Consider the following 114,851-nt stretch of genomic DNA (forward strand, 5'->3'; position numbering starts at 1 on the left):
CGCCGAACAGCTGCTCGATCACACGCAGGAGATTGAGCGCAACCAGGGGCGGGTGCGCAAGGATGAGCGCTGGGGGCCGCGTACGCTCGACCTCGATATGCTGCTGTACGGCGACAGCGTGATTGACAGCGAGCGCCTGACGGTGCCGCATTATGGCCTGAAAGAGCGCGAGTTTATGCTCTACCCGCTGGCGGAAATCGCCCCCGACCTGATTCTGCCGGACGGCGAACCGCTGGCCGCCTGCCTGCAGCGTGTGCCGATGAACGGCATGACGCTGTGGCACTCGGCCTGACGCCCATGACCACGGGCGTCGCGCCGGCTACAGCATCACCCGCACCTTAAAGCCTCCGTCTTGCCGGTTGGCAAAGCTGACCCGCAAACCATGCAGCGCCGCAATCCGCTGTACAATCGACAGCCCCAGCCCGCTGCCGGTCTGTTCCTGCCCCGGCGGACGATAGAAACGTTCCCCCAGCCGCGCCAGATGTTCATCCGTCACCCCCGGCCCGTTATCCTCCACCGTCAGTACGCGCTGTTCTAACGTCACGGTCACCGTGCCGCCGGATGGCGTATAGCGCAGCGCATTATCCACCAGGTTACGCACCAGCAGCGACAGCAGCAGCGACTGCCCCGGCCGCGGCGCCGGCGCTCCCTGCGCCTCATAACGCAGCACGATCCCCGCGCGATGAGCGTCGTGCTCCTGTTCGGCCAGCGTCGCCGTCACCAGCTGATGCCAGTCAACCCGCTCCTGTTGATGCAGATCCGGCAGCGCATCCAGCCGCGACAGCGTCAGCAGTTGGTCCACCAGCCGCGTGGCGCGATCGATGCTGATGGTCAGGTTCTCCAGCGCGTGCGCGCGCACCTCGGCGTTATCGCCGGCCAGTTGCACCACCTCGGTCTGCACCCGCAGCGCCGCCAGCGGGCTGCGCAGCTCATGCGCTGCGTCTGAGGTAAAGCGCCGCTCGCGCTGCAGCATGGCGCTGATACGGGCAAACAGCGCGTTAAGCGCGTCCACCAGCGGGCGTACTTCGCTCGGCACCCGGTGCGCCCTGAGCGGCGCGTCATCATCCGGCGCACGGCGGTGCAGCTCCTGCGCCACGCTGCGCAGCGGACGCAGCTCGCGCCCGACCACAATGGCGATCAGCAGCATCAGCAGCGGCAGCGTCGCCAGCCACGGCGTCAGTTGCCCGGTCACCAGCGCCCAGGCCATATCCTGCCGATACTCCATCTCCTGGCCGACGGCGATGCGTTGGCGGCCGTCCGGGCTGGTCAGCCAGACCAGCCGCCAGCGGTCGTCATCACCTTTCAGCCGGCCATCGACGAACCCTGCCGTCCGGCCGTCAAATTCGATGTCCTTGCCGTTCTCACCGTCGTTCAGCAGCATGCGCCCCTGACGGTCGAAAATCGCGAACGCCAGCGCATCGTCATCCTGCTGGCCGCGCTTGCCGTGGCGCACCAGCTTTTTGGTTTTCGGCAGTCTGGCGGTACGCGGGATATCGCCGAGGTTGGCCGTCGCCAGCCGTTTGGCGAACAGCATCTGCTGGGTGTCGAACACTTCATTCAGGTTATCGCGCGTGATGTTCCACGCCACCGCGCTGGCGACGCACCAGGTCAGCAGCGCCAGCAGGCTGAACAGGATAATCAGACGCAGCCGCAGGCTCAGACGTTTCACCCGGCATCCCCCAGCGTGTAGCCCACGCCGTGCACCGTGCGGATAAAGCCGTTGCCCAGCTTGCGGCGCAGGTGGTGAATATGCACCTCAACCGCGTTGCTGCTCACCTCATCGTCCCAGCTGTACAGCTTTTCCTGAATCAGCGGCCGCGCCAGCACCCGCCCCTTGTTGTGCAAGAACAGCTCCAGCACCGCCAGTTCGCGCGGCGTCAGCGTTACCACCTCGCCGTCCAGCGTGACGCTGCGCGCGGCGGTGTCGAACACCAGCCGGCCGTGCGTCAGTTGCGCACTCAGCTGGCCGTGACGCCGGCGAATCAGCGCCTGCAGGCGCGCCGCCACCTCCGCCAGCGCAAACGGCTTGCACAGGTAGTCATCGGCGCCGCTCTGCAGACCGTCCACCCGCTGCGACAGCGCATCGCGCGCGGTCAGGATCAGCACCGGCACGTCCTCGCCGGCCTGACGCCATTCGCGCAGCAGATCGAGGCCGTCGATGCCCGGCAGGCTGAGATCGAGGATCACCGCATCATAGGGCGCGCTGCCCAGCGCCTGTCTGCCGAGCTTGCCGTCGGTAAACCAGTCGAGGGTGAAACCCAGCTGGCTCAGCCCGACCTTGATGCCGTCGCCGATAATCTTGTCGTCTTCAATCAGCAGAATTCTCATGCGCGTCCTTTTGTTCGCCGCAGGCGGCCATGTTTTCAGCGCTCGCCGGGCCGTCTGGAAAGAGATATTTACTTATTACATCATAAGGTTCTTAAGAACATCTTAACCATAACTATCGTCGCTACCCACCCCCGAAGGGTTACAGTAGAATGACTGCACTTTTTTTCCGTCAGCGCCGGTGCACGCCACACGGCGCTATCAAGGAGACGTTGTGATGAAACCCACCACCGTGACCCACTTACGCCAGTGGAAACAGGAGCAGCGCAAATTTGCGACGCTGACCGCCTACGATGCCAGCTTCGCCAGACTGTTTGAAGAACAGGGTATCAAACTCATGCTGGTTGGCGACTCACTGGGCATGACGCTGCAAGGACACGACTCCACGCTGCCGGTCACCGTGGCCGACATCGCCTATCACACCCGCGCGGTACGCCGCGGCGCGCCGGCCTGCCTGCTGCTGGCCGATCTGCCGTTTATGGGATACGCCACCCCGGAACAGACCTTCGCCAACGCGGCGGAAGTGATGCGCGCCGGCGCCAATATGATCAAAATCGAAGGCGGCAGCTGGCTGTGCGATACGGTGAAGATGTTAGTGGACCGCGCCGTGCCGGTGTGCGGCCACCTGGGGCTGACCCCGCAGTCGGTCAATATCTTCGGCGGCTACAAGGTACAGGGCCGCGATGAGGCGGCAGCCAACCAGCTGATTGAAGACGCCAGGAATCTGGAGCAGGCCGGCATTCAGCTGCTGGTGCTGGAGTGCGTGCCGACCGAGCTGGCGCGTAAAATCACCGCCATGCTGTCTATTCCGGTGATCGGCATCGGCGCGGGCAACGGCACCGACGGCCAGATTCTGGTGATGCACGACGCCTTTGGCATCACCGGCGGCCATACGCCGAAATTCGCCAAAAACTTCCTCGCCCAGAGCGGCGATCTGCGCAGCGCGGTGCAGCAATATATTCAGGAAGTCGAACAGGGTATTTATCCTGCGGCCGAACACTCATTTAACTAAGCGTCAGCCCTATTGAACCGGGAGCCAACATGTTAATTATTCAAACCCTGCCGCTGCTGCGCCAGCATATTCGCCGCTATCGTCAGGAAGGAAAACGCATCGCGCTGGTGCCGACCATGGGCAATCTGCACGACGGTCATATGACGCTGATCGACGAGGCCCGCGCCCGCGGCGATATCGTGGTGGTCAGCATCTTCGTCAATCCGATGCAGTTCGACCGGCCGGAAGATCTGACCAACTACCCGCGCACCCTGCAGGAAGACTGCGAGAAACTGACCCGCAACAATGTCGATCTGGTGTTTGCGCCGGCGCCGGCGGAGGTCTATCCGCAAGGGTTGGGCGAGCAGACCTTCGTCGAAGTCCCCGGCATTTCCGCAATGCTGGAGGGCGCCAGCCGTCCCGGCCATTTCCGCGGCGTGTCGACCATCGTCAGCAAACTGTTCAACCTGGTGCAGCCGGATCTGGCCTGCTTCGGCGAGAAAGACTACCAGCAGCTGGCGCTGATTCGCAAAATGGTGGCCGATATGGGTTACGACATTGAGATCGTCGGCGTGCCGACCGTGCGCGCCAAAGACGGCCTGGCGCTCAGCTCGCGCAACGGTTATCTGACGGCGGACGAACGCAAGAAGGCGCCGCAGCTCAGCCGCATCATGCAGGCGCTGGCCGAACGGCTGAGCAACGGTGAGCGGCAGATTGATGAACTGCTGGCGCAGACCGCCGAGCAGTTGCGCAACGCCGGCTTCACCCCGGACGAGCTGTTTATCCGCGACGCCGACAGCCTGCAGCCGCTCGGCACCGACAGCCGGCGCGCGGTGGTGCTGATGGCCGCCTGGCTGGGCAAGGCCCGGCTGATTGATAATCAGCAGGTCGACCTGACCGAGTAACTATTTTTTGCACAGTCGTCACCATTTCCCCCGCTGCCAAGTAGACAAGGCCGGAGATATCGGTGACGATATTGCTGTTCGCTGTCGGAACTTAACTCACGCCTGTGAAAGGTAACGCTATGATACGTACTATGCTGCAAGGCAAACTGCACCGGGTAAAAGTCACCCAGGCAGACCTGCATTATGAAGGCTCCTGCGCCATCGACCAGGATTTTCTGGATGCCGCTGGCATTCTGGAATATGAAGCTATCGATATTTATAACGTTGATAACGGTCAGCGTTTTTCGACCTACGCCATCGCCGCCGAACGCGGCTCGCGCATTATTTCCGTCAACGGCGCGGCGGCCCGCTGCGCCTGCGTCGGCGATCTGCTGATTATCTGCTCTTACGTGCAGATGAGCGATGCCGATGCCCGCCAGCATCACCCGAAAGTCGCCTACTTTGAGGGCGATAACCAGCTGCAGCGCAAAGCAAAAGCGGTGCCGGTACAGGTTGCCTGACGGTCGGAAAACATGACGAGGGGCTGAACCGGGTTCAGCCCCTTTTTTATCGGCGTTACTGAACCACCGTGCCCGGCTTATTGGCGATGCGGTCCGCCATCGTCTGGATCGAATCGGTACGCAGAATATACAACCGCTTCAGCTTATACGGGTTGTCGCCCGGCTTTACTTTTCCCTGCACCGTCGTCACCGCCAGATGGAAGCCGGCGTCTTCTGCAGCCTGCACCGCCTTCTGGTTATAGGCGCCGAACGGATAGGACAGGTACAGCACATGCGGGTTGAACTGCGACAGCGCGCGGCGTGAGCGCTCAAAATCAAACGTAATATTGTGCAGGCTGCGGCTCAGCAGGATCGGCCGCTTATAGCCGTCGATGCGGTGCAGGAAGTGGGTATGTGACTGGATATCAAACACATCCTGCAGCTGCTTCAGCTCTGAAATGCTCATAAACTGCAGCGAGTCCGGGTTCCACTTCTGCGGATGACGCTTGATGCGTGACGAAATAATAAATGCCGTCGCGCGGAAACCGTACTGTTTCAGCACCGGATAGGCATAGCGGTATACCGATTTCAGGCCGTCATCAAAGGTCAGCACCACCGCTTTGCCCGGCAGGTTAATCCGGTTCTTCAGATAGGCTTCCAGCTGATAGAGCGAAATGGTGTCATAACCGGCCTGCTTCAGGTAGGTCATCTGATTGCTGAAGGCCACGTCCGAGGTGGTAGTGGAGGTATGCCGAAAACGCTTGTTCTCGTCATTCTTCAGCAGGTGGTGGTAGGTCAGCACCGGGATACCGTTATCGACCTCACAGTCCAGCTCGCTGACGTAACCGAGCCGGTCGCCGAGATTGATTTCATACCAGGTGTTATTCAACCGATCCTTCAGCCGGCCGATAATCGGGTAGCGCAGGTTCTCTTCCAGAATGCCGAAGATTTCGCTTTTGTTATCCGCTGCGGTGTAGACGTTGATTGCTTTATGGGTAATCAGGTTCTGATTGGTCAGCGGCTTGTTCAGCTCACCCAACGGATCCTTCACCTTTTCCGCCTGCGCCCTGTTGAGGCGCTCGACGTCATCCTTATCGATAAACCCTACGCCGTGGCCGAACTTCAGCTCATAATATTCCGCGTCCGCCGGAAAGACCTGCACCAGTTGCCCTTCCTTCACTTCGCCCACCGGAATGACCTGTTCGCCAATCAGCGAATAGATTTCGCTGTCGCGTTTTGCTTCCATATAACCGGATTTTAGCGCGTTGTCTGCCGACACCAGGCCGGCCGACGCCGCAGGCGCCAGCAGCGACGTCAACACGCCAGCCAGCGTGGCCGCTATTTTGATGTGAAACCGCATGAGAGTGTTCTGCTTAACCGTGCGTAATGACCAGAAGTCGGGGGTGCGTCAGCATAGCATGATTTACAGCGGGGAGAAAAAGGCGGGATAAGCAACATCCCCTCCCGCTGTAAACATGCGGGAGGGGAGAAAACATCAGGTGCGCAGACCTCGGCCGCGCTCAATGAGATACCAGGCCAGCAGGTAGAACACCGCGATAAACGCCAGCAGCACCGCCATGGTCAGCGTCAGCGGCACGTCGTGCACGCCGAGGAAGCCGTAGCGGAAGCCGCTGATCATATACACGATCGGGTTCAGCTTCGACACCGCCTGCCAGAACGGCGGCAGCAGCGACAGCGAGTAGAACACCCCGCCCAGATAGGTCAGCGGCGTCAGCACGAAGGTCGGAATCAGGCTGATATCGTCAAAGGTGGTGGCGAAGACCGCATTAAGCAGGCCGCCCAGCGAAAACAGGATCGCCGTCAGCAGCAGCGTGACGGCAATCACCCACCAGGCGTGGATCTGCAGCGGCACGAAGAAAAGCGAGATTGCCGTCACCAGCACGCCCACGCAAATGCCACGCGCCACGCCGCCGCCGACGTAACCGGCAATCACCACGTGGGTCGGCACCGGCGCCACCAGCAGCTCTTCGATATTGCGCTGGAATTTGGCGCTGAAGAACGATGAGGCGACGTTGGCGTACGAGTTGGTGATCACCGCCATCATAATCAGACCGGGCACGATAAACTGCATGTAGGTGAAGCCATGCATACTGCCGATTTGCGAACCGATCAGATTACCGAAGATGATAAAATACAGCGTCATGGTGATCACCGGCGGCACCAGGGTCTGCACCCAGATGCGCGCAAAACGGTGCACTTCTTTCGCCCAGATGCTCTGCAATGCCACCCAGTACAAACGTGTCATGCTTTTTCTCCATTACCATTAACCAGGGTGACAAACAGCTCTTCCAGCCGGTTGGCCTTGTTGCGCATGCTCAGCACCTGTACGCCCTGCGCGCTCAGTTGGCTGAACAGCCCGTTCAGCCCCTGTTCGCGCATTACTTCCACTTCCAGCGTCGAGGTGTCGACCAGGCGGCTGTGATAGCCGTCCAGCGCCGGCAGCGGGCTTTTCGCCGCCAGATCGAGGATAAAGGTCTCCGACTTCAGCTTCGCCAGCAGCCCTTTCATCGAGGTGTTCTCCACCAGCTCGCCGTTCTGGATAATGCCGATATTACGGCACAGCATCTCCGCCTCTTCCAGATAGTGGGTCGTCAGGATGATGGTGGTGCCCTGCGCATTGAGGTCTTTCAGGAAGCCCCACATGGAGCGGCGCAGTTCAATATCCACCCCGGCGGTCGGCTCATCGAGGATCAGCAGCTTGGGCTGATGCATCAGCGCGCGAGCGATCATCAGGCGGCGTTTCATCCCGCCGGACAGCATGCGCGCCCGCTCGTTGCGTTTTTCCCACAGATCCAGCTGCGTCAGGTATTTTTCCGCGCGCGACAGCGCATCGCGCCGCGTCACGCCGTAATAGCCCGCCTGATTGACCACAATCTGCATCACGGTTTCAAACGGGTTGAAGTTGAACTCCTGCGGCACCAGCCCCAGCTGGCGTTTGGCGTTGACGATGTCTTTGTCGGTGTCGTAACCAAACACCTGCACCTTGCCGGAGGTTTTGTTCACCAGCGAGCTGATGATGCCGATAGTAGTGGATTTCCCCGCGCCGTTCGGCCCCAGCAAGGCATAAAAATCACCGGCTTCGACGCGAAGGTCGATGCCGCGCAATGCCTTGACCCCGCCGGCGTAGGTCTTGGTCAACTGTGTTAATTCCAGTGCATAATTCATAAGCGATAAGGGTACCCTATGACCATGTCTTCGAGACTGATGTTATTGAATAATTTCTCTGATCTTACCATCAACGGCGCGCCTGCCGAGTTGAATCCGTGCGGTTAACTCCACTGTTCCGATTTCAAAACTGTGACGCTTGTCCTATATTACTCAAACGCAAAGTGTTCATTACAGGTGCATAACCTCCATGAAAGAGATCGAAAGGCTAATTGCCAACAACCAAGCGTGGTCCTCCAACATCAACCAGGAAGACCCAGAATTCTTTGAACGTCTGGCGCAGGCGCAAAAACCGCGTTTTCTGTGGATTGGCTGTTCCGACAGCCGCGTGCCTGCCGAACGTCTGACCGGAATGGAGCCGGGAGAACTGTTCGTGCACCGCAATGTGGCCAACCTGGTGATACACACCGATCTGAACTGTCTGTCTGTGGTGCAGTACGCCGTTGACGTCCTGCAGGTCGAACATATCATCATCTGCGGCCACCTGGGCTGCGGCGGCGTGCAGGCGGCGGTCGAAAACCCGGAGCTGGGGCTGATCAACAACTGGCTGCTGCATATCCGCGATCTGTGGTACAAGCATAGCCCGCAACTGGAAAAACTCGAAAAGGAAGAGTGTCTCAACGCCCTTTGCGAAATCAACGTGATCGAGCAGGTGCATAACCTGGGCCACTCCACCATCATGCAGTCCGCCTGGCAGCGCGGCCAGAAAGTGATGATTCACGGCTGGGTATATGGCATTCAGGACGGGCGTCTGCGCGATCTGGACGTTACGGCGACCAGCCGCGAAAGCCTGGAGCTGGGCTATAACAAAGGCATTTCGACGCTGTTGCAGAGTAAAGGCTTACAGCAGCCGTAAGCGAAGTCTGATAGATAGCGGTAAGCTGGCGGGGCGCGCGTTAAACCGCGCCGCCCCCAATCTTGATTATTCGTCGAGCAGCACCACTTTGCCGACATACGGCAGATGGCGGTAGCGCTGGGCATAGTCGATGCCGTAGCCGACCACAAACTCGTCCGGAATAGAGAAACCGACGTACTCTACCGGCACATCCACTTCACGACGCTCCGGTTTATCCAGCAGCGTACAGATCGCCAGTGATTTCGGGCCGCGCAGCGCCAGAATCTCGCGCACTTTGTTCAGCGTATTGCCGGAATCAATAATATCTTCCACGATCAGCACGTCTTTGCCGCGGATGTCTTCATCCAGATCTTTGAGGATTTTCACGTCGCGGGTGGTGGACATGCCGCTGCCGTAGCTGGAGGCGGTCATGAAATCAACCTCATGCGACACCTCAATGGTGCGGCACAGGTCGGCCATAAACATAAATGAGCCGCGCAGCAGCCCGACCAGCACCATATCGCTGCCGCTGTCGCGGTAATTTTCGGTGATCTGGCGGCCAAGTTCGGCGATTCGGGTCTTAACTTCCTGCTCGGAAATCATTACTTCTACAGTGTGTTTCATAGTTTTCAGGTCTATTGCCGGAAGAAAGGCGCAGATTCTAGCATAGCCTGACAGCAGAGGCGACGCGAGCGCGCCGCCCTGCTATTTTTACCGTCAGGCGACGGTAAAGCCCATCATCATGCCGGTATCTTCATGCTCCAACAGGTGGCAGTGCGCCATATAGGCGTGCTCTGCGCTGGCTTCATGGTTGAACTGCACCAGCACTTCACTGCGCGCGCCTTCCACCCGAACCGTGTCCTTCCAGCCAGCGCGATGCGCCGCCGGCGGCTTGCCGTTTTCACTCAAAATACGGAACTGGGTGCCGTGAATGTGGAAAGGATGCAGCATCATGTCGCCTTCACCGGAGATGACCCACTTCTCATACTGCCCGCGCTTGGCGGCGAACATCGGCTTGCTCATATCAAACGCCTTGCCGTTGATGGTATTACCGTGGCTGAAATCATACGGCTGCTCGCCGTGCTTCATCCCCGCCATCTTGTTGTGGTCCATCGTGCCATGATCCATACCGGCCATCTTGCCGTGATCCATCTTGCCGTGATCCATACCGGCCATCTTGTCGCCGCTCTCCGGTGCGCCGTGGCCCATGCTGCCGTGATCCATGCTCATGCCGGCCATCGCCTGATGGCCGTAGCGGTCCATCAGCGCTTTCATCCCCAGCATATCCAGCTTTGGATCCATCATCAGACGGAACTCACGCTGCTGTACGCCGGCGGCGGCAGGCAGCGCCGGCAGTTTCACCAGGCTGTCCGGCATGGATTTAATCCCCTGCGCCAGCGATGGCTGAATGTGCAGCACCGGCAGCGGCCGATCGAACGGCGCCAGCGTCATGCCCATCTGCTGTACCGGCAGCGTGACGATATCAAACGGTTTACCGTCGCTGGCGTCGACCAGCACCTCAAAGCGTTCGCCCATCAGCATCGGCAGTTCCGTCAGCTTCACCGGCTCACCGAGGAAGCCGCCGTCGCTGGCGATCACATACAGCGGGCGCCGATCGCTGGTCGCCAGCTGCAGCGAGCGCGCGTTACATCCGTTAAGAAAACGCAGGCGCAGCCAGCCGCGCGGCGCGATGTGCTGCGGATACTGCGCGCCGTTGGTAAACATGCGGTCGCCAAACCAGCCCACCGCCGCGCTCATGATATCGAGCTGATACTCAATCTGCGCATCTTTGCCCAGGCGTTTATCCTGCAAAATCACCGGGATATCGTCCTTACCCCAGGTTTTCGGCAGCGGCAGCTTGCCGCTCTCTTCATCTTCCAGCAGCACCAGCCCCCCCAGCCCCATCATCACCTGATGGCCGGTTTTGCCGTGCGTATGCGGGTGGAACCAGCAGGTGGCCGCCGGCTGGTCAATGGTGAAATGTACGGTGCGGGTAGTGCCCGGCGCGATCAGCGCCTGTGGGCCGCCGTCGACGTCGCCGGGAATTTCCAGCCCGTGCCAGTGTACGGTGCTGGCTTCCGGCAGTTGGTTGTTGATATCGACCGTCACCGGCTTGCCGCGCTGCAAACGCACCGCCGGCCCCAGCAGAGCGCCGTTGACGCCCCAGGTTTTGGTCGCCGCCTGCGGCAGCCAGTTCATCTCGCCGGTCTGCAGCGCCAGCGCCAGCTTTCCTTGCGCATCCGGCATCAGCAGCGGCGGTATCGGCAGCGCGGGCAGATCGGCCGCCCAGGCGGCCCGGCTCCAGAGCGGTAATGCGCTGGCCGCGCCCAGCGCAGCGGTAAACTTAATAAAATCACGACGTAACATAGCTGACTCCCTTTTCCAGTTACATGAAAGCATCAGGCCAGCCTAAACCCTCCCCTTGGTGGAAGGTCAAGTATCAATAATAGTTTGATTCGTCTTGTTTTGTTAAGTTACGTCAAGTTATTTGGGCGCTAGCTATCGTGCTCCAATCATCGGGCTTCAAACGTGCTCTGGTCTGCCACAATCTCACCGTTTTCTTGCAGTTTGTAGCGCCCTTCATAGGTGGTAAACACGGTGCCCAGATTACGGCTGTGGCTGACAGAGAAAACCGCATCCTTTTCAATACAGTTCTTTGGCGATGTCATATCGTCAAAACACAGTCGATCGTACTTGCCTTCTTCTTTGTAACCATCCCCAAACCTCCAGAATGTGACAAAAAAGTAGCCATCTTTTGCCGGGGCAGGAATTCCATATTGTGCTGTGAATGTTTTTTGGTTTTTGAGCCACCAATTCATTTTACCCCGATCGCTAAGCGGAAAGTTTTCAACTAAAACAGAAGCAAACTCTCCTTTTTTATGTACGGCAATAATTTTCACCGGGCGAACCAATATCCATATCAATAAACCAAGCAATATAACGATAACCAAAGCAAAAAGCTTTACCTTACATTTCACCTTCATCACCACGCCCCCCGCAACTCTATATCCGCTTCCATATTTGTCATAAACGGCTTAAACCCAAATTGGCTATAGCGCTGCAGCACAAACCAGATGCGAAAAAAACGAAACTGATTAAATTTGAGTTTCAAAATATCCTCTGCATCCAAACCGAAGTGATCTTGTACTTTGTAGTTCACTGCCGCACGATAGCCACTACTCTCTATGTGGAGTGACTTTATGGTGATATGCGTTGCCCATGTGTCATGAACGGTTATCCCCATACCGTTAAAATTATCCTGAAACCGATCGAACTTGGGCAGTCTCCCATCAAGAATAATTTCCCTTATCCTGTAAAAATTTTCATTGGGAAAATAACCGTTAACCCTATCGATATTTTCATCTAAAGCATTTTTTATTTTTAATAACGAACTATTGTCCGTCCTATCATTAATAATATGCGCCTTCAGCGCCTGGTCTAACAACGCATCCCGAAACGGCGTGCCGTTGCCGTATTGCATATGGTTGATCATCTTGCCAATCAAATGCCGATACGGGCCGTATAGCGCAAAGGTCGCTGACAGTTCCCGGAACTCATCAAACAGTATCCGGGCGCATTCCTGACGCCCTACCGGCCCACCCGCAGCCGGCGGCCTGAACATTGACGACCGGCCGCCAAAAGCGGCGAGCCGCCTCAGCGTGTACGGCTCTACCTTGGTAGAGATGTCCGTTAAACGAAACTGCGTCTTTAACTGGCCAGCCGTCAGGTCGCCGCTGCGCATATCCTCCGCTCCGTAGTCATCCATCCGTTTTTGGGTCTCGAATACCGTACAGGGGAACATTAATGCCGTCATCGTTATACACTCCTTGTGCCTACCCTCCTGTGAAACGAACAGAAATCATACGTGCAGGCCGGATAAACTGCAAAGCATCCCCCGCAGACGAAAGTAGAGTGGGAAGGGAAAAAGTGTGGTAACGTCTGCAGACAACCAACGGCCCCATTGTCACGATGAAAAAGACAACTTTATTGATACTGTTGCTGAGTACGCTGGGCTTTTCCAACGCCAGCCTGGCGCTCAATGAATCAGAGGCGGAAGACCTGGCGGATCTGACCGCGGTGTTTGTGTACCTGAAAAACAACTGTGGTTACAAAGATTTGCCTAACGAGCAGGTCAAACGCGCCATCGTCTATTTTGCCCAGCAAAACCGTTGGGATCTCAGCAACTATAATCACTTTGATATGAAAGCCCTGGGCGAGGACAGCTACCGCGATCTCAGCGGTATCGCCATCCCCACGCCGACCAAGTGCAAATCGCTGGCGCGCGACTCCCTCAGCCTGCTGGCCTACGCCAACTAAAGGCGGCCGGCTCCCCCGCCGCCGCTCGTCCCTTTTCCCGCTGATTGTGTGAAATTCCACCGTGCAACCTGTAGCAGAGTTAGCTATTATGTTGCGCCGATTTTTCATGGCTGTTATTACGGAGCATCCCGACATGGCCCAAAAAGAAATTTGGTATGAAACGCTGCACGACAGCTTTGGTCAGTACTTCGCGGTAGAGAAAGAGCTGTACCGTGAAAAAACCGAGCATCAGGATCTGGTGATCTTTGAAAACGCAGTGTTAGGACGCGTGATGGCGCTCGACGGCGTGGTGCAGACCACCGAACGAGACGAGTTCATCTACCACGAGATGATGACTCACGTACCGCTGCTGGCCCACGGCCAGGCGAAGAAAGTATTGATCATCGGCGGCGGCGACGGCGGTATGCTGCGTGAAGTCAGCCGCCACCGCGGCGTTGAGCAGATCACCATGGTGGAAATTGATGCCGGCGTGGTGGAGTTCTGCCGCCAGTACCTGCCCAACCACAACGCCGGCACCTACGACGACCCGCGTTTCAAACTGGTGATCGACGACGGCGTTAACTTCGTTAATCAGACCGATGAAAAATTCGATGTGATTATCTCCGACTGCACCGACCCGATCGGCCCCGGCGAAAGCCTGTTTACCTCGGCATTCTATGAAGGCTGCGCCCGCTGCCTGAATGAGAACGGCATTTTCGTCGCGCAGAACGGCGTCTGCTTCCTGCAGCAGGATGAGGCCGTCAACAGCCACACCCGGTTAAGCCACTATTTCCAGGACGTCAGCTTTTATCAGGCGGCAATCCCGACCTATTACGGCGGCATTATGACCTTTGCCTGGGCCAGCCAGAACCCGGCGCTGCGTCAGCTTGACCTCGCCACGCTGCAACAGCGCTTTAACCAAAGCGGTTTACACTGCCGTTATTACAACCCGGCGGTCCACAGCGGCAGCTTTGCCTTGCCGCAATACCTGCTCAATGCCCTGGCCAACGCACCGGCATAAGCGGCAAAGAGCGCATTCCACGCTAGACCCGAGAAAAACAAAGGGGGTGAACCAAATTGCAAAAGCTGAAACTGCACGGCTTCAATAACCTGACCAAAAGCCTGAGTTTTTGTATTTACGATATTTGTTACGCCAAAACCGCGGACGACCGCGATGGCTATATCGCCTACATTGACGAACAATACAACGCCAACCGCCTGACCGAGATCCTCAGCGAGACCTGCTCGATCATTGGCGCCAACATTCTGAACATCGCACGTCAGGATTACGAGCCGCAAGGCGCCAGCGTCACCATTCTGGTGAGCGAGGAACCGGTCGATCCGAGAGACGTTGATACCTCGGAGCACCCCGGCCCGCTGCCCAATACGGTGGTGGCACACCTGGACAAGAGCCATATCTGCGTACACACCTACCCGGAAAGTCATCCGGAGGGCGGTCTGTGCACCTTCCGCGCCGATATTGAAGTCTCAACCTGCGGCGTGATTTCCCCGCTGAAGGCGCTGAACTATCTGATCCACCAGCTCGAGTCGGATATCGTCACCATGGATTACCGCGTACGCGGTTTTACCCGTGACGTTAACGGCGTGAAGCACTATATCGATCATGAGATCAATTCGATCCAGAACTTTATGTCTGAGGATATGAAGGCGCTGTACCACATGATGGATGTGAACGTTTATCAGGAAAATATCTTCCATACCAAGATGCTGCTGAAAGATTTCGACCTGAAGCACTATCTGTTCAACGCCAAACCCGAGGCGCTGAGTGAGGAAGAACGACAACGGATTACCGATCTGCTGTGGAAAGAGATGCAGGAGATCTATTACGGGCGGAATATTCCTCACCTGTAAACCACACGGGGCAGCCAAGGCTGCCCCGCTGTTTTAGCGGCCAACGCTACGGATTAGTGCTGTCGGCCTGCACCGATGGCGCATTCACGTCATTAATATGCGCGCGCGTCAGGCGGTACACCACCGGGCTTAACAGCGCCAGGGCGATCAGGTTCGGGATCGCCATCATTGCATTCAGCGTATCGGCCAGCAGCCAGACAAACTCCAACGACTGGGTGGCGCCAATCGGCAGCGCGATGATCCAGGCGATGCGGAACGGTACGATCATCTTCGGCCCGAACAGATACTGAATGCACTTCTCGCCGTAAAAACTCCAGCCCAGAATGGTGGTAAAGGCAAAAATTGCCAGTGCCACCGCCACAATGTAGTTACCGCCCGGCAGAGACGACGAGAAGGCCGTCGAGGTCAGCGCCGCACCCGTCTCACCGCTGATCCATTTGCCGCTGATAATGATGGTCAGGCCGGTGATGGAGCAGACGATGATGGTGTCGATAAAGGTGCCCAGCATGGCGATCAGCCCCTGACGAATCGGGTTCTGCGTTTTTGCTGCCGCGTGGGCGATCGGCGCGCTGCCCAGACCGGCCTCGTTGGAGAACACCCCACGCGCCACGCCAAAGCGAATCGCCGCCCAGACCGCCGCGCCGGCGAAGCCGCCCTGCGCCGCCACCGGCGTAAAGGCGGAGGTAATAATCAGCGAGAAGGCCGCAGGGATCTCGCTCACGTTCAGCCCCAGCACAATGATACCGGCGGCGAAATAGCCCACCGTCATCAGCGGCACCAGTTTCCCCGCCACGTCGGCGATGCGTTTAATACCGCCGATCAGCACCGCCCCCACCAGCACCACCAGAACGCCGGCGGTCATCCCGTGGGAAATGCCGAAGTTACTGTTCAGCGCCTCGGCAATCGAATTGGCCTGCACGGTATTGCCGATGCCGAAGCCGGCGATACTGCCGAAAAAGGCAAACAGCGTCCCCAGCCACATCCATTTTTTGCCTAACCCGTGCTTGATGTAGTACATCGGCCCGCCGACATAGTGACCGCGATCGTCAACTTCACGAAAGCGCACCGCCAACACCGCCTCGGAATACTTGGTCGCCATGCCCACCAGCGCGGTGATCCACATCCAGAACAGCGCTCCGGGGCCGCCGAGCACCACCGCCGTGGCAACGCCGGCAATATTGCCGGTGCCAATGGTGGCGGACAGCGCGGTCATCAGCGCATTGAACGGTGAGATCTGCCCGTCGCCACGGTCGTGATTACGCTCGAACAACAGCTTAAATCCGGTGCCTAACCGGCGAATCGGCAAAAAAGAGAGCCTAATCTGCAGAAAAATACCAATGCCCAGAATGCCAATCAGCATCGGGACACCCCATACCACGCCATTAACGGCCGACAACCCCGCTATCACCCAATCCATCGCTTCCCCCTGCCCTTGCCTTATTTGTAACAAAATGATTTATATTTATTAACAAGATGTAACCTAAAAATGGTAGGGATACAAAACAAATCGGCATTAAACCGGGGGTAGGTCACGTTGTCCGTCGGTGACAAGCACGGGGAAAATAGAGGGGGAATAACGCCTGGCGGACGAGCGGCCCGCCATGGCTGCGGACGGCTACGCCAGATGCAACTGTGCAGGCAACGCCGTTAATTGCTGCTGTATCTCCGCCGGCAGGGCGCCGTCGGTCACAATGTCGGTCAGCTCGGCCAGCGGCGTCACGCAAAACAGCGAATAGGCGCCGTATTTGCTGCTGTCCGCCAGCAACACGCGCCGGCGCGCGTTGGCCGCCAGATCCTGCTTCAGCCCGGCCTTCTCTTCCGTCGGCGTGGTAACGCCCTTCTCCAGGCTCCAGGAGTTACAGCTGATAAAGGCAATGTCCGGATAGACGCCGCGCAGCAGCCGGCGGCCATGGTCGCCGATGCAGGACTGGCTGCTGTCATCAATGCGTCCGCCGATAATGGTGACCTCTATCTGTTTGAACTCCGACAGCAGCAGGGCAATGCGCAGATCGGCAGTGATCACCCGTAACGGCAGATGGGTCAGATTACGCGCCAGCTCCAGCATGGTGGTGCCGGCGTCCAGCACCACCGCATCGCCAGGCTTAATCAGCGCCAGCGCCTGCCGGGCAATGGCGCGCTTTTCCTGCAGATGACGCAGCTGTTTTTCATTGGTGGTGGGCTGGGCGGGAATAAAACGATTGAGCGCCACGCCGCCATGGCTGCGGTTGATAACGCCCTGTTCATCCAGTTTGATCAGGTCGCGGCGAATAGTGGCCGGCGATGCGTCGATCGCCGCAACCAGTTGTTCAACCGTGACCAGATTATGGCCCTTTAAATAGTCCAGAATCTGGTCCAGACGATGTTGTGGCTTCATAGTCCCTTGATTAGGCAAGCTGCGTGGCTAATTGTATCGAGATCGCCATGCTCTCAGACTTGGCTTTACCTGTCCAGGCAATATCAAAGGCCGTACCGTGGTCGGCGGAAGTCCGAATAAACGGCAGCCCGGCGGTAATATTCACCCCGTCATAAAAACCCAGCAGCTTCAGCGGAATATGTCCCTGATCGTGGTACATCGCCACCACCATATCGTACTGCCCTTCATAGGCCTGCAGGAAAACCGTATCCGGCGGGCAAGGCCCGTAGACATCAATGCCCCGCGCCTTCGCCGCCGCAATCGCCGGGCTGACAATCTTGATCTCTTCATCACCAAACAGGCCGTTTTCCCCGGCGTGCGGGTTAACGCCGGCGACGGCGATGCGCGGCTGGCTGAAGCCCACCCGTTTGAGGAAGGTATCCGCCATCGACACTACCGTTTCGATCCGCTCGGCGCTCAACGTATCCAGGAACGTGCGCAGGGCAATGTGGGTGGAAACGTGGATCACTTTCAGTTTATCGGTATACAACACCATGGCGTAATCACGGCTGTGGGTCAGCGTCGCCAGCAGCTCGGTATGGCCCGGATACATATGTCCCGCCAGATGCAGCGCTTCTTTGTTCAATGGCGCGGTGGCGATAGCCTGCACGTCACCCGCCATTGCCAGCTCGGTAGCGCGTTTTACACAGCGGTAGGCCAGATCCCCCGCCTGCGCCTGTACTTTGCCCGCCTCCAGCGCCGCGGGATCCGCCAGCGGCTCATCGATCACGTTGATCACCCCCGGCGCAAAACGCGCCTGGGCCACCGTTGCTATCGGCCGCAGTTCTGCCGCCGGCGTAATGCCCAGCGCCTGAATACGCTGCAGCGTCTGCAAGCAGCCCACCACCACGGCGCGGGCGCCGGACAGCTCTCCCTCGGCCAGCGCCTTGATGATAATTTCCGGCCCGATGCCCGCCGGGTCGCCCATGGTAATCGCTATGATGTTATTTGCCACTGTACATCTCCTCAATAAAATAAAGCGCATCGCGCAGCGTGGTTTCGCCGCCAAAACCGCCGGCCTTGGTGATCACCGGCAGATCGTCAATTTCACTGTTGATAAAGGCGCCGCACGGTACGCAGGGCGCCACTTCGCCGTTAATGCGGTAGCCTTCCGCCCCCAGCGCCCGGGCGACGGCAATCGCGATATCCCCGCCGGTCAGGAACAGGCCGCCGATACGCGCGTGGTTGATAATCCCGAGCGTCATCTCCCCCAGCGACTGGCTGATGCGATCGCCCAACTGCTGGCGGCTGATGCACAATTCGGCGCACAGCTGCTCGACCTGCTGACGCGCATCGTCGTCACGGCAGGTACGCAATACGCAGTGCTGACGCGCCTGCAGTATCGCCACCGCCTGCGCGACGATGTCGCTGCACACCTGCGCGCCATGTGCCGACAGCAATGCCTGCACATCGATATCGACGATGCCCAGCGACTTCTCCTGCTCGGCGAAGGCAATCTGCCGACGGGTGGCCTCACTCATCGAACCGGCCACCACCAGCACCGGCAGCCGCTGCCGATCGCTGAGATACCAGTCCGACGGCAGCGCATTCGCCAGGCCGGCGGCACCCACCAGCAGAACGGGCGTGGCAAGCCGGCCGATACTCTGCGCCAGCAGCGCCAGATCGCCATCCAGTTCGGCGTCCGCCACCACAATGCCGCCCTGCTGCGCCAGCAGCTCCAGTTGCTCATCCAACTGCGCACCGCGCACCGTCGCCAGATCCAGTTCATGGATAGCAATATCGGTTTGCAGGCCAATCAGGGTGCTAATCTGTGACGAGGCAATCGGTGTTTTCGGATCGCTGGCGAATTCGGTTTCCAGCAGCGGCACGCCGTGCACCCAGCACGCCCCATCCCGCGTAACCCGTCCGGCAGCCGGGATCGCCGCCGCGACAATCGCCAGCCGTGCGCCGCTGGCCTGCATCGCTGCGGCAATTTCTGCCCCGACGTTGCCGCGGAAGGTGGAATCAATCTTTTTGTACACCCGCGGCGGCCGTTCATCGTCGCAGTACGGACGCAGCGCATCGCTGACTTTGCGCGCCGCCTCCGCAGCCGGCAGCGCACGGCTTTCGGTATTGATCACCAGTACATCGCCGCCGCGCGGCGCCTGCTGCCGGTCATTCAACAGCACATTGGTGCGCGCGCCCTTTTTCGCCAGCTGCACGCCGGTATCATTGGCGCCGGTAAAATCATCGGCAATCACAATCATTTTCATGCCGCCTTCTCCTTCGCTGCTGCATTACGCTTCGCCACCCAGGAACTGAGAACCGGCGTCAGGATCGCCGTGGTAATCACCGAGGCGGCAATCAGCGGCGCAGCCGCCGCAGCGACCGATGCCAGCGAGGGGTCCGCCTGCGCAATCGCCAGCGGCGTCGCCACCGCATTGCCCGCGGTGCTGGAAGCCGCCGCCCCGGCGATACCGCTGCCGCCGACCAGCCGATCGGCGCGGATGTTAAAGAAACCGCCGACAAAGGTGGTCAATGCCCCCAGCAGAATGCCCGCCAGCCCGCCCTGCAGCAGCATTTCCAGATTAATGCCGGCACCGAGCGCAAAGGCGAAGAACGGGATCAGCACCGGGCCGCCTTTGGTCAGAAACTCGCGCATGTTCGGATCGAGGTTGCCCAGCAACATACCCACCAACAGCGGCACCAGCACCGCGACCAGCGCCATCAGCGGAATGTTGGCCATGCCGGCGGCGCCGAGCGCGATCATGGTGAAGAAGGGGCCGTCGTTGAGCGATAAAATGGAAATAGCGCCGACATCGCGCTCATTGCCGAACTCGCCGACCAGCGCCGCATACAAGCCGCCGTTGGAGTTGCTCATCGCCGCGATAATCGCCACGCCGGTCAGGCCGAAGACGCCGTCGGCGCCAAACAGCCGTTCCACGCCCAGCCCCAGCGCCATCGCCACCAGCAGTTTGGTCAGCGTAATGGTGCCGCCCTGCAGCAGCGCCTGCGGTGCCGCTTTAAAACTGATGCCGGCCCCCATGCACAGCAGGAAAGCGCCGATCAGCGGCGCGGCGCCGTTTTTGAATAACGCGGTGGTGAAGCCGCCAATGTCTAAAGCCTCTGGTGTAAACGTGTTCAACAGCGCGCCAAGCACCAGCGGAACAACCATCATCCCGCCGGGGATCTTCTCTATTGCCGCTTTCAGTTTCATAGCACCCTCATTTTGATTTATTTTAATCACAATGATTATATTGAATCAAATTATAAAAAAATAGAGAGCGCGATCGCAGTTATCACGACCGGGAGTGATTTTTTGATTTTATTTAATCAATAAGGTGGTAGCTAAAATAAGAATATGCGGGCGGCGGGCGCCGCCCGGTCAGCAACAGCCTGGTTCAGTAGTTCAACATAAAGTGCCGGTAGGCCTTCAACACCGCCAGGAAGTCTTCCACGCCGCAGAAGGAGAGGCTCTCTTCATCGTAATAGCTCATCCCCTCCTCCATCTCGTCGCCTTCGAACAGCAGCTGATTGGCTCTGATCATCACCTCTTCGCCGTCCATCAGCAGCGTATATTCATGCCCTTCCAGCTGCCACTGGCGTTCGCTGCCCTTCACCTGCGCTGCGCCGCTCTCAATCCGGTCCAGCAGATTCAGATCGCCTTTCAGCTCTTCATTGATCCAATGGCCGATGGCTTCATGTCCCATAGAAAATCTGACGATTACCTGACCGGTCACATCCCGCAGAAATTCGTAATCCATCGTGCGCCCTCCCCAGGCCTGTTTATGGTAAGTGTACTGCTTTGTTCAGCCCAGATTTCAGCGAGCGCTCGCAAAGTTCAGCTCTTTTTTGCGGCGGGCAATATAGCGGCTTGACGCGGCAATGGGAAGCCGCCCGCCGCGATTGTTGTTATGATGATGCGCAGACACCGCCAAGGGACGCGTCAATGATCGACAGTGAAATAACCCTGAAAAAACTGGAAATCTTTCTGGCCTTTATGGAGACGGAAAACATCGCCCGCGCCGCCGAACGGCTGGGGCTGAGCGGCGTCAGCGTCCACCGCGCGCTGCATACGCTGGAAGCCGGCATACGCTGCCCGCTGTTTATCCATCAGGGGCGTAACCTGCAGCCGCTGCCCGCCGCCCATACGCTGGCGGACTACGCCCGCGATATCGTCGGGCTGACCCATAAAGGTATTGAAGAGACGCGGCTGAAGGCCGGCTTCGGGCAGCAGCGCCTGCGGCTCGGCACGCTCTATTCGCTGACGCTGGAAACGGTGCCGCGACTGATTATGGGCCTTAAGCTGCGCCGCCCGGAGCTGGAAATCAATCTGACGATGGGTTCTAACGCCGCGCTGCTGGCGCAATTGCAGACGCAGCAACTGGACGCGATTCTGATTTCCGTCTCCGACAGCCAGATAGATCCGCAGCGCTTTGAGATCCAACCGCTGTTTAAAGACGATATTTTTCTTGCCGCCCCCGCCAGCTCCGCGCTGATCGTCGACGGCCCGGCGGATCTGCAGGATTTCCGCAGCCAGAAATTTGTCTCGCTGACCGAAGGGTTCGCCACCTACCACGGCTTTACCGAAGCTTTTCAGATCGCCGGTTTTGAGCCGGAGATCGTCACCCGGGTCAACGATATCTTCTCGATGCTCAGTCTGGTGCAGGCCGGCGTTGGCTATACCCTGCTGCCCGGCCGCATGAAAAAGGTTTACGAGCACACGGTGCGTCTGATGCCGCTGTGCGAACGCTACCAAATGCGCCAGACCATCGCGCTGGTGTTCAACCGCAATCAGCAGCAGGATCCGAACCTGCTGGCGCTGACGGCGGAGAGCCGCATGTACGCCCGTGGGGAGCGGCCCCGTTAAACCTCGCGGCGATAGCGCGCGACGATGCCGACGACCGCCGCCAGCCCCAACTGGCAGCGGGACAGCGCTTCTCCCTGCGTCATCACCTTACGCGTCAGCCCGGTGAGCACCGCCCCCGGCGGCATTTCAATCGCCAGACGTACTTCCCGTTCATACGCCGCCGTCATCGCCTCATGCCAGCGCACGGTGCGCGCCATGTTATAGGCCAGATCGTCGGCGATACGTTCAGGCTGCCACAGCACCCGCCCGCTGCTGCCGCTCAGATAGGCAATGCGCGGACGCCGCAGCGTCACCACCCGCATAGCTTCCGCCAGCCTGTCCGCCGGCTGCGCCAGCAGTGGGCAGTGGGACGGCACGCTGACCGCCAGCCGGCTGGCCTTCGCTGCACCGGCCTGTTTTGCCAGCGCCATAATTTGCTGCAGCGCGTCGTCGCTGCCGGCCACCACCATCTGATCATCGGCGTTGATATTGGCCAGATACAGCGGCGACTGCCCGCCATGCAGCTGCGCGATTAACGCCTCCACCCGGTCTTGCGACAGACCAACCAGCGCCGCCAGGCCATAGCCCTGCGGATAAGCCTGCTCCATCAGCTCGCCGCGCAGCGCCACCAGCTGCAGCGCATCCTCAAAACTCAGCGCGCCGGCCACCACCGCCGCCGGAAATGCGCCGATCGACAGGCCGCTGACGAAATCGGCCGTCACGCCGTTCTGCTCCAGTTCGCGGGCATAGGCTACGCCGGCAATCAGCAGACAGAGCTGCACCGCGCGCGTTTTTCGCAGCGCCTGAGCGCTGTCCAGCAACAGCGGATCCTCCCCCAGCACCTGGCGCGCCTGCGCCAGCAGCTCGCGGCTGACGGCGTTATCCGGCAGTTGATGCAGCATCTGCGGCGTCTGCGGCCCCTGGCCGGGAAAGGTAAACAGAATCTTCATCGTCACTCCTGCGGCGCCGACCATGGCGCATCGGTCAGATAAGGGCCGCCGTTGGTTTTTAACAGCACCCGTCCGTCGCGCAGCCACTCGTTCAGCGCAAAACCGCCGTATGGGGTTTCAACCTGCAGATCGACCCGGCACGGCAGCGTGCGCAGCCGCTGCGCCAGCGCATGTAGCGCCGCACGCCCGACGGGCTGCGGGCAGCGTACGGTAAGGTCCAGATCGCTGTCCGGATGCATCACCGGCAGGCCGGTGGCCAGCGCATAGCCGCAGCTGCCGGTCACGCCCCACGCCCAGCGCCACGGCTGCGCCGCCAGTTCGCGCAGCGCCCGCACCGGCGGCAGGGCGGCGAAAGGCGACGCCGCCGACAGCCCGGCCACCAGCGACTCCGGCGTCACCCGCCGGCGCACCGCCGCAGGGGGCAACCAGGCCGCCGCCCGCTGCGCGCGCGTTTCGCCGCGGATCCCCACCGGAACGGCGCCGTCGCGCGGCATATCGCGCCGCACCACCAGCGGCAAGTCGCGCAGCTGCTGCCGCGCCACCCATGTCGGTGAAGCGCCGGGAAATATCAGCGCCTCGACGCTTTCCGTCCATAGCAGGTCATGCGGACGTATCATGGTTTCCTCCGTTACAGACCGGCAGTCAGAGTGATAAACAGCGGCAGCGTCAGGATACACAGCACCGAGCTTATCAATAGTGTGGCTTCCGCATCCGGCGACTGGACGCCGAAGCGGTTGCCGAACACGATGCCGAAAAAGCCCGCCGACAGCGCAATCATCAGGATCGCGGTGATCGCCACGCTGCCGTGCAGCCCTAACGCCAGCACGATGCCCCAGGCGATAAACGGCTGGATCAGCAGTTTGGTGACGCTGGCCAGCAGCACCGAGGCATTGATTTGCAGGCGGCGCGCCGACAAGATCACCCCGGTCAGAAACAGCGCCGCCGCGGTGGCCGCCAGCCCGAGCGGTTTGATCGCCGCCAGCACCATCTCCGGCATCCGCACGCCGATGGCCGACAGCACCACGCCCAACAGCGGCCCCCAGACAATCGGTTTAATCACCGAGCGCCACATCAGCAGCGGCAGCATACGCAACCCCGCCTGCTGTGCACCGCCGCCGGCGCGGGCTTTTTCACGCTCCAGGATCAGCAGGCAAAACGGCGTCATCAGCACCGAGCCGCAGGCAATGGAAACCGCCACCGACAGCGAGGTGCCAGGCGACTCGCCCAACACGCTGCCGAGGATCGGCAGGCCGAGCGCCGCATAGTTGGGCAGCGCCACGGTCAGCGTCAGCACCGCCGCATCCTGCGGCGACTTGTGGAACAGCCGGGTGCTGACGGCATAAATCGCCGCGTAGGTCAGCCACATCGCCAACACCAGCACCACAATCAGCGGCGACTGCTGCACGATGCCCAACCATGGGGTTTGTACGGTGGCGCTGAACAGCGCCGCGGGCAAAGCAAAATCCATCACAAAAATATTAAGCAAAGAAACATTCTGGTTATCGACCATTTTTGTCTTGCCGGCGTAAAACCCCAGCAGCATGATGACAAAAATCGGCGCCAACGCATGAATAATGATGTATGTCATAAATCACCTGTTAAAAAGAAAAAAATTCAGTCAGTTCAGGTGCGATGTGTTTCTTATTTACTGGTGTTGTCGTGCCCGTAGCAAAGATGCAGATGAAGGTAGCGATTGGTTGTTATCAGCCGGAAAGGGTTCGCTCCCTCCCCGGCCCGGTTATGACGAACTGACGTTAACGAAAGCCTGTCTTACCATTCGGCGCGCATGCGCTCGCGCACCAGTGCGGAACTGCGGCGGTTGTCCGCCCCCAGGCGATTTTCCAGCCCGCAGCCCTGCTGCCGGCTGTCTGCGATCGCCGTGGCGAGCGTCTGGCGCACCAGCGCCAGCTCCTGCTGCGTCGCCCGCTGCGGATCGCGGATGTCCAGCAACTGGTCCAGCAGCCCCAGCGAGCGGTAGTGGCCGATGTCGTAGGCCATCGGCGGGATAGAGGCGGCCAGCTTCTCCAGCGCCTCGACCGAACGCAGCGTAATGCGCGCGGCGGATGCCTTGCCCATGGCGTGGATCATCACGCCGTCATCGTTAAAGGCGATCAGCCGGTTAGCCTGATAGCCGTGCGCCAAAAACGCCCCCGACATCGCCTTGCCGACGATCAGCCCAATCACCGGATGCCCGGCCAGCCGCGCCGCCGCGTAGGCACCCGCCGCGCCCGCCAGCGCCTGATGAATGCCGAACGCCTCTTCGCGGCGGCCGTAGGCCTGGCTCGGTACGTCGATAATCGCCACGATGGCGCGTTTCTGCGTTTGATTCTGGTCTGCCGCCACCGCTTCACTCACCACCTGCGCCAGCGTCCAGCCCTCCAGCAGTCCCACCTCGCCGCGCGCGGCGCGCGGGTAATGGTTGTCGGCGTCCGGCACCACGGCGATAAAGCGCGCCGCCTGTCCGTCGAGATCGCCGTCGGCGACCCTGACCGAGGCGCACTGTCCGCGCCGTTCCTCGCTCCCCTGCGTCAGCAGCGAAAACCAATAGTCGCCGCGGCTTCTTGTCTGCGTGCTCATGCGCGATCCTCCCGAGTGAAAAGTTGCGCCACCACGGCGGCGTCCGCCTGCTGACGGCTGTCAAACTGCGTCAGTTTCGGCAGGTAATAGTCATAGCATTCACTGCAGTGCTGCGCCGGCACGCCGCGCGCCAGGCAATCCAGCATCGCAGCGCGCACCTGATGCAGCGCGTCCTCCACCTCAACGTCGGCGAAACCGCTGCGGTAACGCACCTCGCCGCCGGTCATGCTCCAGATAAACGGCCGGTCGCGGGAGTCGTACTCGTCAATTCCCGCCTCCTGCTCAATCACCTGCGGACCGTTAAGCCCCAGCCGCGCCTCGCGGGTGACGATCAGGTAGCTGCACAGGCCGGCGGCAATCGACATGCCGCCGAAGCAGCCGACGGTACCGGCGATAATGCCCACCACCGGGGTATAGCGCCGCAGGTCGGCGATGGCGGCATGAATATCGGCGATCGCCGCCAGCCCCAGATTGGCCTCCTGCAAACGCACGCCGCCGGTTTCCAGCAGCAGCACCGCCTGCGTCGGAATGCCGTTGCGGTTATCCTCTGCCGCCAGCTCCAGCGCCGCCGCCATTTTGGCGCCGGAAACCTCGCCCATGCTGCCGCCCTGGAACGCCCCCTCAACCGCCGCCACCACCGCCGGCTGGCCGTTCAGGGTGCCTTTGGCCACCACCATGCCGTCATCCGCCTGGGTGACGATACCCTGCGGCTCCAGCCACGGTGAGGTAATACGTTCAAACGGCCCCAGCAGTTCGCGGAAGCTGCCGTCGTCGAGTAAATGCCGCGCCCGCTCACGGGCGCTGAGTTCAATAAAGCTGAGATCTTCACGCATGGCCGGCCTCCTCAAATACCTGCTCAATCCGCAGACGCGCCACCCCCGGCGTCGCGCCGAAATCGTTGATCTCCAGTTGCCCCGCCGGCAGGCTGCGCAGCGCAGCCAAACGCTCGAACAGATGCCGCCAACGCTGCTGGCTGCCGTCGACCGAGGTTTTAATCACTACCCGCAGCACATCGTCCTCTGCAGGTTCAAACAACGCCTCCATATCGCCGGAGCCAACCACGCCGGCCAACCGTTGGCCGACCACGCGCTCCACAGCCGGATAGCTCAATTCAATACGTTCCATAACGTCCTCTCGAATAGATGTTCAGCGGCCCGCCGCCCGATCGAGCAACAGCGCCGCCGCCAATAAGTCCGCCGCCCCGCCCGGCGAAGCGTTGCAGGCCAGCAGCCGCTGTTCCAGCCGCGCCAGCTGCACCCGCCCTTCCGGCCGCTGATAACCGCCGGCGCACAGTACCGCCTGCGCGCCCTGCCGCATCGCCTGCAGCGCCGGCCAGCCGCCGCGCGACAGTACGCAGGTGTCGCTCAGGCTGGTCATGATCGCCATCAGCGCGTCGAGCCGGGCCGCCTGCTCGTCGGCGCCGGCTGCGCGGCTGCGCCACAGCTGCGGCAGCGCCAGACGCATCACATGCGGAAACCCTTGCTGCGCCTCTTCCCGCGCGCCGGGCACCCGATAGCGCCGGGAAGCGCGCAGCCCGTTGCTGAACGATTTCGGGCTGGCCGGGTCTGTCAACTGCGCCAGCTGCGCCGCCCGCAGGCAGGTTTGCCGCGCGTCGGCGCGCCCCTCCCGCATCGCCAGCGCCGTCACCAGCAGCCCCAGCGCCCAGATGGCGCCGCGATGGGTGTTCACCCCGCCGGTCGCCGCCATCATCTGCCGTTCGCCCTCGCGACCAATGCGGCCAATCTCCTGACGCAGCGCGCCGTCCGCCGGGCGCTGCCAGCCGGCGATCGCCAACGCATAGAAGGTGTCATGCAGACTGAGAGCAGAGCGCTCCATCAGCGCCAGCGTCAGATCCTGATGCGCGCCGCTGCCGCGCGCGTCCACCAGCCCCGGCTTCGGGCTGAGGCGCGCCTCGTCAATCAGCGCCTGAGTGGCGGCGTCCGCCAGACGCAGCGCGACGGCATCGACCCGCGACGCACTGCTGCAGGGGGAAAGTGTCATCACCAGCTCCGGAATTTAGCCGGCGGGTTGTACAGACCACCGGACCAGTCCACCAGATCGGCCACGCTGCCCGCCGCCAGCAGCGAACGGTCGGCCTCGGTGCGGCGGATGCCCATATCTTCCGGGTACGCCACTTTGCCTTCGCGGCGCAGCTGCGCCACCCGCGCGGCGTCCACGCCCAGGCCGATATCGGTAATGCCGGCCACGGCGGCGACCATCGCGCGGCGCTCCTCCAGCGAACGGGCGCGGTACAGATAGGCGATGCCCTCTTCGGTCAGTACGTGGGTGACGTCATCGCCATAAATCATCACCGGCGCCAGCGGCATGCCGGCGTCTTTGGCGACGTCGATTGCATCGAGCTTCTCGACAAAGGTCGGCTTCGCGCCGGCCTGGAAGGTTTCCACCATCTGCACCACCAGCTTGCGGCCGCGCGCCAGCGGATCCGGCTCCTCGATCATATCCAGCCATGCGGGAGTGGCATGACGGCGGCCATGCGGATCGTGGCCCATATTCGGCGCGCCGCCGAAGCCGGAGAGGCGCCCGCGCGTTACGGTGGACGAGTGCGCCATGGCGTCAATCTGCAGCGTGGAGCCGATAAACATATCCACCGCGTACTGGCCCGCCATCTGGCAGAAGGCGCGGTTGGAACGCATCGAACCATCGCGGCCGGTGAAGAAAATATCCGGACGCGCGGCGATGTAATCCTCCATGCCCAGTTCGCCGCCAAAACAGTGCACGGTTTCCACCCAGCCGCTTTCAATCGCCGGGATCAGGGTCGGGTGCGGGTTCAGGGTCCAGTGTTTGCAGATTTTGCCTTTCAGCCCCAGCCGCTCGCCGTAGGTCGGCAGCAGCAGTTCGATGGCGGCAGTGTTGAAGCCGATACCGTGGTTAAGGGACTGCACCTGATGCTCGGCATAGATGCCTTTGATGGCCATCATGCCCATCAGTACGTGGACGGGTTTGATCAGCCGTGGATCGCGGGTAAACAGCGGTTCGATAAAGAACGGCCGATCCGCCACCACCACAAAGTCGATCCACGAACCGGGAATATCGACCCGCGGCAGATCAGTTTCGTCGTCCACCAGCTCGTTAACCTGAGCAATCACGATCCCGTCTTTAAACGCCGCGGCCTCCACCAGCGCCGGGGTATCCTCGGTGCTGGGGCCGGTATACAGATTGCCCTGTCGGTCGGCCTTGAAGCCGGCCACCAGCGCCACGTTCGGCACCAGGTCAACATACAGACGCGAATAGAGTTCGATATAGGTGTGGATGGCGCCGATTTCCAGCTGGCCATCTTCCAGCAGCTGAGAAATACGCAGGCTCTGGGTGCCGGAAAAGGCGAAGTCCAGTTTGCGGGCAATGCCTTTTTCGAAAATATCCAGATGTTCGGCACGGCCGACGCTCGGCATAATCATATGCAGATCGTGCACGGTCGACGGGTCGACCTGCGCCAGCATGCGGGAAAGGAAATCTGCCTGTTTTTGGTTGTTCCCTTCCAGCACCACGCGGTCCCCCGGCACCAGCAGCCGCTCCAGCGCCGCGGTTAAATCTGCGGTAGGGATCACCTTCCCTTGCACCTGCCCCTGTACGCTGGCCAGCCGGCGTTGTTTCTCCTGACGTCGGCTATCCCAGACGCGGGCGGGCTGTTGATAAAGCGACATAGCTAAACCTCCCCGGTTTAATTGATTTACGCTTCACGCAATAAGAATTACGAAGAGGATTAGATTAGGACGCTAACTATTCACCATCAATCAACCACCAGAGGCAATCATTAGCCCAAGGTTAATGATTTAAAATAGCTTTTAATTTTCAGTTAATTAAAAACATACAAATGCGGAAAAGGTCACAGTTCAGGCATAAAAAAGGGAGCCTGGCGGCTCCCCTGATAGCGCATTAACAGCGTGCGGTTTTTACACGGCGGTCTGGAAAATCACACCGTCGGCTTTCTCCGTATACTGCTCCAACTGGTTGAAGTTCAGATAGCGGTAAGTGTCGGCCGCGCTCTTATCCACCTGCTCCATATAGGTCTGATACTCGTCCGGCGTTGGTAAGCGCCCCAGCAGCGAAGCCACCGCCGCCAGCTCTGCCGATGCCAGATAAACATTGGCGCCGGTGCCCAGACGGTTCGGGAAGTTACGGGTTGAAGTCGACACCACCGTCGCGCCGTCAGCAACGCGCGCCTGGTTGCCCATGCACAGCGAGCAGCCAGGGATCTCGATACGCGCCCCGCTCTTGCCGAAGACGCTGTAGTAACCTTCTTCGGTCAGTTGGGCCGCATCCATCTTGGTCGGCGGCGCTACCCACAGACGGGTCGGCAGCTGGCCTTTGTGCTGATCCAGCAGCTTGCCCGCCGCACGGAAGTGGCCGATGTTGGTCATGCAGGAACCGATGAACACTTCGTCGATTTTGCTGTTGGCCACGTCGGACAGCAGACGCGCGTCGTCCGGATCGTTTGGCGCACACAGGATCGGCTGGTTGATTTCCGCCAGGTCGATCTCGATCACCGCCGCGTACTCCGCATCGGCGTCGCCTTCCAGCAGCTGCGGATCCGCCAGCCATTTTTCCATGCCCTGAATACGGCGTTCCAGCGTACGACGGTCGCCGTAACCTTCGGAGATCATCCATTTCAGCAGCACGATGTTGGAGTTCAGATACTCTTCGATCGGCGACTTATCCAGCTTGATGGTACAGCCGGCGGCGGAACGTTCGGCGGACGCATCCGCCAGTTCGAAGGCCTGTTCAACCTTCAGTTCCGGCAGGCCTTCAATTTCCAGAATGCGGCCGGAGAAGATGTTTTTCTTGCCTTTCTTCTCAACGGTCAGCAGACCCTGCTGGATCGCATAGTAAGGGATGGCGTGCACCAGGTCGCGCAGCGTGATACCCGGCTGCATTTTACCTTTGAAGCGCACCAGCACCGACTCCGGCATATCCAGCGGCATCACGCCGGTCGCGGCGGCAAACGCCACCAGACCGGAACCGGCCGGGAAGGAGATACCGATCGGGAAACGGGTGTGGGAATCGCCGCCGGTGCCGACGGTATCCGGCAGCAGCATGCGGTTCAGCCATGAGTGGATGATGCCGTCGCCCGGACGCAGCGAGACGCCGCCACGGTTCATGATAAAGTCCGGCAGCGTGTGGTGCGTGGTCACGTCAACCGGCTTCGGATAGGCGGCGGTATGACAGAAGGACTGCATCACCAGATCGGCGGAGAAGCCCAGGCAGGCCAGGTCTTTCAGCTCGTCACGGGTCATCGGGCCGGTGGTGTCCTGGGAGCCGACCGAGGTCATCTTCGGTTCGCAGTATTCGCCCGGGCGTACGCCGGCTACGCCGCAGGCGCGGCCAACCATTTTCTGCGCCAGCGAGAAGCCGCGATCGCTTGCCGCAACCGGTTTGGAGATGCGGAATACGTCGGTATTCGGCAGGCCCAGCGACTCGCGCGCCTTGGTGGTCAGGCCGCGGCCGATGATCAACGGGATACGGCCGCCGGCGCGCACTTCGTCCAGCAGCACGTCGGTTTTCAGCTCGAAGCTGGCGATCAGCTCGCCGGTTTCGTGGTTACGCACTTCGCCTTTGTACGGGAAGATGTCGATCACATCGCCCATATTCAGGTCGGAAACGTCCACTTCGATCGGCAGTGCGCCGGCATCTTCCATGGTGTTGAAGAAGATAGGCGCGATTTTACCGCCCAGCACCACGCCGCCGCCACGTTTGTTCGGCACGTGAGGGATGTCGTCGCCCATAAACCACAGCACCGAGTTGGTGGCGGATTTACGGGAAGAGCCGGTGCCGACCACGTCGCCGACGTAAGCCAGCGGGAAGCCTTTTTCGCTCAGCGCTTCAATCTGTTTGATCGGGCCGACGCTGCCCGGCTGATCCGGTACGATGCCGTCACGTTCGTTTTTCAGCATTGCCAGCGCGTGCAGCGGAATATCCGGGCGTGACCAGGCATCCGGCGCCGGAGACAGGTCATCGGTATTGGTTTCACCGGTTACCTTAAAGACGGTAACGGTGAGTTTTTCCGCCAGTTCCGGACGGGACAGGTACCATTCGGCATCGGCCCATGACTGCATGATTTGCTTGGCGTAGGCGTTGCCCGCTTTGGCCTTCTCTTCCACGTCGTAGAAGTTGTCAAACATCAGCAGGGTATGAGACAGCGCTTTGGCGGCGATAGGCGCCAGCTTGTCATCGTCCAGCGCTTCAATCAGCGGATGAATATTGTAACCGCCCTGCATGGTGCCCAGCAGTTCAACGGCTTTTTCCGGAGTAATCAGGGGGGAGGTGGCTTCGCCTTTGGCGATGGCTGCCAGGAAACCTGCTTTGACGTAGGCGGCTTCGTCGACGCCTGGTGGAACACGGTTAATCAGCAGGTCTAACAGGAATTCTTCTTCGCCTTGCGGCGGATTCTTTAATGATTCGACCAGCGCTGCCATTTGTGATGCATCTAATGGCTTAGGGACGATGCCCTCTGCAGCACGCTCGGCCACGTGCTTACGGTATTCTTCTAGCACGACTTTCTCCTCGCTCTCATTGTCATTTATTGTGCCTGGCGTCCATACCTTGCGTCGCTGAAACGGCAGCGCTGTCGGCTGCAGCCTCTGAGACTCCGGATTTGTTATCAAAGCCGGGTTTTTTAGCGCACGGCGATATTACGAGGCACTGCTGTCGATGTCCTGGACTGTAAGGTACAGTGCCCGGTTCCGCCCAGCCAGCATATCAGGATTTGAATCGGTTGTTAATTCGTTCACATAAAAGCAACATTAAATCTTTGCTGAATCGTTGAGCACAGAGTAATCGGCTGCAATGCAGGCAGGACAAGGCGGTCGGGCGCATCGTAATAGCCACACTATTACAATAACTATTGTTTGAACAGCGGAAAAAACGCCGGAGACAAAAACAAAAAAACCGCCGTTAAGGCGGTTCCTTTGTTCCGTACGGCGTTAGCAGGCACCGGACGGAATACTTACATCGTAAAGTACGATACAAGCGCCACAAAGCAGAGACATTCTGCGCAATCACGCTTAAAAAATCAACAAAAAGAATGTGGAAAACATGATTCCACGTTACTATCTCACCGGGTCTGTTCTGCCGGTTTAGCAGCCGGTCACCGGGCTTGAGGACAGTTCTGCCACAACTGCGATGCGAGCGTCACAAAGCGCTTGTTCCACCGGGATTTTCCCGGTGAAGTCGCGGTGGTCGTGGTTCCACAGGGATCGCGCAATGAAAAGGAGTTCGTTATTTATCCTGCTCATTGTACTGGGCGCGGCGTTTGGGGTTGATAAAGGCGGTTGGTCGGTCAACGGCAACAGCCTGACGCTGAACGTGATAGTCCAGAACAAGTAAGCTACTGGCCGCTCTCTGAGCGGCCTTTTAGCGGCGTCATAAAAAACGGCCCCTTCTCAGGAGCCGCTTATCAGCCGTTTAAGCCGGAAAAATTACTTTTTCTTGGCCTTCGGGTTAGGCAGGTCGGTAATGCTGCCTTCAAACATCTCAGCCGCCATACCTACCGATTCGTGCAGGGTTGGGTGAGCGTGGATGGTCAGCGCGATATCTTCCGCATCACAACCCATCTCGATAGCCAGACCGATCTCACCCAGCAGCTCGCCGCCGTTGGTGCCGACAATCGCCCCGCCGATAACACGGTGAGTCTCTTTGTCGAAGATCAGTTTGGTCATGCCGTCTGCACAGTCGGAAGCGATAGCACGGCCGGACGCCGCCCACGGGAAGGTGGCGGTTTCATAGCTGATGCCTTTCTCTTTCGCTTCTTTCTCGGTCAGACCTACCCATGCCACTTCCGGCTCGGTATACGCGATGGATGGAATCACTTTCGGATCGAAGTAGTGCTTCAGACCGGAGATAACTTCCGCCGCCACGTGGCCTTCATGCACGCCTTTGTGCGCCAGCATCGGCTGGCCGACGATATCGCCGATGGCGAAGATGTTCGGTACGTTGGTGCGCATCTGCTTGTCAACGTTGATAAAGCCGCGCTCATCAACCGCCACGCCCGCTTTGTCGGCATCCAGCAGTTTACCGTTCGGCACACGGCCGATAGCCACCAGCACCGCGTCATAACGCTGTGGTTCCGCAGGCGCTTTTTTGCCTTCCATCGTGACGTAGATACCATCTTCTTTGGCTTCTACCGCAGTCACTTTGGTTTCCAGCATCAGGTTGAACTGCTTGCTGATACGCTTGGTGAACACCTTCACCACGTCTTTATCTGCCGCCGGGATCACCTGGTCGAACATTTCCACCACGTCAATCTGAGAACCCAGCGCGTGGTAGACGGTGCCCATTTCCAGACCGATGATACCGCCGCCCATCACCAGCATACGCTCTGGGACGGTTTTCAGCTCCAGCGCATCGGTGGAATCCCACACGCGTGGGTCATCATGAGGGATAAATGGCAGTTGGATTGGACGAGAACCTGCGGCAATGATGGCGTTATCGAAGTTGATGGTGGTCGGACCGTTTTCGCCTTCAACAACCAGGGTGTTAGCGCCGGTAAATTTGCCCAGACCGTTAACCACTTTAACTTTACGGCCTTTAGCCATACCCGCCAGACCGCCGGTCAGCTGAGTGATGACTTTCTCTTTCCAGGTACGGATCTTGTTGATGTCGGTTTTCGGCTCACCGAAAACGATGCCGTGTTCAGCCAGTGCTTTGGCTTCTTCAATCACTTTGGCAACGTGCAACAGTGCTTTGGAAGGGATACATCCCACGTTCAGGCAAACCCCGCCCAGCGTGGAATAACGTTCAACCAGAACGGTTTCAAGACCTAAGTCAGCGCAACGAAAGGCAGCAGAGTAGCCTGCTGGGCCCGCCCCAAGTACCACGACCTGAGTTTTTATTTCAGTACTCATCATGACCTCTTAATTTATTGTCCGGCGGGTCAGACGTCATTTTTATACCCGTCATCTTTCACCTTGCCGCGTTGTTGGCTTCATTCGCTCACCCCAGTCACTTACTTCAGTAAGCTCCTGGAAATTCAAGAAGTTGCCGCCTAGCTGCCATGTGAAATCTATAGGGTATATTTTTAATCGAATTCATAACGCCCTTCATCCACCGGGACGCTTACACCGCGAGCAGTTTACAGAATTGTTAATAATCTGCAAAGCATGTTCGAAGTGACCCGTGTCTCAACAATCTTGTCGAATCATGCAAAAACCGACAAAACTGCTACCGAAGCGATAAGGGCGCAGCATGCTGCGCCCTTTTTTCCTTACATCACCAGACGGCGAATGTCAGACAGCATATTGTTGATGATGGTGATAAAGCGTGCGCCATCGGCACCGTCAATCACACGGTGGTCGAAGGAGAGCGACATCGGCATCATCAGACGCGGCGTGAACTCTTTACCGTTCCAGACCGGCTCCATCGCCGACTTGGAGACGCCCAGGATAGCCACTTCCGGCGCGTTGACGATCGGCGCGAAGTGGGTTGTCCCGATACCGCCCAGGCTGGAGATGGTGAAGCAACCGCCCTGCATTTCGCCGGCGGTCAGTTTACCGTCGCGCGCTTTCTTGGAGATCGCCATCAGTTCGCGGGACAGCTCAGTGATGCCTTTTTTGTTAACATCCTTGAACACCGGAACCACCAGGCCGTTCGGCGTATCGACCGCCACGCCGATGTTGATGTACTTCTTCAGCGTCAGCTTCTGGCCGTCTTCAGACAGTGAACTGTTGAAGCGAGGCATCTGCTCCAGCGCTGCGGCAACCGCTTTCATGATGAACACCACCGGGGTGAACTTCACGTCCAGCTTGCGCTTGGCGGCTTCTTCGTTCTGCTGCTTGCGGAACGCTTCCAGCTCGGTGATATCGGTTTTATCGAAGTGCGTAACGTGCGGGATCATCACCCAGTTACGGCTCAGGTTGGCGCCAGAAATCTTCTGGATGCGGCCCATTTCCACTTCTTCGATCTCGCCGAACTTGCTGAAGTCCACTTTCGGCCATGGCAGCATGCCCGGCAGACCACCGCCGGCTGCGGCAGCCGGTGCGGACTCGGCGCGTTTCACCGCGTCCTTCACGTAGGCCTGAACGTCTTCACGCAGGATACGGCCTTTACGACCTGTACCTTTAACCTTCGCCAGATTAACGCCGAATTCGCGCGCCAGACGGCGGATAACCGGCGTCGCATGCACGTAGGCATCGTTTTCGGTGAATTCGTTTTTACCTTCCGCTTTCGCGGCCGGCGCGGCGGCTTTGCTTTCCTGCTGAGCCGGAGCCGGCGCAGGTGCAGCGGCGCTGGCTGCCGGGGCGGCGGCAGGGGCTGCGCCTTCTACCTCGAACACCATAATCAGCGAGCCGGTTTTCACTTTATCGCCGGTGCTGACTTTGATCTCTTTGACGGTGCCGGCGAATGGCGCAGGCACTTCCATCGAAGCCTTGTCGCCTTCCACGGTGATCAGCGACTGTTCGGCGGCGATTTTATCGCCCACTTTCACCATCACTTCGGTCACTTCCACTTCGTCGCCGCCGATATCCGGCACGGCCACGTCTTTCGCTGCGGAAGCCGCCGGCGCAGCGGCCGCCGGTGCTGCTGCCTGAGCAGGCGCTGCGGCCGGCGCGGCGCCAGCTACTTCGAACACCATAATCAGCGAGCCGGTTTTTACTTTATCGCCGGTGTTGATTTTGATCTCTTTCACGGTGCCGGCGAACGGCGCAGGCACTTCCATGGAAGCCTTATCGCCCTCCACGGTGATCAGCGACTGTTCTTCCGTCACGGTGTCGCCCACTTTCACCATGATCTCGGTGACTTCCACTTCGTCGTCGCCGATGTCCGGAACCTGAACGTCTTTTGCCGCCGCAGCAGCAGGCGCCGCTGCCGGAGCCGCCGCTTCCTGAGCAGGCGCTGCAGCCGCTGCGCCCTCTGCTTCGAAGATCATGATCAGTTTGCCGGTTTCGGTTTTATCGCCGACCGCAACCTTGATTTCTTTCACCACGCCGGCCTGCGGCGATGGCACTTCCATCGACGCCTTGTCGCCTTCTACGGTGATCAGCGACTGCTCTGCGTCGACCTTATCGCCGACCTTCACCAGAATCTCGGTGATTTCGACTTCATCTGCACCGATGTCCGGTACTTTGATTTCAATAGACATTATTCTTTACCTCTTAGGCCAGACGCGGGTTTACTTTATCGGCATCGATATCGAATTTGGCGATCGCCTCGGCAACCACTTTCTTATCGATTTCGCCGCGTTTAGCCAGCTCGCCCAGAGCAGCAACCACCACGTAAGATGCATCCACTTCGAAGTGGTGGCGCAGGTTCTCACGGCTGTCGGAACGACCGAAGCCATCGGTGCCCAGTACGCGATAATCGCTGGCCGGGATAAAGTTGCGGATCTGCTCGGCGAACAGTTTCATGTAGTCGGTAGACGCTACCGCCGGCGCATCGCTCAGCACCTGAGCAACGTAAGGTACGCGCGGCTCTTCGGTCGGGTGCAGCATGTTCCAGCGTTCGCAGTCCTGGCCGTCGCGCGCCAGTTCGGTGAACGATGTCACGCTGAACACGTCGGAACCAACGCCGTAGTCGTTCGCCAGGATCTGTGCCGCTTCGCGCACGTGACGCAGGATCGCGCCGGAGCCCATCAGCTGTACCTTGCCTTTGCTGCCTTCCAGCGTTTCCAGCTTGTAGATACCCTTGCGGATGCCTTCCTCGGCGCCCTGCGGCATCGCCGGCATATGGTAGTTTTCGTTCAGCGTGGTCAGGTAGTAGTAAACGTTCTCCTGCGCTTCGCCGTACATACGCACCAGACCGTCATGCATGATGACCGCCACTTCATAGGCATATGCCGGATCGTAGGAAATACAGTTCGGGATGGTCAGCGACTGAATGTGGCTGTGGCCGTCTTCGTGCTGCAGACCTTCGCCGTTCAGCGTGGTACGGCCGGAGGTGCCGCCGACCAGGAAGCCGCGCGCCTGTTGGTCGCCCGCTGCCCAGCACAGATCGCCAATACGCTGGAAGCCGAACATCGAGTAGTAGATGTAGAACGGAATCATCGGCAGGTCGTTGGTGCTGTAAGAGGTCGCAGCCGCCAGCCAGGACGCGCCGGCGCCCAGTTCGTTGATCCCTTCCTGCAGAATCTGACCTTTCTCGTCTTCTTTGTAGTAAGCCACCTGCTCACGGTCCTGCGGGGTGTACTGCTGGCCGTTCGGGCTGTAGATACCGATCTGACGGAACAGACCTTCCATACCGAAGGTACGTGCTTCATCGGCGATGATCGGCACCAGACGATCTTTGATCGACTTGTTCTTCAGCATCACGTTCAGGGCGCGCACAAAGGCGATGGTGGTGGAGATCTCTTTGTTCTGCTCTTCCAGCAGCGGGCCGAAGTCTTCCAGAGAAGGCAGTTCCAGCTTCTCGCTGAAGTGAGGCTGACGGCTCGGCAGGTAGCCTTCCAGCTTCTCGCGGCGCTCGTGCAGGTATTTGTACTCTTCGGAATCTTTCTCGAAGGTGACGTACGGCAGTTTTTCGATGTCAGCATCGGCAACCGGCACGTTGAAACGATCGCGGAAGTGGTGCACCCCTTCCATGTTCATTTTCTTCACCTGGTGAGCAATGTTCTTGCCTTCCGCGGTGTCGCCCATGCCGTAACCTTTGATGGTGTGGGCCAGGATAACGGTAGGCTTGCCTTTGGTTTCCTGCGCTTTTTTCAGCGCGGCAAAGACTTTCTTCGGATCGTGACCGCCACGGTTCAGCGCCCAGATCTGCTCGTCGCTCCAGTCGGCAACCAGCGCGGCGGTTTCCGGATAACGGCCGAAGAAGTGCTCGCGCACGTAGGCGCCGTCTTTGGATTTGAAGGTCTGGTAGTCGCCGTCCAGGGTTTCGTTCATCAGCTGAACCAGTTTACCGCTGGTGTCTTTACGCAGCAGCTCGTCCCAGCGGCCGCCCCAGATCACTTTCAGCACCTGCCAGCCTGCGCCGGAGAAGATGCCGTCCAGTTCGTTGATGATTTTGCCGTTGCCGGTTACCGGGCCGTCCAGACGCTGCAGGTTGCAGTTGATGACGAACACCAGGTTGTCCAGTTTTTCACGGGTGGCGATGGTGATGGCGCCTTTGGATTCCGGCTCATCCATTTCACCGTCGCCCAGGAAGGCGTATACGGTCTGTGCGGAGGTGTCTTTCAGGCCGCGGTGTTCCAGATATTTCAGGAATTTAGCCTGGTAGATGGCGCTCAGCGGGCCAAGGCCCATAGACACGGTCGGGAACTGCCAGAATTCCGGCATCAGTTTTGGATGCGGATAAGAGGACAGGCCGTTGCCGTGAACTTCCTGACGGAAGTTGTTCATTTGCTCTTCGGTCAGGCGGCCTTCAAGGAAGGCGCGTGCGTAAACGCCCGGAGAGATGTGGCCCTGGAAGTACACCAGATCGCCGCCATCTTTCGCGTTGCGTGCGCGGAAGAAATGGTTAAAGCAGACTTCATAGAAGGTCGCGGAAGACTGGAAGGAAGCCATGTGGCCGCCCAGTTCCAGATCTTTCTTGGAAGCACGCAGAACGGTCATCACGGCGTTCCAGCGGATCGCGCTGCGGATGCGGCGTTCCAGATCCAGGTTACCCGGATATTCAGGCTCGTCTTCCACCGCGATGGTGTTGATGTAGTCGTTAGCAGCGGAACCGGCCGCTACATTAACGCCGCCTTTGCGGGCTTCACCCAATACCTGATCAATCAGAAACTGAGCTCGCTCAACACCCTCTTCACGGATGACCGATTCGATCGCCTGCAGCCAGTCGCGGGTTTCGATCGGATCCACGTCATTGTTTAAACGTTCTGACATGGTGGTATTCCTTATCTGTCTAATGGTTTATTTGGAGCCTGTCTTCCTGCGCTCTGCGGCAAAGCGCACGAAGACAGGCTCATCAGTTTAGTTGCCGCTAAAGTACTTAATTAAGCACTGCGAGCTTTATCCCTGATATTGGGCTGGTGTTACCCCAAGACGGGAACCGCTCTTACTCCTTGCGTTGCTGGAGCCGCCGTAGCGATCTCTCACGACGGGTATGCTCCCGGCTGAGATCCAGCAAGATTTCCTCAATAAACGCCAAGTGGCGGTGAGAGGCTTCGCGGGCCTTTTCCGGCTCGCGCGCCACTATCGCCTCAAAAATCCCGGCGCGGTGGCTGCTCACTTTCGCCAACATCTCACGGCGCGAGTAGAGCAATTCAAAGTTCTGTCGGACGTTCTGTTCCAGCATCGGCCCCATGCAGCGTAGCAAATGCAGCAACACAACGTTGTGCGCCGCCTCGGTAACGGCAATTTGATACTGCATGACCGCGTCGGCTTCAGCGTCCAGATCGCCGCTGTCCTGCGCCTGCTGAATCACGATATGGCAATCGCGGATGCGCGCCAGATCTTCGTCGGTGCCGCGCAGGGCCGCGTAATAGGCGGCGATGCCTTCGAGCGCATGACGGGTTTCGAGCAGATCGAACTGTGATTCAGGGTGATCGGCCAGCAGTTCAGCCAGCGGATCGCTGAAGCTTTGCCAGAGGTTGGTTTGCACAAAAGTTCCCCCGCCCTGACGGCGCAACAGCAGCCCCTTTGCTTCCAGGCGCTGGATTGCCTCTCTCAGAGAAGGGCGGGAAACGTCAAACTGTTTCGCCAGTTCGCGCTCCGGAGGCAACTTCTCTCCTGGGCGCAGCGTACCCTCGAGTATCAGGTATTCGAGCTGCTGCTCGATAACGTCTGACAGCTTGGGCTGGCGGATTTTGCTATAGGCCATGGGTGATTTCTTCTCTGCGAATAGCGCGGAGTCAATTGGTAATACCAATTTCACAAACGTGACGGTAAAGTAACAAAGTATTCACCTCCTGTCCATATGGCCGCCTGCCGAAATCCGTGCGGCCCGCACGTTTTACTACCTGAAATACGCCCCCGCCGCTGCTGGCTACTCTTAAGTGGTAATACCATTTACAAAGCTTTACCCAGACGCCGTCGCCACCTTATGTGACACAGGTCACATTCCATCATTTAGACTCGCCGTTCCCCCTCCAGAGTGAACCGTCAATGCCAGAGATTTATTGCATGTTTATGACGCTTTGGTGAATAGCTATGACCATAAAGGGTTAGTTACGGGAGGGAAACGGCAAGATGAGACATCGGTTGGAGGTAAGAACAATCTTTTTGCGAATTATGTGATTTATTGCTTATTTCATGCACGCAACAGCCGTTCTCATCACACAATCCGCATTTTGTTGCCTAAACTGCTGAAATCTTAATCACCACCAAAACAAAGGAGATGCAAACTTTTTCACATAACATTATTCTTCATGAAACGGTAGCGGCGCCGTTTAATTAATACCCACAATGCCGTAAACAAAAACATACACACATCGTAATCACACTTTTACAACGTGTGAGCATTTGCAACGACAGAGGGTAAACACTGATGGATGGTCAACAACAGGGCGACCAACTGAAACGCGGGCTGAAGAACCGCCATATTCAGCTTATCGCCTTAGGCGGCGCAATCGGCACCGGGCTATTTCTGGGCATCGCGCAAACAATAAAAATGGCCGGGCCGTCAGTTATCCTGGGCTACGCTATCGGCGGCTTTATCGCCTTTTTAATTATGCGCCAGCTGGGTGAAATGGTGGTTGAAGAGCCGGTCGCCGGCTCGTTCAGCCACTTTGCCTACAAATACTGGGGCAACTTTGCCGGCTTCGCCTCCGGCTGGAACTACTGGGTGCTGTATGTGCTGGTGGCGATGGCCGAACTGACGGCGGTCGGCATTTATGTACAGTACTGGTGGCCGGAGATCCCCACCTGGGTCTCCGCCGCGGTGTTCTTCCTGGCGATCAACGCCATCAACCTTGCCAACGTCAAGGTATATGGCGAACTGGAGTTCTGGTTCGCCATTATCAAGGTGGTGGCGATTATCGGCATGATCGTCTTTGGCGCCTACCTGCTGCTGAGCGGCATGGGCGGCCCGGAGGCCACGGTCAGCAACCTGTGGGCGCAGGGCGGCTTCTTCCCGAACGACGTCAGCGGGCTGGTGATGGCGATGGCGGTGATCATGTTCTCCTTCGGCGGCCTGGAGCTGGTCGGCATCACCGCCGCCGAGGCGGATAATCCGGCCAAAAGCATTCCCAAAGCCACCAATCAGGTGATCTACCGCATCCTGATCTTCTATATTGGCTCGCTGACGATTCTGCTCTCCCTCTACCCGTGGGGCAAAGTGGTAGAAGGCGGCAGCCCGTTCGTACTGATCTTCCACGCGCTGAACAGCAACCTGGTGGCAACTGTGCTGAATATCGTGGTGCTGACGGCGGCGCTGTCGGTGTATAACAGCTGCGTCTACTGCAACAGCCGCATGCTGTACGGCCTGGCGCAGCAGGGTAACGGACCGAAAAGCCTGCTGAAAGTGGACGGGCGCGGCGTGCCGATCGTCGCTATCGGCGTCTCGGCGCTGGCGACCGCATTCTGCGTGCTGATTAACTATCTGCTGCCGGGGCGCGCGTTTGAACTGCTGATGGCGCTGGTCGTGTCCGCGCTGGTGATCAACTGGGCGATGATCAGCCTGGCCCACCTGAAATTCCGCGCGGCAAAACGCCGTGAAGGCGTGGAGCCGAAGTTCAAGGCGTTCTGGTACCCGCTGAGCAATTACCTGTGCCTGCTGTTTATGGCCGGTATTCTGGTGATTATGTATCTGACGCCGGGCATTCGCATTTCCGTGCTGCTGATCCCGCTCTGGGTGGCGGTGCTGGCGATTGGCTACGCCATCAAGCAGCGCAGCCAGCGGGCGCTCGGCAGCGCCACGCGCTGATTTCATCTCTGCCGCAGGCCCGCCACGGCGGGCCTGTTTCATATCACGCCTTTTCCCGCCCGCTACGCCTGCTTACGCAGCGCGTCCCAGACTTTCATCACTTCGGCAATAGCTCCCTGAAAGGTCGCTACGTCAACACCATCCCGAGCTGACGTTGAGATGCCCAGCAAAAAACTGTTGAATACAGTCGCCAGCGCCCGGGCGTCGGTGCTCGCCGTCAGCTCGCCGGCGGCAATGGCACGTTCGACGCAGCGGATAAATCCGGCATACGTTCGCGCACGCGATTCCGCCAGCGGTTTGGCCACGTCGGCATGCGCGGGCGTCGGCGCACTCATGACGCCGAAAGCAACCATACACCCCTTCGGATGCCCCGGCTCACACTGCATGGTCGTCGACTGACGCAGCGCCAGTTCAACGGCCTCTCTCGGCGCCAGCGCGTCGTCCCAAAGACAATCCGTCACACGCGCATAGCTTTCCAGATAACACTGCACCGCCTCGTTGAACAGCGCCTCTTTCGACCCGAAAGCCGCATAGAAACTCGGGGCGGAAATACCACCTCCAATGCTCGCCTTTAGCTGGCTGAGCGAGGTTGATTCATAGCCCTGCTCCCAGAACAGGTGCATCGCTTGTTCGATGGCCTGCTGGCGGTCAAAGCTGCGGGGACGTCCCATTTGCGCCATCGCTGACTCCTTATCTTTTACGATATATATACTAATCGATATATAATTTATTGACAACGCAGCGACGATGATGATTACATTTATACCGATCGGTATATATATCGATATGCTTCAGACGCCGGCGGCACCAAGCGACGCCGGAACCTTCTCATCGTCGAAAGGATCTTTTGCGTGAATCACTCATCCACTCAGGCGACATCGGCCACCGCCGCCCGCCTGCCCGTCGCCGCCCTGCTGGCTTTGGCCATGACGGGATTTATCTGTATCGTGACCGAAACGCTGCCTGCAGGCCTGCTACCGCAAATCAGTCAGGGACTCGGCGTCAATCCGGCGCTGACCGGGCAAATGGTGACGGCATATGCGCTGGGCTCACTGCTGGCCGCCATCCCGCTGACGATCGCAACACGCAGTTGGCGGCGGCGTAACGTCCTGCTGCTGACTATCATCGGCTTCCTTCTCTTCAACTCAGCCACCGCGCTATCTACCCACTATGCCGTCACGCTGGTCGCCCGCTTCTTTGCCGGCGTCGCCGCAGGGCTGGCCTGGAGCCTGCTGGCCGGCTACGCCCGGCGGATGGTCGCGCCTTATCAGCAAGGACGCGCCCTGGCCATCGCCATGGTGGGAACCCCAATCGCTCTCTCTCTGGGGGTGCCTCTGGGGACCTTCATGGGATCGACAATCGGCTGGCGCAGCGCATTCTGGATCATGTCGGCCCTGACGCTGCTGCTGATCGTCTGGGTATACGCCAAAGTCCCCGATTACCCCGGCCAGTCCGCCCATCAACACATGCCGCTGCGCCGGGTCTTCACCACGCCCGGTGTACGCCCGGTATTGGCAGTGGTAATCACCTGGATGCTTGCGCACAACATTCTCTATACCTATATCGCTCCGTTTATCGCGCCGGCGGGAATGGCTGACCGAATCGATCTGGTGCTGTTCGCCTTCGGCGCAGCGGCGCTCGCCGGCATCTGGATCACCGGCCGGCTGGTGGAGCGCCACCTGCGCGCCACGGTACTGGCCAGTCTCGCCGCCTTCGCGCTCACCGCGTTCGCCTTCGGCGTCGGTGCGCAAGATCCCGCCGTGATTTATCTGGGGGTGATCGTATGGGGCATCACGTTCGGCGGTGCGGCAACCCTGTTGCAAACCGCGCTGGCCGATGCGGCGGGAGACGGCGCTGACGTGGCGCTCTCCATGAATGTGGTGGCCTGGAACTCGGCGATCGCCGGCGGCGGCGTGATCGGCGGCATGCTGCTTGATACCTGGGAGGCCAGCGTTTTCCCCTGGGCATTGCTGATCCTGCTGGCCGTTGCGTTCGCCATCGCCTGGTCGTCCCGTGAATACGCTTTCAAACCGGGACATCGTCTCGGCAGTTCCCATATCGTGAGCCACTGAATGCCCACGCCATCCTGAAAAAACACGGCTCACGCCGTGTTCTCTTCTATGGGCCACCGGCTTCTGCCGTCCCTTCTCCGGGTCAAGTTTGCTAACAAGCTCACACTTCTTCCGCCATGGCAGGTTTGTCCAGCTCTATAACCATCAGCTCCTGACCAGACAGCGTCGGACAAGACAATAATCATGATCATTGAGTCTGATCCTGTCAGCACGGAGAAAATGTCCATGAAGAGCAATGCCCTTTCGATAAAAGAAAAGATCGGTTACGGCATGGGGGACGCCGGGTGCAATATGATTGGCGGCGCCATCATGCTGTTCCTCAACTATTTTTACACCGACATCTTTGGCCTGACGCCGGCGCTGGTAGGCATTCTGCTGCTGTCGGTGCGGGTGCTGGACGCGGTCACCGATCCGATTATGGGCGCCATCGCCGACCGCACCCAAAGCCGCTGGGGGCGCTTCCGCCCCTGGCTGCTGTGGATCTCCCTGCCCTATGTGCTGTTCAGCGTGCTGATGTTCACCACCCCCGAGTGGAGCTATAACAGCAAGGTGGTCTATGCCTTCGCCACCTATTTTCTGATGTCGCTGACCTATACCGCCATCAACATTCCTTACTGCTCGCTGGGCGGCGTCATCACCGCCGACCCGCACGAGCGGGTCTCCTGCCAGTCGTACCGCTTTATCATGGTCGGCATCGCCACCCTGCTGCTGTCGCTGACGCTGCTGCCGCTGGCCGACTGGTTCGGCGGCGACAACAAGGCGCGCGGTTATCAGATGGCAATGGGCGTGCTGGCTTTGGTGGCGCTGTTTATGTTTCTGTTCTGCTTCGCGACGGTCAAAGAGCGTATCCGCCCGGCGGTGCCGACCAACGACGCGCTGAAAGCCGACCTGCGAGACGTCTGGAAAAACGATCAGTGGGTGCGCATTCTGCTGCTGACCTTCTGCAACGTCTGCCCCGGCTTTATCCGCATGGCGGCCACCATGTACTACGTCACCTATGTGATGCAACAGTCATCGTCTTTCGCCAGCCTGTTCATCGCGCTCGGCGTGGTCGGGATGATGATCGGCAGCGCGCTGGCCAAACCGCTCACCGACCGCTTTTGCAAACTTCAGGTATTCTTCTGGACTAATATCGCGCTGGCGCTGTTCTCCTGCGCCTTCTATTTCCTCAACCCGCAGCTGACCTGGACCATCGTGGTGGCCTATTTCCTGCTGAATATCCTGCACCAAATCCCGTCGCCGCTGCACTGGTCTCTGATGGCCGACGTTGATGACTACGGCGAATGGAAAACCGGCAAACGCATCACCGGCATCAGCTTTTCCGGTAATCTGTTCTTCCTGAAGGTGGGGCTGGCGGTGGCCGGCGCGATGGTCGGCTTCCTGATGTCGCTGTCCGGCTACCAGGCGGACGCCGCCAGCCAGAGCGCCGGCGCGCTTAACTGCATCGTCCTGCTGTTTACCGTCATTCCCGGTATCGGCTACCTGATCACCGCCGGCGTGGTGCGGCTGCTGAAAGTGGACCGCGACCTGATGCGGCAAATCCAAAGCGATCTGGCCAAGCGCCGCGCCAACTACCAGGAATTGGCCGACTACCGTGAGCGCCAGCTTGAAACCCGGCACAGCTAAGAGAGAAAACGATGAAAACCTATCCCAACCCGCTGATTACGCAACGCGCCGATCCCTTTATCCTGCGCCACAGCGACGGCAACTACTACTTTATCGCATCGGTGCCGGAGTACGACCGGTTGGAGCTGCGCCGCGCCACCAGCCTGACAGGTCTGGCGCAGGCCACGCCGCACGTCGTCTGGCGCAAACCGGCCAGCGGGCCGATGAGCGCCCTGATCTGGGCGCCGGAGCTGCATGTGATCGACGGCGTCTGGTATATCTACTTCGCCGCCGCCCACAGCCCGGAGATTAAGGACGGCCTGTTTCAGCACCGCATGTTCGCACTGGCTTGCAGCGACGCCGATCCGCTCACCGGCGAATGGCAGGAGAAAGGACGCATTCACAGCCATCTCGACAGCTTCTCCCTTGACGCCACCTACTTTAACCACCGCGGCAGGCATTACTATCTGTGGGCGCAAAAAGATCCGGCCATACGCGGTAACTCCAACCTGTATCTGGCGGAAATGACCAACCCGTGGACGCTGCAAGGGGAGCCGGTGATGCTCAGCAAGCCGGAACTGCCCTGGGAGACGCGGGGTTTTTGGGTGAACGAAGGGCCGGCGGTGATCCGCCACGGGCAGCGGATTTTCATCAGCTACTCCGCCAGCGCCACCGACGAGAATTACTGTCTCGGGCTGCTGTGGGCGGATATCGACGCCGACCTGACCGACCCGGCACAATGGCATAAGTCGCCGCAGCCGGTGTTTCGCACCAGTTACGACAACCGCCAGTACGGCCCCGGTCACAACAGCTTTACCCAGGATGAGGACAACAACGACGTGCTGGTGTACCACGCACGCAACTACACCGAAATTGACGGCGATCCGCTGTACGACCCTAACCGGCATACGCGCATCAAAACCCTGTCCTGGGATGAACAGGGCATGCCGCTGTTTGGCGAACCACCGGCGGATAATCAGTGATGCCGCCTTCCGCCGTTACGGCGCGGTGACTAAAATGACGCCGTGACAGGTTACAATATTCATAATGATTCCCTTCTTTTGTAGTCGGCGCCGTTTCATAAGCGGCTCCGGCTTACCCTAACGCTGTTGGCATATGCCTATAGCCAAAACAGGTGATCAATATGACGACAGGTATTGTGATTGCCGCCGCCGGACGCAGTGAACGCTTTATCCGGGCCGGCGGCAGCGGAAACAAACTGAATGCGCCCCTGGGCGAACGCACCCTGTTCGCCCAGACGCTGCAGCAGGCGCAGGCCAGCGGCCTGCCGCTGGTCGTGGTGACCCGGCCGGACAATCAGCCCGTACGCCGGCACTGCGCCGCACATCACGTCGAGACGGTATTGCTGGACAGCCGCGGGCTGGGGGAATCCATCGCCGCCGGCGTGGCGGCCCGTCCGCAGTGGGACGGCTGGCTAATCCATCTGGCGGATATGCCCTTTGTGCCTGCTGAAATATTCAGGCAAACCGCAGCGGCGCTACAAAAATATGCGATCGCCCGCCCCTGCGTTAACGGGCGCCCGGGGCATCCCGTCGGCTTTTCCGCTACGCTGCGCAACGCGCTGTGCGCCCTGCGCGGCGATGACGGTGGACGTTCCGTGCTGTTTGACCAGGAAGTGCACCTGATTTCAGTTGATAACCCGGGCATCGTACAGGATATTGATCTTCCCTCTCAGTTAGCGGACAGCGAGTAGCTCCATGCAACATCTCGATATCACCGTCGTCGGTCAGGCCATGTCCTGGCTGCAACAGCAGCCGGTCTGGCTGTGCACCGTGCTGGCCACCTACGGCTCTTCGCCGCGATCGCCCGGCGCGCTGATGGCGGCCGGCGCCGATGGCCGCTACTGCGGCTCGCTCTCCGGCGGCTGCGTGGAGGAGGATTTTCTGCAGCGCATCGCCGCCGGCGACTATCAGGCGGCCAGCCAGGTGGTGCGCTACGGCGAAGGCGGCCTGACGCCGAACGTGGCGCTGCCCTGCGGCGGCGTACTGGAGGTGCTGATTGAGTACCTGCCGGCCGGTGAACATAGCATTCACTACCTGGCGCAGATGGCTGCGGCGCTGGACGGCCATCACGCGTTGCTCAAACGCCTGACGCTGCCGCACGCCTGCACCGTGCTGGAAGAAACTCCCTTTGCCAGCGCAATGCAGGTTGAACGCCGCGGTGAGGAGATCGTCCTGCATATCGCCGCCGCGCCGCGCCTGCTGATCGCCGGCCTGTCCAGCGTGGCGCTGTACTGCGCCGACTTCGCCGCCGCGCTGGGTTTTGAAGTGTTGGTGTGTGAAAACCGTCCCGAGGCGCTGGAGAACTTCGCCGCCCAGTTAACGCCGTCGGTCACGCTGGTGCGGCAATTTCCGGCCAAATTTATTGAAGAAGGCGGCTGCCACGGCAATACCGCCGTGGTCGCACTGACCCACGACCCGCGTATGGACGATCTGACGCTGATGGAAGCTATTCATACCCCGGCGTTTTATATCGGCGCGATGGGTTCCCACCAGAACAGCGCCCGCCGTCGCCAGCGGCTGCAAAACATTGCCGAATTTAATCCGCAGCAGCTAAGCCGCATTCACGCGCCGATTGGCCTGCCGCTGGGCAGCAAAACCCCGGCGGAAATCGCTCTGGCGGTCATGGCTGATATTGTGAAACAAAAAAATATCCGTCCTTCCTCGGACTGAGCCCCTCTCTCATGGCATAATTTCTCCTGAACCGGGCGGGGAGCGCTTCCCCCTGGTTGATTTGGGAGCGCGTCTGCCCCCCCAAATTGAAAACGATTACAATAAAAGTACCGTAATATGACCGCCTATGGCTGGCTATAGTGGCTTTTATCTTTATTTACTAGGCGATTGGAATCCTCTCAAAAGCCCCCACTGATGTAAGCGATTACATTAATGTGATCCGGCGCACTTTTAACCATCATCATGATCAATAACATTATCCCCCAAAGCCACTCGGCGTTTTACATCCCCCTTTTGGAGGCGTTATGAGTACCGTAACAACCACAGGCAAAAGCCGGTCAAATGCCCAAATGACTTTCTTTGTCTGTTTCCTCGCCGCACTGGCGGGTCTGCTCTTCGGCCTGGATATCGGCGTTATCGCCGGTGCGCTGCCGTTTATTACCAATGAGTTCCAGATCACCGCGCACCAACAGGAGTGGGTGGTCAGTTCCATGATGTTCGGCGCGGCGGTCGGCGCGGTCGGCAGCGGCTGGCTCTCCTATCGGCTGGGGCGTAAATACAGCCTGATGATCGGCGCCGTGCTGTTTGTCATCGGATCGCTGTGTTCCGCCTTCGCCCCTAACGTCGAAGTGCTGGTGGTTTCCCGTGTTCTGCTGGGGCTGGCCGTCGGCATCGCCTCGTTCACCGCGCCGTTGTACCTGTCGGAAATCGCGCCGGAGCGCATCCGCGGCAGTATGATTTCCATGTACCAGCTGATGATCACCATCGGTATTCTGGCGGCCTATCTGTCGGATACTGCGTTCAGCTACAGCGGCGCCTGGCGCTGGATGCTGGGCGTCATCACCATCCCGGCGCTGCTACTGCTGATCGGCGTGTTCTTCCTGCCGCGCAGCCCGCGCTGGCTGGCGTCACGCGGCCGGCATGAAGAGGCGCGCCAAGTGCTGGACATGCTGCGCGACACCACCGAACAGGCCAAGGCGGAAATGGATGAAATCCGCGAAAGCCTGAAGATCAAACAGGGCGGCTGGTCGCTGTTTAAAGACAACAAGAATTTCCGCCGCGCGGTATATCTCGGCATTCTGCTGCAAGTTATGCAGCAGTTCACCGGCATGAACGTCATCATGTATTACGCGCCGAAAATCTTCGATCTGGCCGGCTTCGCCAGCACCGCGCAGCAAATGTGGGGCACGGTGATCGTCGGTCTGGTCAACGTGCTGGCGACCTTTATCGCCATCGGGCTGGTTGACCGCTGGGGCCGCAAGCCGACGCTGAAACTGGGCTTCCTGGTGATGGCGGTCGGTATGGGCGTACTCGGCACCATGATGAACATCGGCATCGCCAGCACCGCCGCACAGTACTTCGCCGTCCTGATGCTGCTGATGTTTATCGTCGGCTTCGCCATGAGCGCCGGCCCGCTGATTTGGGTGCTTTGCTCGGAAATTCAGCCGCTGAAAGGCCGCGATTTCGGCATCACCTGCTCCACGGCGGTGAACTGGATCGCCAATATGATTGTCGGCGCCACCTTCCTGACCATGCTGAACAGCCTGGGCAGTGCACACACCTTCTGGGTATACGCCGCACTGAACCTGCTGTTTATCGTACTGACCATCGTGCTGATTCCGGAAACCAAAAACATTTCTCTGGAACAGATCGAGCGTAATCTGATGTCCGGCAAAGCACTGCGCGATATCGGCTCACGCTAAAACAGATAAGGGCGCGACATCCGCCGCGCCCTTATGGGAAACCTTATCCGGGGATGGGCGCGCAGCCCGTCCCCGTTTTTATTTCAGCCGCGTTATTTCACGCAGCGGGTGCACTGAGAGCTCTGGATCTTCTGGAAGAAGTCATTGCCCTTGTCATCCACCAGGATAAACGCCGGGAAATCTTCCACTTCAATTTTCCAGATGGCTTCCATCCCCAGTTCCGGGTACTCCACACACTCCAGACTCTTGATGCTCTGCTGCGCCAGCACCGCCGCCGGGCCGCCGATGCTGCCAAGATAGAAGCCGCCGTGTTTGTTACAGGCGTCGGTCACCTGCTGGCTACGGTTGCCTTTCGCCAGCATAATCATGCTGCCGCCGTGGGACTGCAGCAGATCCACGTAGGAGTCCATTCGCCCGGCGGTGGTCGGCCCCAGAGAACCGGAAGCATAGCCGTCCGGCGTTTTGGCCGGGCCAGCATAGTAAATCGGGTGGTCTTTCACATACTGCGGCAGCCCTTCACCGCGCTCCAGACGCTCTTTCAGCTTGGCGTGCGCGATATCACGGCCGACGATGATGGTGCCGCTCAGCGACAGGCGCGTGGACACCGGATATTGCGACAGCTGCTTGAGGATCTCGGCCATCGGACGATTCAGATCCACCTTCACCGCTTCCCCTTCGCCCGCCTGACGCAGTTCCTGTGGAATATAGCGGCCCGGATTATGCTCCAGTTTCTCCAGCCAGATGCCGTCGCGATTGATTTTCGCCTTGATATTGCGGTCTGCGGAGCAGGATACGCCCATGCCGACCGGGCACGACGCACCGTGACGCGGCAGGCGGATCACGCGGATATCGTGCGCGAAATATTTACCGCCGAACTGCGCGCCCAGCCCCAGATTCTGCGCTTCTTTCAGCAATTCTTCTTCCAGCGCCACATCGCGGAACGCCTGACCGTGCTCATTGCCTTCGGTCGGCAGGCCGTCGTAATACTTGGTGGAAGCCAGCTTGACCGTTTTCAGCGTCGCTTCGGCGGAGGTGCCGCCAATCACGAAGGCCACGTGGTACGGCGGGCAGGCCGCGGTGCCCAGGGTGCGCATCTTGTCCACCAGGTAATCTTTCAGTTTACCCGGCGACAGCAGCGCCTTGGTTTCCTGGTACAGATAGGTTTTGTTCGCGGAACCGCCGCCCTTGGCGATACACAGGAATTTGTATTCGTCGCCGTCGACGCTGTAGAGGTCGATCTGCGCCGGCAGGTTGCTGCCGGTATTCACCTCTTTATACATATCCAGCGCGGCGTTCTGCGAGTAGCGCAGGTTGTCTTCGATATAGGTGTTGTACACCCCGCGCGACAGCGCTGCTTCATCGCCGCCGCCGGTCCAGACGCGCTGGCCTTTTTTACCGACGATGATCGCGGTGCCGGTATCCTGGCAGGTCGGCAAAATACCCTTGGCGGCGATTTCTGAGTTACGCAGAAATTGCAGCGCAACGTACTTATCGTTTTCACTGGCTTCCGGGTCGGCAAGGATATCGGCGACCTGCTGCTGGTGCGCCGGGCGCAACATAAATGAGGCGTCGTGGAAGGCGTGCTGGGCAAGGAGGGTCAGGGCTTCCGGTGCAACTTTCAGGACTTCCTGCCCTTCAAATTCTGCGACGGAAACGTGGTCGCGGCTTAGCAGATAGTATTCGGTATCGTCTTTCTTCAGTGGAAACGGATCTTGATAATGGAACGGTTTATTCGACATTTATCTCTCACTTGCAACAATTAGCTGCGTTAAATTCACACTTTCAGCGCATGACTCGGGTCGCTGCGTCAAAAAAACTCACCACACCTTACTTATTTTTAGGTAGCCGGTTATTGCGCTAAATCGCAAAACGCCCCTGAATCGCGGGTGCAACGCCGTTTGAGCTTTTTCGACCACGTCCTGTGAGAACTGCGGGTACAGACTTATCTGGCACGTTTTATTATCCCGCAGTTAACACCTTGATTACAATCCGCACCGCCCGATCGGCTTATCATTGTGGTGAAAAAAGCACGTAAGCCTACATAAACCGATACGCTTTTTTCATCCTGAGGCATATTGCCAGCCCCGCGCGCCGCGTCTATGCTAGCGGCGATGAACAAAATCAGAATCCCTATCGCACTGCAACAAGCAGTGATGCGCTGCCTGCGGGAAAAACTGCAGCTGGCCCGGCAACATTTTGCCGAAGAATTTCCGGAACCCAAGGTCGTTTACCAGCAGCGCGGCACCAGCGCCGGCACCGCCTGGCTGCAAGACTGGGAGATCCGCCTTAACCCGGTGCTGCTGATGGAAAACAAGCAGTCGTTTATTGATGAAGTCGTGCCGCACGAACTGGCGCACCTGCTGGTATTCCGCCGTTTCGGTCAGGCGGCAGCGCCGCACGGCCGCGAATGGCGCTGGATGATGGAAGAAGTGCTGCAGACGCCGGCCAGCCGCACCCATCAATTCGGCATCGCCTCGGTGCAGAGCAAAACCTTCCCTTACCAGTGCCGCTGCCAGCTGCATCAGCTGACGGTGCGTCGCCATAACCGCATCCAGCGCGGCGAAAGCGAGTACCGCTGCCGCCGTTGCGGCGAAAAACTGGTCTTCTCCGCCGGCGAAACACGCGAACTGCGCGATTGAGACTTTTCGCCATTCCTCACCTCGCTTCCGGCCGCCGCTTTCCGCCAGCGGCCGGCACGGCTCGCTATGCATAACGCCGGCAAGTCTGCCGGATAAACAAATAATTAGCCTGATTTGCCACTGCCTGCGACTTCCGCTACCCTGCGTGCTTTTCTGATTTTGAGCTGTTTTGGAATATGCTTCGCAAAATTTTGTTCGCAATGGTTTTCATTTCTGGCGCGGTTAACGCGCATGGCATCAACAACTTCTCCCAGGCCAAAGCGGCAGCGGTCAAAATCAATCAGGACGCCCCCGGCAGCTTCTACTGCGGCTGCCAAATTCAGTGGCACGGCAAGAAAGGCATCCCCGACCTCCACGGCTGCGGCTTTCAGCCGCGTAAAAATGCCCAGCGCGCCGGCCGAATCGAATGGGAACACGTGGTGCCAGCCTGGCAGTTCGGCCACCAGCTGCAGTGCTGGCGCGACGGCGGGCGTAAAAACTGCAACAAGGATCCGGCATACCGCAAAATCGAAACCGATCTGCACAACCTGCAGCCGGCGATCGGCGAAGTGAACGGCGACCGTAGTAACTTTATGTACAGCCAGTGGCGCGGCGGTGAAGGCCAATACGGCCAGTGTCCGATGAAGGTCGACTTCAAACACAAACAGGCGGAACCGCCGGCCCGCGCCCGCGGCGCCATCGCCCGCACCTATTTCTATATGCGCGATCGCTACCGGCTGCGTCTGTCACGCCAGCAGACCCGGCTGTTTGAGGTGTGGAACCGTCAGTACCCGGTCAGCGACTGGGAATGTCGCCGCGAGGCACGCATCGCTAAGGTACAGGGAAACCATAACCCGTATATTCAGCAGGCTTGCCAGCAGCGCAAAAGCTAAATAGTCTGCATAGAGCAGCGGCAACGGCGCCGCTGCCGCTCGGCCGCCTTTGGGTATATACTCTTGGTCTTTCAGGACGCAGCGCTTCGGCTGCGAATTTCGTCAGGATTAGAACGTCATTATGCGCATACCTCGCATCTATCACCCGGAACCGCTGAGTTCCCATTCAGAAGTCGCCCTGAGCGAAGACGCGGCCAACCATGTCGGGCGCGTGTTGCGCATGGGCCCGGGCCAGGCGCTGCAGCTGTTTGACGGCAGCAACCAGGTGTTCGACGCTGAAATCACCCAGGCGGATAAAAAAAGCGTACGGGTGCGCACCGGCGACGGCCGGCTGGAAGATCGCGAATCGCCGCTGAACCTGCATCTCGGCCAGGTCATCTCACGCGGCGACAAAATGGAGTTCACCATCCAGAAGTCCATCGAGCTGGGAGCGAATACCATTACGCCGCTGTTTTCCGAACGCTGCGGCGTCTCGCTGTCCGGCGAACGCCTGGCAAAGAAACTCCAGCAGTGGCAAAAAATCGCCATCGCCGCCTGCGAACAGTGCGGCCGCAACCGTATTCCGCTAGTCCGCCCGGCCATGGCGCTGGAAGCCTGGTGCGCCGAGCAGGACGACAGCCTGAAACTGAATCTGCATCCGCGCGCCAGCCACAGTATCAATACGCTGCCGCTGCCGGTTAACCACGTCCGCCTGCTGATCGGGCCGGAAGGCGGCCTGTCCGCCGATGAAATAGCAATGACCTCCGGGCATGGATTTACCGATATCCTGCTGGGGCCACGCGTTCTGCGTACCGAAACTACCGCGCTCACCGCAATTACCGCCCTCCAGGTGCGTTTCGGCGATCTGGGTTAAAGGAGAAAGAACAATGATTAAGCTCGGCATAGTGATGGACCCCATCTCATCCATCAACATCAAGAAAGACACCAGCTTCGCCATGCTGCTGGAAGCACAGCGCCGCGGCTGGGAGCTGCACTATATGGAGATGGACGATCTCTATCTGCATGCCGGCGATGGCCGCGCCCGCACGCGCGTACTGAGCGTCAAGGAAGACAAAGAGTCTTGGTTCAGCTTCGGCACCGAGCAGGATCTGGCGCTGCAGGAACTGGACGTGATCCTGATGCGTAAGGATCCGCCGTTTGATACCGAATATATTTACGCGACCTATATTCTGGAGCGTGCAGAGGTCAAAGGCACGCTGGTCGTCAACAAACCGCAGAGCCTGCGCGACTGCAACGAAAAACTGTTCACCGCCTGGTTCCCGGAGCTGACGCCGGATACGCTGGTCAGCCGCAGCGCCGCGCACATCCGCAAGTTCCACCAGCAGCACGGCGACATTATCCTCAAGCCGCTGGACGGCATGGGCGGCGCATCGATTTTCCGCGTTAAGCAGGAAGACCCGAACCTGTCGGTGATTATCGAAACGCTGACCGAACACGGCAGCCGTTTCTGCATGGCGCAGAACTTCCTGCCGGCAATTAAAGAAGGCGACAAACGCATTCTGGTGGTCGACGGCGAACCGGTGCCTTACTGCCTGGCGCGTATTCCGGCGCAGGGGGAAACCCGAGGTAATCTGGCCGCCGGCGGCCGCGGCGAAGCTCGCCCGCTGAGCGAAAGCGACTGGCAGATCGCCCGTACCGTCGCGCCGACGCTGAAAGAAAAAGGCCTGGTGTTCGTCGGCCTGGACGTGATCGGCGACCGCCTGACCGAAATCAACGTCACCAGTCCAACCTGCGTGCGTGAAATCGAAGCAGCCTTCCCGATCTCCATCACCGGTATGTTGATGGATGCTATCGAAAAACGTCTGGCTACGCGTTAAGCTGACGGGCAGCGCGGCGTTATCGCCCGCGCTGCCGATTTTGCGTCGTTTGCGCCCTGATTGGTGCGACAGCGCCACTATCCACCCTACTCAATAATCGACAGACCGACATGAATTTACAGCACCACTTTCTTATCGCCATGCCAACCATGCAGGATCCCCGTTTCAAACGCTCGGTGATTTACATCTGCGAGCATAACGAAGAAGGCGCCATGGGGTTGGTGATCAACAAACCTGTGGAACAGTTTACGGTAGAAAGCGTGCTGGATAAGCTGAAGATTGCACCGGCCGAACGCGACCCGGCCATCAGCCTGGATAAACCGGTGTATGCCGGCGGCCCGCTGGCGGACGACCGCGGTTTTATTCTGCATACGCCGCAGCCGGGCTTTGACGCCAGCATTCAGATTTCGCCGGAGACCATGATCACCACCTCACGAGACGTGCTGGAGACGCTGGGCACCCCGGAGCAGCCGCAGGAAGTGCTGGTCGCCCTCGGCTATGCCGGCTGGGAAAAAGGCCAGTTGGAGCAGGAGGTGCTGGAAAACGCCTGGCTGACCGCAGAAGCCGACAGCGAAATCCTGTTCCACACGCCGATCGCCAACCGCTGGCGTGAAGCGGCCAACCGTCTCGGCGTCGATATCCGCAGCATCGCCAACCATGCAGGACATGCCTGATGAGCAACCGCACCCTCATCGCCTTTGACTTCGGCACCAAAAGCATCGGCGCGGCCATCGGTCAGGAAATTACCGGCACCGCACGCGCGCTGGCGGCGTTTAAAGCACAGGACGGCACGCCGGACTGGCAGAAAATCGAAAAAATGCTGCAGGAGTGGCAGCCGGATCTGGTCATCGTCGGCCTGCCGCTCAATATGGACGGCACGGAACAGCCGCTGACCGCCCGGGCGCGCAAGTTCGCCAACCGCCTGCATGGCCGCTTCGGCGTTCAGGTGGAGCTGCATGACGAGCGGCTGAGCACCGTGGAAGCGCGTTCGCATCTGTTTGACCGCGGCGGTTTCCGCGCGCTGGATAAAGGCAGCGTGGATTCCGCCTCGGCGGTGGTTATTCTGGAGAGCTGGTTCGAGCAGCATCTGGGAGCGTAAGTTTCTGCGCCGGCGCGAAGCGGCTGAACATGATCGCCCCCGCCGTCGGCACCACCTCGATTTCCGGCTGCGGTAATTCTTCGTCGTCGGGCAGCTCAAAGGTATCCAACGACAGCCGGTTAATCCGATAAGGGGTCAGCGTGCTGACCACCGCATAGCCGCGCCAGTCGGTAGTGACGCCGTACTGGTTGTCGACGCCGATACCCGATGAGCCGGGCACCTGTACGATCGCCATGGTTTCCCCCAGCGTTTGCCCCAGCGTCACGCCGCCGGCATGGGCCATCAGGCTGCCGGCCAGCTCGACATTCTGCTGGCGATAGTTCCGACCGCGTGCATAGCCGAGACGCAGCGAACCGGCGTTGTACTGATAACTGGCGCTGGCATCCTGACTGCTGCCATAGCTCTGGCTCTGGCTGGTGCTGAGATCGTAACTCAGGCTGTAATCCGACAGCAGCGTACCGCTGACGCCGACCCGCCGGCTGCCGGCGCCGTTTTTCGCCAGCCGGTGGTCGTAATTCAACTTCATACGCGGCAGCGCCAGTTTGCCCAGCGGTACTGAAAGCGACAGCCCGACCTGCCCCTGCTCTTTGCCGTAATTCCTGCGGCTGTATTCCGCATACAGATTGACGTCAACCGCGCCCCAGGTGGCGCTGTACCCCAACTCTACGCTGGTTTCACCTTTATCCTGGCCGCGCATTGCCTCACGCGCCAGCGTCAGATACAGGCTGTCCGACTCGGAGAAGTACTGATTGTAACGTGCCTCCAGACGGTACTTTTTCTCGGCGTCGAAATCGCCGATAAACATATCGTCATCCCAATCCCACCAGTAAAGCGTCTGCTGCTCTACCCCGTCGCCAAACGTCCGGTAACGCTGCCGCGGATAATATTGCGCCAGCAGGCTGACGGATGACTCCCAGGACGGGATTACCTTGGCGTAACGCAGGCGCCACATGCCGCCGCGATCGTCGGCAGAACGACGCGGCTGACGCGCCGCGGCATAGTTGTAATCCACCGACAGCGCCCCCCACTGGTTGAAGCTTTTCCCCACGCCCACGGCGGCGCTGCGATACAGCCCGGACAGCAATATGCCGCCATACAGCGTGGTTTTCGCCGGCAGGCCGTAACTGGCGGACAGCAGGCCAAACTGTGGCTGCTGCTGTTCTATGCCAAAATAGGGCTGGTATTTACCCAGCGTCAGGTCGTACTTGAGCCTGCCGCCGTGCACCAGATTCGGCATCGCGGAGTAAGGCAGTTTGCGCTCGGTTTCCGTTCCGTCGCTTTCACGCACGGTCACACTAATGTCGCCATCGGGATCCGGGGGATACACGTCCTTCAGAATAAACGCGCCGGGGGATACAAAAGTCTGGTAAATCACCTCGCCGTTTTGCCGCACTTTAACCTCGGCGTTGCTGCGCGCCATACCGCGGATCCACGGCGAAAACTGCCGCAGGCTCTCCGGCAGCATCCGATCGTCCGACGCCAGCTGGATGCCACGGTACTTAACGTTATCAAACAGGGTCGACGGCGTGTTGTTATCACCGATGCTCAACAATGCGCGCCAGGCTTTCAGATCGCGATAGGCCAGCGCTTTTTCCGTATGCCAGCTTGGCTGGCCCCAGGCGTCTTTCTGATAGACCGGCTGGTAACGCAAACGCCATGCCCCCAGGTTCAGGCCGGTGTTCAATTCCGCAAACAGGCTATAGCGCCGTTCGGCGTCCCGATAACGCTCGGCGGCATAGTGGCCGTAGTTAAGCTGATAGTCGATAAAACCGGCGTTAACGCCGTCGTCCCAACGATGGCTGATATCGCCGCCGCCGACCATCCGCGGTGAAACGTCCACCGTCAGCAGTTGTGATACCGGTTCATAAAAGAACTGCACGCCGGGTTCGTCGGCCGACACGCAGCCATCGGCCGAGGTCGCCAGCCCTGCGGCGAGTTTTCCCCGTACGCCCCACTCGCTGAGCAAGGTAGGAGTCACGCACGGCATACCCGCCGCATCCAGCGTAACTGCAGCGCGGCCTTTATAGGTATCGTTAAAGATAAGGTAAATTTTGTTCACTTCCGCCTGCGCGCAAGTGGTGGCAAGCGCCAGAGGAAGCAGGGTAAAGCGCAGGGCGGGTTTCATTCGTTCCTTGAGTATCAACCACACGATTCCGGCGTTTTATCAACGCCAAAAAGAGGCGCATAGTAGCGCCTCGCTTCTCACTAGACTGTTCGCCGCTTTCCATGCGTGAACGCTGTCTATCGGATTATTTACGTGCTGCCGCCAGTTCAGCTTTCGCCTGACGCAGTTCAGCGGCCACTTCTTTAACTTCAGCCTGCTTTTCACGCAGCTTACGCTGATATTTAGCCACTTTCTTCGCGTCGCCTTTTGCCTGTGCTTTGCGCAGGTCGGCTTTGATATCACGGACGTCTTCTTTCTTGTCCAGCAGCTTACGCTCTAACTTTTCGACTTTCTTCTGCACGTCAACTACAGCGCTACCGGTAGAGCAACGCGCGTTGACTTCACTCAGCGCACGCTTCAGGCCGGCTACGCGGTTGTAGTTGCCGTATCTTTCCGCCTGCTGAATTTGATATTCAATAGCAGAACGCTTAGCGTCGCAGTTATAAGCGGCAGACGCCATGGAAGAGAAACCAACGCCCAGCGCCATTACTACCGGCAGGATTGCCATTTTAGTCATTTTTTTCATGATATTATCCTTAAATATTACATGGACTCGGAGAGCCCGATGCTCCCCTTCCTGTCCACAACAAGTCTAAAATTTTGCCGCTTACCTTAAAAGCCAACGGCATCTTAATCACGCTGTAGGAAAGGATGATTATCCTGTAGTCCCTCAAGCCGTGACGCCAGACGTTCCGTTTCATCCAGCACCCGCCCGGCAAGCGCCATCTCGCTGGTCTGTTGCAACGCCCGGCACGCCCGGTCCAGCGCATCGACATGCAACAACCGTGCGGCGCCCGCCAGCTTGTGCGCCAGTGCCTGAACGTCGTCCCACGGCACGGGTTGCTGCCGCAGCGCCTTACGCAGCCGGTCGCCATCCTCATGCAGGCTGCTTAACAGGGTGGCGATAAACTCCTGCAGTACCTCCGGCTGCTGCAGCTCCGCCGGAAGTCTGGCGAAAATCGCCTCCTGGTGCGCCGCTGCTGGCGTGCTCACCGGCAGACGCTGCAACGTCTTCTGCAGCATCGCCAGATTGACCGGTTTAAACAGACAATCGTTCATGCCGGCCCGCAGGCACGCTTCGCGTGCGCTCTCCTGCGCGTTGGCGGTCAGGCCCCAGATAATTGACGGCGCCAGATGCCGCTCACGCTCATTCAGCCGTATCTGGCGGCTCAGGCTATAGCCATCCAGATTAGGCATATGGCAGTCGGTGATAATCAGATCGAACGGGGAATGCTCCAGCAGCGCCAATGCCTGTTCACCATCCTCTGCCGCCGTGGGGCAGTGGCCGAGAAACGTCAGCTGGCGGCTCAGCAACATGCGCCCGGCATGGTGATCTTCCACCACCAGCACCCGCAGGCTCCGCTCCGGCCGGGGAGTCGTATCGTTGCTCTGCGGCTGTACGTCCATCCGCCGCAGGCGCGCCATAGACAGCGCCACGGTAAATTCGCTGCCCAGCCCGACCTCACTGTTCACGCTGATAAAACCGCCCATCATCGCCACCAGCTTACGGCAAATAAACAGGCCGAGCCCCGCGCCGCCGACGTCGTTCTGCCCCTGGGTAAACGGCCGGAACAGTCGTCCCAGCGTGCGGGCGTCGATGCCTTTGCCGGTGTCGGAAACCTGCAGGCGCAGATCAAAATGCTCTTTGGTGACCTTCTCCACCACCGCGCTTAAGGTGATCTGCCCCTGTTCGGTAAATTTGATCGCGTTGCTCACCAGATTCGACAGCACCTGTTTGAAACGTACCGGGTCGACCAGTACGTCGCCGGTAATTTCCGCATCGATTTCCAACCTGAAATCCAGCCCCTTCTGTCTGGCAACGCCGTCAAACAGCATGGCCATCGACTCGATAAGCCGCCGGATGTCGGCGCGCTGGGGGTGCAGCACCAGACGATCCGCTTCAATACGCGAAATATCGAGAATATCGCCGATCAGCGTCAGCAATGAGTGCGCCGACTCATGGGCCACGCCCAGCAGCTCGATATCCGCCGGCTCATCGCCCGGCTGGCGGTTCAGCAGCAGTTCCAGCATGCCGATAATGGCATTCAGCGGCGTGCGTATCTCATGGCTCATCGTCGCCAGAAAGGTAGTTTTGGCGCGGTTGGCGCGGTCGGCATGTTCTTTCGCCTGGCGCAACTGCTCGATCAGGCGATCGCGCTCGGTCACGTCAAACCAGCCGCCTATTTTCCCCTCCGCCCGGCGCCCTTCGGTGATCCACAGCGAATTCCACTGCTGCAGGGTGTGCCGCTGCTCGCCCATCTGTAAATAGCGGGTGACGAACATCCCCTTGCCCTTCTCGCCGTCGGTCAGCGCAATATCTGACGCGCCGGGCAGCCCCAACGGGATATCATCCAGCGAGGTGCCGATAATCTGCGGCGCCGTAGCGCCGATGGCGCGGTAAAACGACGCGTTCGCCATCACGATCTGCCCCTGCAGATTGGTCATATAGATAGGCAGCGGCACGGCGTCCATCACCAGCTGGCAGCGGCGGGTCAGTTGCCGCTTGTTGCGCATCTGGCTGATGAAATACGCCGTGGCCAGCAAAATCAGCATCAGACTGGTGCCGAACAGCAGCGCGGGATAGTAACGAAACCAGCGCTTGCCGCTGCTTTGCGCCCCCTCAAGCAGGTAGGTATTGTTATACCAGTTGCTGGTCATGGCATGGATATCTTCCGGTGGTATATTGAGCAGCGCCTTATCCAGAATGGTCGCCAGCGGATATTCGGTGCCGGCGACGCCAATCACGAAGTGCGCCGGTTCGGTATCCAGCGATTCCAGAATATGCAGCCCGTCGGGTTGCTCATGCGCGAGGAAGAAATCCGCGCTAATCATCGGCAGCACCAGCGCCGACACCCGGTGCTTTTTCACCGCGTCAACTCCGGCCTGCGGCGAGTCTACGCTGATGATACGGCTCTCCGGATAGCGCTCCTGCAGGAACGCCTGCAGCGGATGGCCGTCGACCAGGGCGATCACCTGCGGATCGCCCTGCGCCTTCTGGCTCGCCAATCCCACCAGCACCCAGGAGTTAACCAGAAAAGAACGGGTGGTCATCAGGCCGTTTGGCCAGACGGAATCCAGCGTCAGCCCCACCACCACGTCCGCCTTACCGGCGTGAACCGCATTCAGCGAATCCTTGAGAGAACGGGCACGGATAATATCGAACTTCAGGCCGGTGCGATCGGAGATGGCATCCATCACATCGGCGCTTAACCCGCGAAAACCGCCCTGCACATCGAAGAAACTCAGCGGCGGAAAGTCGCCGTTGACCACCACCCGCACATGCGGATGATCCTCGACCCACTTACGCTCCAGCGACGTCAGCAGCAGGTGCTCTCCCCCCTGCGACATCGGAATGCCGCCGTTCCAGCGGCTTTGAATCTCCGCCTGCGTGCTTTCAGGAATGATCGACAGCACGGCGTCGAGGATTGTTTGCAGGCGTTCGTTGTCCGCCGCCAGACCAAAGGAAAAACCGCGCACCTCCTGCGGCGGCAGCAGCTGAATGCGCAGGTTGTTCAGATTCCCCTGATTAATCAGGTAGCGGGCGACCGTCGCATCGCCGATAAAGGCATCCAGTTTTTTGAACGACAGCGCCTCCAGCGCACGGCGGGGAACGTCCAGGCTCTGATAGTCGGCTACGGGAAAACGCTGCAGAATGCGCGGGTTATTACGATACTGGCTTTCAATGGCAATCTCCTTCAGCGGCTGGAAGCGCAGCAGACTGTCGGTGCGCAGCACCAGCGCAGGTGCTGCCGGCACATAGGCTTTGGTCAGCCGCAGGCCGGGCTCCTCTTGCCCCATTGCCGCCACGTTGCCGATCATATCAACCACGCCCTTTTGCAGATCCTGCCGCAAAGCGGCGTCATTTTCGTAGTAACGCACTTTGATCTGCACATTGAGGTTATAGGCGAGAATACCGAGGTAATCGGCGTTGATGCCGCCATAATCATTGGCGCCGCTGGTGATATCAAACGGCGGATAGTGCGGCGCCGCCAGGCCGAATACCAATACGCGTTTACGCCGCAGCCACAGCCAGTCATCGCTGCTCAGGTCGGGATCCGCCAATTGCACCTGCCCACGGCTGACCAAATTGATTTCCCGGCTTGGCGATAGCGTGACGGAATATACGCAAGCGGAAAACAGCGATAAAAATAATAATATATATTTAGCCATTATTTTCCGTGCTTCCCTGCTCGTTCAATAGCGCATAAACCTCCTCCAAAGATTTGCCATTAAACTTTTCAATCAGACGACTCTTATAAGTGCTGATTGTTTTATTACTGAGCAACAACCTGTCGGCAATATCCTTATTACTCAAGCCCTCTGACAAATAGCGTAATACCGTTAATTCACGATCGGACAGGCGCGCCAACGCATTACTATTCCGCTCCGCAGTATTAAACAACGGCGTTACCGCATCATAAGGAAAGCAGGCATAGCCCTGCAGTACCAGCTGACACAGCGGCACCAGCTGGCTGATGTCCTGATCTTTATGAAAGAATCCGCGTGCGCCTGCGCGCATGGCCCGCTCTGCGTAATTCTCCGCCGGGAGTCCGGTATAGACGATAACCTTGATGGCGCTGTTCAGCTGACGAATACGCTGGAGAACCTGCAGGCCGTCCATTTTATTTAGCATGATATCCAGAATCACCATGCCGGGGCGGTGCTCTTTTATTTTCGCCAGCGCGTCAGTGCCGCTGTTCGCCGTTATAATTACATTATCACCTAACTGCGCCAGCATTGTTTTGACGGCGAAACAGATTGCCGGATGATCGTCAACAACCAGCCAGGTATCCATAAGAACATCCTTATTCATGGGCAAGATAATCCGCGTATGGCTATGCGCCCCGTGAAATTAATAATCACAGGGGAGAACGACAGCCAAATTAAAAATAAAAATTAACAACGTCCATATTATCATTCTCGCGTCAGGATTGTGTCATTATAAAATTCCCTGCGCAATACGTTGCTGTATGCCCTGAGCAAAGGTTTGCATGCCGGCCTGCGCGCCGCTTTGCAATACGCTGGCCAGCTGATGCGTTTTTCCCTCGCGAATCATGCTGCTTACCGCCGGCGTCGCCGTCAGGATCTCAAACACCGCCGTTCTGCCGCCGCCGACCCTGCGCTGTAATTTCTGCGCAATCACCGCCTGTAAACCGCTGGCCAGTTGGGCACGCACGTAGGCTTTCTCCTCCGCCGGAAAAACGTCGATCACCCGTTCAACCGCCTGGGGAGCATTACGAGTGTGCAACGTCGCCAGCACCAGATGCCCGGTCTCCGCCGCGGTCAGCGCCAGCCGGATGCTGGCGCTGTCGCGCAGTTCACCCACCAGAATAACGTCAGGATCTTCGCGCAGCGCCGCGCTTAACGCCGCGTCGAAACTGCGGGTATCGCGGCCCAGTTCACGCTGCTGAATCAGCGACTGCGCGCTGTGATGGATAAATTCGATCGGATCTTCCAGCGTCAATATATGCCGCCGCTGATGACGGTTGATATGGTCGATCATCGCCGCCAGCGTGGTGGACTTGCCGCTGCCGGTCGCTCCCGTCACCAGAATCAGCCCCTCTTCCCGCTCGGTGAGCGCCGGAATAATCGCCGGCGCCTGCAGCTGTTCCAGCGTCGGGCAGCGTTCCGCAATGCGGCGCAGCGCCAGCGACACGCCGGTGCGCTGATAAAAAAAGTTGGCGCGCAGCCGCGTCCCGCCCGTGGTCGTCAAGGCACAATCCAACTGACCGGTTCGTCGCAGCTGCCGCAGTTGGCGCTCGTCGAGCAGCGCCGCACACAGCCGTTGCATGTCTTCTGCGGGCAGAACGGCGTCGCCCGCCAGCGGCTGAAGTTCACCATCGATGCGCATCATCAACGGTTGGGCGGTACAAAGGTGCAGATCGGAAGCATTATGCTTTACACTAAGGGCCACAAATTCATCGATATCCATATCTATCTCCCGGACCAAAAATGAGCACTATCCAACAGAATCTGCAGGATGTCAGGAGCCGTATTGCTCGCGCTGCCGAAAGTTGCGCACGCGCTCCGGAAGAGGTGACGCTGCTTGCAGTCAGCAAAACCAAACCTGTAGCGGCGATCGCAGAAGCCATCGATGCCGGGCAGCGCGCCTTTGGCGAAAACTACGTGCAGGAAGGGGTCGAAAAAATCCAGTATTTCAGCACGCAGCCGCAGGGCGCGGCGCTGGAGTGGCACTTTATCGGCCCGCTGCAATCCAATAAAAGCCGTCTGGTGGCCGAACACTTCGCCTGGTGCCACACCGTCGACCGGCCAAAGATCGCCCAGCGGCTGAACGACCAGCGTCCGGCCGAAATGCCGCCGCTCAATGTGTTAATCCAGATCAACATCAGCGATGAACAGAGCAAATCCGGCATCGGGCTGGACGAGTTGCCGCAGCTGGCGCAGGCCGTCGCCGCCATGCCGCGCCTGACGCTGCGCGGCCTGATGGCTATCCCGGCACCGGAGGAAGATCCTCAGCGGCAGTTGGAGGTCTTCGGCCGGATGCAGCAGGCCTTTTTGCAGTTGCAGCAGCAGCACCCGCAGGCGGATACGTTGTCGATGGGCATGACTGATGATATGTCCGCGGCGATTAGCGCCGGCAGTACCCTGGTACGCATCGGCACCGCGATTTTTGGTGCCCGTGATTATTCGCAGGCCTGACAGTACAGACGAGGAACGATATGCAACACCGCAAGATTACTTTTATTGGCGCCGGCAATATGGCGCGCGCTATCATCGCCGGTCTGGTCAGCGGCGGCTATCCGGCCAACCTGATTAGCGTCTGCGCGCCGTCGCCGAACAATCGCGATGCATTGGCCGCCGACTATGGCATTATCAGCAGCGCCGACAACGCCGCCTGTGCGCAGGACGCCGATGTGGTGGTGCTGGCGGTAAAACCGCAGCTGATGGCCGACGTCTGCCAGGCGCTGCAGAGCCAGGTCAGTTTTGACGGCAAGCTGGTACTGTCGATCGCCGCCGGCGTTCGGGTCGAGCGTTTCTATCAACTGCTCGGCCAGTCGCTCAATATCGTGCGCATCATGCCGAACACCCCGTCGCTGGTCGGGAAAGGTATGAGCGGCCTGTACGCGCCGCCACAGGTCAGCCAGCAGGATCGCGACTTCACCGGCGCGCTGATGGGTTCGGTGGGCAAAGTCTGCTGGGTGGACGATGAGAACGGCATTAACGGCGTGATTGCCGCCGCAGGCAGCGCGCCGGCCTATTTCTTCCTGTTTATGGAGTCCATGCAGCAGGCCGCCGAACAGATGGGCTTCAGCAGCCAGCAGGCGCGCGAGCTGGTGCAGCAGGCGGCCAGCGGCGCTGCGGCGCTGGTGGAAGCCAACCCGGAAACGTCGCTGTCGACCTTGCGCGAACAGGTGACGTCAAAAGGCGGCACCACCGCCGAAGCGCTGCGCGTGCTTAACGAACAACACCTGCCGGCAACCGTCGCTCAGGCGATGCAGGCGGCCGTTTCCCGTGCGCAGGAAATGGAAAAATCATTCTAATTAAGGAGCGAACCACGCAATGCTAACGCTGACTTTCCTGGTCAAGACCGTTATTGATATTTACGTTATGGTGCTGCTGCTGCGCATTTGGATGCAGTGGGCGCGCACCGATTTTTATAACCCGTTTTCCCAGTTCGTGGTGAAAATCACCCAGCCGGTAGTGGGCCCGCTGCGTCGCGTCCTGCCTTCGCTGGGGCCGATCGACAGCGCCTCGCTGCTGCTGGCGTTCCTGCTGATGACCATCAAGTATCCGCTGCTGCTGCTGATTCAGGGCGGCGCCATGGCGCTCAGCCCGTATAACCTGCTGTTCGGCCTGATTTCGCTGGTGAAGTCCGCCGGTTATCTGATTTTCTGGGTGATGATCATCCGCGCCCTGATGAGCTGGATCAGCCAGGGCCGCAGCCCGATTGACTACGTGATGTATCAGCTGACCGAGCCGCTAATGGCGCCGATCCGCCGTATTATCCCGGCGATGGGCGGCATTGACTTCTCGGCGATGGTAGTGATTCTGATCCTGTATCTCATCAACTACCTGGGTATGGATCTGTTCGGCGAGATCTGGTTCCTGCTGTGAGCGCCGTCACCCTGCTGCCGGACGGGCTGGTCATCAGGCTGTATATTCAGCCGAAGGCCAGCCGCGACCAGATTATCGGTCTGCATGGCGACGAAATAAAAGTCGCCATCACCGCGCCGCCGGTGGACGGCCAGGCTAACGCCCATCTGATCAAGTTTCTCGCCAAGCAGTTCAAGGCGGCGAAGAGCAACATCACTATCGAAAAAGGCGAACTGGGCCGGCATAAACAGTTACGCATTATTCATCCGCAACAGCGCCCGCCGGTTATTGCGGCGCTGATTGACTAAAGCTTCAAGGTATCACTATGCAAAAAGTCGTTCTTGCCACCGGCAACCCCGGTAAAGTACGCGAACTCGCCGCGCTGCTGGCCGATTTCGGTCTGGACATCGTGGCGCAAACCGAGCTGGGCGTCGAGTCCGCCGAAGAGACTGGCCTGACGTTTATCGAAAACGCCATCCTGAAGGCGCGCCACGCGGCACAGGTTACCGGCCTGCCGGCAATCGCCGATGACTCTGGCCTGGCGGTGGATGCGCTCGGCGGCGCGCCGGGCATCTATTCCGCCCGCTACGCCGGCGAAGACGCCAGCGACCAACAGAATCTGGACAAACTGCTGGATGCCATGCAGGCGGTGCCCGCCGGGCAACGCGGCGCCCGCTTCCACTGCGTGCTGGTGTATCTGCGCCACGCCGCCGACCCGACGCCGCTGGTGTTCCACGGCAGCTGGGCCGGGGAAATCACCACCACCTCCGCCGGCCGCGGCGGCTTCGGTTACGATCCGATCTTCTACGTCCCGGAACTGCAGCGCACCGCCGCCGAGCTGACGCGCGAGGAGAAAATCGCCGTCTCGCACCGTGGTCAGGCGTTGAAACTGCTGCTGGAAGCGATGCGCAATGCCCAGTAACGCCGTACAACTGCCGCCGCTGAGCCTGTACATCCATATTCCGTGGTGCGTGCAGAAGTGCCCCTATTGCGATTTCAACTCGCATGCGCTGAAGGGCGAGGTGCCGCATCAGGAATATGTCGACCATCTGCTGGCGGATCTGGACGCCGACCTGCCGCTCGCCGGCGGTCGCAGCATCAGCACCATCTTTATCGGCGGCGGCACCCCCAGCCTGCTGAGCGCGGAGGCGATGCAAAGGCTGCTGGACGGCGTGCGGGCGCGCATTCCCGTCGCCGACGACGCCGAAATCACCATGGAGGCTAATCCCGGCACCGTTGAGGCCGACCGCTTCAGCGGCTACCAGCGCGCCGGCGTTAACCGTATTTCGATCGGCGTGCAGAGTTTCAGCAGCCAGAAGCTGGAGCGCCTGGGCCGCATCCACGGCCCGGAAGAGGCCAAGCGTGCGGCGCAGCTGGCTACCGGCCTCGGCCTGCGCAGTTTTAACCTGGATTTGATGCACGGGCTGCCGGACCAGTCGCTGGAAGAAGCGCTGGATGACCTGCGCCAGGCCATCGCCCTGAATCCGCCGCATCTGTCGTGGTATCAGCTGACCATTGAGCCAAATACCCTGTTCGGCTCGCGCCCGCCGCCGTTGCCGGATGACGACGCGCTGTGGGACATTTTCCAGCAAGGGCATGAACTGCTGACCGCCGCCGGCTACCAGCAGTATGAAACCTCGGCCTACGCCAAGCCGGGCTATCAGTGCCAGCACAACCTGAACTACTGGCGCTTCGGTGATTATCTGGGCATCGGCTGCGGCGCGCACGGCAAACTGACCTTCAGCGACGGACGCATTGTGCGCACCGAAAAAACCAAGCATCCGCGCGGTTTTATGCAGGGCAACTATATGGCGAAGCAGCATGAGGTAGCGACGGCGGATCGGCCGTTCGAATTCTTTATGAACCGCTTCCGGCTGCTGGAAGCTGCGCCGCGCGACGAGTTCCGCATTTACACCGGGCTGGATGAAAGCGCAATCCGCCCGCAGCTGGATCAGGCGCTGGCAAAAGGCTATCTGACGGAAAACGCCGACCGCTGGCAGATTACCGAACATGGCAAGCTGTTCCTCAACTCGCTGCTGGAACTGTTTTTAGCCGACGAGTAACCATAAAAAAGCGCCGAATTCGGCGCTTTTTGCGTGATAAGTCCGGATAAAATGGAAGCCCCGCTACACGGCGCTTTCATTGTCCAGCCCCAACGATCTCTCCGCCTTACTTCAACGAACTCAGTAACGCCTTGCGCTGGTCTTCCAGCGAGGTGACGCGGTTGCAGACGTCGTGGCCGAAGTTTTTGAAATCCTGCTCCTGGTTGTTCCACTCGTTATGGATCGCCTTCTGCAGGCCGCCCAGGTTGCCCATGATCGCCTGCAGCGGGTTACCGCCGCTGTTGGCCGCCTGCTTGACGCCCATTTCGTTCAGGCTGTCCTGCAGCACGCCGCCCATGCTCTGCTGCACGATATTGCGGCCATCCTGTTCAACCTGCGCAATGGCTTTGTGGTGGAAGGCCAGGCCGTCGCTGCGGTGCTCGATAATCCGGTTCATCTGCTGCTTCAGCTGGCCGTTCAGGGTGGTCAGGCGGTTACGCACGTTGCTGTCGCTGCCCAATTCCTTGACGATCACCTTATCCAGCGCCACGCGCGCCTTTTCCAGGTGCTGCTGCGCGCCGTCATCGATCCACGGCAGCTCTTTACGCAGCGCCGTCTGGTAGCGGAAGGCCTGCTGGCGCTGGCTGTCGCTCAGCGTCAGCGCCTGGCCGTCGCGGGTCACATCGCCGTCCGGCGAGATCTGCAGATTACCGCTGGCGCCCACCACCTGCACACTCTGCGGGCTGATAATCACATCGTCCTGCGGTTTAACATTGCACTGGTAGGCGGCATGCGCCTGCACGGCGGTGAACAGCAATAACGCCAAGCCGGTTTTCTTCAACATAATTTCTCCTGAGATTCCCTTCCAACCGTATACCCGTACGCGGGTAACCACAGCGGGATCTAAAAAATCGAACGACCAATTCGTTGAGACAACAGTTCCAGCGCCGCAGTTCCCGCCAGCGAGTTGCCGGAGGCGTCCAGCTCCGGCGACCAGACGACAATCGCCATCTCGTCGGGCACGATCGCCACGATGCCGCCGCCGACGCCCGACTTGCCCGGCATGCCGACCCGGTAGGCAAATTCGCCGGCGCCGTCATACATGCCGCTGGTCATCATCAGCGCATTGATCTGCCGCGCCTGCAGCGGCGTGATTACCGCATTGCCCTGCAGGTCGCGTCCATTATTGGCCAGATAAACAAAGCTGCGCGCCAGCTCAATACTGCTCATCCGCAGCGCACAGTAGTGAAAATAGGTATGCAGCACGGTCAGCACGTCATTTTCAAAGTTGCCGAACGACTTCATCAGGTAGGCAATCGCCGCATTGCGGTCGGAGTGCTCAAATTCGGAACGCGCGACGCGCGCGTCGTAGGCCAGATCGTCTTCGCCGGCCAGCTGACGCACCACTTCCAGCATCCGCTGCTTCGGCGCGCTCAGGCGGGTTTGCAGCATGTCGCACACCACCAGCGCCCCCGGGTTGATAAACGGATTGCGCGGCTTGCCCTGCTCCATTTCCAGCTGCAGCAGCGAGTTGAACGGCAGGCCGGAAGGCTCTTTCCCCACCCGCTGCCAGATTTCGCTCTCCTGATAGCGCGTCAGCGCCAGCGTCAGGCTCAGCACTTTGGAGATTGACTGGATGGAGAAGCGCTCCGCCGCGTCGCCCGCCTGATACAGCGCGCCATCGACGGTGCACACGGCAATCCCCAAACGATCCGCCGGCACCTCCGCCAGCGCGGGAATATAGTCAGCGACCTTGCCGCTGCCGATCAACGGACGCACCTGCTGCAGAATCTCCGCCAGCAGCGCGTTATCCAATGCTGTTACCAACTCTTTTCTCCGGACAAAACAAAGGCGCCCTCAGGCACCTTCTGACAATTCCGCGGCATGACGGGCCGGACGTATCCGGCCCCGCTATTCACAGCCGGCGATCAGTCCCACCAGATATCAAACAGATCGCTGACTTTCACTTCAGTCATGTTGCGCGCTTCCAGCCAGTTTTTCACCAGCTCGCGGTGCTCTTCGGTGCAGTGACCCATTTTCTGCAGGCAAATCAGGCCTTCCCACTGCAGATAGCCGCTGCCGTCAAAGGCCAGGCCGTTAGGTTCGATCACTTCGTCAATGAAGGCGTCCAGGGTCGCGTCGATGTCCTCAACCGCGGTGCCTTCGGCAAAGCGCCAGGCGACGGAGAAGCCCAGTTCCTGAAACTCTTCGATATGCAACTTTTTACGTAAACGACGACTGCGGTTCTTAGCCATTATGCTTTCCTCTCAAACATCAAATCCCAAACGCCATGTCCCAGACGCTGGCCGCGTAATTCAAATTTGGTTAACGGACGCGATGCCGGACGCGGGACGTAATCGCCGGTTTCCGACTGATTACGGTAGCCGGCAACGCCGTTCATCACCTCTAACATATGTTCCGCATAGTGTTGCCAGTCGGTGGCCATATGGAACACGCCGCCGACTTTCAGTTTGCGCAGCACCAGTTCGACAAACGGCGTCTGTACGATGCGGCGTTTATTATGGCGCGCCTTATGCCACGGATCCGGGAAGAACAGCTGCACCATTTCCAGCGAGCCGTCCGGGATCATATTCTCCAGCACCTCAACCGCATCATGACACATCACGCGCAGGTTGCTCAGCTCCGCCTCATGGGCATCGGCCAGGCAGGCGCCGACGCCCGGCGAGTGTACTTCAATCCCTAAAAAGTTCTGCTGCGGGTTGTTGCCCGCCATGGTCACCAGTGAGGCGCCCATGCCAAAACCGATTTCCAGCACCACCGGCGCATCGCGGCCGAACAGTTCCTTCAGATCGACAGGCTGCGTCTGATATTCCACGCCCATTACCGGCCAGTAGTGGTCCAGCGCGTGCTGCTGACCTTTGGTCAACCGCCCCTGGCGGCGCACAAAACTGCGGATGCGGCGCATAGCGCGGCCGTTTTCATCGAATTCCGGGGAGATGACGTCATTAATCATAGTGCTTTCTGTCTGTTTGGCTGCCAATTAGGGAAAGGCGCATTATGCAAAGATAGCCCGGTTTAGCAAGTGTTCATCTTCTCTCTCCGGCATCTTTCCCGATATGAGAAGCAACGATATCGCTACCGTCGGAAAGTTCCGGTTTACACCACCAGCGCACTATGCTGCAATCGCGCATCAATATCAGTCTGATACGAAACCCGATTATGATGCAAGCACGCCAGTTCTCGCACCAAGTGCTTGAATGGTACCAACGCTACGGGCGCAAAACGCTGCCGTGGCAATTAGATAAAACGCCCTATCAAGTATGGCTCTCCGAGGTGATGTTGCAACAGACTCAGGTTGCCACCGTCATTCCATACTTTCAGCGATTTATGGCGCGTTTTCCCACCGTCAGCCAGCTGGCCGCCGCGCCGCTGGACGAAGTGCTGCATCTGTGGACCGGGCTCGGTTACTACGCCCGTGCGCGTAATCTGCACAAGGCGGCACAGACCATTGTCGCACAACATGGCGGCGAATTCCCGACCAGCTTTGAAGAAATTGCCGCGCTACCCGGCATCGGCCGCTCCACCGCCGGCGCCATTCTGTCGCTGTCGCTGGGGCAGCACTATCCGATCCTCGACGGCAACGTGAAGCGCGTGCTGGCACGCTGCTATGCGGTAGAAGGCTGGCCGGGCAAAAAGCCGGTGGAGAACCGTCTGTGGCAAATCAGCGGCGAAGTCACCCCGGCGGAAGGCGTCGGCCAGTTCAACCAGGCGATGATGGACCTCGGCGCGCTGGTCTGCACCCGCTCGAAACCGAAATGCGAGCTGTGCCCGCTCAGCAACGGCTGCATCGCCTATGCCAACCACAGCTGGGCCAACTATCCGGGCAAGAAGCCGAAACAGACGCTGCCGGAAAAAACCGCCTATTTCCTGTTGCTGCAACAGGGCGAGCGCGTCTGGCTGCAGCAGCGTCCGGCGGTCGGCCTGTGGGGCGGCCTGTTCTGTTTCCCGCAGTTCGCCGTTCGTCAGGAAATGGAACTCTGGCTGCAACAGCGGGGTCTGAACGCAGAGCACGCGCAACAACTGACGGCGTTTCGCCATACGTTCAGCCATTTTCATCTGGATATCGTGCCGATGTGGCTACCGCTCGACGGTGCCGGCGGTGCCATGGATGAAGGCGACGGTCTCTGGTATAACTTGGCGCAGCCGCCGTCGGTCGGACTGGCCGCGCCTGTTGAGCGATTGCTGCAACAGCTGGTCAAGCAGCCGCCGACCCAATCGAATCTATTTGGCAACAGCGCCACCGATGAGGAACTAGCATGAGCAGAACCATTTTTTGTACCTACCTGCAGCGTGACGCCGAAGGGCAGGATTTCCAGCTGTATCCGGGCGAGCTGGGTAAACGCATCTTCAACGAAATCTCCAAAGAAGCCTGGGGCGAGTGGATGAAGAAGCAGACCATGCTGATCAACGAGAAAAAGCTCAATATGATGAACCCGGACGACCGCAAGCTGCTGGAGGCGGAGATGGTGCGCTTCCTGTTTGAAGGCCACGACGTCCATATCGAAGGCTACACGCCGCCGAGCGAATAACCTGTTTCGGGGCCGGCGCTGGCCCCTGCAATGCCCGATTACATTCATCAAAATACGGCTTAAGATGAAGAAAATTTTAGCTTTGCTAGTGATAGCACCTTTATTGATTTCCTGTTCCGGTAAAAAAAGCGATGAGTTCAACGAAGCCTGGGTGAAAGACACCAACGGCTTCGACATTCTGATGGGCCAGTTCGCCCACAACATCGAAAATATCTGGGGTCTGAACGAAGTTCTGATCGCCGGGCCGAAGGATTACGTCAAATATACCGATCAGTATCTGACGCGCAGCCACATCAACTTTGATGCCGGCACCATCACCTTTGAAACCATTTCGCCGACCGATCCGGCCGCCAGCCTGCGCAAGGCGATCGTCACCACCCTGTTGATGGGCGACGACCCGAGCTCGGTTGACCTTTATTCCGACGCCAACGATATCCAGATCAGCAAAGAGCCGTTCCTTTACGGCCAGGTGGTGGATAACAAAGGCCAGCCGATCCGCTGGGAGTGGCGCGCCGCGCACTTCGCCGACTATCTGGTGCAGAACAAGCTGCAAAAACGCACCTCCGGCCTGCACGTAATCTACTCGGTCACCATTCAGCTGGTGCCGAACCACCTGGATAAACGTGCGCATAAGTACCTGCCGATGGTGCGTAAAGCCTCGGAGAAATACGGCGTGGAAGCGTCGCTGATTCTGGCGATTATGCAGACCGAATCCAGCTTTAACCCATATGCGGTCAGCGGTTCCGACGCGCTCGGCCTGATGCAGGTGGTGCAGCATACCGCCGGTAAGGATGTGTTCCAGATGCACGGCAAATGGGGCAAACCAAGCCGCAGCTACCTGTTCGATCCGGCGAACAATATCGATACCGGCACCGCCTATCTGGCGATTCTGCAGAACAACTACCTGGGCGGCATCAAGAACCCGACCTCGCGGCGCTACGCGGTGATCACCGCCTACAACGGCGGCGCCGGCAGCGTGCTGCGCGTGTTCTCCAGCAACCGCAGCAAGGCGTTTGACGTCATCAACGACATGCAGCCGGGCGATGTGTACACCACCCTGACCACCAAGCACCCGGCCGGCGAGTCGCGGCGCTATCTGGTGAAGGTGAACACCGCGCAGAAGAGCTATCGTCGCCGTTAAGTCATGCAAACAGGGGCGCAATGCGCCCCTGTTTTTTTCCTCACGCCACGCGGCGGCTACGGCTTGACCACGTAGCCGAAAATCCGCTTCCAGCCGTGGTCCTTTTTCTCGACATACACGCCCTGCAGCTCCGGCGAAAAGCCCGGCAGACGGTTGATTCCCTCCTCCAGCGCCAGGAAATAGCGCTGCGCCGCGCCGCCCCACGCCTCCCCCGGCACCACGCACAGCACGCCCGGCGGAAAAGGCAGCGCCCCTTCGGCGGCAATACGCCCCGCCGCCTGCGATATCGGCACCAGCTCGACGTTATCGCGGATAAACGCCACGTTGGCGTCCTGCGGGTTCATCATCACCGGCGGGAAGTGCGCCTGACGGAACATCTCTTGCTGCAGCCGTTTCACGTCATGGCTGACATACAGGTCGTGCATCTCCTGGCACAGCTGGCGAATGCTGTAGTTGCGGTAGCGCCGCTCATGTTTGCGGTATACCGTCGGCAACACCTCACAGAGCGGCGCATCCTGTTCAATATAGCGCTCAAACTGCACCAGCTTATCCACCAGGCGCGCCATTTTGGCCGGTTTCTCCGCCGGGGTCAGCAGGAACAGGAGCGAATTGAGATCGCTCTTTTCCGGCACGATGCCGTTTTCCCGTAGGAAGTTGGCCAGAATCACCGCCGGCACGCCGAATTCACCGTACTGCCCGGTCTGGGCATCAATGCCCGGCGTAGTCAGCAGCAGTTTGCACGGGTCGACCAGATACTGTTCCTGCGCATAGCCGGCAAAGCCGTGCCAGGCCGCGTCCGGCTCGAAGGTGAAGAAACGTGCGTCGCCGGCGATGTGTTCACTGTCAAAGCTCTGCCATGCCTGCCCGTCCACCTGCGGCGGAATAAACGGTCGCAGCTGACTGCAGCGCTGTAGCAGCTGTTTACGCGTTTCAATGCCCAGCCGCACGCACTCCATCCACATGCGTCGCCCCGCCTCACCGGCGTGCATTTTGGCGTTGACGTCCAGCGCGGCGAACAGCGGATAAAACGGGCTGGTCGATGCGTGCAGCATAAAGGCGTTATTCAAATGCTTATGGTTGCAGTGGCGCTTCTGCCCCTTGATATGATCGTCTTTCTTGTGAATCTGCGAGGTCTGCGAAAAGCCCGCCTGCTGTTTGTGCACCGACTGAGTAACGAAGATGCCCGGATCGTGCTCGTCCAGCTCCAGCAGCAGCGGCGAGCACTCTTTCAGCATCGGGATAAAGCCTTCATAGCCCACCCAGGCGGAATCAAACAGAATGTAATCACACAGGTGGCCGATGGTGTCGAGCACCTGCCGGGCGTTGTAGAGGGTGCCGTCGTAGGTGCCGAGCTGAATAATCGCCAGCCGGAACGGCCGTGCCGCCTCGGCCTTGTCCGGCGCCACCTCGCAGATTTGCTGGCGCAGGTACGCTTCGTCAAAACAGCCGGCATCGATACCGCCGATAAATCCGAACGGGTTGCGCGCGGTTTCCAGATAGACCGGCGTGGCGCCTGCCTGAATCAGGGCGCCGTGATAGTTGGACTTGTGGTTATTGCGATCGAACAGCACCAGATCGCCGCGCGTCAGCAGCGCGTTGGTCACCACCTTGTTCGCCGCGGAGGTACCGTTGAGCACAAAGTAGGTTTTGTCAGCGTTAAATACCCGCGCGGCATGTTTTTGCGCATCCTTCGCCGCCCCTTCATGGATCAGCAAATCGCCCAGTTTCACATCGGCGTTGCACATATCGGAACGGAACAGGGTTTCGCCATAAAAATCGAAAAACTGCCGCCCCGCCGGATGCTTACGAAAGAATTCCCCTCCCTGATGCCCCGGGCAGGCAAAGGTAGAATTTTCCATCTCTACATAGGTTTTCAGCGTCTTGAAAAACGGCGGCAGCAGCGCCTGCTCATAGGCGTCTGCCGCGGCTTCCAGCTGCGCCATATAAAACGCCTTGCTGGTGCCGCTCAGGGTGAAAACGCCGGTCACCAGCGGCAGATAATCCGGCGATAGCGGTTCTTCCTCTTCAACGGCAACAAAGGCCGGTATGTTAAACCCGGTCGCCTGCAAACGCGCCAGAATACCGGCGTTCACATCATCGACGGAGACTACCACCGCCGCCACGTCGGTGTAATCGGTGTGTGCGACACGCACGACTTGCCGCAGGGTTTCAATACTGGCGGACAAACCGGTGCTGATTGCTATCTTCAAGTCTTTCATTGTGCCAACTCTCAAACAATGGGGAATGAAGTGACGCCATCAGCCTGCATAAAATAATGACGATTATCCTGCGGCCACCCGGTAAGGGCGCAAATGGAAAAGTGAAGCACCGCCGATAAATACTTTAGATTAAATTATGTTACCCTTTACTGTAAAAACAAAAAAATAATATAAACAGATAAAATACAGATAGTTAAAATCAACTCTCGAGCCGAGAGCAGTTTGTAACAAAGGAAACTATATTGACGGGCTAATAATTCAGCGCAGTTTTCCACGCTGCGCTGAATCAAGCGGCGTTAGAACAGATTAAATTTGTAATCGACCTGCAGTTCGACCGAGTGGTTTTGCGCCCGCATCGGTTTGCCGTCGGCGGTCAATATCGGCCGGTTGTTCTGGCTTTGGTAGTTCCAGGATGGCCCGCCGGACAGCTGCAGGCTCAGGTCCTTCACCGCTGACGGCGTCCAGCGCGAATACATCAGGGTTTCGCCGCGCTGGATGCCGCGTCCCTGATACTTCATGCCCCAGCCGTAGTTGGTCACCATCCCCATTTCAACTTCCGGCGTCACGGCATAACCAAACGTCCAGGCCACCATTTTTTCGTTATGGCCGACATAGTCGTTGCCCCAACTGTCGGCCATCGAATTAAAGGTGCCGCGGCTGAGCTTCGCCAGGTGCCATTCAAAACGCCCCAGCCCCTGCGACAGGTGCGCGCGCGTATAGGAGAGACCGGCCTTGTTCTTCCAGCGCCCGGCCTGCCAGTTCAGCGACAGCGCGGCGTGGTAGGCATCGCGGTCAAAGGTTTTCTTGCTCGGCGACATGCTGGTCCAGTCCTGCAGCCCATGGTTCATATAAATCTGGGTGCCGAGCAGGGCGCGATAGTCCGCCAGCATCGCCGGCCGCCAGTCAAACTCCAGGCCGTGACGCTGCAGATAGTTATGACTTTCGCCAAAGAAATAGCGGGCGCCGTAGTCACGCTGCGCGTAGCTCAGCTCGCCAGTGGCGATCTGGCTAATCTGCTTCTTGTCGGCGGTGCGGAAATGCACTTTCTCCGGGGAGTCCCTGTCGCTGTAGCGCGTGACATAGGCGCCGCGCAGGCGCAGCGGCCCGCTGCCGGTTTCGCCGCGCCAGCCCAGATAGGTGCTCGGGATAGCGCGGGTAGAGTTATTCAGCGCGCCCCACTTTTTAATTTGCTGCCAGCCGCCGTAGAGACGCAGATAGGTATCCTCATCCCCCAGGCGCGCCTTCATATACAGCTGCCCCAGCTTGTTAAAACCTTTCGCCTGGCCATCGTCGTTATACAGCACGCTGCGCCCCCAGAAATCATCGCTGGCGGCCAGTTTGACCACGCCATAATATGACGCATCCACCCCGAGCATATCGTTGATATAGCCCGACTGGTAATCCAGCGTAATTCCCTGCCCCCACGCGGTCTGGTTAGAGCGCGAGCCGTAATCTTCCGTACTCAGGTTTTTAAATACATTGCGGAAGGAAAGATCGGCATGGCTATCATCAACAAATCCGGCAAAAACACCGCCGAATTTTTTATTTTCTGCCGCATCGGCATTAAACGCCGCCAGTGCCGCCAGAGGTAACATCATTAACAAATTACTTTTTTTGAATCCCATTTTTTTATTTTTCATAGAAAAGCTCCGTTTTCTATTTCGCCCAGGTATTGAAGTTAACGTTATAAAGAGGGCTCGCGCCCTCGGTTGATGGTGCGCGTTTGCGGGCTTTACCTGAACCGATAAAGCCCGCGTATTATTTATTCCGTTACTACAGAATTATTTTTTATTAGCGGAGGGACTTTGCAGATCGATCTTATAAATCGCAAAGCCGATGTCGTCTTTGCCGACGTAAGTCATCGGATGCTGCGCTGACTGCCTGATAAGCTGCGCGGCATGCTCATCAGGCGAGGTTTCCATGCGGATATCCAGCTTTTTCTCCGACGCGATCGGCGCAATGCTCCAGCCGTTCTTCGCCGCCGGCGCGTACTGGCCATGCTGCTGGGTTTGCGTATTGATATAGTCGGCGATGATCGAACGCACTTCATCCGGCGCATTGATCACTACGTTCTTTTCCCCGGTGCCGGCGAACTTGCCGGTAAAGGCGCGATAGTTGTTCACCGCCACCAGGAATTCAGCGTTGTCATCCAGCGGTTTGCCCTGATAGGTAACCGAGGCAATACGCTGCGCCTGCGGGTTGATCAGGTTGCAGTCGACGTCATAACGCGCCGGCTGGGTCACATCGATCTGATAACTGAGCGCGTCGAACATATCGAAGTTGTAGGCGCGGAAACCGTCCCAGTTCAGCAGCGACTGCGGCGCTTCGCTGTTCGGGTCGATCTGGTTGTACATCCCCGCCGAACACTCCAGCCACTGTTTCACGTCCTTGCCCTTCACGCGCACGGCGGCGAGGGTGTTGGCGTATTGATACAGCTGCGCCGCGTTGCGGAAGCTCAGATCGCCCTTGGCAATATCGACGAAGTCATCCGGCGCATTTTTGCGGCCGCCGACTTTAAACGGCGCGGCGGCGGTCAGCACCGGCAGATCGGCCAGATCCGGATCGCCCTGAATCATACGTTCCACATAGGCTCGCTGCGCATCGCGGATCACCTGCATCGCCGCCGTATCCTGCACCAGGGCCAGATAAGAGTCGATGCCGGCAGCCAGCTTGCCGATCGGCTTGTTGACGTATTCACGCGTGCTGTCATGGGCATTTTTCAGCGCCTCGACCAGTTCCGGCTTCGCATCCACCAGCGACTTGCCCGCCTTGCTGTCATAGATAGGGCGCGCCTCGGCCTTGCCGGAGGTGGCCTGCCATTTGCCCTCTTCACCTTCAATGACCAGATCGATCACCCCCAGGTGATCGGCCCAACGCCCCGGCATCACGGCCGGCACGCCGTTTACCGTGCCCTTGGCGATATCCACGCCCGGCAGTGAAGCGAAACTGGCGCTCGGGAAGACTCCGTGGGAGTGGCCGAAGGCGATGGCGTTAATGCCCGGCACCTGAGACAGGTAGTAGGTCGAGTTTTCCGCCAGCGCTTTGTACGGATCGGCGGAGATGCCGGAGTGGGCAATGGCGATCACCACGTCGGCACCCTCTTTACGCATCTGCGGCACCAGTTTCTTAGCCGTTTCGGTGATGTCTTTCACCACCACCTTGCCTTCCAGATGCCCCCGATCCCACAGAGCGATCTGCGGCGGCACAAAGCCGATATAGCCGATGCGCAGGTTATGCGTTTTGCCTTCGCTGTCCTTCACCGGCGTATCGACGATCAGATACTGTTTGAAGTACGGTTTCTCACCGTCGGCATGGTAGACGTTGGCGTTGATGTAAGGGAATTTGGCGCCGCTCAGCGCCAGCTGCAGGTAGTCCAGCCCGTAGTTGAACTCGTGATTGCCAACGCTGCCTACCGCGTAGTCCAGACGGTTCATCGCCTGATAAACCGGGTGCACGTCGCCTTTTTTCAGGTGCGCTGCGGCATAGTCGGCCATCGGACTGCCCTGAATCACGTCGCCGTTATCCACCAGCACGCTGTTGTCTACTTCCGCCCGCGCCGCATCGATCAGCGTGGCGGCGCGCACCAGGCCATGCTGAGCCGTTGCGCGATCCTTGTAGTAGTCGTAATCCATCATATTGCCGTGCATATCGGTGGTTTCCATCACCCGCAGATTCACCGTGGCGGCGTGGCAGACACCGGATATCATCACTGCTAATAACGTCACTTTACTGACTGATTTTAATAGTTTCATGCTACTTTCCCTGTGTGTTGAAAATTGGCCGCCCGGCGGCCAAACTGCCCCGATGTGGCCGGGTTAAAACAGCAGCCCCACCACCGTCGCATTCAAGAAGCTGACCAGCGTTGAGCCGTACAGCAATTTCAGACCAAAGCGCGCCGCGCTGTTCCCCTGCTTGCTGTCCAGCGCCTTGATCGCGCCGACGATAATGCCGATGGAGGAGAAGTTGGCGAACGACACCATAAAGACGGAGATGATCGCCACGGTACGCTCGGAGAAATTAAAGTCGCCCTGTGAGAAGTTCAGCATCGCGACAAATTCGTTACTGACGATTTTGGTCGCCATCAGGCTGCCGGCCTGCACGGCTTCATGCCACGGTACGCCGATCAGGAACGCCAGCGGCGAGAACAGGTAGCCGAGAATATCCTGGAAAGAGATGCCGAACAGCGCGGTGAAGATGGCGTTGGCCATGGCGATTAACGCGATAAAGCCGATCAGCATCGCGCCGACGATCACCGCCACTTTAAAGCCGTCGAGGATGTACTCGCTCAGCACTTCAAAAAAGCTCTGCTTCTCCCCTTCGCTGACGTCCAGCAGATCTTCCTGCGGGTTCACCTGATAAGGGTTGATCAACGACGCCATGATAAAACCGCCGAACAGGTTCAGAACTAACGCCGTCACCACGTAGCGCGGCTCCAGCATCACCATATAGGCGCCGATAATCGACATCGAGACCGTCGACATCGCCGAGGTGCACAGCGTATACAGGCGATGCTCCGGCAGCAGGCCGAGCTGTTTTTTTACCGAGATAAACACTTCGGACTGGCCGAGGATCGCCGACGCTACTGCGTTATAGGACTCCAGACGCCCCATGCCGTTGATTTTGCTGAGCCCGAGACCGATGTACTTGATGATAAAGCCCAGAATACGCCAGTGCTGCAAAATGCCGATCAGCGCGGAAATAAACACGATAGGCAGCAATACCGACAGGAAGAACGAGATCTCTCCTTTATTCAGTAGGCCGCCGAACACAAAGTTGACGCCTTCATTGGCGTAGGCCAACAGATGGCCAAATACTCCGGCCACGGCGGCGATGCCGGTATTGCCAGCGTCCGTTTTCAGCAGTAACAATGCCATAACAAATTGGCACAATAACATCACACCCAGCGGTCGGTAGCGAATATTTTTACGGTTATTACTCACCAACACCGCCAAAGCATAAATAACCAAAATGCTTGATATACCAATGAGATACTTCATATTTCTTCCCCGGGAAATTGTATGCCGCCCTGTCAGGACGCATAGTCATACATATAAAAATGTTATTTTATGAACATATCAGACACTCAATGTTATTAAAGTGACATTGAGCACAAAAAAGCCATTGGTCAACGGGAAACGCATGATTAATGGTTAAATTTTGGTTAAAACCGGCAAGCGGCGGGAAAAGCGACGGAAACAGAAAAAGGAAGCGGGAACGATAGGCGTGGCGGAGCCTGCAGATGCCCTGCCGGGGTGATGTGGATTGACTAAAAAGGGAGCAACCAAACGCTTTGTGGCAGAAAGCCGTTGACGACACCCGGCCTTTACGGTTTAATGCGCCCCGTTGCCCGGATAGCTCAGTCGGTAGAGCAGGGGATTGAAAATCCCCGTGTCCTTGGTTCGATTCCGAGTCCGGGCACCATATTCAGAAAAACCCGCCTATGGCGGGTTTTTCGCTTTCTAAGCCCGCCGAAATCAACACTTCTACAATATCTTAACTCCGCCCAACTCAACCCACATCAAGTCCCTTGCGGGGGTACAACTGAGGGTATAGTCTGATTCGATAAAATTTATACCTTTTTACTATCAGGAGTGGGGGTCAGTCCAATATCTCTAACAAAATATCCGGAATGATTAGACCATTACAAAAAGGGAAAATATGGTCGGATTACTGTTCATCGCACAACAGCTACTCCATACAACAGCATTGAACTCAAACCCGATAGTTTCCGAGTAACAGAAGTATCAGTACATTGGCACTAAAAAAGCCGGCAATATGCCGGCTTGGGTTAATTAAGCTGTACCTTCATCAGGCGACCTGTTTCCTTTTCAAACGCGCCGACCAGTTTCCCAGGTAGTGACCAGACGTATAAAGTATTCGGCGCCGTCCGTTATGCAGCGAGTTGCCGATCACCACTTCCCCGCGCGATGCCACAAAGCGACAATTGTATATACGCCATGCCGGCCGCCAGAGGATCGATACTGCATATGACACGCTAACCAACCACGACTGGTAAAAATCCCTTGTGACAGGGCTTTTTACCAGTTTCCTTATACAGAAGTAGGTAGAGCCATCATATGATAATTGTTACCATTAAATTTAAACTTCCCTACATCTTCAAATTCATTACGTGTATGGAATGCATAAGAGCGCGGATTTAGGACATTTACGAATGTCACGATCACCGGATAACGTGTTGAAAACACCTTGCGCTGATACTCAAGAAGCAATTCTCCCACACCGTTACTGCGGTATTCTTCCGCAACACAGATAGGGCCGTACTGGTATGACGTCTCGGCACTTAATTGCTGGCCTTGGTAAGCATAGTCCTTCAATATATCAGCCATATAATCAAACATTGGCCAAGGCTTGAGGAATTTCCATGAAGCACCTAACAGTAACCCTATAATCTTGTCGTCAGATTTATCAACAGCAATTATTACGCCGTTTTCTGAATTACATAATTCAATGAGTTGCTGCTCTGTCATATCAGTAGTCACAAATCCATTAGCACGCTGCTCACCTTCAAGGTTTTTAGCATGATAGCGCTCAAGCAATTTTTTGACCTGTGGGATATCGGTAGCTTGAGCTAAGCGAACATGTATATTTTCGTTTTTCATCATTATACTCCTACAAAATATTTTACTGAAAGTGTAACCATCATTGCCCCGACTGTAACAAACAGTGCTTTTCGGATTATTTCACCATTCGTATTGATTGCGTGCATGGAACCAATATGGTTACCCAATAGACTAGCAATAATCATCGGGATACCAATTAAGTAGGCCATTTTACCAGCAATAGCAAAAGCCACAAACGCACCAATATTCGAAGAGAAGTTGAATATTTTACTAGTCGCAGATGCCTGCAACAGTCCAAATCTATTTATCACGGTCAATGCAATGATAAAAAGACTACCGGTGCCAGGACCAAAGAAACCATCATAAAAACCGACTATAAAACAAACGATGAAGATTGCCATGAAGTTGGTCTTAACTTCCCCATCGATAGCTTCTTTTATCTTCCCTTTTACCACTGCTGCAATCAAGCCAATAGGAAGTAAGCCAACAATGATAATAGATAGCGTTTCAGCGGGTAAAAGAAGAATAACTTTCGCCCCCACATAAGCGCCAGCCAGGGCTGATATAAGTCCAGCTGGCACAACTGACCATATTACCGATTTGTTTTTCATAAAATTCTTTATGGCGGCAACTGTGCCAATGGTACTGACCAGCTTTTCCTGCCCCAAAGCCAGCTGGGGAGGTAAGCCTGTCAAAATAAAGGCAGGTATAAGGATCAATCCCGCACCACCGGCGATGGCATCGATGTAGCCGGCCACAAATGAAGCTGCGACCAATAAAAACACCCCAAGAAGAAGGTATTTTTCTATTACACTTCCCTCAACGAACATTGAGTTATTTAACAAATCAAACATGTAAATTACCGTTTATATAGTACGTAAATGATGAAGACAACTAGAAGGGGAAACCAACTGTGATTCTATTGGCCTTTTCTTCATTCCAAAAACACGTAACAGCCATCGGTCAGTTCCATCAAATCGCGGCTCAAAAGCATTACGTGTATGCATAGTCCTCTGATTTAGAAAAGTAACAGCATCACCAGGCTCAAGAGGAACATCAAACCAAAGATCATGTTCAAGAGTGACAAAGCGCATTTTTTCTAAAGCGGCTTCAGCTTTTAGCGTCATACCATTAGTATTGTGCCAATCAAAGCGTGAATACCATTTCCCATCATTCTTAACAATGACAGGGACTTCTTCAACTGATGACGCCTCAGCGAAGCTCGCAGGTCTATTTATTTTGAATATAGGTTTTGAAAGGGTATCAATAACATCAGGTGTTAGATGAGAGAGTATTTCATCAAGTTTTAGAAGACTCGTATTCACACCTTCCTCTTTCCTCAAACACAATAACGTTAATGTATCTGGGCAAGAACCTAATAATTTTGACTCCCTCTCACCAGTTATGCGAAGGTCTGGGTTATCCACATGTGGATAGAAATCAAACTTTGCCCCTTGCGAACTAATTATGCCTTCAGCTTTTATCATGGGGCAAACATGACGGATTAAGTGGCCATCATTTTCCCCCTGATATACCACAGGCCATAATCCCGCTTCAAAATGCGCAGCAAGATAGGCTCCGTGTAAGTCTGAATTTTTTGACTCTACATAATCAGCATGAGACGATTTGGTCGGTGTTTCTGTTAATTCACTTTCGTTAAATACTTTCAATTTCCAAATTACATAGCACTCACTATCCAGCTTTGTTCTAAACTCATCAGGAGATATAGGAAGCGACTCTCTGATTTTATCAGCTTTTGATAGTATAACTCCATTCTTCATAAACATACCCTGTCCTGAAGCGGTCAATTATAATTATTCATGTGTTGTCGTCACATGACGTATACATATACAAGATTAGAAAATAGGAAATATATATACAAACAACCAATCCATAAATGTACCTTATGATTTATACCTTACAATTCCCAGACTCATCAAGAGGGCAAAAAAATCCAGAACAAATATCTTAAATTAGTAAACACGCAAGCAATACATCTTAGTTTACATAAAATTTACAAACTTTATCCTACAAAAAAGAGAGCTGAAACGCATCAGCACCCCAGGTCAACATAATTCATATACAAATATGGAATTACCAAATAACCATACATTCCAGAAAGCACCACGATTAGCTTTGGGGGGGTGAGGCGCAATATAATGTAGAAAGCGCCCCTGACGCTCAGTGTAACCTGCAGGCTCGCATGTTTACGCCACGGATGACCGAGGAACCGCCACTGGTAGCGCAGCTTCAGGCATTGCATATAAGTCAGTGAGTTGACATGAGCCGCACAAGTTCCCTATGCACGTGTTTTGATCTCATCTCTGATTTAGTACTGCACTGATGTACAACCGCCGTCAGTGGTCGGACAGTTCGCGTAAAACCCGTAACTCAGGGCCAGGCGAATCGCCGGCGACAGCTGCTGATAATCACTGACATCGATACGTTCGAGGTCGAATTTCTCAGCCAGGCCGTAAACCGGCATAGGGGCAGTCCAAATATACGGCAGGATCGTCTACCGGCATAAGGGCAGTCCATTATGTGATTGTCGGCGACACTATCTCTCCGTGGCTGGGCGATGCGCTGGCCTTTGTGAAAGCGCTGGGGGCGGCCTTTTCCGCCATGGTGGGCCAGGCGGCTGCGGGACGGCTGCTGTTCAGTATGGGGCGTAGCGGCGCGCTGCCGGGTTCCCTCAGCCAGGTCGGCAAACGCAGCGGGCTGCCGGTGACCGCGCTGCTGGCCGCCGCCGCGGTCAACACCGTGCTGGCGGTAGTCGCCGCCAGCGTCGACAACGGGCTGTCGCAGCTGGTCTCGTTTGTGGATGTGGGGGCGATCTGCGGCTTTATTCTGCTGCACTGTTCGGTAATCGGCCTGTTTCTGGTGAAGCGCCGCCTGCGCAGCCTGCGCGCGCTGCTGGCCTGCGGGCTGGTGCCGTTGCTGGGGATCGCGGTGCTGGCGCCGGTGCTGTTCCATATTCACACCCCGGCGCTGGCGGCCGGGGCGCTGTGGTTGCTGGTAGGGCTGGTGGTGCTGTGGCGCCGTCGGGCGTCATTTTAAAGCAGCGGCCTCGTCGTTTAACGCAGCGGTTCGCGGGTGGTTACGCCATTCACCAGTCGGTTAATCCCCAGCGGGTTTTCATCCTTCAGGGCATCCGGCAGCAGCGCCTGGGGATAATCCTGATAACAGACCGGGCGCAGGAAGCGATCGATAGCCAGGGTGCCCACCGAGGTGCCGCGGGCGTCCGACGTGGCAGGCCAGGGGCCGCCGTGCACCATGGCGTCGCACACCTCCACGCCGGTGGGATAACCGTTCAGCAGCAGACGCCCCGCCTTCTCTTCCAGCAGATTCACCAGCTCGCGGCAGCCGCGCAGATCGTCCGGCTCGGCGATGAGCGTCGCGGTGAGCTGGCCGTGCATTCCCTGTAGCGCCTGCAATAACCCCCGTGCGCTGCCGGCCTCCACCGCCACGGTCGCCGGGCCGAACACCTCTTCCTGCAACAGCTCATCACCGCTGGCCAGCAAGGCGGCATCGGCCTTAAACAGCCAGGGAGCAGCCTGATTATCGTCACGCGCTTCGCCGGTCAGCGTTTCAACCTGCGGATGCCGGCTCAGCCGGGTAAGCCCCTGACGATAGTGCTGCAGGATCCCGGCATTCAACATCACCTGCGCCGGGCGGCTGGCCATTTCATCACGCAGCGCCAGCAGAAACTCGCTATATTCCGCCCCTGCCGCGCCGATAATCAGCCCCGGGTTCGTGCAGAACTGGCCGCAGCCCAGCACCACGGAATCCGCCAGCTCGCGGGCGATCTGCGGCCCACGGCGGCGCAGGGCTTCCGGCAGCAGAATGATGGGGTTGATGCTGCTCATTTCGGCAAATACCGGAATCGGCTGCGGACGGCTGGCCGCCATATCGAAAATGGCCCGTCCGCCGCGCAACGAGCCGGTAAACCCCACCGCCTGAATCAACGGGTGTCTGACCAACACTTCGCCGATGGTGGTGCCGTAAATCATGCTGAACACGCCTGCGGGCATGCCGGTCTGGCGCGCGGCGCGGAGGATGGCGTCGACAACGCATTCCGCCGTTGCCATATGGCCGGTGTGGGCCTTAAACACCACCGGGCAGCCCGCCGCCAGCGCGGCCGCGGTATCGCCGCCGGCGGTAGAGAACGCCAGCGGGAAGTTGCTGGCGCCAAACACGGCCACCGGCCCCACGCCAAGCCGCGCCTGGCGCAGATCGGGGCGCGGCAACGGCTGCCGATCCGGCAACGCCGTATCGATACGGGCTCCCAGACAGTCGCCGCGCCGCAGTACGCTGGCAAACAGCCGCATCTGGCCGCTGGTGCGCCCGCGTTCACCGCGCAACCGGGCCACGGGCAACGCCGTCTCCCGGCTGGCAAGGGCCAGAAACTCGTCGTCCAGCGTATCCAGCTCATCGGCAATGGCTTCCAGAAACCGGGCCCGATGTTCCGGCGCCAGGCGGCTATAAACGCTAAAGGCGCGACGGGCCGCCTCGCAGGCGGCGGCAGCCTCCTGTTCGGTGGCCTGATAAAAACGCCACGGCAGCGCTTCGCCGCTGACCGCGTCCAGGCTTTCCAGTACGGTATCTCCCTGGGCGCTGCGTTCGCTGCCGATAAAGTTGTATCCGGTAATCTTCATGACCTGATGCTCATCTCGTTAGTGTGAATGTCGGGGTAAGTTGTCGTCATTAACCACCCGCAAATAGAGGGTCGCCGGCTCCAGGCAGCCGCCGGTGGAAAGCTGGCCGACCATGCTGCGGTAAATTTCCTGCCATGGCGTCTGAGAAGGCGGATGCGTGGGCGTAAAGGCCGCCCGACGGCGTTCCATTTCGCTATCGTCAATCAGCAGATCGACCCGGCGCTGGTTAAGATCCACCCGCAGACGATCGTTGGTTTGCAGCAGCGCCAGCCCGCCGCCGACGGCGGCTTCCGGCGACATATTGAGGATCGACGGGCTGGCGGAGGTGCCGCTCTGGCGTCCGTCCCCCAGACAGGGCAGCGAGGTTACCCCCTGTTTCAGCAGCGCCGTCGGCGGCGCCATATTGACCACTTCAGCGCTGCCGGGATAGCCGACGGTACCAGCGCCGCGGATCACCAGAATCGAGCGGGCGTCAATCGCCAGTTCGGGATCGTTAATCCGCGCGTGGTAATCCTCCGGGCCATCGAACACGATGGCCCGCGCCTCGAAGCAGTTTTCCGCACCGGGTTCGCTGAGCCACGTTTTACGGAATTCGTCACCTACCACCGACATCTTCATAATCGCGCTGTCGAAGAAGTTGCCGCTCAGCACAATGAAGCCCGCCCGGTGTTTAAGCGGATTTTCCCAGTCGTGAATCACATCCGCATTGTGGTTGCCGGACTCGCGGGCGATGTCGCCAATGGCTTTGCCGCTGACCGTCAGGCAGGATTCGTTGAGGCGACCGGCTTTCTGCAATTCATGCAGCACCGCCGGAACCCCGCCGGCGCGGTGGAAGCCCTCCCCCAGATAGCGTCCGGCAGGCATGCAGTCCACCAGCAGCGGCACCGCTTCGCCCACCCGCTGCCAGTCATCCAGAGTCAGCGCAACACCAGCATGGCGGGCGATGGCGATCAGGTGCGGCGGACAGTTGCTGGATGCCCCCAGCGCCGAGGCAACGGTAATGGCGTTTTCAAACGCCGCTTTGGTCAGAATCTTCGACGGACGCAGATCGTCCCACACCATTTGGCAGATGTGTTTGCCGGTGCGATAGGCCATCTGCCCGCGCTCGCGATAAGGAGCCGGAATGCTGGCGCAGCCCGGCAGCGACATGCCGAGCGCTTCGGCCAGCGCGTTCATCGATAGCGCGGTCCCCATCGTGTTGCAGTGGCCGATGGACGGCGAAGAAGCGGTAGTCAGCTCCATGAAGCCTTCGTAGTCGATTTCGCCGGTGGCCAGCAGGTTGCGTGCATGCCAAATCACCGTGCCGGAACCAATCAGCTCCCCTTTATAGTGGCCGTCAAGCATCGGCCCGCCGGACAGTACGATGGCAGGCAGATCGGTGGTGGCGGCCGCCATCAGGCAGGCTGGCGTGGTTTTATCGCAGCCGGTGGTCAGCACCACGCCATCCAAAGGATAGCCGTGCAGGATCTCCACCAGCCCCAGATAGGCCAGGTTACGATCCAGCGCCGCGGTGGGACGGCGGCTCTGCTCGGCGATGGGGTGAACCGGAAATTCCATCGGAATGCCGCCGGCATCGCGAATGCCGGCCTTCACCCGTTCCGCCAGCGCCTGGTGGTGGCGGTTGCAGGGGGTCAGATCGCTGCCGGTCTGAGCGATGCCGATAATCGGACGCCCGGATTGCAGCTCCTCGCGGGTCAGTCCGTAGTTCATATAGCGTTCGACGTACAGCGCCGTCATATCGGCGTGTTCAGGATCGTCGAACCAGCGCTGGCTGCGCAGTTTGGGTACCGGTTTATCCTTCATGATTTTTCTCTCTTATTAGTATGGCGCCCGGGGCGCGATGATGGGGTGACCGGCCGACGGCATCCTGAATCAGTGTCAGATCGCGGCCGCGGGTTTCCACGGAAAGCCAGCTACCGGCGAGCGTAATGCCCCCCAGAACAATAGTGTATGCGGCCAGCACCCAGGGGGCGCCGTCGGCCAGTCCTGTGAGCCAGATCCCGAGTAGCGGCGCCAGTCCGCCGGAAAGCAGCGCGCCGACCTCGCGGGAAAGCGCCACGCCGGAATAACGGTAGCGGTTGCCGAATAGCTCGGTGAAGTGGGCGCACTGAGCGCCGAGCATGCTGTTGGCGCCGATGGCAAAACCGCCGACGATCGCCAGAGTGATAAGCCAGGGATTACCGCTGGCGATCATCATCCAGGCCGGGAAGGCCCAGAGCATGCAGAACAGCGCCCCGGCGCGGTAAACCCGCAACCGCCCCACGCGGTCCGACAGGGCGCCGAACAGCGGCGTGGTGATAACGCTCGCCACGCTGGCCAGCAGTACGGCATTGGTGCCGATCTGCGCGAAGGCGGCGCTCTGCTGGGCCTGGGTGGCGGCGTAGCCGGTCAGAAAGGCGATGGACACCGTGGCGTACAGGGTGGAGCTGCCGGTTTCCGCCATGCGCATCAGAATGGTGGCGGCCAGCGGACGTCGCGCGTCGCGCATGACCGCCCGCATCGGCGTCTTAATCACCTGCTGCTGGGTTTCCAGGGTCTTAAACACCGGGCTTTCTTTCAGCCTTAAGCGCACCCAGATAGCGACGGCGATCAACACCACGCTCAGCAGGAAAGGAATGCGCCAGCCCCAGCTCAGGATCTGCTGTTCGCTCAGCAACAACTGCATAACCCGAAAGGTGATGGTCGCCAGCGCCAGTCCGGAAAAAACACCGATAAAGGGCAGTGCCGCATACCAGCCGCGGCGTTTCGGAGGCGCCAGCTCCGCCATCAGGGTGGCGGCGCCGGACTGTTCAGCGCCGGCGCCGAAGCCCTGAAGCAGCCGCAGGGCAACCAGCAGCACGGCGCCCAGCGGCCCGGCGGGCAGCAGGCCGATCAGCGTGGTGGCGACCCCCATCAGCCCGATGGTGATCAGCAAGACCAGTTTACGGCCTTTGCGATCGCCCAGCGAACCGAAAAACAGGCCGCCGAAAGGCCGGGCCAGGAACCCGGCGCCATAGGTGGCGAAGCTTGCCAACAGCGCACCGGTAACCCCCAGCGAGGGGAAGAAAATATGGCCGAAGACCAGCGCCGACGCCAGCCCGTAAATGGCAAAATCGTAATACTCCAGCGCGCTACCAACGGCGCCGGTGAAGATTGCCCGCCGCAGCTGGCGCGGATCGGGCGTAGAAGAGTGATTCTGTACACGCATAGCATGCTCCTTCAGTGGGATTGCCTTACAGCGTGATTTCAGGATGGCGGGCGTTACAGCAGGCGGCGCCGGCTCAGATTGTCGAACAGCGCGCGCAGACCGAAGGTCCAGGGCGGTGCCTGGTCGCTGGTGGTGACCCGATTGCGCAAAGCGCCCAGCATCGGCGTGCCGATAGTGACGATATCGCCGGGCCGGTGGGTAAAACCGGCGCCGGGGCGATCCCGGTCCTGGGTGGGAGCGAACAGCGTGCCCAGGAACAGCGCAAAGCCGTCGGGATACTGGTGGTTGGCGTTCAGGGTCTGCCTGACCAGCTCTTCAGGATCGCGGCTAATGGCGCTCATGGCACTCAGTCCGTGAAGCTGGAAACCCTCTTCGCCCTGAACCGTCAGTTCCACCTCGCAGTTGCGTACGTGATCCAGGGTAAAGCTGTCATCGAACAGGCGAATAAAGGGGCCGATGGCGCAGGAGGCATTATTGTCCTTGGCTTTGCTGAGCAGCAGCGCGCTGCGCCCTTCGAAGTCACGCAGGTTGACGTCGTTGCCCAGCGTCGCCCCCTGAATCCGGCCGCGACTGTTAACCAGCAGCACCACTTCCGGCTCCGGGTTATTCCAGCTGGAATGGGGATGAATGCCGATGGCGGCGCCGCTGCCGACACTGGCCAGCACCGGCGCCTTGGTAAAGATCTCGGCGTCGGGGCCAATGCCGACTTCCAGATACTGGGACCACAGGCCGCGTTCAATCAGCAACTGCTTCAGGGCGGCGGCCCGTTCGGAGCCGGGTTTGACCGCCCGCAGATCCGGGCCGGTGAGATCGTAGATACGGGCCCGCAGGCCGCTGGCCAGTTCACCGTCGCCGGCGGCCTGCTCCTCGATCACCCGCTCCAGCATGCTGTCGACGAAGGTGACCCCGGCGGCCTTAATCACCTGCAGGTCGATGGGGGATAGCAGGTACGGGCGTGCAGGGTCCGGCGCATCGCCGCCGTTGGCCAGCAGCTCACAAAGTGAGCCGATATGGCGTCCCTTTGTCTGGCGTATCACATCCCCGGGGTTTTCCAGTTCCAGAAGTCCGGCGACGGTGGCAGCCTGTTGCGAAATATCGAAGACGTCGTCGCCGCGAATAACTACCGGCGAAGGACCGGGACAGGGGCCGGGAACCCAGGCGCGGCCGATCAGGCAGCCGCGGGTTCCGTCTTCGGGCAGGGTGTTTGCAGGATTCAGAGCGATGGTCATGGGAGTTTCTCCTCATTGTTGTTGCCGTTACGTTATGCGGCGGGAGAGATAAACTCCAATGGCATTCATTCAGTCATCGATAACCAGGGGTTATCGGTTATTCAAGGGCGCACTATGTCTGATATGTCGTTTACCAGCTTCTGTCACTGGCTAAAGTTCCGCCATCTGTTGTTGATAGATACTCTTGGTCGTACCGGGAATATGCATCTGGCGGCCGAACAGATGAGCCTGAGCCAGCCCGCGCTCAGTAAAATGCTCAGGGAGATCGAGAACCAGTTCGGTTTCCCGCTGTTTGAGCGCCTGCCGCGCAGTATGCCGCCCACGGCGCTGGGCGGCGAGGTGGTGCGCTACGCGCAGATTGCGCTCAACGATGCGCGGGGATTTGTGGCGCGCATCGACAGTCTGCGGGCCGGTGGCCACGGACACCTGCGGGTGGGAGGGATCTTCGCCGCCACGGCGGTGGCGCTGCCCCAGGCCATCATCAGTATCAAAAAGCGCTGGCCGCTGCTGGCGATTGAAGTGGTGGAACAGACCAGCGATCATCTGATGGAAATGCTAAAGGCACGCACCCTGGACCTGGCTATCGGTCGTTTTACCGAGCCTCAACAGCAACAGCTGTTCGACTTCCGCCCGATGGGGCCGGAACCGTTCTGCCTGGTGGTGAATCGCCGCCATCCGCTGGCCGGGCAGGATCGGCGCTACAGCCTGGGAGAACTCCTGGCGTGGCCGTGGATCCTCTACCCTCAAGGGACGCCGATTCGTCGCCAGATGGAGGAGGCCTTCGCGGCGGCCGGCGTTGCCACGCCGCACAATACCGTTGAAACCATCTCGATGCAGACCTTCCTTCAGGTACTACAGGGCGGCCCGATGATCGGCATGCTGCCGGAAGCCATGGCCGCCGCTCATCTGCACGGGGGACTGCTGAGCGTGCTGAACACCGATCTACGGCTGGCACCGCAGGAATATGGCGTACTGACCCGGCGCAGTGAACCGCTTACCGAGATCGCCCGGGAGTTTATGGCGCTGTTGCTGGAGCCGGAAACGTTGGCCGAAACGTAAGAGAGCTGGCTTCAGAACATGCCGCACCCACCAACATCAAGTGTAACTCATTGACCAGCAGGATTTATCTTGCAGGGGGTCGCCGACCAGGATCAGGTCCGATATGCTGTAATACCCATGTCGCCCCCCGCTCACCCCGCCTATGAACCCCGTCACAAAATAGCAACCTAACAGTTACCCTGCTTACTAACAGACATACCCGTCAGCCATTATTAACCCATTGTTAACATAATCGATTTCCTACGGCTGCCGCCGATTGATGTGCCGGACACATCAATCCATGTGTAAATTGCACTTATTTACTCTCCCCCGTTCCTGCAGTCTCCAGAGCAGGCGCAGCCAAAAGCGCCACTGACAAACTGGAGACAACCATGCACTCATCGACCTCACCCATGACAGCCCGGGGACGCGCCGGCGCGATACTGCGCGTAACCTCAGGCAACTTTCTTGAGCAGTTTGATTTCTTCCTGTTCGGGTTTTATGCCACCTATATCGCCCATACCTTTTTCCCGGCCAGCAGTGAATTTGCTTCGCTGATGATGACCTTCGCCGTCTTCGGCGCCGGCTTTCTGATGCGCCCCATCGGCGCGGTGGTGCTGGGCGCCTACATCGATAAAGTCGGCCGCCGTAAGGGGCTGATCGTCACGCTGTCGATCATGGCCGCCGGCACCTTCCTGATTGTGCTGATCCCGTCTTATCAGAGCATCGGGCTGTGGGCGCCGCTGCTGGTGCTATTCGGGCGTCTGCTGCAGGGCTTCTCCGCCGGCGCAGAGCTGGGCGGCGTTTCGGTGTATCTGGCGGAAATCGCCACGCCGGGCCGCAAGGGGTTTTACACCAGTTGGCAGTCCGGCAGCCAACAGGTCGCCATCATGGTGGCGGCGGCGATCGGCTTTGCCCTGAATGCGGCGCTGGAAGAGAGCGCGATCCGTGAATGGGGCTGGCGCATACCGTTCCTGCTAGGCTGCGCCATCGTGCCCTTTATCTTTGTTTTACGCCGCAAACTGGAAGAAACCGAGGAATTCAGCGCCCGCCGCAACCACCTGGCGATGCGGCAGGTTTTCCGCACGCTGCTCGCCAACTGGCAGGTGGTTATCGCCGGTATGCTGATGGTGGCAATGACCACCACCGCCTTTTACCTGATTACCGTCTATGCGCCGACCTTCGGCAAAAAAGTGCTGATGCTGAGCGCCTCCGACAGCCTGCTGGTGACGCTGCTGGTCGCCATTTCAAACTTCATCTGGCTGCCGGTGGGCGGCGCCCTGTCGGACCGCTTCGGCCGTAAGCCGGTTCTGGTGGCAATGACGCTGCTGGCGCTGGCTACCGCCTATCCGGCGCTGGCGCTGTTGGCCGCCACCCCCACCTTCTCGATGATGCTGAGCGTACTGCTGTGGCTGTCCTTTATTTACGGCCTGTACAACGGCGCCATGATCCCGGCGCTGACGGAAATTATGCCGACGGAAGTGCGGGTTGCCGGTTTCTCACTGGCTTACAGCCTGGCGACGGCGGTATTCGGCGGCTTTACGCCGGTGATATCCACCGCGCTGATCGAATTCACCGGGGATAAGGCCTCGCCGGGCTACTGGATGAGCTTTGCCGCCGTGTGCGCCCTGCTGGCGACGCTGTATCTGTACCGCCGTCGCACCTTGACCCTGCAAACCTCACATTAATCCCGCAGCCAGGAATGACATCATGCATAAAATTTATCCTTCCCTGATCGCCGCGCTGGTGCTTTCCTCCGCCAGCGGCGGCGCGCTGGCCAAAGACGTCACCGTGATGATTTCAGGCGGTTTTAAGGCCGCGCTGGAAAAACTGGCGCCGCAGTATGAAACCCAAAGCGGCAACCACATTATTCTGGTATCCGGGCCGTCGATGGGAAAATCCGCCCAGGCGATCCCTAACCGCCTGGCGCGCGGTGAAAAAACCGACGTGGTGATCATGGTGGGCGACGCGCTGAAAAACCTGGAAAAAGAGAGCCGACTGCAGCCGGGTTCACGCGTGGAGCTGGCCGATTCACCGATTGGCGTGGTGGTTAAACAGGGACAGCCGAAGCCCGATATCAGCAGCCGCGACGCGCTGCGCGCTACGCTGTTGCAGGCCGGCTCCGTGGCCTATTCCGACAGCGCCAGCGGTCGTTACGTCAGCAGCCAGCTGTTTAAAACGCTGGGGATTGAAGTACAGATGAAGGATAAGGCGCATAAGGTGGAGCGCGTCCCGGTGGCGGGCGAAGTGGCAGGCGGTAAATACGCGCTCGGTTTTCAGCAGGTCAGCGAGCTGCTGCCGGTGCCCGGCGTGACCTTTATCGGCGAACTGCCGGACAGCGTGCAGTACATCACCCGCTTTGCCGGCGCGGTGACGGCGCACGCAGAGCATCGGCAGGAAGGGAAAGCGCTGCTGGATTTCCTCTCTTCACCAACGGCGCAGCAGACCATTGCCGCGACCGGGCTTAAATCTGTTCCGGCCGTGCAGACCGTTCAGCTGCGAGATACCGTTCAGTGATCAGTTGTTCCAGTTCCGCAGCCACATAGGACTGTATGCGTCCGCTGCGTTTGAGCAGCCCGACCGTGCGCGTTACCGCCGGTTCGGTCAGCGGCAGCTGCATCAGCACGGAGTGCTCTGCTGGAGGCATCGACATGGCGGGCACGGCGGCAATGCCGATGCCCGCCTCAACCATTCCCAGCAGGGTGGTCACATGCCGGGTTTCGCACAGGCTGGGACGCGCGGGAATTATATCCCCCAACGCCTGATCGAGCAGGTTGCGGTTGCCGGACACCTTATCCAAACTCACATACTCCTGCTGATAAAACTCGCGCCAGGTGAGGCCATCCCTTGTGGCCAACGGGCTATCGCGCCGGCAGGCGGCCACATAGGCATCTTCCACCAGCGGTAAAAACTCCGTATTCGGCAGCGGGTTGCCGGAGAAACAGATGCCGAAGTCGGCCTGGCCGTTCATCACCGCTTCGATAACGTTGCCGACGCTGCTGTCGATAAGCTTTACGCGCACGCGCGGGTATCGCGCCTGAAACAGGCGGATCACGTCAGGCATAAAGTAATACGCCGCCGAGGGCACCGTCGCCACCGTCACCAGCCCCGTCCGCTCCTGACTGACTTTACTGACGTCAGCCATCACTTCTTCAAAATTCGCCAGCAGCTGGTCGGAACGCTCGGCAAACGTCTGCCCGTACAGCGTCAGAGTGACGCGACGGGTGGTGCGCTCGAACAGCCGGGCGCCCAATGCCGCTTCCAGCTTTTCTATTCTGCGGCTCAGGGCCGACTGGGACAGGCAGATAGACTCGGCGGCGCTACGAAAGCTGCCGTATTCGACCAGCGCGCGAAACGCATACAGACCGTTAAGATCAACATTCACGGGCATAGCGGCAAGCAATCCTTATGACGAGAAATAACCGGGATAAAAATAATAGCGCCTTATCGCGCCGTAGAGAAAGAGCGATTGGCCGGCCGTCATGCAAAAGACCGCCGATAGCGGTGGCCACCAACAAGAATAGTACGGTCACCCACCCACCCCGCCGGTGACCTGCGGAGTCAACGTCAAAACGACATACTCCGCCGACGCGACACTATTTTTTATTCATAACAGTGCGAGGCTTTCACACTACGCCTATGCTTTGAACGCAAAATAACAAGTAATGATAAACAAACAGGATAAAAGGAAACAGTCGATGAATACACAGGTGCAAAGCGGTAAGAAAGTCGATCTGGTGATCGTCATTGATACCAGCGGTTCAATGGCCGATGAGGCAAAGGCGCTGAGCGCGGCGCTGGACAAGGCCGTAGAGGAAGCCCGCAAATCTTGCCCTTCTGATTTACGGGTCGAATTTTTGGGGATTGAAGGCACATTCACCGGCACCAAGTTTGAAAAAACGGTGCATAACTACCTCACGACAACCGCCGGAGCAGACGGCAATACGTTAAAAGGACGCAAGCGGGACAGCGTAGCGAATGCCGGCGCGCAGGAAGATGTGGCTCGCGCGGTTGAAGATATCAGCACCCATTTTGACTGGCGCGCCGGCGCAGAAAAGAACGTGTTCGTATTAGGCGATGAGAGCCTGGAAGGCGGAGAAATGATTCTGGATGCAGCGCGTATCAAAGCCTGCAATGATGCCATCGCTACTGCGCTGAGCAACGGCGCCAAAGTACATACCTACCTGGGCACCCCACACGCCACCACGCCGTATCCGACGCCGGAAGATGAAGAAGCCAATATCAAGGAATACAAACGGCTGGCGTTGCGCACCGGCGGTGAGCACTATATCTATACCAAAGGCATCGCCGATTTTACCCAGGTGCTGAAAGATACCATCTGCGCCAGTAAAATCCCGCAGCAAGAGAGCATTGAGGATAAAAAAGACGAAGCCGATAAGCTGGAAGGCAAGGCGCCGTCAGAAGGCGATAAACCGACAGGCAACGGCAGCAACCTGTGCGAGCAACTGCCGGAAATTGTAAAAGCGGTAAATACATTGGCGGACGTGCTGAAAGGTTTGGTTGAAGCCTGCGGACCGGGTAATGCAGGCAATGCGGAGAAATCCGGATGCAAGTGCCATGAACACGCCGCACCGGTTGAAACGCCGCCGTCCCCGCCAGCCCCGGAGCCAACCCCCGTCCCCCCACCGTTCTCAGAATCAACGGACTTCACAGGGAATCAGTTAAATAACTGGCAATTTGGCCCCGCAACGCCTGAGCATGAGTTTTACACCGAAGATGGAAAAAGCCTGATACGTTTCCCGACCACCAATGTCAAAGGCAGAACACATAACGGCGTATTGCTGTATAAAAAATACACCGAGCTGCAGCCAGGAAAGCGCTATCGTTTCAGCATTCGGGCGCGCCGGGATAACGACTATAAAGTGATCCCGGAACTGTCGCTGCGTGTTGCAGGCAGTGACATTACGCCGTTGACAACATTAAAAAACAAAGGCGAGTGGTTAACCCTCACAGGGGAATTCACCGCCGCACAGGGCGAAAATCTGCTGGAAATATTCAGCCATAAGGCGAGCGGCGACGGCAACGATTTCAGCATCACCGACATTAAGGTAGAAGAGATCTGATACCGCTTATTGCCGGGTCGCTTAAACGCGGCCCGGCAAACCAGAACGGCGTATCTGCAGCGCTGAAGCAAACTGCCCGACACAAGGCGTTACCCGCAGTCAGCTCGGGAAAAGAAAAGCGCGTGAGCAGACGCCCACGCCAATGGATGATTCAAGATTACTTTATTGGAATAACAGGGCTGTAATATGTCCTGCGCCCTTTTATCAGTGGTTCCCCTGGTATTACGTGCTATGGCTATCCAGCGACAGCCCCTGATACCTTCATCTTGCATAACAATGTAGTTTTTCTTACCCTGAAAAGTCAACACATGAATACAAAAATGGTGACTAATAAATGACTTTTTAAATTATGGTTATTTATCAAAATGATGTGAAAAAGTCGAAATCAGGAAAGTGGTATAGAACAACCCACCAGCCACCATATAATGCAAATTATCTTATGAATTTTTCATGCTTCTATCATACGGCACTGCGTGTCATTGGCGGTTACGGCCGAGACTGCGCATGGACGCTGACGCTACACACGCGCTTTTCTTAATATTGGGTTCACCCGCTATTCCGCACAGGTCAGTTGAACAGGCCGGCCCCCTCCTCGGTTTTCGGTAATGCGTAAGCAGGTCTGGTTTGAATCAAGACAGGGGGGATGCAGCAGCGCACAAAAAAACCGGAAACATACTGGCCAGTACATTTCCGGTTCTTACGGCTTTAAAACACAGCCGGCATACCAAGGTGTAAGCAGCGGCTCACTCAGTATGGAGAATATATTTTCTGTAGAGGAAACGCGCATAATAGGCCGGGAATACGTTTAACACCGCGTAAACCGACTTGATCATCATCTGTATTATCGCCATTTTCACGATAACGCTGGTCTCCATCTTGCCATAAAAGGCCAGCAGGCAGAAAACAAAGCTGTCGATAATGGACGCCGCAAAGGTACTCAAAAAGATGCGCAGATAAAGGTGACGCGAGTGCGTCATCGCCTTCACCTTACAGAGTATCCATGAGTTAGATAGCTCAGAGGTTATAAAGGCCATGGTCGAGGCAAACAGTACGACATAGAGTTGCATCATAAAGTTATTATACGCCTCATTAAGCCCCCAGCCGGGGATAACCGGAAGTTTTGTCGATAGGTATAGCAACAGTGTGATAACCACGTTTGCTGCGACCGAGTACAGTATGGCCCTCTTGGCCAGGCGGAAGCCATAAAACTCATTGAGTAGGTCAATGACCAGAAAGGTGAAGGGGTAAATAAAGGTGCCCGGCGTCACCACAATATCAAAATAGCTAATATAAACGGGCTTAATCGCCGCCAGATTACTGAACTGATAAAATATCGCCAGCGCCAGGACAAAAACGGCATAGGTGCTCCAGGAGCGATCGTTCCGGTCCTGCAACTGATACTCAGTTTTGGGCGCTAGCCCATCCATATAAATATGGCGGTATAAGGCCTTGATTTCATGCGCAGATAAGCTTTGCGATATTTCACTTCTTTCCAGATCGTTAGCATGAATGTTCAATACCTTCCCTGAAGAGCGTATAAGGATTCTTGCCATATGAGTATTGGGTTCAAACCCCATAAGTTTATATTCTGCTTCAGTTTCCATAACGTTCTTCAAGAATATCTCCTAATACGATAACCCCTGCATCGACCTCGTCCACGCAGGCCAGTGCATCAGTAAAGAATCCCGCATTACTCTTAAACAGCAGCTTTAGATTGGTGCTTTTATAGATGCCTTTGCGAATAATAAGCATATCCCCGCACCGGTAGCGCACCGGCGGGTTTTTATCCATTGCCACGGCAATCAGGTTCGGCCCATGGCCATAGTAGTAGGTCAGTGGCCAGGACAGCGTCAGCTCCCCGACGGAACGCCCGGCGTTTATCTGCTCAATCAGTGATGTCAGGGGAATTATGGGCAGCGCCGCCGCATTCATATTGCCATGAACGGAAATACTGGCATCGATTTTTTCCGCTGTCGCAATATCTACATGCTGCAGCTCATACATGGTGACGCCGAAAAAATCAGATATTTTACGCAGCGTCTGTTTCTGCACGCTGGCAACGCGGCCGTCCAATATCTTAAAGATTGTTGTGCGATTAAGCCCGGTGCTTTCACTGACAGAAACCTGTGTTTCGCCTTTACTACGGAGCAAATGCTCCAGATTTGCACGCAATAAACTGCTTTTTTCCGCACCAAACATAATATTTCAATGAGTCCGACAGCTATCAATGATTAAGCAGAATAGCCGGAAACTATAGTGCCCGCAATTCTATGCTTAAGAAATCCTTACCAAAAACCCAGTCTGCCATCCCGTCTGCAGCGCCGGGATATTCGCCATCTCCCATCGATAATCAAACGGCCAGGACGAGAAAACCGGCGCGGATGGCCGGAGCGGAACGGCGGCTCGGAATCGTATTCAAACGCGCCCATAACCGGCGAGACAATCGACAGACGAAAAAAACGGCGTTGCAGCCTCCCTGACCGCAACGCCGCGCTGTCTTCCGGCTCAGCGCAATAGCGATCCTTCCGCCTGCGGTATGGCCTGTTTATGTTCATGACGGCGCAGCATCACGACTTTGCTTTGCAGCTTCTGCTGGAACTGGTCGATAACCACCGCCGTGACGATCACCAGCCCCTTGATCACCATCTGCCAAAAATCGCTCACCCCCATCATCACCATGCCATCCGCCAGGAAAACGATCACGAAAGCGCCGATGATCGACCCCGATACGCGACCGCGCCCTCCCGCCAGCGCGGTGCCGCCAAGCACCGTGGCACCGATGGCGTCCATTTCAAACATATTGCCGGTCATCGGGTGGGCGGTTTGCAGTTGCGACGCGATAATCAACCCCACCAGCGCCGCACACAGCCCGGAAAAGGCATACACAAACACCTTAACCTTCACGATCGGCACCCCCGCCAACCGGGCGGCGGACTCATTGCCGCCTGCGGCATAAATATAGCGGCCGAGCGGAGTTTTACGCGTCAGGTACAGGCCAAACAGCAAAAAGGCCAGCATCAGCCAGATCGGGATATACACCCCCAGGAAGGTGCCGGACCCCAGCGTGGCAAAACCGGTATTGCCCAGCGGCGCCATCCCCACCAGATTGGCGTAAGTACCGCCGTCGTTAAACAGCAGGGCCGCACCGCGCGCCACATACATCATGCCCAGCGTACAGATAAACGGCGCGACGCCCAGACGGGTAATGACCGTGCCGTTTACCAGGCCAAGCAGGCAGCCGAATACGGCAACCGTCAAAATCACCTCCGGCACGTTTAAAAACAGAACATTGCCGCCCCACAGCGGTACGCCGCTGGTCAGCAGCGCGCCGGCCACCATGCCGCAAATGCCCGCCACGGCGCCGACGGACAGGTCAATGCCGCCGGTCAGAATCACCAGCGTCATGCCGATCGCCAGCAGGCCGGTGATCGCCACGTGCTGCGTCATGATCAGCAGGTTGGAGGGGGTCAGGAAGTTCGGCACCATCACGCTGAAAAAGCCGATGACGATCAGCAGCGCAATAAAGGTGCGCGCCTTCAGCAGATACATATAGATCAGATATTTACGGCTCATAGTTTCTCTCCGACGGACGTCAGTCATGCGGCGTTGAAGCGCTGATTAATTTTTCCCGCGTTACGGCGGCGCGCGGCAGATCGGCGGTAATACGTCCGTCGGCCATCACCAGGATACGGTCAGCCAGGGCCATCACCTCATCCAGCTCCGACGAGGAGAACATGACCGCCAGCCCTTCGTGCGCCAGTTTGCCGATCAGGTGATACACATCGGTTTTCGCCCCGACGTCGATACCGCGCGTCGGCTCGTCCAACAGCACCACCTCGGGGCCGGTCATCAAGGCTTTTCCCAGCACCACTTTTTGCTGATTGCCGCCGCTGAGCGAGGTGATCGGCAGCTCGCTGTCGCTCACCTTGATCGCCAGCTGCCGCACCATATCGTCGACGTTATGCTGCTCCTGCGACGGGCTCAGCGGCCGCAGGGCGCGCCGGAATCCCTTCAGGCTGAGATCGGACAGCGTCATATTGGTTTTGATCGACATCAGCTGCACCACCCCTTCCCCCTGCCGGTCTTCCGGCACCAGCGCGATCCCCTTCTTTAACCGCGCCTGGAAGTTAAGCCGGCTGATATCTTCGCCGTGGAGCGCCACGCGTCCCTGCTGACAGGGCAGCATGCCGATCAGCCCCTTGAACAGCTCCGTTCTGCCAGCGCCCAGCAGGCCGTAAATGCCGATCACCTCGCCTTTACGCAGTGCAAACGTCACATCATTCAGCCGATAGCCGCCGTTCGGGTGCAGCGCGGTCAAACCGTCAACCTGCAGCACCGTTTCTTGCTGAGGCGCGGGCGAGTAGTCAAAATGTTTTTTCTTATCGCCCACCATCTGTTCAATGATCCAGGGCACGCTGGCGTCGCTGACTTCACGCTCGCTGATAAAGCGCCCGTCGCGGAAAATGGTGATGTGATCGCCAATCTCCATCAGCTCTTCCAGCCGGTGAGAGATATAGATTATGGTGACGCCGCGCCGCTTGAGCTGCTCGATCACCTTAAACAGCACTTTGACTTCCGACTGGCTCAGGGCGCTGGTCGGCTCATCCATCAGCAGCACCTGGGTATCTTTGGACAGCGCCCGCGCAATCTCGACTAATTGCTGATGGCCGATGCCCAGCTCACCCAGCGGCGCATAAGGGTCAACGTCCAGCTCAAGGCGCTCCAGCAGCGATTTGGCCAGCGCATACTGGTACTTCTCATTAATCACGCCCCGCTGGAAAAACTCATTGCCGATAAAGATGTTGTCCATCACATTCATATTGGGAAACAGATTCAGCTCCTGGAAAATAATGCTGATGCCGTGTCGCTCCGCCTGATGCGTCGACGACAGGGCCACCGTTTCCCCGTTCAGCAGAATTTCGCCGGAAGAGGGCGATTCCACGCCTGCCAGCAGTTTCATCATGGTTGATTTACCGGCGCCGTTTTCCCCGATCAACACATTGACCCTGTTGCGGTAGACCCGGTAGTTAACCCGATCGAGCGCCGTTACCCCGGGGTACAAACGGGAGACGTCGCGGGTCTCGATAATCACATCCGCCGCGGCGGAGTGCGCCAATTGCTCGCTCATCTTCCCTCCTTAGCGACGCGTAATCGCGGCCGGGGTCACCTCGGCGATCTTGCCCGGCAGATCCCAACTGCTGAATACGCCGACCACCTCGACGTTATCCCCGACCTGCGGTTTGAAATCGCGCATCATGTCGGCCGCCTGCTGGTTGATCGCCCGGCCGTAATCGCCGAACAGCACCTGATCGTTAAAATCCTGATAGCCTGCGCCCTTATAGGCGTCACGCAGGTCAGTGCCGCGGATAATCGGCCCGGTCTGTACCCGGACCTCATCGCCGGCGGCGGTTTTCAGCGTCATTTTGCCGCTGCGCGACGTGCTGTTAACGTCGGTGATGGTGCCGCTCAGCCTGACGCTGAACAGGCAGGGGTTCTCCGCCTGGCTGCGGTAGCCATAGCGCTGGCAGGCCTCATCAAAATCTTTCGCCGCCGCCAGTTCGGCAAGCAAGGCGTTATCCGCTTTGGCGTCCTTAACAATTTGCGGCACCAGCTTCTGTTGCCACGTTTGCGGAATATTCGCCATTTTCGGGTTAGGCGGATTTTTTAAATCCGCCAGTTCCTGCTGCGAAACAATACGGCAACCGCCCAGCAGAAAAATCAGCACTACCGGCCCGAGTCGTGTGAACATCACATTCTCCTCTGCGCCCGCCGCAACGGGCGCGACAGCAACACATTAAGATTTGAAGTTGAAGTCCTGCACCTGCTGCGCGTTTTCCGGCGTAATCAGAATGCCGCGGAACATCACCCGCTGCTTCGCCGGCGGTTTGCCATGCTGGATATAGTTGTCGAGATCGGTGACCCCTTGCGCCGCGATGGCCTGCGCCTGCAGCATCACCGTCGCCTTCAGCGCGCCGGCCTTGATGGCGTCACGTTCGTCATTGCTGCCGTCGATGCCGACCACCACCACGTCGTCGCGACCGGCGGCGCGCAGTGCCGCAACGACGCCCAGCGCCACCGGGCCGTTGCCGCAGATAACGCCTTTCACGTCGGGATGGGCCTGCAAAATGCTGTCCATCACCCGCTTGCCGTCAATCAGAGTGCCTTTGGCGTCCTGACGCGCCACGCTCTGCATATCCGGATACTGATCGATCACCTGGTGGAAGGATTTGGAACGGGTCACGCAGTTGTTATCCGCCAGGTTGCAGGTCAGCTCAGCATATTTGCCCTTTTCGCCCATCGCCTCGACAAACACATTGGCCACTTCGGAGCCGGCCTGGAAGTTGTTATGGGTAATCTGCTCCAGTGCGATATCGTCAACCGGTATCTCCCGGTTAATCAGCACCACCGGAATGCCGGCATCTTTGGCTTTTTTGATTGCCGCCACGCTGGCGGTCGAGTCGGCGTTATCCAGGATGATGCCCTGCACCTTTTTACCGATCGCGGTATCGATCAGCTCATTCTGCTTTTTGACGTCTTCGCCGTGCGACAGCACGGAGGTCTTGTAGCCCAGCGCTTTGGCTTTCTCATTGGCGCCTTTAGCCTCGGCGGCGTAGTACGGGTTATCCAGTGAATTGACCAGAATCATGATGGTGCCTTTTTCTGCGGCCAGCGCGGCGCCGGAAAAGACACAGGCGGAAGCGATGCTTAATAACAACAGTTTCTTCTTCATCATCAGGCTCTCTCTCATTATTATGTGATTGGCATCAGCGGTTCGTCACAACCTCCCCCCGCGATCCCGTCGGTTATTGCCCACCGGCCTTACCACTCGCTGTTGATTTATCACCTCGTTTTCCCCGGAGAAATCAAACCGCTTCAGCCGTATCTTTCTGCCCTGCACTATCGTTTTCATACACATTGATTTTCGAATAAAAATATAAGCGATCGATATTGTTCCGTTTGTGTACTTGATCATATTTCAAACAAAAGTCAGAAAAACAAAACATATTCTTTAATTACAGTGGGATAGCATCAATTCGAATCTATAGACCGCTATTTAATAAATAAATTTACGCTGCCATTTCATATAGATAACAATATTTTATTTTCGAACGAAAGCATGGTGCGTACGCGTATTTCTCGCATTAGACTCACCATATGGTTAAAATCTGAGGTAGTTTGTAGGCCGTCAGGTAACCTCATCACGAAAAGGTGACTTTCGATTGAAAAGCAAAAGTGAACAGCTGGCTGACGTTCGGCTACGCAGAGAGAAGATCCTTGAGATGGTCCGGGAGGACGGAACGGTCACGGTTAAAGCGCTCACTGCGGCATTCGGCCTGACCGAAGCAACCATCCGCACCGACCTGCGCACTCTGCAGCAAAGGGGGCTGGTCCAGCGCTATCACGGCGGCGCCACGCTGCTGGCCGGTAAACAAAACACCGGGGCGATGATGTTGGAACGCCAGATCCATCTGGAGCAAAAAGATGCGATCGGCCGCCTGGCGGCGCGGTATATCGAAAACGGCGACACCGTGATTTTCGATTCCGGCACCACCACCACCGCGATCACCAAATATATGGCCCATATCAAGCGGCTGTCGGTCATCACCACGGCGGTCAACATCGCGCTGACGCTGGGCGGTGAGCCGGAGATCAATATCCTGCTGACCGGCGGCAGCTTTAAGTTCCCCACGCTGTCGACCTCCGGCGACAAGGCGGCCGGTTTCTTCGAAAACGTGCTGGCGGAAAAACTGTTTCTCGCCACCGCCTGCATCTCGCCGCGCTCGGGGCTGAGTTTTCCCAGTGAAACGGATATCAAACTGAAACTGGCGATGATTAACGCCGCCAGCGAGGTCTACGTGGTGGCCGACTCCAGCAAGATTGATAAGGTTTCCATGTTCGCCTTACCCTGCGAGTGGTCGAAGATCGATTACCTGATTACCGACAGCGGCATCACGCCGTCGCAGGTACAGGCGTTCGAGACGCTGGGCGTCAGGGTGCTAGTCGCCTGAGACGGCCTCCGGCACATTAATGACGTTCAAGCGTATCGCCCGCCGGGCGAAATATTGCCGATATTTGGGCGACAGCCTGGTGTCGGTAATGACCCGGGTAACGGCGGCGTCGGCGGGCGCCAGCGCGTGCGGATGCGTCCGGCCGAATCTGGACGAGTCGGCCAGCAGCACGACCTCGTCAGAGTGCGCCGCGACGACGTTTTTCACCGCGCAGCTCTGCGGGTCCGGCTCGGTAAATCCGCTTTGCCAGTGCCAGCCGCCGATGCCCAGAAAGGCGCGCTGAAACCACAGCTGGCTGAGGCAACTGCAGGTAAACGCCCCGATCCTCGCATCATTACGCGTTTGCCGCAGGCCGCCCACGATCATCGCCTGATGCTCGCTCTGCTTCAGCCGCTCGGCAATATCGGGATGCGTCGTCACGATGGTGAGACCACGCCTGGCGTGCAACGCGTCGATCAGCGCCAGGCTGATGCTGCAACCGTCGAGATACAGCGTATCGCCGTCGCGCACCAGCGAGGCGGCATACCCGGCAATCCCCTGTTTGGCGGCATAGCGCCGCTGTAATCCGGCCCGGAGCGCATGGCTCTGCAAGGCCACGGCGCCGCCATGCACCCGGAACAGTTCCCCCCGCTGATGCAGCGCCTGCAAATCATGACGGATGGTGACCAGAGAAACGCCGACGGCCTGCGCCAGCGCGCCGACGCTGAGGCGGCCATGCTCGCCCACCATCTGCACAATTTTCCTCTGTCGCGGATGCATACGTGACCTCCCCCTGCCGGCAAATCTGCGCAATGGCCGTTATTGATGCAACGACGCCAGCGCCTGGCGAACAATGCCGGCCGCATCCAGACCATGGTGCGCGCGCATTGCCTGACGGTCGGCGGCGATGGCGTACTCGCCATCGGCAATGCCGAGACGTTGCAGCCGTGCGCCATGACCATATTCCGCCAGCACTTCCGCCACAATGCTGCCGACGCCGCCATTCACATTGTGTTCCTCGACCGTAATCACCGTGCGGATTGCGCCCAGCGCGGCGCTCAGGGCAGCGCGGTCCAGCGGACGGATTGACGGTACGCCGATCACCTGCGCGCTGACGCCCTGCTGCTCCAGGGTGGCCGCCGCATCCACCGCCTCATGCACCGCAGACCCCATCGCCACCAGCGCCACATCGCTCCCGGTGCGCAACACGTCGACGGCGCCCGGCTGGAAACGGTAGGTCTCATCATGCAGCTCCGGCAGGGCTTTGCCGTCCATCCGGATATAGACCGGCCCGACGTGTTCCAGCGCATAGTCGATGATCTGGCGGCATTCCAACGGTGAAGAAGGGGCGAAAATCTGGATATTGCCAAAGCCGCGCATCACGGAGATATCGTCGATGGCATGATGGGTGCTCGCCAGCGGCCCATAGCTGGCGCCCGCATTAAGGCCGAACAGCTTCACGTTGGTATTGTTGTAGCAGACGTCGACCTTCACCTGCTCATTCGCCCGGGCGACCAGGAACGGCGCGGCGTTACAGGTGACGGCGATTTTTCCCGCCATCGCCAGCCCCGCCGCGGCCCCCACCAGCGTCTGTTCGGCAATGCCGACGTTAACCAGACGATCGGGGAAGCGCTGCATAAACGGCGCTATTTTCGCCGTGGAGGTGGAGTCCGCCACCACCGGCACCAGATCGACGCCGTTATCTACCGCATCGATAAACGCCGTCACCATTACGTTCGCCAAATGTTCTGCATTACTCACGTTATACCTCCTCTTCTGCCCGATCGCTCAGCTCGGCCATGGCCTGCGTAATCTCATCGCCTTTCGGCACCCGGTGATGCCACTCCGGCTTGCCGGCAATAAATGACACGCCGGCGCCCTTGGTGGTGTGCGCAATCAGCACGTGCGGCTTGCCGTTCTGCGGCAGGTTTTCCAGCGCTGCTACCACGGAGGCCATATCGTTGCCCCGGCATTCGGTGACTTCCATCCCGAAAGCGCGCCATTTTTCATCCAGCGGATCGGTGCTCATAATGTCTTTGGTGGCGCCGGCCAGCTGCAGCCCGTTTTTATCGTTAATCACCACCAGGTTATCCAGCTTGTAGTGCGCCGCCGCCATCGCGGCCTCCCAGTTGCTGCCTTCCGCCAGTTCGCCGTCGCCGGTGATCAGGAAAATGCGGCGCTTGCTGTTGTCACGCTTGGCGGCAATGGCCAGCCCCACCGCCACCGGGAAACCGTGCCCCAGCGCGCCGGTGTTCAGTTCAATGCCCGGCGTTTTCTGTTTCACCGGATGACCCGGCAGGTGCGAGTTGGCATGCTGATAGGTCGCCAGCCAGGGCTGCGGGAAGTAGCCCGCCTCCGCCAGCACGCAGTAGTAGCAGCCGACGGCATGTCCCTTCGACTGGATATAGATATCGCGATCCCGATCGTCCAGGCGGTCAGGCGCACAGTTCAGAATGCGGAAATACAGCGCGGTCAGCAGTTCAACCTGCGACAGATCGGCCCCGGTATGTCCGCCGGCAGGGCTGTTGGCGTTCAGGTTGATGATATGGCGTCGTACCGCACGCGCTTTGCTTTCCAGTTCCGGCACTGACAGTGAGAACGGGTTCATAATCGCCTCCGAATTATTATTCCTTCACGAATATTTATTCCACCTGGTTAAAAAAGAGGGGTAACCTGCCAAACCGTTGCGTTTACAGGCCCCCATTCACTAACAAAGCGGGATATCTGTCATCATGAATATATATTCAATCATGATTTTATATTCATGATAGTATGATCATCGCTGCAAGTTTGTCCAGCGCGGTACGACACCATTGGCGAAAATTAGAGTTCCATCACACTTAAAGTCCATACTTTTTCGCGTATGATGACGGGCTAAAACATACTGATTGCACCTAATTGATAGTTGAGGAACAACATGGCTAAGCAGGATGAACAACGGCTCTTGGTTAAGATTGCCACGCTTTACTACCTGGAGGGTCGCAAGCAGTCTGAGATCGCACAATCATTATCCCTTTCCCAATCTTTCGTTTCGCGCGCCATCACCCGCTGCCAAAAAGAGGGACTGGTCAAAATCAGCGTTGTTCAGCCCTCCAATATTTTTCTGAATATCGAAAAAGGCATCGAAGAGCGTTACGGCATTAAGCAGGCCATCGTGGTCGACGTTGCAGAAGAGGCTTCCGACGCGGTGCTGAAACGCGCCATCGGCTCGGCCGCCGCCCACTATATGGAAACCCGCCTGCGGCCTAACGATCTGGTGGGCGTCTCCTCCTGGAGCAGCACCATCCGCGCCATGGTGGATGAGGTGCACACCCAGAACCTGAAGGCGAACGGCGTTATCCAACTGCTGGGCGGCGTGGGGCCCAACGGCAACGTGCAGGCCACCATCCTGACGCAGACCCTGGCGCAGCAGCTCAACTGCAAAGCCTGGCTGCTGCCGGCGCAGAGCATTGAAGGCTCGATGGATGAAAAAGCGCGCCTGATGGCCAGCAGCGACGTCGCCGAAGTGATCGCCCATTTCGATGATGTCGACGTCGCCATCGTCGGTATCGGCATTCTGGAACCGTCCCAGCTGCTGAAAACCTCCGGCAACTACTATCAGGAGGAGATGCTGGCACGGTTGGCCGAGCGCGGCGCCGTCGGCGATATCTGCCTGCACTATTTTGACCGGCACGGCGCCCCGGTGCTGAGCGACGATGAAGATCCGGTGATCGGCATGGCGCTCGACAAAGTGAAAAAATGCCCGAACGTCGTCGCACTGGCCGGTGGCCGCGACAAAGTCGCCGCCATCAAGGGCGCACTGAACGGCGGTTATATCGATGTGCTGATCACCGATTACCACACTTCCAGAATGCTGGTCACGGACTGATTTTCCCCAGTCCGGTCGGTTACCGTGTTTGCCGCCGCCCCAAAACCTTCGGAGGCGGCACGAAAAAATAGTTTTTTATCAAAAAGATAAACCATCCTCCTGCGTTTTTCCCGTCACACTGCACCGCGTTAGAAATGTGATAGCAAGCACATTTGCAGACTTTGCCGGTGGCTGAGCCTCAGCAACTTGGTTATCGTGCACTAAATAAATAATCACATATGAATATATATTCAAGCCGGTAGAAAAAGACGTATGCCTTGCCCTGCCGGCGCAGACCGCGCCAACGCGATCCGCTTTCCGCCATGCCGGTCGTCGCCTGAATTCTGCGTTATTTGGAGAAACTCTATGTCGGCAACAAAGAATGTCATCATCGCGCTTGATGAAGGCACCACCAATGCCAAAGCCGTCGCGCTGGACGAATGCGGCCAGGTCATCGCCAAGTTTTCACAGGCGCTGTCCATTCAGACGCCGCGTGAAGGCTGGGTGGAACAGTCGGGGGAATTACTGGTGGACGCCTCGCTGAACGTGCTGGCGCAGGCGGTGGCGCACGTCGGTGCGGAGCGTGTCTGCGCGCTGGCGATCAGCAATCAGCGTGAAACCGCCATCGGCTGGTATCGCAGTAACGGCAAACCGCTCGGCGCGGCGCTCTCCTGGCAATGCTCGCGCACCGCGGATTTTTGCGACAGCCTGCGGCGCGATCATCAGGCGCAGCCGATTAAAACGGCAACCGGCCTGCCCATTGCTCCGCTGTTTTCCGGCTCTAAAATGCGCTGGCTGCTGGAGTCGGTGCCAAACGGCTTTGCGCTCGCCGAGCAGGGCGAGATTTGCCTGGGCACCATCGACAGCTGGCTGCTCTGGCATCTGACCGCGGGCGAAGCCTTTTACTGCGATTACTCCAACGCCTCGCGCACGCAGCTGCTGAACCTGCACAGCGGCGGCTGGGATGAACAGATGCTGGCCATCTTCCAGATCCCCGCCGCCGCGCTGCCGGCGGTCAAACCCTCAAGCGGCCTGTTCGGCCATACCAAAGGACTGGCGGACATTCCCGACGGTATTCCGATCATGGCGATGATCGGCGATTCGCACGCAGCGTTATTCGGCCACGCGCTGGGACAGCCCGGCTGCGTCAAAGCCACCTACGGCACCGGCTCGTCCGTCATGGCGCCGGTGACGTCCGCCCAATGCGACATCCAGTCGCTCGCCACCACCCTCGCCTGGCATGACGGGCAGCGGCTGGTCTACGGGCTGGAGGGCAATATTCCCCACACCGGCGACGCCGTCGCCTGGATGGCCGACAGCACCGGCTTAAGTGAGTTGCCCGCCGCAGAGCTGGCCCATGAGCTGAATACGCTGCCGGCTTCGGTGGATTCCACCCTCGGGGTGTATTTCGTTCCGGCGCTCACCGGCCTGGGCGCGCCGTGGTGGAACGAGCACGCCAGAGGCGTCATTTGCGGGCTGAGCCGCGGCGTTAAACGCGCGCACCTGATTCGCGCGGCGCTGGAATCGGTCGCCTACCAGATTGCCGACGTGGTCGCCGCCATGCGCCAGCATAATGACTTCACGCTGACGGCGCTCATGGTGGACGGCGGCCCCAGCAAAAACGACTGGCTGATGCAGTATCAGGCCGATCTGCTGGGATGCCCGGTTATGCGCAGCGATATCCCCGAACTTTCGGCCATCGGCGCCGCCCTGCTGGCGCGCAAGGCCATTACCCATATCACCGATGACGAACTGAAAAGCTACCTGCCGGTACACGGCGAGTTTCGTCCCAATATGGCACGCCACGGCCGCCTGCAAAAACGCTGGCGCGAGTGGCAGAGCGCGGTAGAGCGCACCCTCTACGCATCTTGATCTCCCTGAAGCAGAAGGACCACGTTATGAGCTATTCATTCAGCAACCAGACCGTCGTAATCACCGGCGCCGCACGCGGCATTGGCGAAGGCATTGCCGAGCGCTTTGCCGCCGCCGGCGCCAATCTGGTGATCTCCGACTATTCGGCAGATATCCTCGCCACGGCCGAGCGGTTAACGCAGCGCTATCGCGGCAATATCGTTCCCTTGGTTGCCGACGTCACCGACGAACAACAGGTTGCCGCGCTCTACCAGCTGGCGTTTGACACCTTCGGATCGGTGGACGTCTCAATTCAGAACGCCGGCATCATTACCATCGACCATTTCGATTCCATGACGCGCAAAGAATTCGACAACGTGCTTAACGTCAACACCACCGGCGTATGGCTGTGCTGCCGGGAAGCGGCCAAATATATGGTCAAGCAGAATAAAGGCTGCCTGATTAATACCTCATCCGGACAGGGACGGGTCGGGTTTATTTATACGCCGCACTACGCCGCCAGCAAAATGGGGGTGATTGGCATTACGCAAAGTCTGGCGCTGGAACTCGCCGCCCACAATATTACCGTCAATGCGTTTTGTCCCGGCATTATCGAAACGGAGATGTGGGATTATAACGACCGCGTCTGGGGCGAGATCCTGAGCACGCCGGAGAAAAAATACGGCAAAGGCGAATTAATGCAGGAGTGGGTGGAAGGCATTCCGTTAAAACGCGCAGGCAAGCCCAAAGACGTCGCCGGGCTGGTGATGTTTCTGGCCTCGGAAGACGCCTCTTATATCACCGGCCAGACCATCAATGTCGATGGCGGCCTCATCATGTCATAACCCTTAAAAATTCCTATAAATCTTACCTGCCTACGGAGTACTTTATGACACCCGCTCACTCAGAGCCGCGGACGATACTCGGCCTCAGAACGGATTTGGTCTGGGGTTTAATCGGCGTGCTGCTGTTTATCGTCGGCGACGGCGTTGAACAAGCCTGGATCTCCCCCTATCTGATCGAACGCGGGCTGAGCATGCCGCAAAGCGCCACGCTGATCGCCATCTACGGCATTGCCGTGGCGATCGGCGCGTGGCTGTCGGGCGTGATGGCCGAAGCGCTGGGGCCGCGTAAAACCATGCTGATCGGCGCGATGTTCTGGCTGGTCGGCCAGGTGCTGTTCCTGCTGGTGGCCCTGCCTACCATGAACTTCGCCATTATCGTGCCGACCTACTGTATCCGCGGCCTCGGCTACCCGCTGTTCTGCTACTCATTCCTGGTCTGGGTGACCTACCGCAACCCGGCCAAAACCCTGGCGACCGCCGTCGGCTGGTTCTATCTGGCGTTTACCGGCGGGCTGTATATCGTCGCCAACTTCTACGCCTCGCTGATGATCCCGGTACTCGGCCACGTCGGCGTACTGTGGAGCGCCATTGTCTGGGCGCTGGCCGGTACGGCGATCGTTCTGATGTGCGTAAAAGGCACGGTGCGGGAACGCACGACGGTCGGTGAACAGCTGGCGATCCTGCTCAGCGGCATCTCGATTATCAAGGAAAACCCCCGCGTCGGCGTCGGCGGTCTGGTCAGGCTGATCAACACCACCTCCCAGTTTGCGTTGCCGGTCTTTTTCCCGATTTACCTCTCGCTGCACGGTTTTACCACCGAACAGTGGTTAAAGGTCTGGGCGCTGACCTTTACGGTCAACATCGCCTTTAACCTGATCTGGGGCGTGGTGGGCGACCGCATTGGCTGGGGCCGCACCGTACAGATCTTCGGCGGCTTCGGCTGCGCCTGCACCATGATTTTCATGGCCTATGCGCCTATCTGGTTCAGCGGCAACTATATGGCCATGCTGCTGATGGGCTGTCTGTACGGCGCGCTGATTGCCGGCTTCTGCCCGCTCACCGCGCTGGTGCCTTCGCTGGAGCCGGAAAGAAAAGGCGCGGCGATGTCGGTGCTGAACCTCGGCGCCGGGTTGTCCAGCTTTGTTGGCCCGCTGCTGGTGGCGCTGCTGTTCACCACCGTCGGCGCCAAAGGGGTGCTGTTTGTCTTCGCCGGGCTGTATATCGTCAGCATTTTCCTGACCAGTTTTGTCGCCCGGGATGAAAAGGCACGCTTTGCCGTTCCGAAAACCTTATCAACAACGCAGTCCGCATACAGCGCCAAACGCTAGGAGAATATTCGATGGTGACCAAAGATTTCGCTCAACAGTTATTCAGCCTGCAGGGACGCACCGCCTTTGTGACCGGCGCCGGCAGCGGCATCGGCCAGACTATCGCCTATGGCCTGGCCAGCGCCGGCGCTAACGTCGCCTGTTTCGACCTGCGTGAAGACGGCGGCCTGGCAGAGACCG

At 58.5% G+C, this 114,851-nt stretch carries 103 protein-coding genes and 1 tRNA gene (2 of these 104 cut by a window edge); 44 read left to right on the forward strand and 60 right to left on the reverse strand.

Annotated elements, in window-relative coordinates:
* Positions 1–292 carry the 3' portion of a 2-amino-4-hydroxy-6-hydroxymethyldihydropteridine diphosphokinase gene (folK, locus tag CLM71_RS19460; protein ID WP_105232455.1) on the forward strand. Its footprint begins 197 nt before the window's first position, so only the last 292 of its 489 coding nucleotides appear in the window; its start codon lies beyond the left edge, outside the window; the stop codon is at positions 290–292.
* 27 nt (positions 293–319) lie between these two features.
* Here folK and qseC read toward each other — a convergent pair whose 3' ends face one another.
* Positions 320–1,669 (reverse strand): quorum sensing histidine kinase QseC, encoded by a 1,350-nt coding sequence (gene qseC / locus CLM71_RS19465; RefSeq protein WP_105232456.1) that lies wholly within the window; start codon positions 1,667–1,669, stop codon positions 320–322.
* Positions 1,666–2,328 carry a quorum sensing response regulator transcription factor QseB gene (qseB, locus tag CLM71_RS19470; protein ID WP_105232457.1) on the reverse strand — a complete coding sequence of 221 codons (663 nt, stop codon included), beginning with the start codon at positions 2,326–2,328 and terminating at the stop codon, positions 1,666–1,668. The genes qseC and qseB overlap by 4 nt, the downstream gene beginning before the upstream one ends.
* Positions 2,329–2,542: 214 nt before the next feature.
* Between qseB and panB the strand changes: the two genes are divergently transcribed.
* The 3 genes from panB to panD all read left to right on the forward strand — a co-directional run bounded on the left by panB (position 2,543) and on the right by panD (position 4,721).
* Complete coding sequence (panB, locus tag CLM71_RS19475; RefSeq protein ID WP_105232458.1) at positions 2,543–3,337, forward strand: 3-methyl-2-oxobutanoate hydroxymethyltransferase; 795 nt, start codon at positions 2,543–2,545, stop codon at positions 3,335–3,337.
* Positions 3,338–3,366: 29 nt separating this feature from the next.
* Complete coding sequence (panC, locus tag CLM71_RS19480) at positions 3,367–4,221, forward strand: pantoate--beta-alanine ligase (RefSeq protein WP_105232459.1); 855 nt, start codon at positions 3,367–3,369, stop codon at positions 4,219–4,221.
* Positions 4,222–4,340: 119 nt separating this feature from the next.
* A complete protein-coding gene (panD, locus tag CLM71_RS19485; protein ID WP_015673742.1) occupies positions 4,341–4,721 on the forward strand; it encodes an aspartate 1-decarboxylase in 381 nt (126 codons plus the stop codon).
* 55 nt (positions 4,722–4,776) lie between these two features.
* On the opposite strand, the gene CLM71_RS19490 is transcribed toward panD, so the two are convergent.
* The 3 genes from CLM71_RS19490 to CLM71_RS19500 all read right to left on the reverse strand — a co-directional run bounded on the left by CLM71_RS19490 (position 4,777) and on the right by CLM71_RS19500 (position 7,886).
* A complete protein-coding gene (locus tag CLM71_RS19490) occupies positions 4,777–6,060 on the reverse strand; it encodes a polysaccharide deacetylase family protein (protein WP_105232460.1) in 1,284 nt (427 codons plus the stop codon).
* Positions 6,061–6,195: 135 nt separating this feature from the next.
* On the reverse strand, positions 6,196–6,966 hold the full coding sequence (locus CLM71_RS19495) for an ABC transporter permease (protein WP_105232461.1): 771 nt from the start codon (positions 6,964–6,966) through the stop codon (positions 6,196–6,198).
* Entirely contained in the window at positions 6,963–7,886 is a 924-nt protein-coding gene (locus tag CLM71_RS19500; protein ID WP_015673745.1) for an ABC transporter ATP-binding protein, read from the reverse strand. Before CLM71_RS19500 ends, CLM71_RS19495 begins: the two co-directional genes overlap by 4 nt.
* 190 nt (positions 7,887–8,076) lie before the next feature.
* Between CLM71_RS19500 and can the strand changes: the two genes are divergently transcribed.
* Positions 8,077–8,742 carry a carbonate dehydratase gene (can, locus tag CLM71_RS19505; RefSeq protein WP_105232462.1) on the forward strand — a complete coding sequence of 222 codons (666 nt, stop codon included), beginning with the start codon at positions 8,077–8,079 and terminating at the stop codon, positions 8,740–8,742.
* Positions 8,743–8,808: 66 nt separating this feature from the next.
* On the opposite strand, the gene hpt is transcribed toward can, so the two are convergent.
* The 4 genes from hpt to CLM71_RS19525 form a co-directional block, all read right to left on the reverse strand.
* Entirely contained in the window at positions 8,809–9,345 is a 537-nt protein-coding gene (gene hpt, locus CLM71_RS19510) for a hypoxanthine phosphoribosyltransferase (protein ID WP_105232463.1), read from the reverse strand.
* A gap of 93 nt (positions 9,346–9,438) precedes the next feature.
* A complete protein-coding gene (cueO, locus tag CLM71_RS19515) occupies positions 9,439–11,088 on the reverse strand; it encodes a multicopper oxidase CueO (protein WP_105232464.1) in 1,650 nt (549 codons plus the stop codon).
* Between the two features lie 146 nt (positions 11,089–11,234).
* Positions 11,235–11,705 (reverse strand): DUF943 family protein, encoded by a 471-nt coding sequence (locus tag CLM71_RS19520; RefSeq protein ID WP_105232465.1) that lies wholly within the window; start codon positions 11,703–11,705, stop codon positions 11,235–11,237.
* Positions 11,705–12,535, reverse strand: coding sequence for a DUF3289 family protein (locus CLM71_RS19525; RefSeq protein ID WP_105232466.1), 831 nt, complete (start codon positions 12,533–12,535; stop codon positions 11,705–11,707). The genes CLM71_RS19520 and CLM71_RS19525 overlap by 1 nt, the downstream gene beginning before the upstream one ends.
* A 155-nt stretch (positions 12,536–12,690) precedes the next feature.
* Here CLM71_RS19525 and CLM71_RS19530 point away from each other — a divergent pair, with 155 nt between their 5' ends.
* From CLM71_RS19530 to speD, 3 genes are all read left to right on the forward strand, one after another.
* Positions 12,691–13,038, forward strand: a complete 348-nt coding sequence (locus tag CLM71_RS19530) for a YacC family pilotin-like protein (RefSeq protein WP_105232467.1) — start codon at positions 12,691–12,693, stop codon at positions 13,036–13,038.
* A gap of 133 nt (positions 13,039–13,171) precedes the next feature.
* Positions 13,172–14,038, forward strand: a complete 867-nt coding sequence (gene speE / locus CLM71_RS19535; RefSeq protein ID WP_105232468.1) for a polyamine aminopropyltransferase — start codon at positions 13,172–13,174, stop codon at positions 14,036–14,038.
* Between the two features lie 56 nt (positions 14,039–14,094).
* A complete protein-coding gene (gene speD, locus CLM71_RS19540; RefSeq protein WP_105232469.1) occupies positions 14,095–14,889 on the forward strand; it encodes an adenosylmethionine decarboxylase in 795 nt (264 codons plus the stop codon).
* Positions 14,890–14,935: 46 nt separating this feature from the next.
* On the opposite strand, the gene CLM71_RS19545 is transcribed toward speD, so the two are convergent.
* From CLM71_RS19545 to yacL, 6 genes are all read right to left on the reverse strand, one after another.
* Entirely contained in the window at positions 14,936–16,306 is a 1,371-nt protein-coding gene (locus CLM71_RS19545) for a sodium:alanine symporter family protein (RefSeq protein ID WP_105232470.1), read from the reverse strand.
* A 198-nt stretch (positions 16,307–16,504) separates the two neighbouring features.
* Positions 16,505–17,263: a DeoR/GlpR family DNA-binding transcription regulator gene (locus tag CLM71_RS19550; RefSeq protein ID WP_105232471.1), complete on the reverse strand. Its 759-nt coding sequence runs from the start codon at positions 17,261–17,263 to the stop codon at positions 16,505–16,507.
* 10 nt (positions 17,264–17,273) lie between these two features.
* Positions 17,274–18,287 (reverse strand): D-threonate 4-phosphate dehydrogenase, encoded by a 1,014-nt coding sequence (locus CLM71_RS19555; protein ID WP_105232472.1) that lies wholly within the window; start codon positions 18,285–18,287, stop codon positions 17,274–17,276.
* Positions 18,247–19,515 carry a four-carbon acid sugar kinase family protein gene (locus CLM71_RS19560; RefSeq protein WP_105232473.1) on the reverse strand — a complete coding sequence of 423 codons (1,269 nt, stop codon included), beginning with the start codon at positions 19,513–19,515 and terminating at the stop codon, positions 18,247–18,249. Before CLM71_RS19560 ends, CLM71_RS19555 begins: the two co-directional genes overlap by 41 nt.
* On the reverse strand, positions 19,512–20,459 hold the full coding sequence (locus CLM71_RS19565) for a 2-keto-3-deoxygluconate permease 1 (protein ID WP_105232474.1): 948 nt from the start codon (positions 20,457–20,459) through the stop codon (positions 19,512–19,514). The genes CLM71_RS19560 and CLM71_RS19565 overlap by 4 nt, the downstream gene beginning before the upstream one ends.
* A 184-nt stretch (positions 20,460–20,643) precedes the next feature.
* Complete coding sequence (gene yacL / locus CLM71_RS19570) at positions 20,644–21,006, reverse strand: protein YacL (protein WP_054307103.1); 363 nt, start codon at positions 21,004–21,006, stop codon at positions 20,644–20,646.
* 185 nt (positions 21,007–21,191) lie between these two features.
* Between yacL and CLM71_RS19575 the strand changes: the two genes are divergently transcribed.
* Complete coding sequence (locus tag CLM71_RS19575) at positions 21,192–22,112, forward strand: LysR family transcriptional regulator (protein WP_105232475.1); 921 nt, start codon at positions 21,192–21,194, stop codon at positions 22,110–22,112.
* Here CLM71_RS19575 and mdcH read toward each other — a convergent pair.
* The 9 genes from mdcH to acnB form a co-directional block, all read right to left on the reverse strand.
* The gene (gene mdcH / locus CLM71_RS19580; RefSeq protein WP_105232476.1) at positions 22,109–23,041 is read right to left on the reverse strand and encodes a malonate decarboxylase subunit epsilon; all 933 of its coding nucleotides are present in this window, start codon (positions 23,039–23,041) and stop codon (positions 22,109–22,111) included. The two genes, CLM71_RS19575 and mdcH, sit on opposite strands and share 4 nt — an antisense overlap.
* Before the next feature lie 2 nt (positions 23,042–23,043).
* Positions 23,044–23,658: a malonate decarboxylase holo-ACP synthase gene (locus CLM71_RS19585; RefSeq protein WP_105232477.1), complete on the reverse strand. Its 615-nt coding sequence runs from the start codon at positions 23,656–23,658 to the stop codon at positions 23,044–23,046.
* Between the two features lie 11 nt (positions 23,659–23,669).
* Entirely contained in the window at positions 23,670–24,629 is a 960-nt protein-coding gene (locus tag CLM71_RS19590; protein WP_105232478.1) for an AEC family transporter, read from the reverse strand.
* Between the two features lie 182 nt (positions 24,630–24,811).
* Positions 24,812–25,618: a biotin-independent malonate decarboxylase subunit gamma gene (gene mdcE, locus CLM71_RS19595; RefSeq protein WP_105232479.1), complete on the reverse strand. Its 807-nt coding sequence runs from the start codon at positions 25,616–25,618 to the stop codon at positions 24,812–24,814.
* Positions 25,615–26,451, reverse strand: a complete 837-nt coding sequence (locus CLM71_RS19600; protein ID WP_105232480.1) for a biotin-independent malonate decarboxylase subunit beta — start codon at positions 26,449–26,451, stop codon at positions 25,615–25,617. The genes mdcE and CLM71_RS19600 overlap by 4 nt, the downstream gene beginning before the upstream one ends.
* On the reverse strand, positions 26,444–26,743 hold the full coding sequence (gene mdcC, locus CLM71_RS19605) for a malonate decarboxylase acyl carrier protein (protein WP_105232481.1): 300 nt from the start codon (positions 26,741–26,743) through the stop codon (positions 26,444–26,446). The genes CLM71_RS19600 and mdcC overlap by 8 nt, the downstream gene beginning before the upstream one ends.
* A gap of 21 nt (positions 26,744–26,764) precedes the next feature.
* Complete coding sequence (locus tag CLM71_RS19610) at positions 26,765–27,619, reverse strand: triphosphoribosyl-dephospho-CoA synthase (RefSeq protein ID WP_105232482.1); 855 nt, start codon at positions 27,617–27,619, stop codon at positions 26,765–26,767.
* On the reverse strand, positions 27,619–29,280 hold the full coding sequence (gene mdcA, locus CLM71_RS19615) for a malonate decarboxylase subunit alpha (protein WP_105232483.1): 1,662 nt from the start codon (positions 29,278–29,280) through the stop codon (positions 27,619–27,621). Before mdcA ends, CLM71_RS19610 begins: the two co-directional genes overlap by 1 nt.
* Before the next feature lie 249 nt (positions 29,281–29,529).
* Entirely contained in the window at positions 29,530–32,127 is a 2,598-nt protein-coding gene (gene acnB, locus CLM71_RS19620) for a bifunctional aconitate hydratase 2/2-methylisocitrate dehydratase (protein ID WP_105232484.1), read from the reverse strand.
* Positions 32,128–32,836: 709 nt separating this feature from the next.
* On the opposite strand from acnB, the gene CLM71_RS24380 reads away from it, so the two are divergent.
* Positions 32,837–32,959: a hypothetical protein gene (locus CLM71_RS24380; protein ID WP_255265501.1), complete on the forward strand. Its 123-nt coding sequence runs from the start codon at positions 32,837–32,839 to the stop codon at positions 32,957–32,959.
* Positions 32,960–33,051: 92 nt separating this feature from the next.
* Here the strand turns inward: CLM71_RS24380 and lpdA are convergent, their stop codons facing one another.
* The 4 genes from lpdA to pdhR form a co-directional block, all read right to left on the reverse strand.
* Positions 33,052–34,476, reverse strand: coding sequence for a dihydrolipoyl dehydrogenase (gene lpdA / locus CLM71_RS19625; protein WP_105232485.1), 1,425 nt, complete (start codon positions 34,474–34,476; stop codon positions 33,052–33,054).
* A gap of 359 nt (positions 34,477–34,835) precedes the next feature.
* The gene (gene aceF, locus CLM71_RS19630; protein WP_105232486.1) at positions 34,836–36,710 is read right to left on the reverse strand and encodes a pyruvate dehydrogenase complex dihydrolipoyllysine-residue acetyltransferase; all 1,875 of its coding nucleotides are present in this window, start codon (positions 36,708–36,710) and stop codon (positions 34,836–34,838) included.
* A gap of 13 nt (positions 36,711–36,723) precedes the next feature.
* On the reverse strand, positions 36,724–39,387 hold the full coding sequence (gene aceE / locus CLM71_RS19635) for a pyruvate dehydrogenase (acetyl-transferring), homodimeric type (protein WP_105232487.1): 2,664 nt from the start codon (positions 39,385–39,387) through the stop codon (positions 36,724–36,726).
* A 172-nt stretch (positions 39,388–39,559) separates the two neighbouring features.
* Positions 39,560–40,324, reverse strand: coding sequence for a pyruvate dehydrogenase complex transcriptional repressor PdhR (gene pdhR, locus CLM71_RS19640; protein ID WP_015673774.1), 765 nt, complete (start codon positions 40,322–40,324; stop codon positions 39,560–39,562).
* Positions 40,325–40,990: 666 nt separating this feature from the next.
* Between pdhR and CLM71_RS19645 the strand changes: the two genes are divergently transcribed.
* A complete protein-coding gene (locus CLM71_RS19645; RefSeq protein WP_105232488.1) occupies positions 40,991–42,367 on the forward strand; it encodes an amino acid permease in 1,377 nt (458 codons plus the stop codon).
* Positions 42,368–42,429: 62 nt separating this feature from the next.
* Here CLM71_RS19645 and CLM71_RS19650 read toward each other — a convergent pair whose 3' ends face one another.
* Entirely contained in the window at positions 42,430–43,047 is a 618-nt protein-coding gene (locus tag CLM71_RS19650; RefSeq protein ID WP_105232489.1) for a TetR/AcrR family transcriptional regulator, read from the reverse strand.
* Between the two features lie 171 nt (positions 43,048–43,218).
* On the opposite strand from CLM71_RS19650, the gene CLM71_RS19655 reads away from it, so the two are divergent.
* The 6 genes from CLM71_RS19655 to CLM71_RS19680 all read left to right on the forward strand — a co-directional run bounded on the left by CLM71_RS19655 (position 43,219) and on the right by CLM71_RS19680 (position 50,440).
* Positions 43,219–44,439 (forward strand): MFS transporter, encoded by a 1,221-nt coding sequence (locus CLM71_RS19655; RefSeq protein ID WP_105232490.1) that lies wholly within the window; start codon positions 43,219–43,221, stop codon positions 44,437–44,439.
* A gap of 225 nt (positions 44,440–44,664) precedes the next feature.
* A complete protein-coding gene (locus CLM71_RS19660) occupies positions 44,665–46,065 on the forward strand; it encodes a glycoside-pentoside-hexuronide (GPH):cation symporter (protein ID WP_105232491.1) in 1,401 nt (466 codons plus the stop codon).
* A gap of 11 nt (positions 46,066–46,076) precedes the next feature.
* Positions 46,077–47,027 (forward strand): family 43 glycosylhydrolase, encoded by a 951-nt coding sequence (locus CLM71_RS19665; protein ID WP_105232492.1) that lies wholly within the window; start codon positions 46,077–46,079, stop codon positions 47,025–47,027.
* Between the two features lie 161 nt (positions 47,028–47,188).
* Positions 47,189–47,758: an NTP transferase domain-containing protein gene (locus tag CLM71_RS19670; protein WP_105232493.1), complete on the forward strand. Its 570-nt coding sequence runs from the start codon at positions 47,189–47,191 to the stop codon at positions 47,756–47,758.
* Positions 47,759–47,762: 4 nt separating this feature from the next.
* On the forward strand, positions 47,763–48,737 hold the full coding sequence (locus CLM71_RS19675) for an XdhC family protein (protein WP_105232494.1): 975 nt from the start codon (positions 47,763–47,765) through the stop codon (positions 48,735–48,737).
* 305 nt (positions 48,738–49,042) lie between these two features.
* Complete coding sequence (locus tag CLM71_RS19680) at positions 49,043–50,440, forward strand: sugar porter family MFS transporter (protein ID WP_105232495.1); 1,398 nt, start codon at positions 49,043–49,045, stop codon at positions 50,438–50,440.
* 92 nt (positions 50,441–50,532) lie between these two features.
* Here the strand turns inward: CLM71_RS19680 and fumA are convergent, their stop codons facing one another.
* Positions 50,533–52,179, reverse strand: a complete 1,647-nt coding sequence (gene fumA / locus CLM71_RS19685; RefSeq protein WP_015673783.1) for a class I fumarate hydratase FumA — start codon at positions 52,177–52,179, stop codon at positions 50,533–50,535.
* 372 nt (positions 52,180–52,551) lie between these two features.
* Between fumA and CLM71_RS19690 the strand changes: the two genes are divergently transcribed.
* From CLM71_RS19690 to ruvX, 6 genes are all read left to right on the forward strand, one after another.
* Positions 52,552–53,079, forward strand: coding sequence for a SprT family zinc-dependent metalloprotease (locus tag CLM71_RS19690; RefSeq protein ID WP_105232496.1), 528 nt, complete (start codon positions 52,552–52,554; stop codon positions 53,077–53,079).
* A 176-nt stretch (positions 53,080–53,255) separates the two neighbouring features.
* Entirely contained in the window at positions 53,256–53,951 is a 696-nt protein-coding gene (gene endA / locus CLM71_RS19695; protein ID WP_105232497.1) for a deoxyribonuclease I, read from the forward strand.
* 121 nt (positions 53,952–54,072) lie between these two features.
* Positions 54,073–54,804, forward strand: a complete 732-nt coding sequence (gene rsmE / locus CLM71_RS19700) for a 16S rRNA (uracil(1498)-N(3))-methyltransferase (RefSeq protein WP_105232498.1) — start codon at positions 54,073–54,075, stop codon at positions 54,802–54,804.
* Positions 54,805–54,817: 13 nt separating this feature from the next.
* Positions 54,818–55,768, forward strand: coding sequence for a glutathione synthase (gshB, locus tag CLM71_RS19705; RefSeq protein ID WP_105232499.1), 951 nt, complete (start codon positions 54,818–54,820; stop codon positions 55,766–55,768).
* A gap of 110 nt (positions 55,769–55,878) precedes the next feature.
* Positions 55,879–56,442, forward strand: a complete 564-nt coding sequence (locus tag CLM71_RS19710) for a YqgE/AlgH family protein (protein WP_105232500.1) — start codon at positions 55,879–55,881, stop codon at positions 56,440–56,442.
* Positions 56,442–56,867: a Holliday junction resolvase RuvX gene (gene ruvX / locus CLM71_RS19715; protein WP_105232501.1), complete on the forward strand. Its 426-nt coding sequence runs from the start codon at positions 56,442–56,444 to the stop codon at positions 56,865–56,867. The genes CLM71_RS19710 and ruvX overlap by 1 nt, the downstream gene beginning before the upstream one ends.
* Here the strand turns inward: ruvX and CLM71_RS19720 are convergent.
* The 5 genes from CLM71_RS19720 to CLM71_RS19740 all read right to left on the reverse strand — a co-directional run bounded on the left by CLM71_RS19720 (position 56,827) and on the right by CLM71_RS19740 (position 64,963).
* The gene (locus CLM71_RS19720; RefSeq protein WP_105232502.1) at positions 56,827–58,992 is read right to left on the reverse strand and encodes a fimbria/pilus outer membrane usher protein; all 2,166 of its coding nucleotides are present in this window, start codon (positions 58,990–58,992) and stop codon (positions 56,827–56,829) included. The two genes, ruvX and CLM71_RS19720, sit on opposite strands and share 41 nt — an antisense overlap.
* A gap of 124 nt (positions 58,993–59,116) precedes the next feature.
* Positions 59,117–59,557 (reverse strand): DUF1090 domain-containing protein, encoded by a 441-nt coding sequence (locus tag CLM71_RS19725; protein ID WP_105232503.1) that lies wholly within the window; start codon positions 59,555–59,557, stop codon positions 59,117–59,119.
* 104 nt (positions 59,558–59,661) lie between these two features.
* On the reverse strand, positions 59,662–63,201 hold the full coding sequence (locus CLM71_RS19730; protein WP_105232504.1) for a transporter substrate-binding domain-containing protein: 3,540 nt from the start codon (positions 63,199–63,201) through the stop codon (positions 59,662–59,664).
* The gene (locus CLM71_RS19735; RefSeq protein ID WP_158684837.1) at positions 63,194–63,826 is read right to left on the reverse strand and encodes a response regulator transcription factor; all 633 of its coding nucleotides are present in this window, start codon (positions 63,824–63,826) and stop codon (positions 63,194–63,196) included. Before CLM71_RS19735 ends, CLM71_RS19730 begins: the two co-directional genes overlap by 8 nt.
* 144 nt (positions 63,827–63,970) lie before the next feature.
* On the reverse strand, positions 63,971–64,963 hold the full coding sequence (locus CLM71_RS19740) for a type IV pilus twitching motility protein PilT (RefSeq protein ID WP_105232506.1): 993 nt from the start codon (positions 64,961–64,963) through the stop codon (positions 63,971–63,973).
* Positions 64,964–64,983: 20 nt separating this feature from the next.
* Between CLM71_RS19740 and CLM71_RS19745 the strand changes: the two genes are divergently transcribed.
* From CLM71_RS19745 to hemW, 6 genes are read left to right on the forward strand one after another with little or no spacing between them, the layout of a single operon-like run.
* Entirely contained in the window at positions 64,984–65,691 is a 708-nt protein-coding gene (locus CLM71_RS19745) for a YggS family pyridoxal phosphate-dependent enzyme (RefSeq protein ID WP_105232507.1), read from the forward strand.
* Positions 65,692–65,711: 20 nt separating this feature from the next.
* Positions 65,712–66,533, forward strand: a complete 822-nt coding sequence (gene proC / locus CLM71_RS19750; RefSeq protein ID WP_105232508.1) for a pyrroline-5-carboxylate reductase — start codon at positions 65,712–65,714, stop codon at positions 66,531–66,533.
* A 19-nt stretch (positions 66,534–66,552) separates the two neighbouring features.
* Complete coding sequence (locus tag CLM71_RS19755; RefSeq protein ID WP_015673797.1) at positions 66,553–67,107, forward strand: YggT family protein; 555 nt, start codon at positions 66,553–66,555, stop codon at positions 67,105–67,107.
* Positions 67,104–67,394, forward strand: a complete 291-nt coding sequence (gene yggU / locus CLM71_RS19760) for a DUF167 family protein YggU (protein ID WP_105232509.1) — start codon at positions 67,104–67,106, stop codon at positions 67,392–67,394. The genes CLM71_RS19755 and yggU overlap by 4 nt, the downstream gene beginning before the upstream one ends.
* A gap of 17 nt (positions 67,395–67,411) precedes the next feature.
* Positions 67,412–68,008: an XTP/dITP diphosphatase gene (locus CLM71_RS19765; protein ID WP_105232510.1), complete on the forward strand. Its 597-nt coding sequence runs from the start codon at positions 67,412–67,414 to the stop codon at positions 68,006–68,008.
* A complete protein-coding gene (hemW, locus tag CLM71_RS19770; RefSeq protein ID WP_105232511.1) occupies positions 67,998–69,149 on the forward strand; it encodes a radical SAM family heme chaperone HemW in 1,152 nt (383 codons plus the stop codon). Before CLM71_RS19765 ends, hemW begins: the two co-directional genes overlap by 11 nt.
* 106 nt (positions 69,150–69,255) lie before the next feature.
* Here hemW and CLM71_RS19775 read toward each other — a convergent pair whose 3' ends face one another.
* The 4 genes from CLM71_RS19775 to trmB all read right to left on the reverse strand — a co-directional run bounded on the left by CLM71_RS19775 (position 69,256) and on the right by trmB (position 72,102).
* On the reverse strand, positions 69,256–69,972 hold the full coding sequence (locus CLM71_RS19775) for a DUF2884 domain-containing protein (RefSeq protein WP_105232512.1): 717 nt from the start codon (positions 69,970–69,972) through the stop codon (positions 69,256–69,258).
* Positions 69,973–70,031: 59 nt separating this feature from the next.
* Positions 70,032–70,955 (reverse strand): glutaminase B, encoded by a 924-nt coding sequence (glsB, locus tag CLM71_RS19780; protein ID WP_105232513.1) that lies wholly within the window; start codon positions 70,953–70,955, stop codon positions 70,032–70,034.
* Positions 70,956–71,056: 101 nt separating this feature from the next.
* Positions 71,057–71,383: a YggL family protein gene (locus tag CLM71_RS19785; RefSeq protein WP_105232514.1), complete on the reverse strand. Its 327-nt coding sequence runs from the start codon at positions 71,381–71,383 to the stop codon at positions 71,057–71,059.
* The gene (gene trmB / locus CLM71_RS19790) at positions 71,383–72,102 is read right to left on the reverse strand and encodes a tRNA (guanosine(46)-N7)-methyltransferase TrmB (RefSeq protein ID WP_105232515.1); all 720 of its coding nucleotides are present in this window, start codon (positions 72,100–72,102) and stop codon (positions 71,383–71,385) included. The genes CLM71_RS19785 and trmB overlap by 1 nt, the downstream gene beginning before the upstream one ends.
* 161 nt (positions 72,103–72,263) lie before the next feature.
* Here trmB and mutY point away from each other — a divergent pair, with 161 nt between their 5' ends.
* From mutY to mltC, 3 genes are all read left to right on the forward strand, one after another.
* The gene (mutY, locus tag CLM71_RS19795; RefSeq protein ID WP_370446959.1) at positions 72,264–73,409 is read left to right on the forward strand and encodes an A/G-specific adenine glycosylase; all 1,146 of its coding nucleotides are present in this window, start codon (positions 72,264–72,266) and stop codon (positions 73,407–73,409) included.
* Positions 73,406–73,678 carry an oxidative damage protection protein gene (locus CLM71_RS19800; RefSeq protein WP_015673808.1) on the forward strand — a complete coding sequence of 91 codons (273 nt, stop codon included), beginning with the start codon at positions 73,406–73,408 and terminating at the stop codon, positions 73,676–73,678. Before mutY ends, CLM71_RS19800 begins: the two co-directional genes overlap by 4 nt.
* A gap of 64 nt (positions 73,679–73,742) precedes the next feature.
* Positions 73,743–74,819 carry a membrane-bound lytic murein transglycosylase MltC gene (gene mltC, locus CLM71_RS19805; protein ID WP_105232516.1) on the forward strand — a complete coding sequence of 359 codons (1,077 nt, stop codon included), beginning with the start codon at positions 73,743–73,745 and terminating at the stop codon, positions 74,817–74,819.
* 56 nt (positions 74,820–74,875) lie between these two features.
* On the opposite strand, the gene speF is transcribed toward mltC, so the two are convergent.
* The 4 genes from speF to CLM71_RS19825 form a co-directional block, all read right to left on the reverse strand.
* Positions 74,876–77,038 (reverse strand): ornithine decarboxylase SpeF, encoded by a 2,163-nt coding sequence (gene speF / locus CLM71_RS19810; protein WP_105232517.1) that lies wholly within the window; start codon positions 77,036–77,038, stop codon positions 74,876–74,878.
* Between the two features lie 296 nt (positions 77,039–77,334).
* Positions 77,335–78,636 (reverse strand): OprD family outer membrane porin, encoded by a 1,302-nt coding sequence (locus CLM71_RS19815; RefSeq protein WP_234008597.1) that lies wholly within the window; start codon positions 78,634–78,636, stop codon positions 77,335–77,337.
* A 183-nt stretch (positions 78,637–78,819) separates the two neighbouring features.
* Positions 78,820–80,790, reverse strand: coding sequence for a bifunctional 2',3'-cyclic-nucleotide 2'-phosphodiesterase/3'-nucleotidase (locus tag CLM71_RS19820; RefSeq protein WP_105232519.1), 1,971 nt, complete (start codon positions 80,788–80,790; stop codon positions 78,820–78,822).
* A 63-nt stretch (positions 80,791–80,853) separates the two neighbouring features.
* Positions 80,854–82,035, reverse strand: coding sequence for a NupC/NupG family nucleoside CNT transporter (locus CLM71_RS19825; RefSeq protein ID WP_105232520.1), 1,182 nt, complete (start codon positions 82,033–82,035; stop codon positions 80,854–80,856).
* A 348-nt stretch (positions 82,036–82,383) separates the two neighbouring features.
* On the opposite strand from CLM71_RS19825, the gene CLM71_RS19830 reads away from it, so the two are divergent.
* Positions 82,384–82,459 (forward strand) — tRNA-Phe (locus CLM71_RS19830).
* A gap of 629 nt (positions 82,460–83,088) precedes the next feature.
* Here the strand turns inward: CLM71_RS19830 and CLM71_RS19835 are convergent.
* From CLM71_RS19835 to CLM71_RS24050, 3 genes are read right to left on the reverse strand one after another with little or no spacing between them, the layout of a single operon-like run.
* Positions 83,089–83,661, reverse strand: coding sequence for a GNAT family N-acetyltransferase (locus tag CLM71_RS19835; RefSeq protein WP_232251604.1), 573 nt, complete (start codon positions 83,659–83,661; stop codon positions 83,089–83,091).
* Positions 83,661–84,473 carry a TSUP family transporter gene (locus tag CLM71_RS19840; RefSeq protein ID WP_232251603.1) on the reverse strand — a complete coding sequence of 271 codons (813 nt, stop codon included), beginning with the start codon at positions 84,471–84,473 and terminating at the stop codon, positions 83,661–83,663. Before CLM71_RS19840 ends, CLM71_RS19835 begins: the two co-directional genes overlap by 1 nt.
* Before the next feature lie 12 nt (positions 84,474–84,485).
* A complete protein-coding gene (locus CLM71_RS24050; RefSeq protein WP_111736409.1) occupies positions 84,486–85,406 on the reverse strand; it encodes a TauD/TfdA family dioxygenase in 921 nt (306 codons plus the stop codon).
* Between the two features lie 754 nt (positions 85,407–86,160).
* On the opposite strand from CLM71_RS24050, the gene CLM71_RS19855 reads away from it, so the two are divergent.
* Positions 86,161–86,676, forward strand: a complete 516-nt coding sequence (locus CLM71_RS19855; protein ID WP_105232522.1) for an amino acid permease — start codon at positions 86,161–86,163, stop codon at positions 86,674–86,676.
* A 17-nt stretch (positions 86,677–86,693) separates the two neighbouring features.
* Here the strand turns inward: CLM71_RS19855 and CLM71_RS19860 are convergent, their stop codons facing one another.
* Genes CLM71_RS19860 through CLM71_RS19875 form a run of 4 tightly spaced genes read right to left on the reverse strand, consistent with a single transcriptional unit; the run spans position 86,694 to position 92,690 of the window.
* On the reverse strand, positions 86,694–88,274 hold the full coding sequence (locus CLM71_RS19860) for an aldehyde dehydrogenase (NADP(+)) (protein WP_105232523.1): 1,581 nt from the start codon (positions 88,272–88,274) through the stop codon (positions 86,694–86,696).
* A gap of 18 nt (positions 88,275–88,292) precedes the next feature.
* A complete protein-coding gene (locus CLM71_RS19865) occupies positions 88,293–90,077 on the reverse strand; it encodes an IlvD/Edd family dehydratase (protein WP_105232524.1) in 1,785 nt (594 codons plus the stop codon).
* Positions 90,067–91,461, reverse strand: coding sequence for an MFS transporter (locus tag CLM71_RS19870; RefSeq protein WP_105232525.1), 1,395 nt, complete (start codon positions 91,459–91,461; stop codon positions 90,067–90,069). The genes CLM71_RS19865 and CLM71_RS19870 overlap by 11 nt, the downstream gene beginning before the upstream one ends.
* A gap of 53 nt (positions 91,462–91,514) precedes the next feature.
* Complete coding sequence (locus CLM71_RS19875) at positions 91,515–92,690, reverse strand: fumarylacetoacetate hydrolase family protein (RefSeq protein WP_105232526.1); 1,176 nt, start codon at positions 92,688–92,690, stop codon at positions 91,515–91,517.
* Between the two features lie 114 nt (positions 92,691–92,804).
* Between CLM71_RS19875 and CLM71_RS19880 the strand changes: the two genes are divergently transcribed.
* From CLM71_RS19880 to CLM71_RS19890, 3 genes are all read left to right on the forward strand, one after another.
* Complete coding sequence (locus CLM71_RS19880; RefSeq protein WP_105232527.1) at positions 92,805–93,749, forward strand: LysR family transcriptional regulator; 945 nt, start codon at positions 92,805–92,807, stop codon at positions 93,747–93,749.
* Between the two features lie 371 nt (positions 93,750–94,120).
* Positions 94,121–95,416 (forward strand): MFS transporter, encoded by a 1,296-nt coding sequence (locus CLM71_RS19885; protein ID WP_105232528.1) that lies wholly within the window; start codon positions 94,121–94,123, stop codon positions 95,414–95,416.
* Positions 95,417–95,438: 22 nt separating this feature from the next.
* Positions 95,439–96,245 (forward strand): substrate-binding domain-containing protein, encoded by an 807-nt coding sequence (locus tag CLM71_RS19890; protein WP_105232529.1) that lies wholly within the window; start codon positions 95,439–95,441, stop codon positions 96,243–96,245.
* Here the strand turns inward: CLM71_RS19890 and CLM71_RS19895 are convergent.
* Positions 96,193–97,119: a LysR family transcriptional regulator gene (locus tag CLM71_RS19895; RefSeq protein ID WP_105232530.1), complete on the reverse strand. Its 927-nt coding sequence runs from the start codon at positions 97,117–97,119 to the stop codon at positions 96,193–96,195. The genes CLM71_RS19890 and CLM71_RS19895 overlap by 53 nt on opposite strands.
* Before the next feature lie 307 nt (positions 97,120–97,426).
* Here CLM71_RS19895 and CLM71_RS19900 point away from each other — a divergent pair, with 307 nt between their 5' ends.
* The gene (locus CLM71_RS19900) at positions 97,427–98,812 is read left to right on the forward strand and encodes a carbohydrate binding domain-containing protein (protein WP_105232531.1); all 1,386 of its coding nucleotides are present in this window, start codon (positions 97,427–97,429) and stop codon (positions 98,810–98,812) included.
* 743 nt (positions 98,813–99,555) lie between these two features.
* Here CLM71_RS19900 and CLM71_RS19905 read toward each other — a convergent pair.
* The 6 genes from CLM71_RS19905 to CLM71_RS19930 form a co-directional block, all read right to left on the reverse strand.
* Entirely contained in the window at positions 99,556–100,416 is an 861-nt protein-coding gene (locus tag CLM71_RS19905) for a queuosine precursor transporter (protein ID WP_105232532.1), read from the reverse strand.
* Entirely contained in the window at positions 100,406–101,011 is a 606-nt protein-coding gene (locus CLM71_RS19910) for a helix-turn-helix transcriptional regulator (RefSeq protein WP_105232533.1), read from the reverse strand. The genes CLM71_RS19905 and CLM71_RS19910 overlap by 11 nt, the downstream gene beginning before the upstream one ends.
* A gap of 306 nt (positions 101,012–101,317) precedes the next feature.
* The gene (locus tag CLM71_RS19915) at positions 101,318–102,385 is read right to left on the reverse strand and encodes an ABC transporter permease (protein ID WP_105232534.1); all 1,068 of its coding nucleotides are present in this window, start codon (positions 102,383–102,385) and stop codon (positions 101,318–101,320) included.
* Between the two features lie 19 nt (positions 102,386–102,404).
* A complete protein-coding gene (locus CLM71_RS19920; protein WP_105232535.1) occupies positions 102,405–103,940 on the reverse strand; it encodes a sugar ABC transporter ATP-binding protein in 1,536 nt (511 codons plus the stop codon).
* 9 nt (positions 103,941–103,949) lie between these two features.
* Positions 103,950–104,561, reverse strand: a complete 612-nt coding sequence (locus tag CLM71_RS19925; protein ID WP_105232536.1) for a DUF2291 family protein — start codon at positions 104,559–104,561, stop codon at positions 103,950–103,952.
* A gap of 45 nt (positions 104,562–104,606) precedes the next feature.
* Entirely contained in the window at positions 104,607–105,542 is a 936-nt protein-coding gene (locus CLM71_RS19930) for a D-ribose ABC transporter substrate-binding protein (protein WP_105233517.1), read from the reverse strand.
* A gap of 490 nt (positions 105,543–106,032) precedes the next feature.
* On the opposite strand from CLM71_RS19930, the gene CLM71_RS19935 reads away from it, so the two are divergent.
* Positions 106,033–106,821 (forward strand): DeoR/GlpR family DNA-binding transcription regulator, encoded by a 789-nt coding sequence (locus CLM71_RS19935; RefSeq protein WP_105232537.1) that lies wholly within the window; start codon positions 106,033–106,035, stop codon positions 106,819–106,821.
* Here the strand turns inward: CLM71_RS19935 and CLM71_RS19940 are convergent.
* From CLM71_RS19940 to CLM71_RS19950, 3 genes are read right to left on the reverse strand one after another with little or no spacing between them, the layout of a single operon-like run.
* The gene (locus CLM71_RS19940) at positions 106,810–107,580 is read right to left on the reverse strand and encodes a DeoR/GlpR family DNA-binding transcription regulator (RefSeq protein ID WP_105232538.1); all 771 of its coding nucleotides are present in this window, start codon (positions 107,578–107,580) and stop codon (positions 106,810–106,812) included. The two genes, CLM71_RS19935 and CLM71_RS19940, sit on opposite strands and share 12 nt — an antisense overlap.
* 39 nt (positions 107,581–107,619) lie before the next feature.
* Entirely contained in the window at positions 107,620–108,561 is a 942-nt protein-coding gene (locus CLM71_RS19945) for a transketolase family protein (RefSeq protein ID WP_105232539.1), read from the reverse strand.
* 1 nt (position 108,562) lies between these two features.
* Entirely contained in the window at positions 108,563–109,408 is an 846-nt protein-coding gene (locus tag CLM71_RS19950; protein WP_105232540.1) for a transketolase, read from the reverse strand.
* A gap of 309 nt (positions 109,409–109,717) precedes the next feature.
* On the opposite strand from CLM71_RS19950, the gene CLM71_RS19955 reads away from it, so the two are divergent.
* From CLM71_RS19955 to CLM71_RS19975, 5 genes are all read left to right on the forward strand, one after another.
* Entirely contained in the window at positions 109,718–110,668 is a 951-nt protein-coding gene (locus CLM71_RS19955; protein ID WP_105232541.1) for a sugar-binding transcriptional regulator, read from the forward strand.
* A 345-nt stretch (positions 110,669–111,013) separates the two neighbouring features.
* Positions 111,014–112,519, forward strand: coding sequence for an FGGY family carbohydrate kinase (locus CLM71_RS19960; protein WP_105232542.1), 1,506 nt, complete (start codon positions 111,014–111,016; stop codon positions 112,517–112,519).
* Between the two features lie 26 nt (positions 112,520–112,545).
* Complete coding sequence (locus CLM71_RS19965; protein ID WP_105232543.1) at positions 112,546–113,343, forward strand: glucose 1-dehydrogenase; 798 nt, start codon at positions 112,546–112,548, stop codon at positions 113,341–113,343.
* Positions 113,344–113,387: 44 nt separating this feature from the next.
* Complete coding sequence (locus tag CLM71_RS19970) at positions 113,388–114,671, forward strand: MFS transporter (protein WP_105232544.1); 1,284 nt, start codon at positions 113,388–113,390, stop codon at positions 114,669–114,671.
* Positions 114,672–114,682: 11 nt separating this feature from the next.
* A protein-coding gene (locus CLM71_RS19975) for an SDR family oxidoreductase (RefSeq protein ID WP_105232545.1) crosses the window boundary here: on the forward strand, positions 114,683–114,851 show its start. Its footprint extends 617 nt past the window's final position; only the first 169 of its 786 coding nucleotides appear in the window; its start codon is at positions 114,683–114,685; its stop codon lies beyond the right edge, outside the window.

Origin of the sequence: Serratia sp. MYb239, assembly GCF_002966855.1 — a bacterium.
Classification (GTDB): Bacteria; Pseudomonadota; Gammaproteobacteria; order Enterobacterales; family Enterobacteriaceae; genus Serratia_B; species Serratia_B rhizosphaerae.

Bases quoted from the DNA above. Each gene is read 5' to 3' on its own strand.
- qseB (WP_105232457.1), bottom strand. From the start codon at position 2,328: ATGAGAATTCTGCTGATTGAAGACGACAAGATTATCGGCGACGGCATC.
- panB (WP_105232458.1), top strand. From the start codon at position 2,543: ATGAAACCCACCACCGTGACCCACTTACGCCAGTGGAAACAGGAGCAG.
- panC (WP_105232459.1), top strand. From the start codon at position 3,367: ATGTTAATTATTCAAACCCTGCCGCTGCTGCGCCAGCATATTCGCCGC.
- panD (WP_015673742.1), top strand. From the start codon at position 4,341: ATGATACGTACTATGCTGCAAGGCAAACTGCACCGGGTAAAAGTCACC.
- CLM71_RS19490 (WP_105232460.1), bottom strand. From the start codon at position 6,060: ATGCGGTTTCACATCAAAATAGCGGCCACGCTGGCTGGCGTGTTGACG.
- CLM71_RS19495 (WP_105232461.1), bottom strand. From the start codon at position 6,966: ATGACACGTTTGTACTGGGTGGCATTGCAGAGCATCTGGGCGAAAGAA.
- CLM71_RS19500 (WP_015673745.1), bottom strand. From the start codon at position 7,886: ATGAATTATGCACTGGAATTAACACAGTTGACCAAGACCTACGCCGGC.
- can (WP_105232462.1), top strand. From the start codon at position 8,077: ATGAAAGAGATCGAAAGGCTAATTGCCAACAACCAAGCGTGGTCCTCC.
- hpt (WP_105232463.1), bottom strand. From the start codon at position 9,345: ATGAAACACACTGTAGAAGTAATGATTTCCGAGCAGGAAGTTAAGACC.
- cueO (WP_105232464.1), bottom strand. From the start codon at position 11,088: ATGTTACGTCGTGATTTTATTAAGTTTACCGCTGCGCTGGGCGCGGCC.
- CLM71_RS19520 (WP_105232465.1), bottom strand. From the start codon at position 11,705: ATGAAGGTGAAATGTAAGGTAAAGCTTTTTGCTTTGGTTATCGTTATA.
- CLM71_RS19525 (WP_105232466.1), bottom strand. From the start codon at position 12,535: ATGACGGCATTAATGTTCCCCTGTACGGTATTCGAGACCCAAAAACGG.
- CLM71_RS19530 (WP_105232467.1), top strand. From the start codon at position 12,691: ATGAAAAAGACAACTTTATTGATACTGTTGCTGAGTACGCTGGGCTTT.
- speE (WP_105232468.1), top strand. From the start codon at position 13,172: ATGGCCCAAAAAGAAATTTGGTATGAAACGCTGCACGACAGCTTTGGT.
- CLM71_RS19545 (WP_105232470.1), bottom strand. From the start codon at position 16,306: ATGGATTGGGTGATAGCGGGGTTGTCGGCCGTTAATGGCGTGGTATGG.
- CLM71_RS19550 (WP_105232471.1), bottom strand. From the start codon at position 17,263: ATGAAGCCACAACATCGTCTGGACCAGATTCTGGACTATTTAAAGGGC.
- CLM71_RS19555 (WP_105232472.1), bottom strand. From the start codon at position 18,287: ATGCGCTTTATTTTATTGAGGAGATGTACAGTGGCAAATAACATCATA.
- CLM71_RS19560 (WP_105232473.1), bottom strand. From the start codon at position 19,515: ATGAAAATGATTGTGATTGCCGATGATTTTACCGGCGCCAATGATACC.
- CLM71_RS19565 (WP_105232474.1), bottom strand. From the start codon at position 20,459: ATGAAACTGAAAGCGGCAATAGAGAAGATCCCCGGCGGGATGATGGTT.
- yacL (WP_054307103.1), bottom strand. From the start codon at position 21,006: ATGGATTACGAATTTCTGCGGGATGTGACCGGTCAGGTAATCGTCAGA.
- CLM71_RS19575 (WP_105232475.1), top strand. From the start codon at position 21,192: ATGATCGACAGTGAAATAACCCTGAAAAAACTGGAAATCTTTCTGGCC.
- mdcH (WP_105232476.1), bottom strand. From the start codon at position 23,041: ATGAAGATTCTGTTTACCTTTCCCGGCCAGGGGCCGCAGACGCCGCAG.
- CLM71_RS19585 (WP_105232477.1), bottom strand. From the start codon at position 23,658: ATGATACGTCCGCATGACCTGCTATGGACGGAAAGCGTCGAGGCGCTG.
- CLM71_RS19590 (WP_105232478.1), bottom strand. From the start codon at position 24,629: ATGACATACATCATTATTCATGCGTTGGCGCCGATTTTTGTCATCATG.
- mdcE (WP_105232479.1), bottom strand. From the start codon at position 25,618: ATGAGCACGCAGACAAGAAGCCGCGGCGACTATTGGTTTTCGCTGCTG.
- CLM71_RS19600 (WP_105232480.1), bottom strand. From the start codon at position 26,451: ATGCGTGAAGATCTCAGCTTTATTGAACTCAGCGCCCGTGAGCGGGCG.
- mdcC (WP_105232481.1), bottom strand. From the start codon at position 26,743: ATGGAACGTATTGAATTGAGCTATCCGGCTGTGGAGCGCGTGGTCGGC.
- CLM71_RS19610 (WP_105232482.1), bottom strand. From the start codon at position 27,619: ATGACACTTTCCCCCTGCAGCAGTGCGTCGCGGGTCGATGCCGTCGCG.
- mdcA (WP_105232483.1), bottom strand. From the start codon at position 29,280: ATGTCGCTTTATCAACAGCCCGCCCGCGTCTGGGATAGCCGACGTCAG.
- CLM71_RS24380 (WP_255265501.1), top strand. From the start codon at position 32,837: ATGAAAAGGAGTTCGTTATTTATCCTGCTCATTGTACTGGGCGCGGCG.
- lpdA (WP_105232485.1), bottom strand. From the start codon at position 34,476: ATGAGTACTGAAATAAAAACTCAGGTCGTGGTACTTGGGGCGGGCCCA.
- aceF (WP_105232486.1), bottom strand. From the start codon at position 36,710: ATGTCTATTGAAATCAAAGTACCGGACATCGGTGCAGATGAAGTCGAA.
- aceE (WP_105232487.1), bottom strand. From the start codon at position 39,387: ATGTCAGAACGTTTAAACAATGACGTGGATCCGATCGAAACCCGCGAC.
- pdhR (WP_015673774.1), bottom strand. From the start codon at position 40,324: ATGGCCTATAGCAAAATCCGCCAGCCCAAGCTGTCAGACGTTATCGAG.
- CLM71_RS19645 (WP_105232488.1), top strand. From the start codon at position 40,991: ATGGATGGTCAACAACAGGGCGACCAACTGAAACGCGGGCTGAAGAAC.
- CLM71_RS19650 (WP_105232489.1), bottom strand. From the start codon at position 43,047: ATGGCGCAAATGGGACGTCCCCGCAGCTTTGACCGCCAGCAGGCCATC.
- CLM71_RS19660 (WP_105232491.1), top strand. From the start codon at position 44,665: ATGAAGAGCAATGCCCTTTCGATAAAAGAAAAGATCGGTTACGGCATG.
- CLM71_RS19665 (WP_105232492.1), top strand. From the start codon at position 46,077: ATGAAAACCTATCCCAACCCGCTGATTACGCAACGCGCCGATCCCTTT.
- CLM71_RS19670 (WP_105232493.1), top strand. From the start codon at position 47,189: ATGACGACAGGTATTGTGATTGCCGCCGCCGGACGCAGTGAACGCTTT.
- CLM71_RS19675 (WP_105232494.1), top strand. From the start codon at position 47,763: ATGCAACATCTCGATATCACCGTCGTCGGTCAGGCCATGTCCTGGCTG.
- CLM71_RS19680 (WP_105232495.1), top strand. From the start codon at position 49,043: ATGAGTACCGTAACAACCACAGGCAAAAGCCGGTCAAATGCCCAAATG.
- fumA (WP_015673783.1), bottom strand. From the start codon at position 52,179: ATGTCGAATAAACCGTTCCATTATCAAGATCCGTTTCCACTGAAGAAA.
- CLM71_RS19690 (WP_105232496.1), top strand. From the start codon at position 52,552: ATGAACAAAATCAGAATCCCTATCGCACTGCAACAAGCAGTGATGCGC.
- endA (WP_105232497.1), top strand. From the start codon at position 53,256: ATGCTTCGCAAAATTTTGTTCGCAATGGTTTTCATTTCTGGCGCGGTT.
- rsmE (WP_105232498.1), top strand. From the start codon at position 54,073: ATGCGCATACCTCGCATCTATCACCCGGAACCGCTGAGTTCCCATTCA.
- gshB (WP_105232499.1), top strand. From the start codon at position 54,818: ATGATTAAGCTCGGCATAGTGATGGACCCCATCTCATCCATCAACATC.
- CLM71_RS19710 (WP_105232500.1), top strand. From the start codon at position 55,879: ATGAATTTACAGCACCACTTTCTTATCGCCATGCCAACCATGCAGGAT.
- ruvX (WP_105232501.1), top strand. From the start codon at position 56,442: ATGAGCAACCGCACCCTCATCGCCTTTGACTTCGGCACCAAAAGCATC.
- CLM71_RS19720 (WP_105232502.1), bottom strand. From the start codon at position 58,992: ATGAAACCCGCCCTGCGCTTTACCCTGCTTCCTCTGGCGCTTGCCACC.
- CLM71_RS19725 (WP_105232503.1), bottom strand. From the start codon at position 59,557: ATGAAAAAAATGACTAAAATGGCAATCCTGCCGGTAGTAATGGCGCTG.
- CLM71_RS19730 (WP_105232504.1), bottom strand. From the start codon at position 63,201: ATGGCTAAATATATATTATTATTTTTATCGCTGTTTTCCGCTTGCGTA.
- CLM71_RS19735 (WP_158684837.1), bottom strand. From the start codon at position 63,826: ATGGATACCTGGCTGGTTGTTGACGATCATCCGGCAATCTGTTTCGCC.
- CLM71_RS19740 (WP_105232506.1), bottom strand. From the start codon at position 64,963: ATGGATATCGATGAATTTGTGGCCCTTAGTGTAAAGCATAATGCTTCC.
- CLM71_RS19745 (WP_105232507.1), top strand. From the start codon at position 64,984: ATGAGCACTATCCAACAGAATCTGCAGGATGTCAGGAGCCGTATTGCT.
- proC (WP_105232508.1), top strand. From the start codon at position 65,712: ATGCAACACCGCAAGATTACTTTTATTGGCGCCGGCAATATGGCGCGC.
- CLM71_RS19755 (WP_015673797.1), top strand. From the start codon at position 66,553: ATGCTAACGCTGACTTTCCTGGTCAAGACCGTTATTGATATTTACGTT.
- CLM71_RS19765 (WP_105232510.1), top strand. From the start codon at position 67,412: ATGCAAAAAGTCGTTCTTGCCACCGGCAACCCCGGTAAAGTACGCGAA.
- hemW (WP_105232511.1), top strand. From the start codon at position 67,998: ATGCCCAGTAACGCCGTACAACTGCCGCCGCTGAGCCTGTACATCCAT.
- CLM71_RS19775 (WP_105232512.1), bottom strand. From the start codon at position 69,972: ATGTTGAAGAAAACCGGCTTGGCGTTATTGCTGTTCACCGCCGTGCAG.
- CLM71_RS19785 (WP_105232514.1), bottom strand. From the start codon at position 71,383: ATGGCTAAGAACCGCAGTCGTCGTTTACGTAAAAAGTTGCATATCGAA.
- trmB (WP_105232515.1), bottom strand. From the start codon at position 72,102: ATGATTAATGACGTCATCTCCCCGGAATTCGATGAAAACGGCCGCGCT.
- mutY (WP_370446959.1), top strand. From the start codon at position 72,264: ATGCTGCAATCGCGCATCAATATCAGTCTGATACGAAACCCGATTATG.
- CLM71_RS19800 (WP_015673808.1), top strand. From the start codon at position 73,406: ATGAGCAGAACCATTTTTTGTACCTACCTGCAGCGTGACGCCGAAGGG.
- mltC (WP_105232516.1), top strand. From the start codon at position 73,743: ATGAAGAAAATTTTAGCTTTGCTAGTGATAGCACCTTTATTGATTTCC.
- speF (WP_105232517.1), bottom strand. From the start codon at position 77,038: ATGAAAGACTTGAAGATAGCAATCAGCACCGGTTTGTCCGCCAGTATT.
- CLM71_RS19815 (WP_234008597.1), bottom strand. From the start codon at position 78,636: ATGATGTTACCTCTGGCGGCACTGGCGGCGTTTAATGCCGATGCGGCA.
- CLM71_RS19820 (WP_105232519.1), bottom strand. From the start codon at position 80,790: ATGAAACTATTAAAATCAGTCAGTAAAGTGACGTTATTAGCAGTGATG.
- CLM71_RS19825 (WP_105232520.1), bottom strand. From the start codon at position 82,035: ATGAAGTATCTCATTGGTATATCAAGCATTTTGGTTATTTATGCTTTG.
- CLM71_RS19835 (WP_232251604.1), bottom strand. From the start codon at position 83,661: ATGATGAAAAACGAAAATATACATGTTCGCTTAGCTCAAGCTACCGAT.
- CLM71_RS19840 (WP_232251603.1), bottom strand. From the start codon at position 84,473: ATGTTTGATTTGTTAAATAACTCAATGTTCGTTGAGGGAAGTGTAATA.
- CLM71_RS24050 (WP_111736409.1), bottom strand. From the start codon at position 85,406: ATGTTTATGAAGAATGGAGTTATACTATCAAAAGCTGATAAAATCAGA.
- CLM71_RS19860 (WP_105232523.1), bottom strand. From the start codon at position 88,274: ATGAAGATTACCGGATACAACTTTATCGGCAGCGAACGCAGCGCCCAG.
- CLM71_RS19865 (WP_105232524.1), bottom strand. From the start codon at position 90,077: ATGAAGGATAAACCGGTACCCAAACTGCGCAGCCAGCGCTGGTTCGAC.
- CLM71_RS19870 (WP_105232525.1), bottom strand. From the start codon at position 91,461: ATGCGTGTACAGAATCACTCTTCTACGCCCGATCCGCGCCAGCTGCGG.
- CLM71_RS19875 (WP_105232526.1), bottom strand. From the start codon at position 92,690: ATGACCATCGCTCTGAATCCTGCAAACACCCTGCCCGAAGACGGAACC.
- CLM71_RS19880 (WP_105232527.1), top strand. From the start codon at position 92,805: ATGTCTGATATGTCGTTTACCAGCTTCTGTCACTGGCTAAAGTTCCGC.
- CLM71_RS19885 (WP_105232528.1), top strand. From the start codon at position 94,121: ATGCACTCATCGACCTCACCCATGACAGCCCGGGGACGCGCCGGCGCG.
- CLM71_RS19890 (WP_105232529.1), top strand. From the start codon at position 95,439: ATGCATAAAATTTATCCTTCCCTGATCGCCGCGCTGGTGCTTTCCTCC.
- CLM71_RS19895 (WP_105232530.1), bottom strand. From the start codon at position 97,119: ATGCCCGTGAATGTTGATCTTAACGGTCTGTATGCGTTTCGCGCGCTG.
- CLM71_RS19900 (WP_105232531.1), top strand. From the start codon at position 97,427: ATGAATACACAGGTGCAAAGCGGTAAGAAAGTCGATCTGGTGATCGTC.
- CLM71_RS19905 (WP_105232532.1), bottom strand. From the start codon at position 100,416: ATGGAAACTGAAGCAGAATATAAACTTATGGGGTTTGAACCCAATACT.
- CLM71_RS19910 (WP_105232533.1), bottom strand. From the start codon at position 101,011: ATGTTTGGTGCGGAAAAAAGCAGTTTATTGCGTGCAAATCTGGAGCAT.
- CLM71_RS19915 (WP_105232534.1), bottom strand. From the start codon at position 102,385: ATGAGCCGTAAATATCTGATCTATATGTATCTGCTGAAGGCGCGCACC.
- CLM71_RS19920 (WP_105232535.1), bottom strand. From the start codon at position 103,940: ATGAGCGAGCAATTGGCGCACTCCGCCGCGGCGGATGTGATTATCGAG.
- CLM71_RS19925 (WP_105232536.1), bottom strand. From the start codon at position 104,561: ATGTTCACACGACTCGGGCCGGTAGTGCTGATTTTTCTGCTGGGCGGT.
- CLM71_RS19930 (WP_105233517.1), bottom strand. From the start codon at position 105,542: ATGAAGAAGAAACTGTTGTTATTAAGCATCGCTTCCGCCTGTGTCTTT.
- CLM71_RS19940 (WP_105232538.1), bottom strand. From the start codon at position 107,580: ATGCATCCGCGACAGAGGAAAATTGTGCAGATGGTGGGCGAGCATGGC.
- CLM71_RS19950 (WP_105232540.1), bottom strand. From the start codon at position 109,408: ATGAACCCGTTCTCACTGTCAGTGCCGGAACTGGAAAGCAAAGCGCGT.
- CLM71_RS19955 (WP_105232541.1), top strand. From the start codon at position 109,718: ATGGCTAAGCAGGATGAACAACGGCTCTTGGTTAAGATTGCCACGCTT.
- CLM71_RS19960 (WP_105232542.1), top strand. From the start codon at position 111,014: ATGTCGGCAACAAAGAATGTCATCATCGCGCTTGATGAAGGCACCACC.
- CLM71_RS19965 (WP_105232543.1), top strand. From the start codon at position 112,546: ATGAGCTATTCATTCAGCAACCAGACCGTCGTAATCACCGGCGCCGCA.
- CLM71_RS19970 (WP_105232544.1), top strand. From the start codon at position 113,388: ATGACACCCGCTCACTCAGAGCCGCGGACGATACTCGGCCTCAGAACG.